Source organism: Pseudomonas coronafaciens pv. oryzae str. 1_6 (genome assembly GCF_000156995.2).
Taxonomy (GTDB): domain Bacteria; phylum Pseudomonadota; class Gammaproteobacteria; order Pseudomonadales; family Pseudomonadaceae; genus Aquipseudomonas; species Aquipseudomonas tremae.
In genome coordinates this window covers 2,418,229-2,533,571 of the sequence record NZ_CP046035.1, presented here as the reverse complement: position 1 = coordinate 2,533,571, position 115,343 = coordinate 2,418,229, and the positions used below count along the sequence as shown (strand labels likewise).

The following is a 115,343-nucleotide window of genomic DNA, read 5'->3' as shown; positions in this document are numbered from 1 at the left end:
GAACGAAATTTCCGCCTGCAAATGGTTTGCGCCGAAAAACCTTGGCGACCTCAAAGCCAGCAGCGCTACCAAGACCATCGTCAAATCATACGCCCTGCAAGCCTGAGCCTTGCCAGGCAAGACAGGCGGCATTAAAGGGAACTGCACTGATCGGGTTGAACCGCTGGGCCTGATGCTGTTCTGAAGCAGCAGACGGTCCATTTACTTCACCCCCGTCTCAGGAGATCCCCATGACTCAGACCGCCCTGGTTGTTGGCGCAAGTGGCATTGTCGGCAGTGCAATCACCCAATTGTTGCTCGAACATGATTGGCAGGTAGCCACGCTCTCCCGCAATCCATCGGCCCGACCCGGCGTAATTCCGGTTTCCGCCGACCTTCAAAACCCCGAGTCCGTCAACGCGGCGCTGGCAGATCTGAAGCCCACTCACGTATTTATTACCACCTGGTCGCGTCAGGCCACCGAAGCTGAAAATATCCGCGTCAACGCCGCCATGGTGCGCAATGTGCTGGATGCTCTCCGGCCTGCAGGCAGTGTGCAGCACGTGGCACTGGTCACCGGGCTCAAGCACTACCTCGGCCCGTTTGAGGCTTACGGTAAAGGCACGCTGCCGCAAACTCCGTTCCGGGAAACTCAGGCGCGTCTGGACATCGAAAACTTCTACTACGCGCAGGAAGACGAAGTCTTTGCCGCTGCCGAGAAGGATGGCTTTACCTGGAGCGTGCATCGCCCACACACCGTGACAGGCGTCGCCGTCGGCAACGCCATGAACATGGCGACCACACTGGCTGTCTACGCTTCCATCTGCAAGGCCACTGGCCGGCCATTTGTGTTCCCCGGCTCGCGCGTGCAGTGGGACAGCCTGACCGACATGACCGATGCGCGTCAGCTGGCCCATCAGCAGTTGTGGGCTGCCACGACACCGGCGGCAGCTAATCAGGCTTTCAACATCACCAACGGGGATGTATTTCGCTGGAGCTGGATGTGGGGCCAGATCGCTGAATACTTTGGTATCGAGCCTGCAGCCTTCCCGAATCAGCCTGCCCCGCTGGAAACCCAGATGGCCAATGACCAGGCAGCATGGACGGACATCGTCCGTGAGCATCAGCTCAAGGAAGCGGATATCAACCGACTGATCTCACCGTGGCACACCGACGCCGACCTGGGTCGTCCGATCGAAGTGGTCACAGACATGTCGAAAAGCCGCAAACTGGGCTTCACTGCGTTCCAGGCAAGCGATGATGCGTTTTTCAATGTCTTCGAGAAACTGCGTAGTGACCGGCTTATTCCCTGAGACAGGGTGACTGCTGGTCTGACGACTCCCTTGCCAGCAGCTGGCATGGGAGTCACCATCGCTTAGCGTAAAAAGCGCACAAAAAAAAGGGTCAACCTCTCGGTTGACCCTTTTTTTTACCGCCCAGCAGAGCGGATTTTGTTTGGTAGGCGCGATTGGACTCGAACCAACGACCCCCACCATGTCAAGGTGGTGCTCTAACCAACTGAGCTACGTGCCTGCTGTGGGTCGGCATTCTACGGATATTCGAATACCTGTCAAATTCTTTTTTGCAGTAACTCTCTGAATAATTGAAAATTTTTAGCCTGGTCAACAAACGTAAAACATAAAAAAGGGCCAACCTTTCGGTTGACCCTTTTTTCACCGCCCAGCAGAGCGGATTTTGTTTGGTAGGCGCGATTGGACTCGAACCAACGACCCCCACCATGTCAAGGTGGTGCTCTAACCAACTGAGCTACGTGCCTGCTGTGGGGCGGAATTTTACGGATATGGACATATATGTCAACCTGTTTTTTGCCTAACCCTATGAATTAAAGCGTTTTTTGCAAAATTCTGCGCCTCGACTGTTTTCGCCGGACGCTGGCAGAGCCTTGGCATCTCGGGTACGATCAGCGCCATCGTCAAGAATATTAAACGGAGCATCAGGATGGCAAATACGCCCTATCCCCAGTCCTATTACGCCGCTTCAGCCAACGCTGCGCCGCAACGCCCAGCCCTGCAAGGCGAGGTCGAAACCGACGTGTGCGTCATAGGTGCCGGCTACACCGGCCTGTCCAGCGCCCTGTTCCTGCTGGAGAACGGGTTCCGGGTGACGGTGCTCGAAGCAGCAAAGGTCGGGTTTGGCGCATCCGGGCGTAACGGTGGTCAGATCGTCAACAGTTACAGCCGTGATATAGATGTGATCGAACGTACGGTAGGCCCACGCCAGGCGCAGCTGTTGGGGCAAATGGCTTTTGAAGGCGCGTCCATCATTCGTGACCGGGTTTCGCGCTATGGCATTCAGTGCGACCTCAAGGATGGCGGCGTGTTTGCAGCCATCACCAGCAAGCAACTGGCGCATCTGGAAGCTCAGCAGCGATTGTGGGAGCGCTACGGCCACAACAAACTCGAGTTGATGGATAAGCGACGGATCAACGAGGTGGTGGCCTGCGACCAGTACATTGGTGGTTTGCTGGACATGACCGGCGGTCATATTCACCCCCTTAATCTGGCGTTGGGTGAAGCTGCTGCCGTTGAAACGCTGGGCGGTACGATCTACGAGCAATCTGCAGCAATCCGCATCGAGCGCGGTGCCAGCCCGGTGGTCCATACCGAGCAGGGCAAAGTCCGGGCGAAGTTCATTATCGTCGCCGGCAATGCCTATCTGGGCAATCTGGTCCCGGAGCTGGCTGCGAAATCGATGCCGTGCGGCACCCAGGTCATTGCCACCGAGCCGTTGAGCGATGAGCTGGCTAAAACCCTGTTGCCGCAGGATTACTGCGTCGAGGACTGCAATTACCTGCTGGATTACTACCGACTCAGTGCCGACAAGCGCTTGATTTTTGGCGGTGGCGTGGTCTATGGCGCGAGAGATCCGGCCAATATCGAGGCGATTATCCGGCCGAAAATGCTCAAGGCGTTCCCGCAACTCAAGAACGTCAAGATCGACTACGCCTGGACCGGTAACTTTCTGCTAACCCTGTCGCGCCTGCCGCAGGTTGGAAGGCTCGGCGAAAATATCTACTACTCACAGGGTTGCAGCGGGCATGGCGTGACATACACCCACCTGGCGGGCAAGGTGCTGGCCGAGGCGCTGCGCGGTCAGGCCGAGCGTTTCGATGCATTCGCCGACCTGCCCCACTACCCCTTCCCTGGTGGCCAGATGCTGCGCACGCCGCTCACTGCATTGGGCGCGTGGTATTACAGCCTGCGTGATCGACTGGGATTCTGACCAGCAACCGGCAGATCAACGGCACCTTCAAGATGCCGTTTTTGTTGATTTCATTTAACGCCACGCTCCAGCGTTCTTCTGGCCTCGCCTGCCGCCTGCTCCTGACCCGCCTTTGCCAGCGCGTCGGCCGCCTGCAGCCATCGTTGATGATCGACATTCGCAGGCAACTGGCGAGGTGCTTGCACCAGCACCGCCCAACCGCCTGCGTCTTGCCAGGCTGAGACAAAGCTGCTGAAGCTCATCGAGTAACGACGGTCCATTCCCGCGTTCAGCAAGACAGTTTGCTTGATCCGGTTGTAGCCGATCAGCACCGCATAACGCGGCCCTTTCCAGAACGCGGAACCCTGCGCAAAACGCAGCATGACCGGGTAGCCTGCCGAAACCTGAGCCAGCAGCTCCTGCAACTGGCTGTCGAGCGGGTAGACCATGAAGCCATATTCCCTCGCGACCTTCTGCATGTTCTGCTCCAGCCGGTCTTCGGCACCGGGCAGTTGCAGTGGTTTGTCGAGCAGACCGGGAGTGGTCTGTACCTGCTGATTGGCCAGCATGCTTGCCAGCACCATTGGCCCGCTCTGGTACGCGTTACCCCGGAAGAACGGCACCGACGTCAGTTCGACACGGTCAGGCAGGCGTTTCATCTGCGTCGTAACCATGGATGAACAACCAGCAAGGCTGATGATCAAGGCCAGCACCAGCCATGAACGTCTGGCGCCAGCGGCGCCGTCAATTAAAGAATCCGACAACATGCTTACTCACTTCAACTGATGTCGGGCAACCTGCGACCCGACCTAGGCTCGGATAATAGAGCCGTCCGGGGCTCGGGTATAGCGTTGTGCAGAGGCCCGTTGAGCGGTCCGCAACTAAATCGGTCATAGCCCGATGCCATTGGTCAACTAACCGAAACATGCTTCGTACTAGAATGTCAGTTATCAAGACCGTAGCAAAAGCAGGATGTGGAGGCACTTATGAGCCTGGAACTGACAATCGTGATGCTGATCGCTTCGTGGCTTGCTGTGTCGAGCGCCATGCTGTGGGGGGTAATGCGCATCTCGCGTCGCCATCATCCACGCAGCAGCAGGCCGCTCTTGGTGCAGAAACCCGATCTGACAAAACATGTAAAAAGGCAATCTGCCGTGGCTGGCTGAACACGCTCGCCATGCCAGGGCGTACGCAGACGATGCCTCGAACGCAAAACGGTCGACTCAGTTGCCTGGGTCGACCGTTTTTTTTTCAGCCAGTTCGTCTATCAGCCATGTGATAAACGAGCAGCCTTTCGGCGTCTTGCTCTGCGCACCAGCATGTTCAGCCCTTCAATGGCGGCCGAGAACGTCATGGCAGCGTAGATATAACCTTTCGGTACGTGGGCACCAAACCCTTCGGCAATCAACGTCATACCGATCATGATCAGGAAGCCCAGCGCCAGCATGACTACCGTAGGGTTGTCATTGATGAACTTGGCCAGCGGGTTTGCAGCTACCAGCATCACCACCACGGCGCTCACTACCGCAATGATCATGATAGGCAAGTGCTCGGTCATGCCCACAGCGGTGATGATGCTGTCGATAGAGAACACCAGGTCCAGCATAAGGATCTGCACGATCGCCGCGCCCATGCTCAACGCCACCACCGAACCCAGGGCTTTCTCTTCGTCCGTCTTGACGTCCATGCTGTGGTGAATCTCAGTGGTCGCCTTCCAGACCAGGAACAGGCCACCGGCAACCAGAATCATGTCTTTCCAGGAGAACGCCTTACCGAACACCTCGAACACAGGTTCTGTCAGTTGCACGATATAGGCGACAGTGCTGAGCAGGCCCAGACGCATGACCAGCGCCATGCCGATGCCAAGCTTGCGGGCCTTTTCTCGCTGATGTTCCGGGAGCTTGTTGGTGATGATCGAAATGAAGATCAGGTTATCGATGCCCAGCACGACTTCCATCACAACCAGTGTCGCAAGGGCGATCCAGGCTGCCGGACTTGTCACGAGTTCCAATAGGTATTCCATAGATCACTGCCCTGCCTGAGCCAATAGTTTCACGTTAGATTTCTTTATCGGACTTTTTATCGTTTTCAGCCGAGCCTGGTAGCGGCTCGAGTACTGAAAGTTCCTGTTCGGCCTCGTCAAGCAACTGGGTGGCGGCTTTGTGAGTATCGTCTACCGCTTGTTTCGCCGTATTTGCAGCGGTATCAAGCATCTGCTTTGTCGACGACTCTATCTGATCGCATCCCGCTATGACCACCAGCGAACAGCTCAAAAATGCAGCACAAATGGATTTATTCATGGATTCCTCACCAGACAAGGCCGGACGATATTTCTGGTCCGGCGTTAGAGGCGCATTCTAGACATCTTGAAACATCAGGAAAATTCGATTTTATAACGCGTATACTTCGGTTTTACCGAATCGGCGATTCTTATGCTCAACTACCGTCAGTTGCACTATTTCTGGGTGGTGGCCAAAACCGGAAGCATCGTGCGCGCTTGCGAGCAGTTGAACCTGACCGCTCAGACCGTCAGCGGACAGATCAGCCTGCTGGAGGCTTCACTGGGCGTCGACCTGTTCCAGCGCGTAGGTCGACAACTGGAAATGACCGAAGCTGGCCGACTCGCCCTACCCTATGCAGAACAGATGTTTCAACTGGGCAATGAGCTGGAAAACCTGCTGCGCTCGCAACCGGATGAACAACAGCTGCTGTTTCGTATCGGCGTTGCGGATGTGGTACCCAAATCAATTGTGTATCGATTGATTTCACCGACCATGAACCTGCAGGAATCCATCCGCATCACCTGCCGGGAAGACAAGCTGGACCGGCTGCTGGCGGACCTGGCGATTCAGCGCCTTGACCTGGTGATCTCGGACAGCCCCATGCCGCCGCATCTGGACATAAAGGGCTACAGCCACAAACTGGGCGAGTGTGGGGTCAGCTTCTTTGCGACTCGTGAAGTGGCCGAACGCGTTGGCGACGACTTTCCGCAGTGCCTGCACGGCGCGCCGTTGTTGATTCCGGGTCAGGAAACGGTGGTGCGCGGCAGGCTGATGCGCTGGTTTGCCGAGCAGAAGATTCAGCCGCGTATTGTCGGCGAGTTCGATGACAGTGCGCTGATGAAAGCTTTCGGCAAGTCCGGCAGCGGCATCTTCGTCGCGCCGAGTGTGATCGCCGCTGAAGTACAGAGCCAGTATGCGGTACAGGTGATAGGCCAGACCGACGCCGTGACCGAGTCCTTCTATGCCATCACCGTTGAGCGCAAGGTCAAGCACCCCGGCGTTGTCGCCATCGCCGAAAGTGCTCGAAACCAGCTGTTTACCGACGCAGGTTAAACAGCGAGCGGACCGCGATCATGCTTGATCAGTAACAGTGCAAGCACGATGGCCAGAACGATGATGCCGGCGGCAGCGAAACCGACGCTGCCCAGCCCCAAGTGATCAATGACCCTGCCGCCGATTACCGCACCGATGCCGATGCCCAGGTTGGCACCTGCAATGTTCAACGACGCCGCGAACGCGGGTGCCTCCGGCGCTGCCTTGATCAGACGTACATGACTGACCAGAAACAGCGCGGCCTGAGTGATGCCCCACACCGCCAACGCAAGGGCAAGCGCTACCACCGACTGGATGCTGGGCACCACTGCGATCATGCTGACCACCATAAAGGCGCAAAACACCAGGCTGGCGATCAGCGGATGACGGTCGACCATACGCCCGCCCAGAGAGTTGCCGAGCAGACCGACTGCGCCAAACCCCATCAGGCACCAGCCGACCAGATTGCCATCAAAACCGGCCAGACGTTCAAGCATGTCCGCGAGATAGGTATAAGCAGTGAACATGCCGCTGAATACGAGTACCGACAGCAACACGTGACCTTGCATCATCGGGCTGCGCAAAATGCCTAATTGTTTGAGGATTGAAACCGGGTTTTTCTTCGCAGCGGTTCGTGGCAGATAAACTGCCAGCAGCAGCGCCTTGGCAAACGCCAGGCCCGCCAGCATGAAAAATGCGCTGCGCCAGCCGAACGCATCAGAGATCAGGGTGCCCACGGGAATGCCGAATACGGTGGCACAGACGATCCCGAAACCGATTTTCGCAATGGCTCGTCCAGCGAATTCCGGGCCGACGATGTCCACTGCGGTCTCACTGGCCAACGCCCAGAATACGGGCAGCCCCAGCGCGGGAACCAGGCGCGCAACGCCCATGACGGCAATGTCGGGCGCCAGCGCTGCCAGGGCATTGGAAAATCCGAACAGGATCAGAATGCTGATAAACAGACGCTTGCGCTCGAAGCGCGAGAAATACGCGGTCAGAAACGGCCCGAAGGCGGCAACGGTAAACGCAAACAGCGTCACCAGCAGTCCGGCCTGAGAAACCGTGACATCCAGGTCACGGGCGACCGCAGGTAAAAGACCGACAATAATGAACTCTGTGGTCAGCACGGTAAAACCGGCGGCTGACAACAGCAGTATGGGCAACAGCATGAACACTCCAGAACAACGACACAGGCTGCCGGACAGCAGGGCCTGCGGGGGGACTCAAAACAGGATGTAACGTATGTCGCTCAGTACGTCCGGCACGACGGCGGACTTTACCGAAGCGCTGGCTTTAATGGCACTGCATCTCGTTCGGCCTGAAGCAAGCGTCAAAGGCCCACGCGCGCAGCGTGTGGGAATCTGCGTAACCTCAGGCCAGTCTTCCGGGCTTTCAGCACTTGGGCCCGGTCAACTCACACAAGAACGATTAAAACTTGCCCATGAAATCACGCTTGCCGATTTCGACGCCATTGTGGCGCAGCAGGTTGTAAGCGGTGGTGACGTGGAAAAAGAACTGCGGCAAGGCATAGCTGAGCAAGTAAGCCTGACCGTTAAGACGTTTTTCCTTTTCGGTGCCTGGGCGCAGCACGATCTCGATACCTTCCTTTCCATCAACCTGCTCGGGCGTGATGCTGCCGATGAAGGCGAGGGTCTTGGCCAGCAATGCCTGCAACTCTTCGAAGGTGGTTTCGGTGTCTTCGTATTGCGGGATCTCGACACCGGCCAGACGAGCCGAGGCCCCCTTGGCGAAATCGACGGCAATCTGCACCTGGCGGGTAAACGGCAGCATGTCCGGGAACAGTCGGGCCTGCAACAACGCGGGTGACTGGATCTTCTTCTCGGTCGCGTGGGCTTCAGCCTTGGTCAGAACGTCGCTCAGCGCATTGAGCATTTGCTGAAAGACAGGAATGGAAGCGGCGTACAGGGAAATAGACATGACGTATCCTGAATGAGAAAGGCGCAATTATAGACCGTCCTGACGCAAAACAGCGTGACACTTTCACTGTGCGTGCAGATGCCTGCAGCAGGTGCTGGCAATAATTCCTGCCACACCCTACGCTGATCCCCCGCCATCACTCAGGGAAGCGTCATGTCCATTGAACCCTCCACCACCGAATCCTCCACCGATGCCGAGGCGTTGCAGCTGAACAGTACAGAGGTGCGTATTCTTGGCTGCCTGATCGAGAAGCAGGCGACCCATCCGGAAACGTACCCGCTGACCCTCAATGCTCTGGTCATTGCCTGCAACCAGAAAACCAGCCGCGATCCGGTGATGAACCTGACGCCGGGCCAGGTTGGCCAAAGCCTGCGTGCGCTGGAAGGCCGTGGCCTGACCCGGTTGGTGATGGGCAGCCGCGCTGATCGCTGGGAGCACCGGGTCGACAAAGGCCTGGAACTGGTACCCGCGCAGGTTATCCTCAGCGGTCTGTTACTGCTGCGCGGTCCGCAAACCGTCAACGAGCTGCTCACTCGCAGTAACCGCATGCATGATTTCGAGGACAGCGAGCAAGTCGTCCATCAACTGGAACGCTTGATCGCCAGAGGCCTGGCGACTCTGGTGCCTCGCCAGTCAGGCCAGCGCGAGGACCGCTACATGCACCTGATGGGTGACCCCTCCGACCTGCAGGAGCTCCTTGCATCCCGGCAACAAGCGCCAGAGCGCAGCACGATCAGCCCTGCCGCAAACCAGCGCATCGATGAGCTGGAAGCACGTGTCGCCGCACTTGAAGAACGCTTGGCCAGGCTGGAGTAGACAGCACGCCCTGCCCTTGCGGACAGAGTGTCATCAGCCGGCTCTGGCAAAAGCCGCTGCTCGCTGATACTGCTCATCTGTAGGGCGAACACCGGTGTAAAGCACAAACTGCTCGAGCGCCTGGATCGCTGCCACTTCGTCACCGCTGATGACGCGTTTGCCCGATTGAAGGGCGGCACGTATCAGCGGGGTATCGGCCGGCGTCGCCACAACATCGAAGATCGTTTCTGCAGCATCAATGGCCTGTTGTTCAAACGCCAATTCGGCAGACTGTGCCCCCTGCATCCCCAATGGGGTGACGTTGACCAGCAAAGGCGGACGCGCTGCACCCAATTGTGCCTGCCAGCGGAAACCACAGGCTTCTGCCAGCCTTCTGCCTGCACTCTCATTGCGCGCAACAATCAGACCGTCGATGAAACCGGCGTCACGTAGCGCGAATGCGACCGCCTTGGCCATGCCGCCACTGCCACGCAGAGCGAATTCGCTACGCGGTACGGCATGGCTGTCCATCAACTGCGCAACAGCGATGTAATCGGTATTGAACGCCTTCAAGTGCCCATCAGTGTTGACAATGGTATTGATCGACTGGATGGCCGCGGCAGAGGCATCCAGTTCATCGACCAACGCTATACAGGCTTCCTTGAACGGCATCGACACTGCACTGCCGCGAATCCCCAGCGAACGTATACCCGCCACGGCTGCGGCCAGATCATTGGGCGAAAATGTCTTGTAATAGAAGTTGAGACCCAACTGCTGGAAAAGGTGATTGTGAAAACGAACGCCGAAGTTCCCCGGGCGTGCGGCCATGGACATACACAACTGCGTGTCCCTGTCAGCCGTTACAAGCATGCTGTTTCCTCCAGACGGTAATGGCTTGAATCTTCGACAAAAGCGTAAGCTATGCAGCCATGAATAGTGAAACGCACCTTACATAAAATTTACTCAGCGCTTTCGCAGATTCTTACAATTTCGGTGTCATAGTGTTATCCCGTGGCAGTGCTTGAGAATGATGCAGGCGCGCGACAACGGGTTGAGAGCGAGGAACAGTCATGATTCGTCAAATCCCCAAAATTGCCTTGTTTGTAGGTGCATTGGCCATTGCTGGCCAGGCGAATGCTGACCGTGGCTGGGGTGGCCCTGCCGTGGTGGGTGCTATCGTAGGCGCTGCCGTTGTCGGGGCGGCGGTATCTTCAAGCCATGACAGGACGGTTTACGTAGAGCGTGAGCCTGTCTATGTACAGCAGCGGCCGGTCTACTACGCACCGCCGCCGGTTTACTACCAGCCGGCGCCTGTGTATCAGGTTGTCGAGCGCTACCCGCCACCGCCGCCTCCAGGCTATTACTACCATCGCTATGGCCCACCGCCACCTCCAGGCCCGGGCTATTACTACGGCCCGCCACGCGGTCGCTGGTAACAGAACAAAAAACCCGCCTTTTCAGGCGGGTTTTTCGTTGATGTGCGCACAACATTGCCTACCGTTGCAATGCAGCCAACCGTTGTTGACATCAATGACCACTATTGAGAGCGTCGATTTCTACCTGACCTGCTCGCCCCCTACAGTAGCGACATGGATTGAGGAGGCAGTTATGAACAAGGTAAACATCATGTCCGTCGTCGGCAGCGCAGTGCCTGAATCGCTCAGAGCACGAGGTCTGCTGGCCTGCTGGTATCTGATTCAGGATGGCGAACCGGTCAGCGGCCCGCTCGCATCCCTGCCTGTCGCAGAAGCGCTGTCCAGGCAAATGCAGTGCCGCCCCCTCAACAGCTGATTTTTCAGAAACTCGTGTGTAGCCCTGTACATCCCCTTGCCCGCCTCTCTAGGCGGGTTTTTTTATGGCTGTCAGTCTTGCCGTCCCGCCTGCAATTAACCTCTCAGACGCGCTCGGCCATGGCCGCGTTGACCTGACAGCGATGGGTCAGCTTTTGCAGGCGCTTCTCCAGTGCCAGGAACACCACCCGGTCGTTGCGCCCGCTGTCTAGTTCGTCGATCAGGTCATTGGCCACCTGCCGCAATTCATATGCCAGCACCACACGGTCGTCACTGAGGTCTTGCTTGTGAGACTCGAACAGGCGGTGCAAGTAGTCCTGCAAGGTAAATTTCAGACTGTGCCGGTCGCTGGCACGCAAGTGAGCCAGGTTAAGGCTGATACGGCCCTGCAGTTCGCTCAACTCGCCACACAGATATTGCATGCGGCGCGCATAGCCCACTTCGCGATCACGCAACTGCTTGTGGGCCAACTCTGCGTCCTGCTTGCGCTGGATGGCCGGGACCGCGATGGCAACCATCAACCCGACTATGAGGCCGATGGCCTGCATCCAGCCAGCCCAGTCGGACGGCCGTGAGGTAAACCCTGCACCCAGCAACAGCACAACAACCAGCGAGGCAATGATTACCAGTACCAGATAATCCCTGCCGATAAACCCCTTGAGCATTACATGACTCCTTGAATCGCTGACCTGAATGGCATGGAATGCTAATCGGTGCAGGCCGCGCGCACCACGAATATTAAAACTCCTGAGTGTTTTTAGACTGCTTTGTGAGCAAAAAGCCACTTAACGACGGCTTAACGGAAGCCCGATTCCCGTATTTATAAGTGAATTACCCTGCCCAGCCATCGACACACGACAAAGTCTGCTCATAAAATGCAGCCTTTTGACGCGATCCCTTCCATTAACACACTTTATCGAGTGAGCCTTGCTCTTGAAAATTCGTCTGTCTGTTCTGGGCCTATTATGTGTACTTACAGGTCCGGTATTTACTACACCCGCATTTGCCAATGAAACCGCCGCGCTGAACCGTGACCCCTCCAACCTGCACCTTGCCTCCGGCAGCGCACTGGTCGTCGATTTGCAGACTGACAAAGTGCTGTACTCCAGTAACCCGGACGTCATCGTACCGATAGCTTCGGTGACCAAGCTAATGACCGCCATGGTCGTGCTCGACGCCAAACAATCGATGGATGAAGTGATTCCGGTCAATATCTCCCAGACACCGGAAATGAAAGGCGTCTTTTCACGCGTCAAACTCGGCAGCGAAATGAACCGCCGGGACATGCTGCTGATCACCCTGATGTCCTCGGAAAACCGTGCTGCCGCCAGCCTCGCGCATAGCTACCCCGGTGGTTACCCGGCGTTCATTCTGGCCATGAATGCCAAGGCCAGGGCGCTGGGCATGAAGCACACCGCCTATGTCGAACCCACCGGCCTGTCGGTGTTCAACGTGTCAACTGCCCGCGACCTCACCAAGCTGGTGATGGCGGCGCGCAAATACCCGATGATCAGTGAACTGAGCACCACCGAGCAGAAAACGGTTACGTTTCGCAAACCGACCTACACGCTAGGCTTCAGCAACACCGACCATCTGGTGCGCAAGGACAACTGGGACATCAAGCTGACCAAGACCGGCTTCACCAACCAGGCAGGTCACTGCCTGGTGCTGCTGACTTCCATGGCTAATCGTCCTGTATCCGTGGTCATCCTCGACGCATTCGGCAAGTACACCCACTTCGCCGACGCCAGTCGTATCCGCAAGTGGCTGGAAACCGGCCAAAGCGGTCCGGCACCGGAAGTCGCGCTGCAGTACAAGAAAGAGAAGAATCTGGTCATGAAGCAGACCGGTATTCAGGCCAAGGACTGACCGGCTCGGTAAGTGGAATGAAAAACGGTCGCGATGCTTGCACATCGCGACCGCTTCATTTACCAACCCCCGCCCGCACTCAGTTGTATTGAGTGACCAGCTTGGTGTTCAGGTACGCCTCGATAGCTTCGGTGCCACCTTCGGAACCATAGCCAGAGTCCTTGATGCCGCCGAACGGCACTTCGGGCAAGCCTATACCCTGATGATTGATCGACAGCATGCCCGCTTCGATGTAGGTGCTCAGTGCCTGCGCGGTCTTCATCGATGTGGTAAACGCGTAGGACGCCAGCCCGAAAGGCACTCGGTTGGATTCGGCAATCGCCTCTTCCAGCGTATCGAACGGCACCAACAGCGCGACAGGGCCGAACGGCTCCTCGTTCATGATGCGCATGGCAGGTGTCAGACCACTAAGAACGGTCGGTTCGAAGAAATAACCCGCCCCTTCAATAGCCTTGCCACCGACTGAAAGCGTTGCACCGCCGCCCACTGCATCCTTGATCAGATCGATCAGCGCAGGGATGCGTCGATCATTGGCCACCGGCCCCATGGTCGTGCCTGCCTCCAGGCCGTTGCCCACCTTGATCTCGCGAGTCAGACCGACGAACTTCTCGGTGAACGCGTCCAGCACCTTGCGCTGCACCAGAATTCGCGTTGGCGACACACACACCTGCCCGGCGTTGCGGAACTTGGCGGTGGCCAGCACACGGGCCGCAAGGTCAATATCAGCGTCATCGAAAACCAGCGCCGGTGCATGCCCGCCCAGCTCCATGGTCGCGCGCTTCATGTGTTTCCCGGCCAGTGCAGCGAGCTGCTTGCCGACCGGTGTCGAGCCGGTGAATGTCACTTTACGAATGACCGGATGCGGGATCAGGTAGCCGGATATCTCTGCCGGATCACCGTACACCAGCCCGATGACGCCCGCAGGCACGCCAGCATCGGCAAACGCCCGAATCAGCTCGGCAGGCGATGCCGGCGTTTCTTCCGGGGCCTTGACGATGATCGAACAGCCAGCCGCCAGCGCAGATGAAAGCTTGCGCACCACCTGGTTAATGGGGAAATTCCAGGGCGTGAACGCTGCTACCGGACCTACTGGCTCCTTGATGACCTTCTGTTCGATGGACGCGCCGCGCGATGGCACGATCCGGCCGTAGCTGCGACGCCCCTCTTCAGCCAGCCAGTCGATGACGTCGGCAGCGGACAAGGTTTCCATACGCGCCTCGGCCAGCGGCTTGCCCTGTTCCTGAGTCATGATCCGCGCAATGCTGTCTGCACGCTCGCGAACCAGGTTCGCGGCCTTCTGCATGATCTTGTAACGGTCGTATGCCGAGGTGTTGCGCCACGTGGCAAAGCCGCGCTCGGCTGCCGCCAGTGCTTCGTCAAGATCGGCAACACCCGCATGCGCCACATTGCCCAGGGACTCACCGGTCGCCGGGTTGAAGACCGGCAGAGTGCGGTTATCGCGACTGGCACGCCATTGACCATCGATATAAAGCTGTACGTCTGGATACATGAGAATTCTCCATGATGATGTGGAGGGAATTGCAGAGGGCGCAGGATGCTCTGCGCTCGAGAAAGCCGAGTGGCATTTAGAGAGGTAATACGCTGCGGGTCAAGTAACATCGAAAACGGCGTGGGAGTCACGCCGCCCCAGTCAGGTACCCATATTGATGAGCATCTGACTGGATGATGTGTCGCGCTTTACAGAATCGGCTTGCCGCCGGTTACCGCATAACGCGAACCGGAAATGTAGCTGGCTTCGTCAGAGGCCAGCAATACATAGATCGGCGAAACCTCCACCGGCTGACCAGGGCGTCCCAGCGGCGTTTCACTGCCGAAGCTTTTGACGTCTTCGTCGGTCATGGTCGCAGGAATCAGCGGCGTCCAGATCGGACCAGGTGCAACGCTGTTGACGCGGATGCCCTTGTCACCCAGCAATTGCGCGAGCCCGCCGGTAAAGTTGGCAATCGCGCCTTTGGTGGTCGCGTAGGCCAGCAATGTCGGCTTGGGCATGTCCGAATTGACCGAACTGGTGTTGATGATCGAGCCGCCTCTGGGCATGTGCGGAACTGCCGCCTTGCAGATACGAAACATCGCCGTGATGTTGATATCGAAGGTTTTGACCCACTCTTCGTCAGAGATTTCTTCCAGTGTTTCGTGATTCATCTGGAACGCTGCATTGTTGACCAGCACATCGATACGGCCAAACTCGGCAACAGTCTTGCTGACGATGTCCTCGCATTGCTGCTTCTGCGCCAGATCGCCAGGCAACAGCAGGCACTTTCTACCTGCCTCTTCAACCCAGCGCTTGGTTTCTTCAGCGTCCTCATGCTCGTCAAGGTACGAGATCGCAACCTGCGCACCTTCGCGAGCAAAGGCGATCGCGACAGCGCGACCGATGCCGCTGTCAGCACCGGTGATCAACGCGATCTTGTCCTTGAGGCGACCCGAGCCGGTGTAGCTCTTTTCACCACAATCAGGATAGGGGTCCATCTTGCCCTGCAGACCGGGGACTTTTTGCGGTTGGCTGGCAAAAGGGGGTTTTGGGTATTCTTCATTCATCTGGATATGCCTCCTTGAATGGTAATAACCCTTGTCGGTGGCACAGGCCTTACACGACAAGGGGGACTATTACGACTTGGGCCTTAGGCACCTGGCTTGAGCACGACCTTGGTCCAGCCATTATCGCGCGCATCGAAATGCTGGTAAGCCGACGGGCCCTCTTCCAGCGTCAAGCGATGGGAAATGATCTGCGACGGCTTGGCGCGGCCATGGTGGATCAGCTCTGCCAAGCGACGGTTATAGGCCTTGACGTTGGCCTGCCCGGTACGAATCTGCTGGCCCTTGAACCAGAACGAACCAAAATCGAAAGCCATCTTGCCTTCTTTCGCCAGGTCGTTATGAGCACCCGGATCCTGAGGTACGAAGACGCCCACGACGCCGATCCCGCCGGTAGCCTTGGTCGAAGCCACAAGGTTGTTCATGGTGACGTGATTGGCCTCGTGACCGTGGCGGTCGCAGCACTGATAACCAACGCACTCGCAACCACGATCGGTGCCTTTGCCATCGGTCAGGTTGAGGATCTGGTCTACCGCGCCCTGCTCCAGCGAATTGATCGGCGTAGCGCCCATCTTTGCAGCGAGTGCCAAGCGATCCGGATGGTTGTCCACCACAAACACCTGTGAAGCGCCCTTGATCATCGCGGAGTGCGCGGCCATCAGTCCCACTGGGCCTGCGCCATAGATCGCCACACTTTCGCCCGGCAGCAGACCTGCCAGTTCAGTGGCATGCCAGCCGGTGGGGAAGATGTCCGACAGCATGACGTAATCGTCTTCGCGCTCGACAGCGTCTTCAGGCAACAGCAAGCAGTTGAAGTCCGCGTAAGGCACACGCAACAGTTCAGCCTGGCCGCCTTCGTGGGTACCCATGTCGGCAAAACCGTAGGCAGCGCCTGCACTGCCGGGGTTGGCGGTCAGGCAATAGCCGGTCAGACCTTTTTCGCAGTTTTCGCAGAACCCGCAGCCGATATTGAACGGCAGGCAGACCCGGTCGCCGACCTTGATACGGTCGACGCCCGCGCCGACTTCGATGACTTCGCCCATGTTTTCATGGCCGAAAATACGGCCGGTCTCGAACGATGTACGGCCTTCGTACATGTGCAGATCCGAACCGCAGATATTGGTAGTCGTCACTCTGACAAGAGCATCTGTCGGCTTCTCTATCTTCGCATCCGGCACGTTTTTGACGCTGACATCGCGCGGACCGTTATAGACGATGGCTTTCATTAGTGGCTCTCCTGACGTGAAAAATACAACGAGCTTTCTGTAGCTCACGGTGTATCTGTCACGAGACACACAATCGCGTTTAAAACGATTGCCTGCAGAGCTGACGAATGGTCATCAGGGACAGGACGCTTGTTTACGCACAAGTAAGTTGGCCGCGATCAAACTCAGGTTGAAAGCGCTTTGGCGGCCTGCAAATAAAGCATTTGCACGAGGGTCTGGTGAGTACAAGGACGGAACCGGGGCTCTGGCGAGTGCCAACGACTCACGGTCTGATCTTGCTGCCGGTGTCTGGACGGGAGACCTGAGCAGTGCTCACAGGCTGGCACGAGATACCCGCTCGGGTATCATCTGGTTCAACACCTTTCGCGCCGTGTCGGCGATGACGCCTATCGGCGGCTCAAAAAGAGCGGCCACGGTCGCAACGGCGGGATAGACTCCGTCTATGGCCTGCACCGAACCGAAACGGTGTGGATCAACCTTTCGCAGGCGCCCCAGCCTGATCCATTTGTCATGCGTTAACGAGGCCGCTGCGATGATCGAACCGAGTATCTACAAAGAAGTCATGGCGTCATTCCCGTCGGGCGTCACCATTGTCACCACACTGGACCCTGAGGGTAATCTGGTCGGCATTACTGCCAGCGCCTTCAGCGCGCTGTCCATTGACCCTGCACTGGTACTGTTTTGCCCCAACTATGCGTCGGACACCTACCCGGTGCTGCGCGAGAGTAAAAAATTCGCGATTCACTTGCTCTCCGCCGATCAACAAGTCGAGGCTTATGCGTTCGCCAGCAAGGGCAAAGACAAGACCAAAGGTATCGAGTGGCAGTTGAGCGAGCTGGGCAACCCGCTGCTGGACAAAGCCACAGCCATCATCGAATGCGAGCTGTGGCGCGAATACGATGGCGGAGACCACGCGATCATCGTCGGGGCTGTAAAAAACCTGATTCTGCCTGCCATACCCGTTACCCCGATGATCTATCACCGCGGCAAGATGGGCGCGCTCGCGCCGATCGTCTGAGGCTACGTCCGGCGGTTTTGGTGGTGGCGCGCATCGGTAACGGTATTTAAATGGGTATTGCGCGCCTGTCAGCGAATCCCGGGTGACGGATGCAGGGCAAAATACTCGCGCAGAAACTCAACCGTCACACGGACCTTGGCCGAACTCATCAACGGTGAGGTGTGAACTGCCCAGATGTCTGCGTCCTGCCGATACTCCGGCAGCACCTGAATCAATCGACCTTCAGCCAGATCTGTACGAACATCCCACAACGAACGCAGCAGCACCCCACGCCCGTCCAGACACCATTGACGGGCAATTTCGCCATGGTTGGTGGAAAGGCTGCCGGTCACCTTGACGGTTTCGGCACCCTGCGAACCGTTCAGATGCCAGATACCGAACGGTCGGTCGCGCTCCTTGATCACCAGACAGTCGTGATTGGCCAGTTCCCCCAGACTGAGTGGCACACCGCGCTGCTGCAGATACGCCGGGCTCGCACACAGCACTCGCCAATTAGTGGCCAGGTGCCGGGCGCGCAGATGCGGCGCTATTTCGTTGCCGACACGGATATCGAGGTCCACCCCTTCCTCGATCAGGTCCACCAGCCGGTCCTGAATATCCAGCCGGATGTCGAGCTTCGGATAGCGCGCTGCCAGTTCTGACAAGGCAGGCGCAACAAAGCGGCGGCCAAAACCCTGACTGCTGACCACTCGCAACAACCCGCTGGGCTCGCCGTGCAACGCCGCGACCTCATCGCCCATTTGCTGCACAGACTCAAGAATGCCTCTGGCCCATTCGTAGACCCGCTCACCGTCTTCGGTAATCGATACCTGCCGGGTGGAACGATGCAGCAGTACCACCCCCATGCTCTGTTCCAGCAGCTTGACGCGCTTGCTGACGTACGCGGCAGACATGCCCAGCTCATTGGCAGCCCCGACAAAGCTGGAACGTCGAGCGACGTGAATGAATACGTTGAGGTCATCAAGGTTTGGATAGTTCACGATTCGTGTTTTCTCAATCCATAAACTGGCTGATTATCTTTGTATCGTGTGCTTATAGCATGCATTGAACTGCGCTGAACCAGTCACTGCATGCTGTCCAAAGAGAGAGTGCCCTGTCATGAACAACAAAAAACTGCGCATTGCTGCCATCGCCGGGGACGGCATCGGCCTTGAAGTCCTGCCGGAAGGTGTAAAGGTTATCCAGGCTGCCGCCGAGAAACACGGGCTGGCGCTGGAGTTCGAGTACTTCGAGTGGGCCAGCTGCGATTACTATCTCGAGCACGGCAAGATGATGCCGGACGACTGGTTCGAGCAATTGAAGGGCTTCGATTCGATTTTCTTCGGTGCAGTGGGCTGGCCGGACAAAGTGCCCGATCACATCTCCCTGTGGGGTTCGTTGCTCAAGTTTCGTCGCGAGTTCGATCAATACGCCAACATCCGCCCCGTGCGGTTGTTCCCCGGCGTCCCCTGCCCGCTTGCCAATCGCAAACCGGGTGATATCGACTTCGTCGTGGTTCGGGAAAACACCGAAGGTGAATACTCGTCGCTGGGCGGGATCATGTTCGAAAACACCGAAAACGAGTTCGTGTTGCAGGAGTCTGTATTCTCCCGTCGCGGTGTCGACCGCATTCTCAAATTCGCCTTCGAAATGGCCAGCAAGCGCGAGCGCAAGCACGTCACCTCGGCGACCAAATCCAACGGCATGGCCATCAGCATGCCCTACTGGGACAAGCGCACCGAAGCGATGGCCAGCAAGTACCCTGACATCACTTGGGACAAACAGCACATCGATATTCTCTGCGCGCGTTTCGTACTGCAACCCGATCGCTTCGACGTCGTGGTGGCGTCCAACCTGTTCGGCGACATCCTCAGCGACCTGGGCCCTGCGTGTGCCGGCACTATCGGCATTGCGCCCTCCGCCAACCTCAACCCGGAACGCAACTTTCCGTCTTTGTTCGAACCGGTCCACGGCTCGGCCCCGGACATCTTCGGCAAGAATATCGCCAACCCGATTGCGATGATCTGGTCAGGCGCGCTGATGCTGGAATTCCTGGGGCAAGGCGATGAGCGTTTCACTACAGCTCACGACGAGATTATTACCGCTATCGAGCAGGCAATCGCCAATGGCGAAGTGACGCCAGACCTGGGTGGCACACTGTCGACCCAGCAGGCAGGTGCGGCAGTCGCCAAGCGTGTTGCTGCAGACGCTTAAGCGTTTTGTCCGACGTTTGCCTGCTCGCTGCGCTGCTCCAGCAATTCGACGAAACGCGTCAGGCTGCGCGACACCGTGCCCCGTCGCCAGATCAACCAGGTGTGCAGGTAACGAAACTTCTCGGACAAAGGCCAGATGCTGACCGTCGCGCAGCCGGGCATGCTTTCGAGCATGCTGCGCGGCATCAGCGCCAGCCCGGCACCGGCGCTGACGCAGGCCAGCATGCCGTGGTAAGACTCCATCTCGTGGATCTTGCCCGGCACTGCGGCGTCGTCGGTAAACCAGCGTTCAAAGTGATGCCGGTACGAGCAATTAGCACGAAACGCATAGATGCTTTCGCCGCTGACATCTCGCCCACGCTTGACCGGCGCATGGTTGAGCGGCGCAATAATGACCATCTCCTCTTCAAACACCGGCACGCCTTCAAGGGAGGGATGCAGCACCGGCCCGTCGACAAATGCGGCAACCAACCGCCCGGCTAAAACGCCCTCGATCATGGTGCCGGAAGGCCCGGCGGAAAGGTCCAGCTCTACCTTGGCATTTTGCTGATTATAGGCAGCCAGCAGTGCCGGGATGCGCACAGCGGCCGTGCTTTCCAGCGACCCCAGTGAGAAAGGACCGTGTGGCTCCTCGCCCGACACCGCCAGTCGCGCCTCCTGGACCAGATCCAGAATGCGCCGCGTGTAATCGAGAAAATTCCAGCCGGCAGGCGACAGACGCAGGCGATGCTTCTCACGAATGAACAGGTCAACGCCCAGGTCCTGTTCCAGCTGCTTGATTCGCGTGGTCAGGTTCGATGGCACACGATGAATATGCTGCGCGGCGGCGCTGACACTGCCGTGCTCGGCGACAGCCTTGAACATCTCGAGCTGAACCAGATCCATATTCATTCTCTATTTGTGAACGATGCGATCATTATTATTCAGTTTTAGAAAGCATGTCACGCCTATATTCTGGTCGCACTTCCCACTTCAACAGGATGGCGCAATGACTACAGTCTCCAGCAACACCCACGCGATCTCGATCAACCCGGCTACCAGCGAACAGATCGGCCATTACCCTTTTGAATCCGAGGCGTCGCAGGACAGCACGCTTGCTCGCGCAACTACCGGCTTTGCTGGCTGGAGGCGCAAGCCTGTGCAAGAGCGTGCGCAGTTAATTGTCGCAATGGGCAAGGCGCTGCGCGATGACGCAGAAAACATCGCTGGCATGATCAGCCGTGAGATGGGTAAGCCGGTAACGCAGGCCAGAGCCGAAGTCGAAAAATGCGCCCAGTTGTGTGACTGGTACGCAGCGCATGGGCCGGCAATGCTGGTTGCTGAACCGACCCAGGTCGAACATGACAAGGCACGTATCGAATATCGCCCGCTGGGTCCGATTCTGGCGGTCATGCCGTGGAACTTCCCTATCTGGCAGGCGCTGCGTGGTGCGATTCCAACCCTGCTGGCGGGTAATACCTACGTGCTCAAGCATGCGCCCAACGTGATGGGCTGTGCTTATCTGATGCGTGACGCATTCCAGCAAGCGGGTTTTCCGCAAGGCGTGTTTGAAGTGCTCAATGTGCTGCCAGAAGGCGTTTCAAAGGCCATTGCCGATCCGCGCATTGCTGCGGTGACGCTGACGGGTAGCGTACGTGCCGGTCAGGCGATTGGTGCTCAGGCCGGTGCGGCGTTGAAGAAGTGCGTACTGGAACTGGGCGGCTCTGATCCGTTTATCGTACTCAACGATGCGGACCTCGATCAGGCAGTGAAAGCGGCAGTCATCGGTCGCTTCCAGAACACCGGACAAGTGTGCGCGGCGGCCAAACGTTTGATCATCGAACAAGCCGTGGTTGAGGAATTCACCCGCAGGTTCGTTGAACAGACGCGCCAACTGGTGGTGGGTGACCCTCTCTCCGGCGACACCTACATAGGCCCGATGGCGCGCGTTGATCTGCGCGACGAGCTGCACGCGCAGGTTCAGGCGACGCTCACTGAAGGCGCGACGCTGCTACTGGGCGGCAAGAAGGCGGATGGCCAAGGCAACTATTATGAGCCTACGGTGCTGGGTGACGTCACCGATCAGATGACTTCATTCAGACAGGAACTGTTTGGCCCAGTGGCGTCGATCATCACCGCCCGCGACGCGCAACACGCGCTGGAGCTGGCCAATGACAGCGAGTTCGGTTTGACCGCAACGGTGTACACCCAGGACCTGGAACTGGCAGAACAAATGACCGCAGAGCTGCAAACTGGCGGTGTATTCATCAACGGTTACAGTGCTTCAGACCCACGTGTCAGCTTTGGCGGCGTCAAGAAAAGCGGCTTTGGCCGCGAGCTTTCACACTTCGGCGTGCGCGAGTTCTGCAACGCTCAGACCGTGTGGAGGGACCGCAACTGAGGGTCGCAAGAACCCTCGTGGCCATGCGGCTCGGCGCAGATATTTGACGCAGAGCGTTACGACAGGCATTCCCGCGCTGGAGCTTGAGGATCGACTGTCGTGCGACGCTCTGCGCCCGTTGTTGCGCAAGTCAGGGGCGATTATTTGTCGCCCACTGCCACAATCGCAGGCTCGCCAATCGTGTAGAAGTGTCCGCCTGCGACGTAGTGCAGGCTGCGCCATTTCGGGTCGGCTTTCTCAAATTCCCAGTGCCCGTCGTTGAACACACGGGTGTCGGCCCAGGCACCTGTTACTTCGCCAATGAACAAGTCGTAGGTCTGCTGGTTATGGGGCTCCGGAATGACCTTGCAAATCAGCCAGGCAGAGCATCCGGCCACCAGCGGGGTGTCGTGATCCTCGATACGAAACAGGTCCACGTTAGCCTTGTCCAGTTTGTCCGGGATGAAGACTTTGCTCTGGGTGCCAACATCGAAGGTCATCTGCAACTGATCCAGATTGGGCACCTGCAAGGCAAAATATCCGCTTTTCTCAACCAGACCGCGTGTCTTGGTCATCTTGTCGATCACCAGCGTCACCTTGGGCGGCGAAAAATCCAGCGCACAGGCCCAGGCCGCAGCCATGACGTTATGAACGCCTTCGTGGCTGGACGAGACCAGCACGGTCGGCCCGTGATTGAGCAGGCGGTAGGCTTTTTCCAGCTCGACAGGACGAATGTGATTGTCCACTTGAAACCCTCGCAAACATGATTCGTACCGCTACCGGCAGAGCAGCGAAATAAGGCATCCTGCGTGCGATTGAAACGCACCGCGATCCCCTTCTTTCACACCTACTCATAAGGCATCGGATTGAGCAGCATAGACAGCCAGAACCCTGAAGTGTTCGCCCTGATTCTCGCAGCAGGCCGCAGCAGACGCTTTGGCAGCGACAAGCGGCAGGCGCTGCTGCCTTGCGGACGAACGCTGTTCACGGCGAGTGTCGAAAACGCCTGCGAAGTATTCAGCAATGTGGGGGTGGTGCTTCGCGCAGACGATGACGCCCGGGCAATGGGTGTTCCGACAGGCGTAACGATCATTCGCAGCGAACACGCTGATATGGGGATGGGCCACAGCCTGGCCAGCGCAGTTGCAGCGGTATCGAACTCGCAAGCCGATGCCGTAGCGGTACTGCTCGCGGACATGCCCTGGATAAAGCCGCAGACACTGCGCGATCTGGTCAGGCTGGCAGACCCGTCACGCATTGCCCAGCCGATGCATGAAGGCAAGCGAGGCCATCCGGTGATCATAGGGCGACAGTTCTGGACGACGCTGGCGACACTTGAGGGCGATCAGGGCGCCAGGGCCCTGATCATCAGCAACCCCGAGTTGTGCGATGTAATGGATTGTAACGACTCCGGCGTACTGCGTGATGCAGACACCCCATCAGCCCTGGCAATGGCCTGCCGGCAAGCCCTTACAGATCACCACGACTGACACCGTTGGCAACCCGCAGAATATCGGCCATTACCGCGATCGCAATTTCCGCAGGTGTCTTGCTGCCCAGATTAAGGCCGATGGGAGCATGGATGCGCTCCAGCGCATCGGCCTCCAGACCACCGATTCGCGCCAGACGCTCGATGCGCTTGCTGCTGGTACGCATCGAGCCCATCGCACCGATGTAAAACGCTTCGGTGCGCACTGCCTCCAGCATGCTCAGGTCGTCCAGCTTCGGGTCATGAGTCAATGCCAGCACCGCAGTCGAGCTGTGACAGCCACCTTCGGCAATGAAAACGGCGGGCAACACGCCGCGCACCTCGACGCCTGGCATCGAGAACCCGGCAGTGACTTCGGTACGCGGGTCACAGACGATCACTTCGTAGCCCATCGCGACAGCAAAACTGGCGCAGAACTCGGCCACCGGTGACAACCCGGCAAGCAGCACGCGATAAACCGCCCCCATCCGGATGCTGATGCGCTCACCGTCTACCTGCACCCGCGCCTCGCCCAGAACGGCGGGCCCGACGTTTCTCTGCGCGCCGCCCAGTTGCACCTCTCTGCTCACCAGCTCACGTCCGGCCAAGGCTTGTTCGAGGGCCGCCAGATGCGCGTCGGCTTCGGGACTTGGCGTAATGCATTCAATCAATACATCCAGCACACCGCCACACGGCAAGGCGCGCGTGGGTGCGTACCCACCGTCGCCATAACGAACCACCTGATTGACTGGCTGAAACTGCCCGGCGGCGACGCGTTCGAGAAAATCCTCTTCCACACAGCCGCCGGACAACGAGCCGCGGTGCTCGCCACTATTCAGCGCCACCAGCATTGCCCCCGGGCCGCGCGGCGCCGAGCCAAAGGTCGAGAGCACCGTGCACAACCAGACAGGTTTGCCGCCTGCCAGCCAGTCACGTGCTTGTTGCACAACCTGCAAATCGAGTTGCTTCATCGTTACAACCCTGCCATCAGTTTTTCCTTGGTGATGGGCAGACTGCGCACCCGTTTACCAGTAGCGTGATAGACCGCATTGGCCACTGCGGCGGCCAGACCGGTTACACCGATCTCGCCAATGCCGCGTGCGCCAAATTCGCCTAGGTTGTAATCCGGGTAGTCGAGCAAAAGCACATCAATGTCTGGCTGATCCGCATGCACCGGCACCACGTATTCGGCGTAGTTGTTGTTGACCGGCATGCCACTGCGCGGGTCGTACTCGGCGGCCTCGAACAGCGCCATGCCGATGCCCATGACAATCGCGCCCTCGACCTGATTGCGTGCTGCCAGCGGGTTGACTACCTTGCCAACGTCGATTGCGCTGACCACCCTGGACACCCGCAGGCTGGAAATGCCCGGGTCCCAGCGCACTTCGACAAAATGCACACCGAATGACCGAAAAGAATGCTTGCCCGCCTCGGGCATACCGCTGTGAAAGTTGCCTTCGGCGCGTGACAGACGCTGCCCTTTCAGCACGTCGACAAAGCTCGTGCGCTGTTTGCCCAGCACCAACTGAGCGTTTTCGACCTTGATCGACTCAGCGTCCTTCCCGGCAAACATCGCATCCTTGCCGACTGCGTACTGGCGCAGCTTCTGCAACGCCTCCCGCGTGGCACCGGCAACCGCCGGCATCACGCTGGCCGTCACCCACGAGCCACCGGAAACCGGGCCTGCCGGGAACGACGAACTGCCCAGTTCCACTTCGACCTGCTCCATCGGGATGCCGGTCAGCTGGCTCACGGTCTGCGCCACAATGGTGTAGGTCCCGGTGCCGATATCCTGCAAACCGCACTGCACCAACGCTGTGCCATCAGCGCGCAGGATGACCCGTGCCTCGGTAGGCACCTGATAGGCCTCCCAGTTACACGCGCCCATGCCATAGCCGATAATCTCGTCGCCTTCACGCATCGAACCGACTTGCGCCTTGCGTGCCTGCCAGCCGAAACGTTCGGCGGCCTTGTCGATGGCTTCCGGCAAGTGATTACTCGACCACGGCAGCCCCATGCTCTGGTCCATATCAGACAGATTCAGCTTGCGAAACGCCAGCGGGTCCATGCCACTGGCGAGGGCCATTTCGTCGATCGCTGACTCCAGCGCAAACAGGCCAGGCGCTGCGCCCGGCGCACGCATCGATGTGGGCGTACCACGGTTGATAGAGCTTATCTTGTGGCTGACCAACACGTTGTCGCAGGAGTAGAGGCTTTTGGTGACACCCCCACAGTTTTCGGTGTAGTCATCAAGCATGGAAGTGTTGTTGAACGACTCGTGGCGGATCGACACCAGCTTGCCGCCGGCATCGGTGGCCAGGCGCAAGCGCTGACGGGTTTCCGGACGATGGCCTACGGTGGTGAACATTTGCGCACGAGGCAGCACCAGTTGCACCGGGCGACCAGTCACCCTGGCGGCGGCACAGGCGGCCACCGAATGCGGCCACGGCCAGAGCTTGCCGCCAAAACCGGAGCCTATGAATGGCGCTCGCACTTCCACCCGGTCAGGCGACAGGTCAAAAACGTTGGCCAACAGGTTGCGATGGTTGACCACGCCCTGAGTGCTTTCATAAACGAAAAGCTTGCCGTCCTGCCACCATGCAGTGCTGGCATGCATCTCCATCGGGTTATGCACTTCAACCGGTGTCGTGTAGGTCTGGTCGAGCTGATTTCTGGCGCTCTGAAATGCGGCGTCCGGGTTGCCGCGGTCATGTCCCGCGCCGCCATCACGAACGCCATTGACGCGCATGCCTTCCTGCAAATCCCTGACCGCCGGGCGCTCGTCATAGTCGACGGCCACACGGTGCGCCGCTGCCCTCGCCTGCTCGAAGCTTTCAGCGACCACCAGTGCGACAAACTGGCCAGGATAGTAAACCCGATCATCCTCGAACGGCAGCCGATGCTCGTCGGCTTTGCTTGCCGAAAGCATCTTGTCGAAGCTCAGCTTGGTATTCGGGGTGCGGTGCAGCGTGGGGAAATTGCCGTGATGAAACACGTCGACCACCCCGGGCATGGTCTTCGCTTGACGATCGTCGACAGCAATCACACGGCCATTGGCAATCGTGCTGTAGACCCCGTAGGCATAGAGCATCTGGCCCATGGGGTGGTCTGCGGCGTAACGTGCCTCACCGCTGACTTTCTTGCCGCCGTCGATGCGACGCTGCGGCGTACCGATAATGTTTTCGCTCATGAGAAATTCCTAGGCCGTAAGGTCGCGAAGATTGCGGACGATGACCTGCTGACCCAGCGGGATCTTGAAGGCGTTGTGTTCATGTGCACGGGAATCCTTCATAGCCAGCTCTGCCACTTTGGCGAAGGTGGCCAGGTCGGCGCGCTGACCAATCAGCGCCCGCTCGGCCTCGACGGCGCGCCACGGCTTGGTGCCCACTCCGCCCAACGCAATTCGCGCATCGGTGATGCGCTTGCCGTCCATCACCAGAATCACGGCGCTGGATGCCAGTGCGAACTGGTAGGAAGTGCGGTCGCGCAGCTTCAGATAGGACGAACGTCCGCCTGCCAGCGGCGCATCAAGCGTCACATGCGTGATCAGCTCATGAGGAGCCAGCGCATGTTCGCGCTGCGGCGTATCGCCAGGCAGTAGATGGAAATCGGCAAAGGGTATGTCCCGAGTACCGTTGGCGCCCTGAACCGTAACTTGCCCACCAATGGCCGCCATCCCCACGCACATGTCCGACGGGTGTGTTGCGATACAGTGCTCGCTAGTGCCCAGAACTGCATGAACGCTGCGATTCATACCGCCTATGGCTGCACAGCCCGAACCAGGTTGACGCTTGTTACACGCCGATACGTTGTCGCGAAAATACGGGCAGCGCACGCGCTGCATGAGGTTGCCAGCCGTAGTGGCCTTGTTGCGCAACTGCGTCGATGCGCCAGCGAGCAGCGCTTCGGACAGCACCGGATAACGCTGCTGCACCAGCGGGTGACTGGCCAGGTCGGTATTGCTGACCAGCGCCCCGATGCGCAGACGCCCGTCAGGCAGTGATTCGACCTGTTTCAGCGCAAGGTGATTGATGTCCACCAGTTGCTCCGGCTGCATCACATCGAGTTTGACCAGATCCAGCAGCGTAGTGCCGCCAGCCAGGTAAAAACGCTGGCCCTGACCTGACGCCGACATGACGGCCTGTGCGGGCGAAGTAGCCCGCGCGTAATCGAAGGTTCGCATCAGGCAGCCCCTCCCATTTTCGAACGCGCCGACTGCACGGCCGACAGGATGTTCTTGTAGGCCCCGCAACGGCAGATGTTGCCGCTCATGGCTTCTCTGACGCTGGCGTCATCGGACGGAATATTCGGGTCCTTGAGAATCGCGACAGCGCTCATGATCTGCCCTGAAGTGCAGTATCCGCACTGGTAGGCGTCATGTTCCCAGAAGGCTTCCTGAACCGGATGCAGCTTGCCGTTCTCGGCCAGCCCTTCGATGGTGGTAATGCTGTCGCCCTGATGCTGCACGGCAATGGACAGGCAGGAGTTGATCGCCACGCCATTCACCAGCAGCGTGCACGCACCGCACTGGCCATGATCGCAGCCCTTTTTGGTCCCGGTCAGTTGCAGACGGTCACGTAACACATCAAGCAAAACCGCGTTGGCCGGCACATTCAGGGTGTGAACCTGGCCGTTGACCTTAAGCTGGATACGATGCTCCCCCGCCGCAGGTGCATCGCTGTCTTCTACCACCGGGGCGACCGCTGCAGCGGGTGCTGCCTGCAGCATGCCGTCGGAAGGCATCCAGGTAGACAACGTGGCGGCGGCGATACCCGACGCACCGAACTTCAAAAAGTTACGGCGCGAAGGCTGCACGGTACTGTTGTCGGCAACAGATTCCTTGTGCTTTTCAGATTGGGTCATCAGGATCACTCGGTAATAGCCGACGCTGCCATAAAGCGTCGGGCGTTTTTAAAGATCAGCAGCCCGGGCATGTTTGCGCTCGTTGACCTGTTGTTTTTCTCAGGGGTCATGGAAGCCAAAAAGCTATCACCGGTTACTGTTTAACTGGTCAGCGCAACTAAAGTTCCAACTCATTGACGAGCGTCTGTATCCGGAGATTGCAGCCGTTGCGCGAAGCCAATCGTTGACCCTAACAGCCGGCCCAGGCACTGATTAGCCAGCCTTGCTTACTAGCGGTAATGAGAAAAACTCATGAATAGGTCACTAAATGTGACCAAAGACGTGGCGGAGCGCACCCACAGGCGTCACTGCCCCTTTATGGCGGGATGGCGGGATGGCGGGATGGCGCGGGGCAACGTAGCGTGTAGTTGTCAATTAAAGACTGGCAGGAAAGTGACGATATATAGCGTCAGTAATGTCTTGAGGCTTCTAAATCGGGGCATTGATGCCCGATGTGGTGATGGCACCTCGCAACGGAGGCCCGGTTTATGCGAAAATGCCGCCTATTGGCTCAAGGGCACCCGGATTTACGCACCATGCATAAAAAATATGCATCCCGCGTGTCTCCGAGCCCAAATGCGGAGTCTCAGACTCCGTTAACAGGCTGACCAGGTGTGTCTCCGCTCAAGTAAGACCGGACAGGCTTCCGGACATTGCAGCACACCGACAGAGCAAAATGTCACTCATGACGCTGAATCTAACGATGATAAGAAGCCAGCGCAGCAGGACATCAATTGAGGTCTCGAGCGGTATTATATTGGCCTTGTATGTCCACCTCTAGTCCCTGCAGGTGCGAGAGTTTGTCGCATGCGTTGAAGCGTGTGACGGGCCAGATCCTCAGGAGCAGTCGGCGGATGGCGTTTATCAGATGGATGACAGAATGTTTAAGAAAGTGAACACGGCCCTGCTGGGTATGGCCATCTCCATGGGCATCATGCCCGTGCACGCAGCTGAAACCAAAAAAGTCGACGTACTGCTCGTTGGCGGCGGCATCATGAGCGCAACCCTCGCGGTCTGGCTTAATGAGCTGGAGCCGAGCTGGTCGATGGAAATGGTCGAGCGTCTCGACGGCGTTGCAGAAGAAAGCTCCAACGGCTGGAACAACGCCGGTACCGGTCACTCGGCACTGGCCGAGCTGAACTACACGCCGGAAGACAAGAACGGCAACGTCGATATCTCCAAGGCTATCGAAATCAACGAAGCGTTCCAGATTTCGCGTCAGTTCTGGTCCTGGCAAGTCAAGACCGGTGTCCTGAAGAATCCGCGCTCGTTCATCAATTCCACGCCACACATGAGCTTTGTGTGGGGCGACAACAACATCCAGTTCCTGCGCAAGCGTTACGCAGCATTGCAAGCCAGCCCGCTGTTCAGCGGCATGCAGTTCTCCGAAGACCACGAGCAGATCAAGAAGTGGGTTCCGCTGATGATGGAAGGTCGTGACCCGGCGCAGAAGCTGGCCGTGACCTGGAGCCCGATCGGCACCGACGTCAACTTCGGCGAGATCACTCGTCAGTTCGTCGGCAACCTGAAGGCCAAGCAGAACTTCAATCTGCAGTTGTCGAGTGAAGTCGAAGACATCAATCACAACGACGACGGCACCTGGCGCGTCAAGTACAAGAACCTGAAAGACGGTACTGTCACCGAAACCGACACCAAGTTCCTGTTCATCGGTGCCGGCGGTGCTGCTCTGCACTTGCTGCAAGAGTCGGGCATCCCGGAAGCCAAGGAATACGGCGGCTTCCCGGTCGGCGGTTCGTGGCTGGTCACTGAAAATCAGGACCTGGCCATGCAACATATGGGCAAGGCCTATGGCATTGCTTCCACTGGCGCGCCACCCATGTCGGTTCCTCACCTGGACACTCGTGTCCTGGACGGCAAGCGCGTAATCCTGTTTGGCCCATTCGCGACCTTCTCGACGAAGTTCCTGAAAAACGGTTCTTACTTCGATCTGCTGACCAGCACCACCACGCACAACGTGTGGCCAATGACCCGCGTTGGTATCGAACAGTATCCGCTGATCGAATACCTGGCCGGCCAGGTGATGATGTCTGACGACGATCGCTTTGCTGCGCTGAAAGAATACTTCCCTAACGCCAAGAAAGAAGACTGGCGCCTGATGCAAGCCGGTCAGCGCGTACAGATCATCAAGCGTGACGAAGAGAAAGGCGGCGTACTGAAGCTGGGTACTGAAATCGTTGCTTCCAAGGACGGCTCGATTGCCGGTCTGCTGGGCGCATCGCCAGGTGCTTCGACTGCAGCGCCAATCATGCTGGGCGTGCTTGAGAAGGTCTTCAAGGACAAGGTAGCAACTCCGGCCTGGCAGGAAAAACTGCGCCAGATCGTGCCTAGCTATGGCACCAAGCTGAACAACAACCCGGATCGCGTTGCCGAGGAATGGGCTTACACGTCCGAAGTCCTGCAACTGACTCCACCACCGCCGGTCAACAAGGCTGGCGCTGCGCCAACGCCAGCTGCCCAGCCAGCGAAAAGCAATCCAGCCAGTGACATGGCACTTTAAGGCTCGTACAGCTTGAAGCAAAGCCCCGCCAGACCCTGTCTGGCGGGGCTTTTTTTTGGCGGCCAGTTTCCGGCCCTTTCCAGACAGACTGAAAATATGCCGAACTCTGCGCGTCTCCTGCGCCTCAAATAAAAACGACACACAGCGAGGAACTGCAATGAGCAATCGTATCGACACGCCGTCCGGTGGAAGTGCTGAACACTCTCCTTCTATACCGACGCCAGCGAAAGACCAGTCCGGAAAGCCGGTTGACGTGGTTCGCAAGGATATTGCACGGGAGCATTCCAACACAGAGGGCGTCGACAAGGTCATTACTCCGACCTCGACCAAGGAGAAGGAGCAGGATGCCGAAACCCTTCGCGCCAAAAACCGCGAGCTGGAACGCAAGTTGAACGGTCAGGACTGAGAGGTCCATCGCCCTTCTCAGCTTTTTTCGGCTTCGGGAGAGCAGGCAGGCAGTGCCGTAAGCGGCCAGACCTGCCTTTTGGCAGGAATCTTCCGGTAACAGGTCGTTAAAGCCACGCATCACACCGGCACCTGTTATGGTGGCCTCACTTCCGCCAGGCTCTCGCTTTCGGCAGAGCCATACGACTCAAGTCTTTACGCCGCAACTTCGCGGCAACCTCGCAGTTCCTGCGCTGTCCATTCGCACCCTCGCCGCCCGCCCTCGTTGCTGCGGCTGATTGAACCTGTCCAATCCACTTGTCATGCATCAAGACTGCCCAACGCACAAGAGCAGCGACTGGCTGTTCCCGGCTGAAACACCCTTGGAGTTCACCTAAATGATCGAGCAGACACTCGACGCAAGCCCCGATGCAGCTCTCGAAGCCGCGCTTGCCGAATGTGCGCGTGAGCCGATCCGTGTGCCCGGTGCGATTCAGCCTCATGGCGTATTGCTCAGCGTGACAGGTGCCCCGCTGCGCATTGAACAGGTCAGCGCCAATTGTGCAAGGGAGCTGGGCCTGAGCAGCGCCGAGCTGTTGGGCCAGCCGCTTTCATTGCTGTTATCACCCGATCATTCGATGCTTGTCGATCAAGCTTATGGCCACCTCAGCGTCACAAACAGTGACCCCATAAAGCTGACAGTGGGTGACGTCGAGTACAGTGCTTCGCTGCATCGTGCCGGTGACGTACTGATTATCGAGCTGGAACCCTTTGTCGAAGCGGCCCGGGAACAGTCCAGAATCATTACCCGCGTATTGCGCAACCTCCAGGCAGCCACCACCCTGGAAACACTTTTCGATATAGGCGTGCACGAGATTCAGGCGCTTACCGGTCACGACCGGGTCATGATTTACCGGTTCGAACCCGAAGGCCACGGCAAGGTTGTTGCGCAGGCATTGACCGGCCCTCTGCCGAGTTACAGCGGCTTGAATTTCCCTGGTTCGGACATTCCTGCCCAGGCGCGAGAGCTGTACCGCTTGAACTGGATTAGGGTCATTCCGGATGCCGCCTACGTTCCGGTCCCCTTGGTACCGACGCTGCGCCCGACCACCGGGCAACCACTCGACCTTGGCTTCTCGACACTGAGAAGCGTGTCTCCGGTGCATTGCGAATACCTCAAGAACATGGGCGTCCGCTCATCGATGAGCATCTCGCTGTTGGTGGGGGGTGAACTGTGGGGCCTTATCACCTGCAGTCATCCCGAACCGCTGCTGGTGCCCCGAGAGCTGCGCGATGCCTGTGCGATGATTGGTCAGCTGTTGTCAGTGAAAATTTCTGCCATCGTCGCCACTCAGATCCAGCGTGAGCGGGAGGAGAAAGTCGTCTTGCTACGGCAGCTCGCGGAAGTCATGAGCCGAGCCGATCACGATATTCTGGACGGCCTGCCGAGCAGGCCGGAACTGCTTCAGTCACTGACACTGGCGGACGGTGCCGCTGTGCTGATTGACGACCGGCTCCATCTGTTCGGCAATTGCCCGACGGCCGATGAAGTGCGCGCACTGTACCTCTGGATAAGGGACAAAGGCCTGAGCAGCCAGCGGCTCACAGAGCAGGCCAAAGGCTTGCAGGGGCTGGGGGTTTTTCATACAAACTCCCTGCAGAAGATCAACCCGGAAAGCGCGACGTATCAAGCGGTGGCGAGCGGTGTCATAGCATTCACCCTGCCCAAGCCGGTCGACAATGCGGTCATGTGGTTTCGCGCCCAGCTCACCTCGACCATGAACTGGAGCGGCGACCCGGCCCATCATGTCAGCGTCAGCCCTGTAGACTCTGCGAGCCATCGCCTGCGCCCGAGGCAGTCTTTCGACGTATGGGCGCAAGAGACCACAGGCATCGCCATGCCTTGGTCACAGGGAGATCTGTACGGCGCTGAAGATCTTCGCCGCTCTGCCCTGGAAATCGATCTTGAGCGCCAGGTGCAGCGTGAGCAGGAAGCAGTCCGCTTGCGTGATGAACTGGTTGCCGTGGTTTCCCACGACCTGCGTAACCCGATGTCCATCATCATCATGCAGTGCGGCATGATGCAACGCTGGGCAATCGGCGACACGACCATCGAGAACCGCAACATTCGCAGGGCGTTGGGCACCATCGAGAAGGCTACGACCCGGATGAACAGCCTGCTCGAGGATCTGCTGGACACTGCGCAGATCGAAGCCGGGCGTTATCAGCTGTCTCGCCTGGCACTGAGTGTCACCAGCCTGCTGGAAGAAGCCTGCGGCCTTCTGGTGATGCTGACGACGGAAAAGAACATCGAACTCAACTGCACCTCTGCACACGGTCTGGTAATCGACGCCGACCCGGAGCGAATCTTTCAGGTGCTGTCGAACCTGGTTGGTAACGCGATCAAATTCACCCCGAAAGGCGGTCGGATCAACATCGATGCAGTCGCCGAAGGCAACGAAGTTCTGTTCAAGGTCAGTGATGACGGGATCGGTATCCCGAAAGAACACCTGCCGTATATCTTCCAGCGCTACTGGTCCGTGAAGGAGGGCAACCCGCGTGGCAATGGTCTGGGGCTGTATATTTGCCAAGGGATAGTCACCGCTCACGGCGGGCGCTTGTGGGCCGATAGCTCGCTCGATTCCGGCAGCATATTTTCATTCACTCTGCCCATGCACCTGGGGCAGGACACAGTGGGCGAATCGACGTTCCTCAAACAGAGCGGCACGACTCAGCGCCTGGCGCAGTCGATATCGAGCAAGCTGGAGCGCCAGCAAATGGAAGACCGCCTGGCACGCGCAGGACTGTTGAACGAGCTTAACCACCGGGTCAAAAACACTCTGGCAACCGTTCAGGCCATTGCTTCTCTGACCGTCAACAGCTCCGCCTCACTTGATTCCTTTCGCAAAAGCTTCGATGCACGTCTGTTTGCGTTGAGCCAGGCGCACGATGCGCTGGCGCGCGCGGAATGGATATCAACGGAACTGATCGATCTTGTCGAACAGCTACGTGGTGTGGACGGCGATCGGAGCAACATCACGTTCAAAGGTGATCCGGTAACCCTGGAACCGCGGGTTTCCCTGACGCTTTCAATGGTGTTTCATGAATTGATGGCCAATGCCCTGCAACACGGCGCGCTCTCCTCATTGACAGGCCAGGTAACAGTGGCTACTGCCTTGAACACCGCAGACAACCCGCCCACTCTGCGAATCGACTGGCTGGAAACAGATGGCCCACCTGTCGTTGCGAGCACGGCGAGAGGCTTTGGCTTTCGTCTGATACAGCGCAGCATAGAGCGTGAGCTCAAGGGCAAGGTCGATATTCAGTTCGCCAGCACAGGCATAAGTTGGTCATTGCTGATCCCCTGGCCAGACAAACCGGAAGATTGCGCATGAGTTCGGAATCAAATGAAACCTCGCTCCCCAAAGTGCTGCTGGTGGAAGACGAGACCATACTCGCGATGTTGATGGAAATGACGCTGGAAGACCTTGGGTTCATCACCGCCTACCATGCAAGCTCGCTTGGCGAAGGCATCGAGTACGCTCGGGACGGCGACTACGACCTGGCGATACTGGACATCAATATTATCGGCGGTACGTCGTTTGCGATAGCAACCGTGATTGCCGATCGCGGTATCCCCTTCATGTTTTGCTCCGGCTACGGGCGTCTCGGTATTCCGGAAGCCTGGCTGGACCGGCAGTGCGTTACCAAACCATTCAGTGCCGAGCAACTGGACAACGCGTTGACCAGCCTGCTGCAGGGTTAACCAGTGCTCTGATGAGCATCAGGACTCAAGCCGGGGCGCTCCGGCCTGCTCCGACTCAATCAGGAAGCGATAGTGGTTTCCTCGGGACCCGGCCATTCGCTATCGGGTATGTCATAAACGTCGCCGTTCTTGACGCCATCGATCTCGTACTGGGTCAGGTAGTCTCTGAGGTGGTCAGAGAAACGATCGACGCGGGTCTCCTGCTTGCCTTCCTCGATCATGCCGGGAATAAGCAACGCCAAAGCGCCCACTCCGGCGGCGGCAAGCCCAAGGCCGCCAGCGATCAACGGCAAGGCGCGGACCACACTGCCCGCCAGTTGCATGACGCCCGCCGCGCCTTCCGCTGCAGATGCAAGACCTGCCATGGCGCCCAGCGAACCTGCAGTAATGCTCATGCCACCAGCCACAAGCTCACCTCGTCTGATCGATTTCACACCATCGAAAATACCGTAGGCTCCGGCCGCCACCCCGGCCAGCCCGCCCAGCCCCTTCGCGGCGTTTTCCAGTTTCGACAGGTTGGTAGTAATTTTCTTGTAAGCTTCCGGTTCAAGCGTGTCCTTGAGGTCCTTGTACCTCGTTATGACATTCTTGACCCCGCCCTCGGTCAGCAATGTAGCGCTTTGCACTGAACCGGTAGTGATATCGACGATCTGCCGATCCGTCAGGGCTCCAGCACCATTCGCGCCCTTGGCAATCGTGATGCCGGCCATGAACAGACCGCTGACACCATGCAGGACTCCGGCACTGGAGGCGGCCTTGATCGATGAGTTATCACTGAACAGGCCCAACTCGGAAATGGACTTGGTGCCTTGGCGCAACAGATCCCAATTACCCCGGAATACGCCCAGAATCTGATCGGACGTGGCCGGTTTGCCGTCAGCGTTGGTCAGCAACTCGGGATTGCTCTCGCCGATCTGGTCGATCAGCGACCTGACCTTTGCTTCGTCGAGTGTGTCGCTGCCATCCTTGCCAAAGGCCTTCTTCAAGTCCTCGAAGCTGGCGTCCTTGAAGACGCTGTCCTTGGCAATGGTGGTGTAGTTTTCAGTCAGTTTGTCATCGTGTTTGCCAGTGAACTCCGGGTTCAGCGCGGCGTTGTACATCGCCACTTCCATGCTGAACTGGCTGGTCGCCACTTCGAAGCTTTCGGTCTTCAGCAACTCTTTGAGGCGCTCACCAGACACCAGAGACTTTTCATAGAACGATTCGAAATCCTTGTTGTGAGTGGACTTCTGCACGGCCTCTTGAATCTTGCCTGGATCGCTTATGCCCAGCGACTCCTGAACGCTTTGCGCCGAGCTGTAGAACTGCGCCAACGCAGTCTGCTGATCGGTCTTGCCGTCCTTGGTATTGGCATCCCACAGCTTGTCGAGGCCCTTGCCGGTCATGATTTCATCGTCATAAGTGCTCTGCAGCGCGTTCTTGAGACCGTCGCTGCCCTCCAGCACCTTGCTCAGCTCGCTGGCGGCGTTATCGTTGTAAAACTTGACCACCTCAGTGTCTTTTTCGAGCGTTGCAATATGCTCGTTGACATCATCGAGCAGCTTTTGCGGGTCTGGATGACTGCTGACATTGTTGGCAATCTGGACCTGAGACTTGTCGTCTTTCCACATGCCCGCACCGCTGCCCTGAATGATCAGGCTTTGAGCGGCCTTGAGTTCCTGAAGCACGGCAGCCTTCTGTTCTGCAGTGTAGTTTTGCGGATGCTCGAACACGTCCTTGTTCAATGCATCGGTATTGACCTTGTGGAGCAAGTTACCTTCTGAAACAGCTTCAAGTAGCGTCCCCACCGCACCGACGTCTTTCGGTGCGGCGTTCTTGATGAAGGCCTGAATATCACCACGGCTGGCCTTGCCATCGCTGCCCTGCTCAAGCGGACTTTTGGCATTGTCGAGCAGCGCAAAGGCTCCGGGCTGAGACCAGAAGTCCAGAGCCTCCCTGACCTCTTTGTCGAGTTGCGGATGCTCGTCCTTGTAGGCCGTCAGCGCTTCGGCGGTCATGTCTGCGGAGCCGGTCTTACCCTTGATCGCATCGTGGTTCTCGTCAAGAATCGCGGCGTATCTGGCGATCTGTTTCGAGGCATCATCAGCATCGGGGCTGGCTTTCAGAAAGTCTTTGTAACTGCTGATATCTTCGTTTTTCTTTAGTTCGGGCAATGACTCGAAACCCAGCTTGCCAAAGTCCTGCAGACGGCCCGCTTCGGTGCCATGCCTGGCCTCGGCGCCTTTGGTGAAGCCATCGACCCTGCTGTTGAACGCATCGCCACCTGACTGGATTTCGCCCTTTTCGTTGTACATCGTCACCCGGTCAAGCACCTGAACGGCACGAAAAGCCGCATTGGCATCTTTTTCGAAATCCCCGACCCGCTCTTTGAGCATATCCTTGACGCCGCTCTGGTTACCGAGATCCTTCAGCAGCGGGTTGGCATCGATAATGTCCTGAGCCGAGCGCTTGTCGTCCTTGGGCAATTCCCACAGGAAGCCGAGTTTTTCGGCCTGCTCGCGAGCCTGGGTGTTGTCGCCAGCAACCGACACGTTGCTCATTTCGCCTTTCAGGCTGGAGAGACCCTCTTTGCCGAAATCCTGCAAACGACCTGCTTCAGTGCCGTTGCGAGCCTCGCCGCTTTTGGTAAAGCCATTGATGCTGCCATTGGCGACGTCGCTGCCGACAATCCGCGCACCGTTGCCGTCGAACTGTTCGATATGCGCCAGTACCTGAGTGGCCCTGTAGGCGGCATCAGCGTCGTTATCGAAATCGCCGACCTGCTCCTTGAGCATGTCCCTGACGTCACTCTGATTACCAAGGTTCCTGAGCAACGGATCGCCGTCGACGATGCTCTTGGCATCGCGTTCATCGCCTTGTGGACGCTGCCATTGAATACCCAGTTTCGCGGCCTGCTCGCGAACTGCGGGGTCGTCGGCAGACGATTTGATTTCATGCAGCGTGCCCTTGAGACTCGCGAATCCCTCCTTGCCGAAATCCTTCAGGCGACCGGCTTCAGAACCGTGCCGTGCTTCGCTGCTGCTGGTGTAGCCGTCAATGCGGTTGTTACCGATGTCCTTGCCGGCAAGGCGATTGCCGCTGGCGTCGAAGGTTTCAATGTGTTCAAGCAGTTGCACGGCACGAAACGCGGCATGCGAATCCTTGGTGTAGTCACCGACTTGCGCGATAAGGTTTTCCTTCGCTTCTGCGCGGTCGCCACGTCCGCCCAGGTTTTTAAGCAACGGGCTATCGTCGATGATTTGCTGTGCAGAGCGTTTGTCGTCGGCAGGTAACTGCCACTGGATACCCACCTCCCTGGAGTGCTGTACAGCCTGTTCCCAGGCTTGAGCGTCCGCAGGGTTGGTGGGTTTTTCGGTAGTGATCTTGCTGACAGTCGTCATTGTTTTTCATTCCATTGGTCATCAGTCGTTCCATGCGTTGAAACACCGCTAGTGCAGGCAGGCGATAACCGCTACGGATTGACTGATGCGAGACGGGCCTTTGCAGGCAGAGGCGCGGCGCCCGGGTAACTGCCAGGCGTGCGCTATCACGTTCAATTAGAACGACTTTGCATTAAGGAGGGATGACACCCGCCCGCAAGTTACGAATGACTGACGACCGGCGATCAACTAACGCACTGTCACTTAATGGTTAATGGCGTTAAGTAACAGCGCATCACTGATTGCAGCGCCGCTGGCCGTATTATCGAATATGCACCATGTTTCAACTCCCGCTTCGGCAGACGTCAGCATCTGTCGGGCCAGAGGCTCCAATCGGTCAGCACCATAGGTGCTGTGATAGATAGTCGGTGAACCATGCAGCCGCCAGTAACGGGCTCCAGGCCAGCCACCCGGGAGCTGGCCCATGCTGACAGGCGAAGGATCGGCGGCGACTCGCGCAATACGCTGCTCGATCATGAGTGCCTCGGCCTGGTGCCAGGACTCATGACGCGGTTCGATCACAAGCGTACCGCTGTAGCGACTGCGCAACGCTGTAAAAAAACGTGTAGCAACGCCTGGAACATAATCGAGCGAGGGCGGCAATTGAATAAGCAGGCAACCAAGTTTTTCGCCGAGCTCACAGCACTGGGCAAGAAACACATCCAGTAACACTTCACAGTCTTGCAAGCGTTGCTCATGGGTTATTGACTTGGGGATCTTTACCGAGAAGCGAAACCCGGCTGGCACTGATTGCGCCCAACGCCTGTAAGTCTGCGGACGGTGCGGGCGATAGAACGAACTGTTGATTTCGACGGCGTCGAATCGTGATGAATAGCGTTGCAAATGAGTTCCTTCAGCAGGAAACTCAGGCCAGTATTCGCGTCCCAGGCTCCAGCCCGCACAACCGGTGCGCATTATTGGCGCGGCGCTCAATACAGCACCTTGCCGGCCTCACGCATGAATATTTCTACGGTCTTCGGCCCCACGCCGTCAAAGGCAGCAAGACGCTTTTCGAAGTCCGCGCGGTCTTCGCTGGCCTTATGCACGCTGCCAAGGCTGCCGGCGTATTCAGTGTTGAGCTTATTGCACAGCGCGAGCAGGCGATCGGCAGTGGACTCGTCATAACGCACGTAATGCGCCTGGCCGAGCATTTTCACCAACTCTCGGTGGGTGCAATGAGCAAGCTTGCGTGGTGTATCTCGGTCATGTTGTTCGATGATCACCCGGTAAGCCTCACACGCGATCGCCGACTGAATTCGTTTGCCCATCAAAAAACTTGCGATGAACCACTTGAACAAGGCTTTTTCCGGATCTTTAGAGAAGTCGATATTCAATTCTGCAGCGTCAACGGTGCGATTCATGGAAACCCTCAATACAAAGCCAGCCCCGTACATTAGTTATGGCAAGTAATTGTGCTAGAGACAGTTCGAGCGAATGGCGGGTTGATAAAAAATCGTGACAAGTCGACCAACGGTACTCAGAGAAACGGCCCGCCGCTGTCGATTAACCCAGGCGCGATTTGTGCATCTCTATCAGAACAGTCATCTGATGTCGCTAGACTTTGCTCTTCCCGAGAAGTCGGCGCTCTAAACCGGGGATGCGATAAAACAAGTAGTACATGCCCGGTAACACTGGGCGTCCGATGAGTAACAGCTTGCCTTTCGGAACTCATCGGCCTTGGCAGATAAACAGAATACTCATCAATACTCGGATACCTATCGGGACCTTCATGCTCCTGCACGGTGCGGCGGCGCAGTCATTACTTCTGACACAGGTATAAGCATGGATTTCGAAGCAAGCGGCCAAGATGCAGTGGCCACTCAGGAAACAGGCGATTCTTCACACAACCATGAGGCGATCCACTTCGGCTCTTTCACTTTGCTTCCACGCGAATATTTGCTACTCAAGGATTCACAGCCGGTGCCGCTGGGCAGCCGCGCGATGGCGTTGCTCGTAGCCTTTGCCACTCGACCAGGCGAGCTTCTGGAAAAAGCCGAACTGCTGACGCTGGCCTGGCCCAGGGCGGTGGTTGAGGAGTGCAACCTGCGCGCGCAGATTGTCGCCCTGCGCAGGGCGCTGAATGACGAGGAGAACTACATTGTCACGGTGCCAGGTCGCGGTTATCGCTTCATCGCACCGGTCAGTGTGCAACCGGCTATCCGCCCCGTGCCAGCACCGACTTCAGCGGACACGCTGCCTGCCGTCCCGCTGGTCAATCGTAAGGTACTGGGACGCGGCGAACTGATCGAACAATTGTCGACGCTGACCCTGGCCCGGCGTCTGCTGACCCTGAGCGGTCCGGGCGGCGTAGGCAAAACCACCGTGGCGCTGGCGCTGGCTGACAGTCTCGCCGCGCAATCGGGCCTCAGCGTTGCCTTCGTCGACCTGACGCCGGTCAACGGCACGCAGCCCATACTGGGAAGAATCGCGTTCGCGCTGGGCCTGAGCGCCGAGAGCGAACACCCATTGCATAACATGCCTCCTTCGCTGGTCAGCCGCCCGCAGTTGCTGGTGCTGGATAATTGCGAGCATGTGCTCGATGAAACAGCTGCTGCAGTCGAAGCATTGCTGACCAATGCTCCGCTCTGCTGCATCGTGGTCACCAGTCGCGAGCCGCTGCGCGCGTTCGGTGAATGGGTACATGAGCTTGGCCCTCTTCAGGTGCCGGACGAACACGAAGCGCTCACTGCCGAACAGGCCGTGATGTACTCCGGGGTGCAGCTCTTCGTCACGCGCGCCAGAGAGCAGGACCCGGAATTTTCCTTCAATGACAGCGACGCCCATACAGTGGCTGCCATTTGCCGCAAACTGGACGGTAACCCACTGGCGATCGAGCTGGCAGCTGCACGCGCCAGAACCTTTGGCATCCACGATCTGGTCGGCCTGCTGGACGGCAGTTTCCGCCTGCAAATGACCGGGCTGCGCACTGCCCTGCCGCGCCAGCGCTCGCTGAGCGCCACGCTGGACTGGACCTACGGCATGCTCAGCGCAGACGAGCAGGCCTTGCTGCGCCAGCTGTGCATATTCAATGGGTCTTTCACCATTGACGGGGTCATGGCAGTCGTCAATATCGGTCTGCCTGATGTGCGCCTGACGTTGCCGATGCTTGAGAGCCTGCTGGACAAATCCCTGCTCGGCACCTTCGATCACAGCCAGGGCAAACGCTTCAGGCTGCTTGAGACCACACGCCTTTACGCACGCGAAAAACTTGTCCGGTACGATGATGTGCCACGCTTGTGCCGGGCTCACGCACAATGGTCGCTGACACTCCTGGAACACGCCAGACAGGACCTCGAACAGCTCTCTCAGGAAGTCTGGACTCAGCGTTACAGCATAGAAATCGACACCATCCGGGCTGCGTTGACCTGGGCTTTCTCAGCCGAGGGTGACCGCCAGCTGGGGGTCGAACTGACGCTGCACAGCTCGCCGCTGTGGCTGCGCCTGTCGCTGGTTCGTGAATATCAGGACTGGGTCAACCTGGGCCTGCCGCGGCAACTTGAAGAGGCGCTGATGGACCGTCGGCAACGCATGCGACTACTGACCATGTCCGGCAGTATTCTGATGCTTACGTACGGCGCGGGGCAGAAAATGCGCGAGGTCTGGAAACTGGTCAGTGACGACGCCGAAGCGCTGGATGACTCCGAATACCGCCTGCGGGCCTTGTGGGGAAAATGGAACGACCATACCTGCAGCAACAGGCACGTGCAGGGCACGCAGGTTGCCGAGCAGTTTCTGGCACTGGGCAAGGATTACCGGATCGCTGACTGTCAGTTGCTCGGCAAGCGAATGCGCGCTACCAGCGCGTTCTACATGGGCGATATGAAAACCGCACGTCAGGCCATCGAAGAAGCGCTGGGCGCGCCTCGCTCGCGGTCATCGCACATCATCGACATGCATTTCGACCAGCGCATTGCCGCGCAGTCGCTGCGGGCTCAGGTTCAGCTACTAATCGGTAATACCGGGCAGGCAATGGTCGCTCTGGATACCAATGTGGAACAGGCGGTTGCGCTGAGTCATCCTGCAACGTTGTGGTACACCCTGGCGATCAGTGCGATCCCGGCGACGCTCATTGCCGGTACGCTGCACAAGACGCGGCGCTTCCTGAAGCTTCTCAAACAGAGCAGCGAACGGCAGCCGTTGCATATCTGGCGGCAGCTGACGTGCTGCTATGAAAGTATTCTGGCGATTCGCCAAGGTGATCCGGCAACGGGTGTACCGCTGCTCGGAGAAGCGCTGCAGCAACTGCGCAACCATGTCGAAACACCCCTGCATGCGATGCTGCACACAGAGTATGCGACCGGGCTGGCGGCGCTGAAACTCGAACCCTTGGCGCTGGAAATCCTCGACGAGTTGCATGTCGGTGCGGTGAATAACCACGATCGCTGGTATTTGCCGGAGATCATGCGGGTCAAGGCTCAGCTGATGCTGGACCAGCCGCATGACTACTCGCTGGAAGCTGTGCGCATGATGCTGAATCAGGCCCTGGAAACAGCGCACAAGGACGGCACGCATTTCTGGGCATGGCGTATCAACACAGACCTCAACCGCCTGAAGATCGCCCCAGGTACGCCTGTAGCCCGCTACAGTCCTGCGATGCATTGAGTGCGCTGGTTAGCGCTCAGGTCATATCAGCCGCTGCGCCACCAGTGCGTCGGCGACGGCCTGAAACGTGTTTTCCGGGACCGGGTCGCCCGCCACGCTCCGCTTGGCAATCGACTCGGCAAGAGCTGCATCTGGCCACACGGCGATGCCCAGAGGTGTAGCCTCGGCCAGCAATACCGCCGATTCGTGTTGTGCGGCGCGGCAGACCACAATCGGCACCGGCGTTTCTCCTCGAACATAACGCACGCCCACAACCCAACCGCCAGCGTCGCCGATCATCAGCGACGCCCGTGCCAGCCCTAGCTTGGTCGCCAGTGCCTGCATTTCGCGCCGTTGACGCTGCCGTTCGCGTTTGATCATCGGGTCGCCATCGACGTCTTTGCGTTCGCGCTTCTGCTCACTGTGGCTCATTTTCATTTCCCGGCCAAACAGCCAGCGTTGCATCAGTACATCCACGGCACCGACCAGCAGAAACGCCGCAAGCACGGTAAACACCAGCGGTTTGAGGACCAGATAAAACGTCGACTCGATACAGCCCTCACCACAGCGCGAAGACTCCATCAGCGCTTGCAGTGCCTGGCGGCCGACCACATAGAACGCCAGCCCCAGCAGCATCACCTTGACCAGCCCCTTGAGAAACTCGATCAGGTTACGCATGGCAAAGATGCGCTTGAAGCCCTCGGCCGGATTGATCCGCTTGATGTCCGGCTGAACGGGTTCCACCGAGAACACGACACCTTTCATCGTCACGATATTGGTCAGAATCACCGCCCCGACCGTCACGGCCACCACTGGCAAGGTGATGCCGATGACGATTTGCTCGGCATGATCGAGCAGCCGTGGCCAGACGTCGTTGAAGGGTTCGATATAGATCAGCGCCGCCAGGTCGATCAAGGCTTCGACCTGCGCCCTCGCCCTGGGCAACAGCACCGAGATACACAGGGTGCATAACAGAATGACCATGCCGGAAACCAAATCCTGACTCTTTGCGACTTGACCTTTTTTGCGCGCGTCACGCAGCTTCTTGTCCGTGGCCGGCTGGCTTTTCTCTTCGCTGGACTCACCCATCAGTCGCCCTCGACCGCCAATGCCTTGAGCACCTCGACGGTGCCACGGAACTGTGCCAGCTGATCAATCATCACCGGGATCAGAAAGCCGATATAGACCACCATCAACACCGAAAAAAACAGGTTCTTGACCGGTAATGACAGGTCGAAAATATGCAGGCTGGGCGCCATGCGCGACAGGTACGCGAGCATCAGGTCAGTGATCAACATCGCAATCAGCAGGGGCGCGACCATCAATACACCTATGCGCATCACCTGATCGAGAATCGCCAGAATGGACATCAGGGCCGCGCTGCTGAACAGCGGCGTGAACTCGGTCACAGGCCACAACTGGTAGCTGTGGTAGTAACCATCGACCATCAGGATGAAGCCCCCGGACATGAAAAACAGCGTGATCAGCATGACGGTGAGCAAGGTCGCCATCACACTTGCCTCCCCCTGCCCCAACGGGTCGACCAGTTGTTCCATGGTGGAACCGCGTTGCAGGTCGATCAGCTCGCCTGCCACTTCTGCGGCCCAGAACGGTATGCCGAACAACAGCCCGATCAGCAGCCCGATCAGCAATTCCTTGATCATCAGGCCGGCCAGAAAGAATCCGCTGTGCTCGGGCATCGAGGTGAACGCTGAAAAGACCGGCAGAATCATCGGCACCGAGATCGCGACCGCCACGCAGCCGCGAATCATGCCGGTCAGCCCCAGGCGATTGAACGCCGGTGTAATGATCACCACGCCCATGGCACGGGAGGCAGCCAGTGATGCAGAGCTGATCACCGGGTAGGCGATTTCGATGAACGCATTGGTCAGATCAGCGCCCATGACAGTTCAACGAGTCCACAGCGGAAAGTTGTCCAGCACCTGATTACCCAGCTCCGCCACCTGCCCTGCCAGTAACGGGCCGACAAACACGATCACCAGCAGGACGCCGACCAGCTTGACCACCTGCGGCAGTGTCTGGTCCTGAATCTGCGTCAGCGCTTGCAACAACCCTACGCTCAACCCGACCACAATCGCCACGATCAATGCCGGGGCAGACAGCAGCAGCACAGTCATCAATGCCTGATTCATCAGCGACAGAAATACGTCCTGACCCATGGCGTCAGCCCCCGTAGCTTAGAATCAGCCCGTGCATCAGGCGTGACCAGCCGCTGAGGGCCACGAACAGGAAGATTTTCAGGGGAATGGAAATCAGCGTGGGCGAGACCATCGACATGCCCATGGCCATCAGCACGTTGGACACCAGCAGGTCGACGACCAGAAACGGGATATACAGCAGAAACCCGATTTCAAAGGCACGGGTCAGTTCTGAGCTGACAAACGCCGGGATCAATACCACCAGATCGTCGTCACGCAGATCGGCACGGGCCTCGGGTGACCAGATGGTTTCGGTGGCCTGCACGAAAAAGCCGCGTTCGCTTTCGTTGGCGAACTTCGACAGATGCGCCTGCAACGGCGGGCGCAAGGCACTGCCCAATTCTTCCAGTTGCTGAACGTTTTGCAGGCTCAGGTCGCGGCCCTCCACCTGCCGATACATGTCGCCGATCAGGGGTGTGGTGACGTAGACCGAGAGAATCAGTGCAATACCGTAAAGCACCAGGTTCGGCGGCGTCTGCTGCACGCCCAACGCGTTGCGGATCAGAAACAGCACCACAGAGATCTTCATGAATCCGGTCAGGGTCACCACGGCAAGCGGAATCAATCCGATGGTGGCAACGACCAGAATGATCTCGATCAGATTTGGCTGGTAACCGTTCATGAGCCACTGAAACCGAGCAGACGCACGCCCAGACCGTCACCGATAGTCACCAGTTCGCCACGGCCGACACGACGGCCATTGACCATCAGGTCTACTTCATCATGCGCCAGGCCGGCCAGCGGCAGCAGACTGCCGGGGGCCATTTCGCGCAACTGCGCGAGCGTCAGCTCCACGCTGCCCAACTGGCAGACCAGGGTGAGCGGCAAATCGTCCAGCGAGGTGTCCAGATCGGCATCGGTGCTCAGTTCACTCATCAGATCGTTCCTGTCGTAGGTATAGGGAGGGAGCCCGGAGTTGCCAGGACGTAACGCGCCTTGCCAGACCAACGCGTCTCGCTGACGCCTCGCTACGGTCTGGCAGTGATGCCCAAGGCGCAGCAGAACTTGCGCGTCAGGCAGGGTGTCGAGCATGACAACATCGCCTGGTAGCAGGCTGCGCAGCTCGGCGCAGGTCAGCGGGGCCTGCCCGGCTTCGACACTCAATGCGAGCCGTAACCCTTCCAGCGGGTCGTGCGCACAAGCGGCATGCTGCTCAAGCAGTTCGATCACTCTGGAAGCGCTATCTGCGTCCAGATACAGGTTCAGCGCCTGCGCAGAATGGTTGTCAGGACGTACTTCGATCGCAACTTTCATCAGATGCCTGCATGGCTGACTTGCGGCGCATGGCACTACCCGCACAGACTCGCTCAGCAGCGCCTCCAGCGGCTCGATCCAGCTCAGCCAGGCCTGTTCGAGCAGCATGGCGTCTGCCTGAGTATCGATTGCAGCACCGGGCTGCCAATCCAGCCCCGAGAGCTCAAGCAGTCGACGCGGGATGTTCAACTCGATCTGATGCTCGCCAAGCAGCAGTGCCACACGCACCGACTGCCGGCATTCGCCGCCAGCACTGGCCCATAGCACCTGTATCGATTGCTCGCCGATGAGCATCTGCCAAGGCGCCAAGCGTCGGTGCAGCCGGTTGTGCGGGTTCAGCAGTGCAGCGTCGAAACGGGGCAGTCGGGCCCTCAGCGGGGCAGCGTCAGACTGGTCGGTGGCGATGGGTCGGGCAAACACCGTCATGGTTCGTTTCCTGATACGCCGGCAGGTATCGCGACAGAGGGTTGATCGGCTTCGTCACGTTGTTCGGCCAGCCGTGCATCGCTGCGCACGCGCTGCTCCAACAGGCTGTCCCAGGCCCTGGTTTTCTGTTGCTGTTCGATGTGCGCCTGCTTCAACTGCGCACGGGCCTGCTCTTCGGTCTTAAGAGTCAGGGCCACCGCGTCAGCATCGGCCTGAAGCGCTACGCGCTCCTCGTCCAGCTGTTGCAAGCGATCCTGTGCAGCCCGCCAGGCGCTGACCGACAGCCCTTCGCTGAATCGGCCGTATACCTGCTCGGCTTCCTGGACGAGCTTTTCACGGTGCAGGCGCAAGGATTCGCGCGCGTGGTCGAGGTCGCTACTGGCATCGCGACAACGTTCACGCTGCACGGCAAGGCGCGTCGCTGCGCGCTGCTCACGCAACGCGCGCAAAGCCTGAAGACTGTGCAAATCAGCCGTTTTCATAGGCGTTTTCCATGACACTTGCCTGCTGGCATCGAATGGGGAAGTACATGCGGTCAACCAAGATATCCAGACCTGCTTCAACTGACAGACCACCGTTTGCGCTCATGCGAGCACCTTGCGCATCTGCGACAAAGTCTGCTCGAGGCTGTCGTGTTCGGCGGCAGGCTGACGCAGAAAGGCCTCGATAGCCGAATGCCGGGCAATAGCTTCATCAGCCACCGGGTCGCTGCCAGCGGCGTACTCACCCACCTGAATCAACAGTTCGATTTGCTGACGCCGGGCGATCAGTTCACGCATCCGCGAAGCCAGCTGGCGGTGCTCTGGCGTGGCGATGTGGTCCATCAGTCGGCTGCGGCTGCGCAGTACGTCGATGGCCGGAAAGTGATCACGCTGCGCCATATCGGCACTCAGCACGATGTGGCCATCGAGAATCGAGCGGGTTTCTTCTGCCACCGGGTCCATACTCGCGTCGCCCTCAGTCAGTACGGTGTACAGCGCGGTGATGCTGCCTGACGGCCCCGGACCAGCGCGCTCCAGCAGGCGCGGCAATGCCGAGAAGAACGACGGTGGATAACCGCGCCGGGTCGGCGGCTCACCCACCGCCAGACCGATCTCACGCTGAGCACGGGCGAACCGGGTCAAGCTGTCCATCAACAGCAGCACGCTACGGCCCTGATCGCGATGGTATTCAGCAAGGGTCGTCGCCACATACGCCGCCCTCACCCGCTCGGCAGCGGGCCGATCCGAGGTGGCAACCACGGCAACGGTGCGCGCGCGTGCCGCAGCATCCAGCTGGCCTTCCAGCAGCTCACGCACTTCACGGCCACGCTCGCCAATCAGGCCGATGACGATCACATCGACATTGCTGTTGCGCACGATGCTGGCCAGCAGCGAAGACTTGCCCACGCCCGGCTCGCCGAAAATGCCCATGCGCTGACCCTGTGCAAGGGTCAGCAAGCTGTCGATGGCGCGCACCCCAAGCGACAGCGGCTTGACGATCCGCTGGCGGCTGAAGGGGGCTGGCGGCTCGGCATGCAGTGGGTAACGCTGCAAGCCGATGGCAGCGGCCGGTGCCGGCCCATCGAGAAACTCGCCCATCGGGCTGATGACCCGCCCCAACAAGGCGTCGCCGACCTGCACGCCCATTGCCTGACCCGTGGCGATTATCTGGGTGCGGGTCGACAGGCCCTCCATGGAGCCGATGGGCGACAGGATGGCGTCGTCCTCATCGAAGCCGATGACCTCGGCCGACAGCTCTCGTCCGTTTACGGGATCGCGCAATACGCACAGTTCGCCGATCCGCACCCCGGCGACACTGGCACGCAACAGCACGCCGCGAATGCTTCGCAAGGTGCCACGCATCGGTCTAGGCTGAGCAAGTTGCAGACGCTGCTGAAGATCCGGCAGCAGCGTCATCAAGGCCTTATTCAAGGAGCATCCCCTTCCGCCAGAGGCAACAACGCACGCCGCAGGTTGTCCAGTTGCGCCTCCAGCCCGAGTTCGACCGAACCAGCCGGGCTGCCCAGACGCGCCTGACCGGTTTCGAGCTGGTCATCGCCGACGATGCTCAGCGATTTGAGTGCCAGAGGAGCATCGTCAGCAAGCCGCTGGCGAAGGCCCTCGACTTCAGTCCGGGGCACGTACAACGTCAGGGCCTGATCCTGGCGGAACGCCGAAAGTGCCTCCGCGGTGCAACGCAGCAGCCGCTCGCGGTCATTCATTTCGCCCAGCACTTGGCGAGCAATGCCCAAGGCCAGTTCAGCCAGCGAACTTTCCAGCCCGGCAAGGTAGCGGTCCACCTCGACACTGGTCTGCGCCAGCAGTGACGCTACCTGCTCAGCGCCTTCCTGACGGGCACGCTCGAAACCCTCTGCACGCGCCTGCTCCAGCCATTGCGCACTGTTTTCGCGAACAGACCGGGCCTCCTGGTGAGCCGCTTCGACAAAGGCGTAGCCGTCAACCCAACGTGCGGCATCAGCTGCGCGGACGATGCGTGATACAGGTCGGGTTGGCAGCTCACTCATGGTCATCACTCTCGGTCAGCAGACGGGCAACGGTACGTACCACGCTCACCTGTCGTTCATCGTCCGGCTGTTGCGGCCCTTCAGAAACGTCGAAGCGCAGGCGCAGCCAGGCCTGCAGATCCACGGGCAGCGCCTGAAACCAGGCAGCAACGCAGGCTGCGCCATCACGGTCGATGGCCTGAAGCAGTTCAGTCGGCGTGCGCAACAGATTGGCGGCCCCGGCAAGATGGCGCTGGGCGAGCGCCAGCGAAAAAGCATCGTTGCCCAATAATTCGCGGTACTCGCTGACCACATCACCACGAATTTCCCGACTCAGCGTGGCGGCGTGCCAGACCGCGCCGCACAGACGCGGCAGGCGTGCAAAATGGTGGTCGGCCAACAATATGACAGCCAGATCTTGCTGCGCTGGCGGAGCCATTCGGGCCAATGGTTGTAGCTTGAAATGCGCGCTCAGCAGATGTTCGAAGCGCTCGCCAAAGCGCGGGGAGTCTCGTAGTTTTGCCAAGGCCGAGGCACTGACATCGCGTTGCAGGCACTCGGCAAGCCAGCGTTCCCTGACAAACGTCAGAGGACGCCCGGCCAGCGCCTGCCACTGCTCCATCAAGGCAGCGCTCATGGTGCGTCACTCAGCACATAGGTGCCTTCGACCCGGTGGCGCTGCCAGAACTGGCGACTCAGCAACCCGGCCAGCACCAGTGCAATAAGCAGCAGGCTGCCAAACAGCCAGCGCGCGGCGGGCACATCATCCTCGAGCATCCATAGCCCGAAGAAGCTGGCGAGTTGCGGCTGGGCGCTGGCCTTGTCGGGGACGACTGCCTTGATGGCGGTAACCGAAACGCCGTCGTAGCCGAGCCCGGAAATACCATTGGCAACCAGGGTCTTGATCTGCGGGATCAGCACGTTAATGTCGGTGCGCGGATCGTACCGGACCAGCACCGAAGCAGAAGACGGCGAGATCACCCGCTTGAGCAGATCATTGTCAGGCAACACGACATGCACCCGTGCGGAAAGGATGCCGTCGATCTGCGAAACCGTATGTGACAATTCCTCGCTGAGCGCATACACCATCTGCGCGCGCTCCTGTACCGGCGAAGACACCAGGCCGTTGCCTTTGAAGACCTCGCCCATATTGGAAAAAGTCTGACCGGGCAAACCGGCATCATCCAGCGCCGCCATCGCCTCGGCAAAACGCTTTTCGTCGACCATCACCTTGAGCTGGCCGTTGTCCTGCACCTTGCGTGACGCAGGTATGCCATCGCGCAGCAATACCGCCAGCATGGCGTTGGCTTCACGTTCGCCGAGGTTGGTGTAGAGATCGATGTCGCAAGCCTGTAACAGACTGGCAAGCGTGGCCACGATCAACAGGCGCAGGACACGGCAGCGTTTGGGCATGGTTCATTGACCTTTGAGAAGGGTGTTGGCAGAGCCGGATATCTGCGTGGCCCCGCGCACCACCATCTGAGTTTCGATGGAGTAGTCGAACATCCGCCCCAGCGACTGCACGATCTGGTCGACTTGCGGCCCGCCGACCTTGCCAATCGCCTGGCCATCGCTCGCGGCGGCTACCGGTGGCTGACTGGCGGCCTGCGGTGCGCTGCCCTGGGTCAGCGCATCGGCGCGCTCGGAAAACTGCCGCGAGCGGTCGATGAAGCCGTCCAGCCGCTCCATCAGGTTGCTGCCGATCTGATGCGGGCTGGCGCCTTGCGGCATGCCTTTTGAGGTCTCGGCCATGTGTTCGAAGAGGTTCTGCGAAGCCTGTGGCCCCGCGCCTCCTCCCGGCGAAGGCAAGGCTGCCGCCGCCGGTGACGCAGCTAGATTCACCGTCATGGTCGCACCTTATTCAGAGTCGTCATCGGACTGCGCTTCGTTCAGCATTTCCTGAGCGCGCGGCATGATGATGAATTGCCCGCCAATGGTGACGGCCTGAGTGATCATTGCTTCGTTGAACTCACTGTCGCTGGATGCCTGTTCGGCGTTTTCGACGGCGGCGTTGAAGCGCGACTCCTGGCTGGAAACATTGACGTCGACGTTGCTATCTACAGAATTGACGGACATGGGTAGTGCTCCTTTCTGAGGTTACTGGCGGTCGGTGGCGACTTGAGTGACGACACCGCCTCGAAACACCCGCACACCGCGCTCGCGCACCACCGGTGCGGCCTCGGCGACAGGTTGACGATCCACATGCTGCTGAATCTGCGCCAGGTAGGCTGGCGGCCCGGAGACGAACAGACTGTCGTTATCCGGGCTGACACGGCTGGACATCGGCTGGCCGGACACTTCCAGGCGCGTCAGATAGTCCTGCAACTCTTGCAGCGGGGCGCCTTGCAGGTCGAAAACCCGCGTGCCGACCTCATCCGCGCCTGCGATGTGCAGCACGTTGCCGTCGAAATACCAGCTCAACTGATTGGCATCACACAGGTGGCCAAGAAACTCCCCGGCCGTTTTGCCGCGAACCGTACCGCGCGCACTGCCACGGACCTTGTCAGAAAACACCACGATCAGGTCGAGGTTCTGTGCAAACTCGGTCAGCGCACCACGAATATCCTGGTCGACCAGCACATAGGCATAAGGCTCGGAGAACCACTCGGGTTCGCGCTCCGCAGCGGCATTCGACACTCCGGACGACGAGCACAGCAGCATCAGCAGCAGTAGTTGCGCGGCGCGCCAGTCAGCCTTGAGCAGCATCATGGTGTCCTCCTTGCCTGGTGCGGCGCTGCGGAGTGCAACGACCAGCGGCGCGGCGAAAAACAGGGTTTAAAAAACGGTCGCAATTCAGCGCTGTGGCTATAAACTGGCGCTCGCCTGCGAAGGCCGTCGACGGCTGAATCGCCTTGTCCCGTCCCCTTTCACAAGAGCCTTGTCCATGCCTCCTCGCTCCCTCCCAACGCTGTTGTTGCTCGGCTGCCTGACCCTGACGGCGTGTGCGACCCAACCCAAAGCCGACGCCAGTTACGAGCGCTTCATGCAACTGGCTGCCGACCTGGAAAAACGCGGTGACTCGACGACTGCCGCGTCGTTCTACCAGCGCGCCACGCAGCAGCCCGAAGCCGGCGTGGAGGCCTGGCGCAAACTCGGTGCCGCGCTGCTCGTCAGCGATGACACGCGTGGCGCGGAACGCGCCTACCAACGGGCACTGGAGCTCAAGGCCGATGACCCAGAAGCCTTGTTGGGCCTGGGCACCGCACAGCTGCGCCAGGGCAAATTGCAACGTGCCGTTAACGTGCTGAACCAGGCAGCCACTGCGTTGCAGCAACCGCAGGCGTGGAATCGTCTGGGCATCGCCTACATCCTCAGCGGTGAGGCCGCTCAGGCACAGAACGCCTTCAATACCAGCCTGCGCCTGGCGCCGAACGATCTGGACACACGCTGCAACCTGGCCCTCGCCTATGCGCTGGGCGATAACAATCAAAAGGCTCTGGATACCATTGGCAGCGTCAGCGAATCGCCGCTGGCGCAACCTCGCCACCAGCGCAATCAATTGCTGGTGATGGTGCTTGCCGGTAAGGACAAAGACCTGAAGGCTGTGACCTTCGATGACATTCCCAAGGCCGAGCGCAGCAAACTGATCGCCGAAGCGCGACGCATCAAGGCGATACCCGACCGTGCCGAACAGGCGCGCGAATTGGGGCTGGTCGACGCTCGCTGAAATCATCGTGCCTCACGGGTATCAGTGTTGGCCTGCTGTTCTGCCTGACGGCGGCGCAGCTCCTCGCGGTCATAGCCATCGATATAGACTTGCGCCGCTCGGCCCACCGGAGCCGCCATGACCGGCCCGGTACTCCGGCCCTGCACCACATCCGAACGCTGCTCAACCATCTGCAACAGAATCAGATTGCTGGCACAGCCCGGCGGCAGCAATGGCTGGAAGTCCTCTCCGACGCCAATGTCATCCTGAGCAGCAGGCTGGACGCAGGCATCAGGCACCAGTTCCACGCGACCGTCGGCACGGGTGATGGCTGTGTAATCCGGCGAATAACGCACCGGGTCTAGGTGCGTCTTGCAACCTGCCAGCAGGCACAGCGTCATGATGACCGGCAGGCGTGGCATGCTTGAAATAAGGTTCATGGCCGGCTCCTGTCAGTTCATGTAAAAGCCGAACGCGCCGCCGCTACGCGGTCCTGCCGACGCGGTACTGGTTGCACGTTGCTTGTCGAGGGGGGTTGCCGCAACACGCTCCTTGACCGGCTCGACCAGGTAAGGGGTGATCAAAATCACCAGTTCGGTCTCGTTACGCTGGAAGCGCTTGGAGCGGAACAGATTGCCCAGGATCGGCATGTCGCCGAGCATCGGAACCTTGTCCATGTCCTGGCTGCTTTCGCGCTGGAACAGGCCGGCAATAGCGAACGTCTGGCCGCTGCCGACTTCCACACGGGTATCGGCGCGGCGCACCCGGAACGACGGTACCTGATAGCCGTTGACGTCCAGCGTGGTGGTGCTCATCAGGCTGCTGACCTCGGGGCGTACTTGCAGTGCAATTCGTCCGTTGGGCAGCAGTGTCGGGCTGAACAGCAGCGACACACCGTAGGGCTTGTATTCGATACCGACCACTTCACGGTTGACGGGCACTGGCACCGCGACTTCGCCGCCCGCCAGGAAGCTTGCGGTCTGCCCGGTCATGGCCGTGATATTCGGCTCTGCCAGCACTTCGAGCACGCCGTTGCTTTGCAATGCTTCAAGCATCGCATCGATATTGACGTTACCCGAGGTGAGCCCGGCGCTGATCACGTTCGACGCGCCGCTGGCGGCATCGGCAGCCAGGCTGCCTCCGGTCAACAGGCCAAAGGAAAAAGTGCCGTTATTGAACAGCGCGTTCCAGTTCACCCCATAGCGCAACAGCTCGGAGCGTGAAACTTCGGCAAAACGCACGCGGATGTTGACCTGCGCCGCCCCCGCATAAGTGGCGCTGTTGACCGACGATTGAAAGTTCTGGCCTTCGCTGCTCAGCAAGGCGTTCAGGTCGGTCGCTTCACCGACATCCTGCACAGAGCCGCTGGCAATAACGCGATTGCCGCTGGCGCTGATGCGCGCCCGACTTTGCGGGTGCAACGCCTTGAGCGGACGTGTCACCGCTGCCGTACCGCTGCTCACGGCAAGACTCAGCGCGGCGGTTTCCCGGCCTTCACTGTCCAGTGCAATCAGGCTGGTCTGTCCGGCGGTCTTGCCGAACACATAGATCACACCCGGTGATACCACTTGCAGATCGGCAATGCCCGGTTCGGCGACCATGACCGAATCGACAGGTGCCGAAAAATGCAGAACCCGGCCCTCGCCTATCGCCAGGTCAATGGTGCCCTCGGCACCTTTGGCGATGGTCTGGGCGTTCGCACCGCCAGCAAGGAGCAACGCGCCCAACGCAAGGAACAAAACACGAATCATGGAAGCTGAACACATCATGAGGCAGTCGCCAAAGGGGTGGCCGCGCTGGTCTTGGGGGCCGGGCGCGCAGTGATGTCGGTCAGGCTGACAGTGCCGACCGCTTGAAGGTTGTATTCGCTGGCCAGCTCGCGGTAGGACAGCACCGGTAACTGCAATTCGCCGCGCACAATGATGCGGCGCAGGCCGCGACGCAGCTCTGGATGTACCAGCAACACCGTCAGATCATCTTCCGGCAGCACATCGCACAGACGTCGAAGTTGCCCCAGCACGGTCCGGCCGATGTCATCGGGCAACGCGTCACGGTGTCTGTCCTGGCGGCCCAGCGCGGTACGCAGTTGCTCTTCAAGAGCAGGTGCCAGCACGAAAGCGCTGATGACCCGGTTGCGATCGGCATATTGATGGCTGATCTGGCGCGCCAGCGCGGCGCGCAGGTGTTCGGTCAGCCGCCCGGCGTCGGCCTCGCGGCCGCCCCACTCCACCATCGCTTCCAGCAGGCCACGGCGATTGCGTATCGATACGCCTTCGGCAACCAGCAGTCGCAACACTTCGGCGATGCGTTGCAGCGGCAGAATGCGCAGCGCCTCTTTGACCAGCTCTGCGTACTTGCCTTCAAGCTGCTCGAGCATCACGCGGGTTTCCTGAATGCCCAGAAAATCCGCGGCATAGCGCCGTAACGTGCGCTCCAGCATGGCGCGCAGCACTTCGTCGGCGAACAGAAAGCCGATGCCCGCCTCCTGCAACTTGTCTGCATGATCACGCCCTACCCAGCGACCGGGGCGGGAGCTGATCGGAGACGGGGCCTCGAACGGCTCTACGGACATCAATTGCGCGTGCAGCGGATCGTCTTGCAACAATAGCGAGCGAGCGCTGAATTCACCTTCGCAAACCGGCACGCTCTCCAGCTCGACCTGAAAGCGATCGGCCGCCAGCGCACGATCCAGATAAACCTCCGGCACGGGCACCTCGACCCCCAGATCAACGCGAATGTCGTGGCACATGGTCTCGATACGCTGACGTAATGGTTGCAACGGCGCGACCTCGGCCAGCCCGGCACCGATGCTCAGCAGCACCTGCGTATCGCGAGGACGTTCGGCCTCCTCGAAGACTGTGGATGGCTCAGGGTCCTCCACCAACGGCTGCTCGGGCTGCTCGACCTGAACGGCAGGCTGGCTGGCCCGGTGCTGACGACGCCAGAGAAAAAACGCGCTACCGCCGAGAATGGCCGCCAGCACCACGAACACCAGCATGGGAAAGCCGGGCAGCAGGCCAACGCCGAGCAGAATCAGTGCAGTCAACCCGAGGGCACGGTGGCTTGCACCCAGCTGGCGGACAATCTCGGTGCCCAGATCGCGCTCCTCACCATCACTGTTGACGCGTGTTACCACTGTGCCGGCGGCTACCGAAATCAACAAAGCCGGGATCTGTGCGATCAGACCATCGCCCACTGTCAGCAGCGAATAGGTATGGGCCGCCTCGGCGAATGGCATGCCGCGCTGCACCATACCAATCATCATGCCGCCCAGCAGGTTGACGAACAGAATCACCAGCCCCGCAATGGCATCGCCCTTGACGAACTTCATGGCACCGTCCATCGCACCGAACATCTGACTTTCCCGCTCCAGACGCGAGCGGCGGCGTCTGGCCTCGCCCTGATCGATATCGCCATTGCGCAGATCGTTGTCGATGCTCATCTGTTTGCCGGGCATCGCGTCCAGGGTAAACCGTGCCGCAACTTCGGCGACACGCTCGGCCCCTTTGGTAATGACCACGAACTGCGCCACCGTAATGATCAGAAACACCACCAGCCCCACCACAACCTGGCCGGCAATCACGAAATCGCCGAACGCCTTGACGATATGACCGGCGTTGCCGTCCAGCAGGATCAGGCGCGTGGTAGTGATCGACAGCGACAGACGAAACAGCGTGCTGAGCAGGATCAGCGGCGGCAACGCCGAGAATTCCACCGAGTGATTGATGTAGAACGCGACGATCAGTATCAGCAGGCTGAGGGCGATGTTGAGGGCAATCAGCGCATCCACCAGATAGGTGGGCAGCGGAATGATCATCATCGCGATGGCCATCAGCATGAACGCAACAATGATCACATCGGTGCGCTTTGACGCTATTTCGGCGAGTTGATTGAGGCGGTTCATGAGGGTCATTGCGCGGCCCTCCGGGCGTCCAGATAACGTCTGAAACACTGTCGCGCATCATCACTGCGACCGGCTTTCCACAGCGCCCGGCTGCGTAACAACAACAGCGACGCGCTTTCGCCTTGCTGCTCGACCAGACGGTCCAGCGCTGTGAGCGCCCTGTAGGCATCACCACTGTCAGTGAACGCCAGCACGAGACTGTGCAGCAGCGCGGTGTCGGTCGGCGCCAGTTGTATGGCAATCAACAACATGACCAGTGCTCGCTGAGGCTGACCACTGCGCCGGTACAGATTGCCGAGCCCGGTCAGCAGCTCAACGCATTCCCGATCCTGATACGCACTCATGGCTGCACCTCGGCGCGCTGCTGTTCCAGCAACAGACGCAACTCGATTTCTTCACGAATGACGTCCTCTGCGAGATCGCGAATATCTGGCTCCGCATCCAGTGCAGGGAGTACTTCGTCTAGCAGATAACGCAGTACCTGCAACGAGCGAGCCGCGCCGAACAAGGGGGCAGCGACACCGGCAGCCTGTTCGGTCTGCTCCAGTTCGCCACGCAGCGAACGACGCACCTTGCGCTCGCGCTGATCGAGCAACGCCTCGAATCGCGTGCCCTGTCTTGGCTGCGCAGGCGCAACACGTTCGACCGCTGGCAAGGCCTCCGGGGACGTCGAGGTGATGGGCCGCAGATCAACTTTCATAGGGTGAAGGCAAACCGTTCCTGGCCCCGCGCCAGATGCACCTGATCACCCTCGATGCTTTCCAGCGTCCAGTCGTCAGTCAGCCTCGCGCCAGGATAGACGCGCTTGCCGTGCTCATCGATGACATAGGGATTAGGCCCGAACCAGACGGCCTGCAGACGCACACGTGGCGTAGCGACGGCGGCGCTGACCTTGACACTGGGGGTCAGCACCACGCGTTGGCCGAAACGGCTATCGAAATCGCGCTGGACCTGTAACCAGCTGTTTTTGAGCGCGGCAGGATAGCTGCCCGCCACGGTGAGTTGGCCTTCCTGCTCCTGGATGCGCAATTGGCCAAGACCGGCGTCACGCAGTGCCTGCTCCAGCCATACCCTGGCGTCAGGCAGCGCAGGTGAAGATGCACTGACAGAAGCCGGAATTGCGCTGTCGGTGGTGCGCAGTGCGGACGCTGGTGGCGCGCGGAAAGCAAATGCAGTGGCGCACGTCGCCAGCAGCAAAAGTGCGCCCAACAGGGGCAATTTGAGCGCCTGCAACGAGCCGGCTGCGACAGGCGAAGCGCTTGCAGGGCGAGTACTGCGCAAACGCAAACGACTCTGGCCAAGCTTCAACTCGACAGGCAGGTCCAGGCGTTGACCATGCCCTTTCGGAATAAGCAGGCTTTTTCCAAGAGCATCGATGGCAGTCACGTCGCTGCCCATCGCCTCAATGGCAACGATGTCATCGGAAAACCGCAGGCGTGCGTGCTGGCTGGCAATATCGGCATCGCCCAGCACCAGATCGGCCGGAGCGGCATTGCCGATGATGTAGACAGGCTTGTCGAGTGTCAGGGCGACACCCTGATGCAAGCCGTGAAGAATTTCGAGCAACGCCACGCCACTGTCTTGCAAAGACGAGTCTGGCGTCGCGTTCAATGAAACAAGGGCTGTCATGATCGAGTCACCACCGTGTGATTTACCGGAAACGGCACGTCAGAGCCAGGTAAAGCTGTCGATCGAAAGACGTCGTGCAAACACTGCAAGAAGCGGGTGTGGGCAGCAGCGCCGCTGCCCACACCACAGCATCAGTTCTGAGGACGTTGCTTGGTAGCGTCCAGCTCTGCCTTTTTGGCAGTGGAGATTTCAGTGATCTTGGCTGACTTCTCGATAGCCATATCAAAGGTGGCGGACATTTTTTCGATTGCTGCGTCCGAGTTGCCGGAGCTTACTGGTGGAGTCTCACTCATGTTGTTTCTCCTTGCTTTTAGGGGGAAAGTTTCAACTGCCGGAAGGCAGAGCAATATGCCATCACAGAACAGCAAGTCAGGGACGGTATTACTTAATGATCCCGGTCAGCAATGTGCTCACTGTTTTGCCGAGCCGATAGTACGCAGGCGCGATTATTGAATGCTGTGAAAAGTTGTGAATTTGCATTTTCACAACCAGCAGCATCAACTGAAAACAATGATATCAACGTGACATTTATTTCTGCTTTATTTCAATGCGGATTATTTTTTAATCTGGCGTCTACAGCTCAGGCGCCGTCGTGCGGGGCGTTTGGAGCGTTACGGGAGGTACGGTTGCTCTGTGAAACATTGTGAAAATACACTTGCCACTCTTTTTCTACTTCGCCGAGTGTTAGTACTTTCCATTAAACAGCGCCACAACACGTAAATATTAGAACAAGCCCAATGAATACACTGCACACGCTTCCACGCGGCGTCACTTGCACTATGACAAAAACTGCATTCTAGCCAGCGAGTATGGGCTGGCATTAAAGCGCGTGCGCGACAACACTTGCTATAATCAGGTTTTGTAATCCAGCAAACCACTCGATGGCGATTTACACGTGGATACGGCGAGCCGCATACATCCCCGGATCAGCAGCAACGTAACAGCGGCGCACAGTGAATCAAAGTTTGCCGATCTCTCCGGTCGCTTCGCCGATGGTAGCGAGAGTCGCCTCGACATCATCGAATGCCTGTTCAATAGCGACGAACGATTGCTGAATGGCTTCCCGGTTGTCCACCGTCTGCTCCCCTCGCAAACGTTCGACACGCTCCAGCTCACTGAGCTGCAATTGCCGAACCTCCTCGCGCAGGTTTTGCAGCGTCGTCCAGACTGAATGGAATTGTTGCTGGCTGTCATTTACCACCGTTTTACCTCCTCGTCGATTCGTTCACGTGCAGGGTTGAGACAACCGGCATTCGCGATGCTCCGCTCTATTGCTGGTGATCTGATTAAATACCTGACAACGCCGCCCGTCAGGGTTGATACACATCACTTTGAATTTCCCTCCGTCCCCAGGATCACTTTTCATACCGTTGCCGCACTCAACCGACACAGCAACCTGGTTGTTCACACTGTTCACTGTAAAAGCGATCTCATTACTGACAGGTTGATGCTCGAACTATTGATGAAGCTATATATGACCGATAACCGCCTTTGGCCTCGAACCCTCCCCAGCAGTAATGAAAAAGGAATTTCCCGGCATGGCCACTCCTGACACAACCCCGCTGCGCCGGGCAATTACCGCCCCTATGCTGACCCTGTTCATCCTCGGCGACGTGCTGGGGGCCGGCGTGTATGCGTTGGCAGGCACGATAGCCGGACGCGTCGGCGGCGCCATCTGGGCTCCGTTGCTGATTGCACTGTGTTTTGCGTTGCTGACTGCTGCGTCCTACGCCGAACTGGTGACCAAATACCCGCGTGCAGGAGGTGCAGCGGTGTACACGGAAAAAGCCTTTGGCAAGCCGCTGCTGTCGTTTCTGGTTGGCTTTTCGATGGTCGCGGCAGGCGTCACCAGCGCTGCCGGGCTGGCGGTGGCATTTGCCGGCGACTACTTTCAGGCATTGGTGAACTGGCCCGCGCAGTGGGTGTGCGTCGGTTTCCTGGTCATCGTCGCGCTATTGAATGCGCGGGGTATCAAGGAGTCGTTGTCGGCCAACCTGCTGATGACCACCATTGAGCTGAGCGGTCTGGCGATGGTGATCGCCGCTGCCGTCTGGTTTGTCAGCCAGGGCAATGGTGTGCCGCAACGCGTGTTCGAACTGGATACAGCATCACCGGCCACGGCGATTCTTGCTGCGTCGTTGCTGGCCTTTTATTCGTTTGTGGGCTTCGAGACCTCGGCCAACCTTGCTGAAGAGATCAAGGATGTGCGCAGGGTTTATCCAAAGGCGCTATTCGGCGCGCTGCTCATCGCAGGCGCGGTTTACATGCTGGTCGGCGTAGGCGCAGCGATGGTCTTGCCCGTCGAGCAATTGAAGGCATCGCAAGCTCCGCTGATGGATGTGGTCAGCGCATCTGGGCTTGGAATACCTGCGCCCTGGTTCGCAGTCATCGCGCTGATTGCGGTCGCCAATGGCGCGCTGTTAACCATGATCATGGCCAGCAGGTTGACCTTCGGGATGGCACGCGAAGGTCTGTTGCCGTCTGTAATGGGTTCGGTTCTGCCCCGGCGCCAGACGCCCGGTGTGGCCATCTTCGTGACTACGCTGGTAGCCATCGCCCTGTCCTTCACGAGTACCCTGACGATTCTGGCTGAAACCGTGGTGCTGTTACTGTTGTTCGTGTTTCTCAGCGTCAATGTCGCGGTACTGGTACTCAAGCGCGACAAGGTCGAGGAAGGGCATTTCAAGATTCATTGGGTTGTCCCGGTGCTCGGCATTCTTTCCTGCCTGCTGCTGCTCACCCAGCAAGGTCCGGAAACCTGGTTGCGTGCAGGCATCATGCTGGTCGTGGGCGCGGTGTTGTATGGGCTGACCCGGTTGGGTAGCTATGCGTTGGCATCACATTCTCGTTAACAATGCGGGGGAACAACTTGACGAAGTTCACGCTGATAACAGGTCAAGCCCCCACAACCGGCATAACACCGTTGACTGCCTCAGCGGTGTTATTTAATAGCGCTAACATAATCATCACATCACATCACATCACAGCCGCAGACTGACATGTCGCGGCTTTACCTTCGCTATCAACAGCCTTCCTTCATGAAAAAAGCCCTTGCCGATCACTCGACAAGGGCTCTTTCACTACTGCATTGCAATACTTAACTTACCGGCGCTTCATCCGGTCAATGATCACTGCGAGCAGCAGGATCGTGCCGCGAATCACGTACTGGTAGAAGGTATCGATGTTCTTGAGGTTCATCGCGTTCTCGATGATCGCCAGAATCAGCACCCCCGCGATCACGTGACGAATCATGCCGATGCCGCCGCTCAATGAAACCCCGCCCAGTACACAGGCCGAGATCACGGTCAGTTCAAAGCCCTGGCCAATCATCGGCTGGCCTGAAGTCATGCGTGAAGCCAGTACCACACCTGCCAGCGCTCCGATAAGGCCGTGCACAGCGAAGATGATGATCTTGGTGCGATCGACATGCACCCCCGCCAGCAGTGCCGCTTCCTGGTTGCCACCGATGGCCATGGTGTTGCGCCCGTAGGTGGTGTAGTTGAGTAGCCAGCCGAAAAAGACGAAGCAGGCAATGGTGATCAGGATCGGCACCGGCACGCCGTACACCTGCCCATTGCCGAAGATGAAGAAGTCTTCGTTGGAAACGCCGACGGCCTTGCCGCTGGAGAAGATATACGCCAGGCCACGCACAATCTGCATGGTCGCCAGCGTCGCAATCAACGCATTGATGCGCAATTTGGCGATCACGATGCCATTGATAAGGCCCACCACCAACCCCAGCGCCAGTGCGGCGGATACGCCCAGAAACACGCTGTCGGTGTCACGAATCACGATACTGGCGATGACCCCGGAACAGGCCAGTACCGAACCGATCGACAGGTCGAAATGGCCGGAAGCCAGGCAATACAGCATGGTGCAGGCGGCAATGCCGACAGTTGAAATCGCCAGGCCGAGACCGCGCATGTTGAGCGGCGACATGAAGTTGTCGATGAACACGGCGCACAGCAGGAAGATCCCTACAGCGGCCAGAAGCATCACCCAGTCATCGGCAAAACGACGCAGGTTCATGCCCTGACGGGGAGCCTGCAGGCTGGATTCGGTAGACATACGCACCTCTTTTTTATTGTTCATGGTCAGGGACCGACTGTCAGCCGCGCGTGCGTGGCAGAGCCAATTGCAGTAATCGCGACTCGTCAGCCTCGTCGCGGTTGAGTTCGCCGGTGATTGCGCCTTCGCCCATCACCAGAATTCGGTCGGAAATACCCATGACTTCCATCAGATCGCTGGACACCACAATCACGGCAATGCCATCAGCCGCCAGGTTATGAATGATCTCGTAGATTTCAGACTTGGCGCCGACGTCGATACCTCGGGTAGGCTCATCCAGCAACAGCACTTTCATCGGCATGGAAAGCCAGCGCCCAAGAATCGCCTTCTGCTGATTGCCGCCCGACAGGAACATGATCTGCTGCTCGGGAGACGGTGTCTTGACGTTCATCGACTTGATCTGGTTACGCGCGTTATCGCGCTCCCAACGGCCCTGAATAAGGCAGCCAAAGTTCACATGCCGTGGCCGCGCGCCAATGTTGATGTTCTCCGCAACGCTGGACAGCGGCACGATGCCTTCCTTCTTGCGGTCCTCCGGGCAGAGCAGAATTCCGGCCTCGATGGCGTCGCGTGGCGATCTCAGCGTCAGCGGCTGGCCATCCAGTTGCAGACTGCCTGCTGTACTGCGCGTCAAGCCGGACAAGAGGCGAAACAACTCGGTGCGACCTGCGCCCACCAGACCGAAAAAGCCCAGCACTTCGCCTTTTTGCACAGCGAACGTCACCGGCTCATGCAGGCCAGGGCCCATCAACCCGGTAACACGCAGACTCGGACCCTGGTGCTGACGAGGGCGGTAGTTATAAATATTCTGAATGTCGCGACCGACCATGCAGGTCACCAGCCGGTCGTGGTCCAGGTCGGCCATTTGCTCGAAGGTTTTTACAAAGCGCCCGTCCTTGAACACCGTTACGGCATCACAGACGCGAAAAATCTCTTCCATACGGTGCGACACATAAAGAATCACCCTGCCTTCATCCCGCAGCCGCGTGATGATCGCCATCAAACGGTCGATCTCGCGCGCCGACAAGCTGCTGGTAGGTTCATCGAACGCAATGACATGAGCGTTGCGCGACATGGCCTTGGCGATCTCCACCAACTGCCGCTGACCCAGCGACAGATCGCCCAGACGCGTACGCGGGTCGATTTCGTCAGCCAGCCCCTTGAGCAATTCGCCGGCACGACGGTACATGGCGCCACGATTGATCAGCCCAAAACGATTGGGCATGTGCCCGAGCAGCAGATTTTCGGCGACGGTCATTTCCGGCACCAGATGCAGCTCTTGGTGAATCACTGCAACCCCTGCCGAGATGCTGTCGGCAGTGGACTTGAATTGGTGGGTCTGATCGCCGATCTGCACGTTGCCGCTGTTGGGCTGGTACGACCCACCGAGAATTTTAAGCAACGTGGACTTGCCTGCGCCGTTCTCGCCCATCAGTGCATGGACGCTGCCGGGACGGGCCTCAAAGGTGATGTCCGACAGCGCCTTGACGCCCGGGAATACCTTGCCGATACCATTGAAACGCAGGGCACCGCCTATGGGTTGAAGCTCGATAGCCTGTTGCATGAAACCAACCTCCTCGCACAGTTGAGGGGCCCGAAATCAGGCCCCTCGCTCAGCTCACTTCCACAAACCGATTTTGGTCAGTTCAGCCTGAAAGTTTTCGCGAGTGATCAATGTCACGTCATCCATAGCGGTGTACTTGGGCGGCTCGACACCCTTGGTGACCCAGTTGAAGACGTACTCGGCAGTCCGGTAGCCTTCCTTGTCGGGGCTTGGCAGCATCGAACCGAAGAAGCCGCTTTCTTTCTTCTTCAGCTCATCAATGGCATCGGTGCCATTGATGCCGATCCCGATCACGTTTTTGGCGGAGAACCCTGCGCCCGAAGTGGCGCGTACGCCGCCCAGTACAGTGTTGTCGTTCATGCCACCGATGATGAGGTTCTTGGCTTCACGTGGCAGCTTTGGCAGAGCCGAGTTGGTGGCGTCCATTCCGCCTGGTACATCAAGTGTCTTTTGCGGAGAAAACAGAATGTGATCGGCTGGCAAACCGGCTTTTTTCAATGCATCCACCGAGCCGTCAGTGCGCTTCTTGCCGGTGTCCAGCTCGCTGTAGGTATTGATGATCGCGTAGGTGTTCTTCCACTCGCCCTCATCCCACTTGCGATTCTTGGCCTCGGTCGCCATGGCGGCGCCCTGCTTCTGGCCCACTTCGAAGGCTGCCATACCCAGATACGGCACATCCTCCATCGGCTTGCCGCTCGCATCGACAAAACGGTCGTCCACCGCCATGACCTTCATACCATTGGCCTTGGCCTTGGCTACGATGGCAGGGCCTAGCGAAACATCAGGCGGGCAGATCACAAAACCCTTCACGCCGTTGGCAGCAAGGTTGTCGATCGCAGACAGGGTTTTCTCGCCGTCGGGAACGGCAATCTTGATGACCGTGAAACCAAGCTCTTTCCCGGCTTTTTCGGCGAATTGCCATTCGGTCTGGAACCAGGGCTCTTCAGCCTGTTTGACCAGAAAGCCGATCTTGACTTCATCAGCAGCGGAAGTAATGCCACTCATGCCCAGAATGGCAGTGGTGACAGCGGCACAGCACAGGGAACGAATCCCGTGACGACTCAACATAGCTAACTCCTTATTTTTATTGAATAGCTACAGCGACCAGCAAGGTGGCGGTTGCAAACGCGGGGGCGTCTGAAACCGATTAAATAGTCATACCATATAATGAATGACCGCTATGTAACCGAATGTCACTTTGCCGCCACCGCCTTGATAGATGCGTCGACAGCATAAATTCTTCAACCGGCAAAACGCTGACACAGCGTCCCTTTCACGCCCACATCTGCCCTCAATACCGCACCGTCGAACTGACCATGCGCATCGCCAGGCGCTGCGCTAGTGACGTACAGCGTCTGCAGATCAGGACCACCGAACACGCAACTGGTGGGGTGGCTGACAGGCAGCTCGACAACCCGATCAACACTTCCGTCGGGCGCGAAGCGAATAAGACAACCGCCGCCCCAGCGGGCGTTCCAGACATACCCCTCGGCGTCCATCGCCGAACCATCAGGCGAACCCTGGCTTTGCACACCAGCCCAGACCTGACGAGGCCCCAGCGTCCCGTCTGCCATGAGCGGGTATTGGTAGATGACGTCGTCAAGGGTATCGGCGCTGTACAACACGCTGCCGTCGGCATTCCAGAGCAGGGTGTTGACGATGCCCTGCCCGTCCAGCAAACGTGTCACGGCTGCATCGGCATCGACCCGGAACAGGCCGCCCGAGCGACGAAACAACGGTATATCGCCGCCTTCCGTGTCGATATTGTTTTGCATGCTGCCCATCCACAGCAGCCCGCGCGCGTCACAACGGGCTTCGTTGGCACGGTTGCCGGGCGTGGGATCCGCCACGCAAAACAATGACAGAGAGGTTTTTTCGGCGGTCAGATCCAGGCGATAGATACCGCTGGCCAGGGTCACCAGAGCATCGCCTTTTGCGGTCGGAATGAACGCAGAAACCGGTTCGGGCATGCGCCACTGACGGTATTGCCCGGCAGCCAGACGACAGGCCAGAAAGCCAGCGATGTCGACCCAATAAAGGGCTTGCTCCTGAGCATCCCAGAAGGAGCCTTCGGCAAGCTTGAAACGGTGCTCGGAAACGGGCAGCCAGTTCATGAAAAATGTCCTTTGTTATTGTTGTAAAGGCACTTTTTTAGCGTGTGTCGCGCTCAGGTGGTCACATCACGAGCTGCATTAGCCGAGCCATTGGGTTCATCCTTTTTTTTCAGGATTCGGCTCATCTGGCTGAAATCATTGTCAGATCATCGGCTAAGGTTACTGACCAAGCCTCAGTGACGCCTGCACTACTAAATAGTATTACAATTTATTTTTCAAGCGGCATTTTATCGGCTATAACCCCATGCATCGAATGAAATTCGATCAAATAGTCTTACCAATAACAATAAAAGCGGGTAGATCAGATGAAAAAGCACGCTCTTCTCAGCACCTTTGGACTGTCTTTGATGATCAGCACCTTGACGGCACAGGCCGCACTCACTAGCGAACAAAGCAGTTTTGGACAAACGTCCGACGGCAGTGCCGTTGAAAAGTACACCTTGCGCAACAGCCACGGCATACAGGCCAGCATCATCACCTACGGCGCGACACTGCAATCGCTGCTGGTTCCCGACAAAGCTGGCAAGGTCGACGACATCGTGCTGGGCTTCGACGATGTGAAGGGTTACCAGGACAATGGCACCGTGTATTTCGGCGCAACCATCGGTCGCTTCGGCAATCGCCTGGCGGGTGGCAAGTTCAGCCTCGATGGCAAGACCTACCAGGTGCCACTCAACGACAAGACCAACGCTCTGCACGGGGGCACCCAGGGGTTTGACAAAAGACTCTGGAAGGCAGAAGAAACCAAAACCGGTGACTCGGTCGGCGTCAAGCTGACCTACGTGTCACCGGATGGCGAGATGGACTTCCCCGGTACATTGCGCACCGAAGTCACCTACAGCCTGAACGACAAGAATGAGCTGAAGATCGACTACCACGCTACCACCGACAAACCGACGGTGCTGAACCTGACCAACCACAGCTATTTCAATCTGGCGGGCGCAGGCAGTGGTGATGTTCTCAAACAGGTCGCCACCCTTCACGCTTCGCATTACACGCCGGTCAACGACAAATTGATCCCTACCGGTGAACTGCCTGCTGTGGCCGGAACCCCGATGGACTTTCTCAAGCCCACTGCGTTTGGCAAGCACATCAAGGATGATCACCAGCAACTCAAGTACGCAGAACCCAAGCAAGGCGGCTTTGACTTCAACTGGGTGCTGGACACCAAAGGTGACGTGAAGAAACTGGCTGCCGAGGTGAGCGACCCGCAATCAGGCCGTAAATTGCAGCTGTTCACCACAGAACCCGGCGTGCAGCTGTACACCGGCAACTTCCTGGATGGCACTATTCGCGGCAAGGCGGGCAATATCTATCCGCACTGGGGGGCTTTCACGCTGGAGACCCAGCATTACCCTGACGCGCCCAATCAGCCGAAATTCCCCAGCACACGACTGGACCCGGGCAAAGCGTATACCCAGACTACCGTGTTCAAGTTTCTCGACAACTGAGGCTTGGCGTTGCGCAGCCCTTGAACGCCAAGGGCTGCGCGCACTGAGGTTTTACTGATTGCGTTTCATCGCGGTGGTGAGGGTGTCGACGTTGTAGCGAAACATCTTCGCGTAAGTCGGCGCAGGACCATCGGCAGGCGACAGGGCCTCGACGTACAGCTCACCACCAGGTTGAGCACCACTGGCTTCGGCGATCTGCTTGACCAGACGCGGGTCGCTTGAGTTTTCGAAGAAATAGGCGCTGACGTGTTCGGCCTTGATCTGGCGGATCAGTTTCGATACATCCGCTGCCGATGCCTCGGACTCGGTTGACAGGCCCAGAGGCGACAGGAACTTCACGCCGTAGGCATCACCAAAGTAACCGAACGCATCATGCGAAGTGAGAATCTTGCGCTTGGCCGCCGGAACCAACTGGATCTGGTCGCGGGCATAGGTATCGAGTTGCTGCAGTTCGACGATGTAGCGATCACCATTAGCCTGATAGACACTCGCCCCTTCCGGATCGGCTTTTTTCAACGCGGCAACAATGTTGCGAACATAAATCACCCCATTGGCTGCACTGTTCCACGCGTGCGGGTCGACGATGCTCTTGCCGTCTTCATCCATGCTGCGGGTCTTGATACCCTGGGACAGCACGACGGGCTGCCCTTTATAGCCCGACGCCTTGATCAACCGGTCCATCCAGCCTTCCAGATGCAGACCACTGACAAACGCCAGATCAGCGTTTTTCAATGCTTGCGCGTCGCTTGGCGTTGGCTCGTAGACGTGCGGATCGCCATTCGGGCCGATCAGGGATTTGACGTGTACGCGATCACCACCGACGGTACTGACCATATCGGCAATAACCGTGAACGACGCCACCGCCTCAAGCGGCTTGGCCTGAGCCAGGCTGGCGAATGCCGACAGCGCCAGTGCAGCCATAGAACTCAATAACATCAATCGTTTCATGACATACCTTTTCAATGAGCCAGGTGAGGTTTGGGAAACAGTCGACGTACGATGCCCGTGCGCCCGAATAACAGGGACACGCCATAGAACGCACTCGCGGTGAGGACGATGGCCGGCCCGGAGGCGACGCCAACGTGGTAGGAAACGATCAGCCCGATCAGGCCGGACAATGTGGCCAGCAGTGTCGAAATCACCATCAGGCCGCTCAGCGAGTTGGTCCAGAAGCGGGCAGCTGTCGCGGGCAGCATCATCATGCCCACTGCCATCAAGGTGCCAAGCGCCTGAAAGCCTGCCACCAGATTCAGCACCACCAGCAGCAGAAACAGCACGTGATATAACGATCCGCGCCCACCGACAGCGCGCAGAAACCCCGGATCGAAACACTCCAGAACCAGCGGACGATAGATCACGGCCAACAGCACCAGCGTGAAAGAGGCAATGCTGCCGACCATGTAGATGGCAGTGTCATCAATGGCCAGAATGGTGCCGAACAGCACATGCAGCAGATCGACGCTGGAACCATGCAGCGAGACGATCAGCACGCCGGCAGCCAGCGAGGTCAGATAGAAACTGGCAAAGCTGGCGTCCTCACGAAGCGAGGTCAGTCGGCTGACCAGCCCCGACAGCAAGGCAACTGCCAGCCCGGCGATCAACCCGCCAAAGCCCATGGCAGGTAACGACAGCCCGGCGACCATGAAGCCCACCGCAGCCCCCGGCAGGACGGCGTGACTCATGGCATCGCCCACCAGGCTCATGCGCCGCAGCATCAACAGCACGCCTACCGGGCCGGAGCCTATCCCCAGGGCCAGACACGCCACCAGCGCACGACGCATGAAGCCGAACTCGATAAACGGTTCGACGACCAGGCTATAAAGCATCATGAATGCTCTTCCTCGGCATCACACAGCATTGCGTCCGGGCTCCAGTACTCCGCCATGTTGCGCGCCTTGCGCAGGTTGGCAACGCTGAGCACATCGGCGGTTTCGCCCCACGCAATGGCTTCACGGGCCATCAACAAGGTCTGCGGAAAGTGCTGACGCACCTGATCGATGTCGTGCAGCACAGCGATCACTGTACGCCCCTGCCCGTGCCAGACGCGTACCAGCTCCAGCAGATCGCGGGTGGTGCGTGCGTCGATGGCAGTAAATGGCTCGTCGAGCAGGATCACCGATGCGTCCTGCAGCAACAGCCGAGCAAACAGCACGCGCTGGAACTGTCCCGACGACAGCGAGCCGACGCTGCGCTTTTCAAAACCTTCCAGCCCGACAGTGCGCAGCGCATCCTGGGTCAGCGTGGCGTGATGGCGCGTGAGCCCGCGGAACGGGCCGACGCTGTGCCACGCACCCATCGCCACCGTGTCGGCAACACTCAACGGGAAACTCCGGTCGATTTCAGCCGCCTGAGGCAGATAACCGATTGTGCGTGTAGCCAGGCGCCCCCGGTCGACATGCCCCTGGGCGGGTTTCATGGTCCCGGCAATGGCCTTGATCAGGGTTGATTTACCCGCGCCGTTAGGCCCGACGATAGCGGTAAGACTGCCTGCCTCGAAGCGTCCGCTGATGTGATGCACAGCAGGACGACGCTCGTACGCCACAGTCAGATTTTCCAGCGCAATCGCGGCACTCACGGAATGGCCACCGACCAGCCGATTGCCAGCCATAGCAGCGTCAGTATCGCCAGCGAAAACAGAACACGCTTCCAGGCGGATAGCGCCAGAGCAGAACCTGCGATTGAAGGAGAAGAAGAGGATTTCACGCGCGGGCAACCTGCAATTATTTGTTACAGTATTACATACCAGATTCAAACATCGTTATAAAATAACATTTAAGTTCGCATTCGCCTCTTCGCCTTATCGGCCCTGCATGGATCGACCTTCGGTCTGATCCGGGTATCGACGCTTGAGTCTGCATCGGCAACTCTATACTGTGCATACAAACAGTTAAGGGGCATGCCATGCAGCTCATCGACAAGCTCAGCATTCTGGCGGACGCCGCCAAGTACGATGCGTCGTGCGCCAGCAGCGGAGCGCCCAAACGCAGTTCCCAGGACAAGAGCGGGCTCGGCTCTACCAACGGCATGGGTATCTGTCACAGCTATACGCCGGATGGGCGCTGCGTGTCGCTGCTGAAAATCCTCCTGACCAACTTCTGCCTGTACGACTGCCAGTATTGCGTCAACAGGCGCTCCAGCGACGTTCCTCGCGCGCGCTTCACGCCTGAGGAAGTGGTCACCCTGACGCTCGACTTCTACCGTCGCAATTGCGTAAGCGGGCTGTTCCTGAGCTCCGGAATCATTCGCTCGGCTGACTACACCATGGAGCAACTGGTCGAAGTAGCTCGGTTGTTGCGGGAAGTGCACGAATTTCGCGGCTACATTCACCTCAAGACCATCCCTGACGCCGACCCCGCGCTGATTGAAAAAGCCGGCCGCTATGCAGATCGTCTGAGCGTGAATATCGAACTGCCCACCGACCTCAGCCTGCAGACCCTGGCGCCGGAAAAAGACGTGGCCTCCATTAAAAAGGCCATGCAGACCATTTACACCGGCGAACAGACGGTGCGCAATGAACCGCGCGCTCCGCGCTTTGCACCTGCCGGGCAAAGCACCCAGATGATCGTCGGCGCCGATGCCACCGACGACAGCACCATCCTGCATAGTGCCCAGTCGCTGTACAGCAACTTCAAACTGCGCCGGGTCTATTATTCGGCGTTCAGCCCGATCCCCAACAGTCCCGACAGCGTGCCGCTGGCCGCGCCACCGTTGATGCGCGAACACCGGCTGTATCAGGCTGACTTCCTGTTGCGCGGGTATGGTTTTACCGCTGGCGAACTGCTGAATGGGCCGGGCGATCTTGCTCTGGACATCGACCCCAAGCTGGCGTGGGCGCTGGGCAATCGCCAGGTGTTCCCACTGGACCTGAACAAGGCCGACCCGGCATTGATCGCCAGGGTGCCGGGCATAGGCATCCGGACTACCCAGCGACTCGTCGAACTGCGCAGGCAACGGCGCATTCGCTACGAAGACCTGACACGCATGCGCTGCGTGCTGGCCAAGGCCAAGCCCTTCATCATCACCAGCGACTATCATCCGCCGCAGGCTGAGACCACCAGTGAATTCCTGCACCATCAGTTGCGGGACCGGCCGCAGCCTCAGCAAATGGGGCTCTGGGGATGATTTGCCTTGATTGCGACGATCTTTTCGACACGTGGCGGCTGCAGGCGCGCTGGTTACTGAGCCATCAGATAGACCCCAGCCAGGTCAGTTGGAAATCACCCGACGCTACAGATTTGTTCGGCAGCGAAGAAGAATACCCCAAGGAGTCCGGCCCGTTTCAGGCCCGTGTTCCGCTGGAATTGCTGCAGTTGCTGGAGAGCACCTCACGCTATCGCGGCGAGCAGCGCTGGAGCCTGCTGTACGAAGTGCTGTGGCGTGTTACCCACGGCGACCGCACCGCCATGATGGCTGGCGACAGGCTGGGCAGTGAATTGCATCGCAGGCTCAAGTCGGTGCGCCGCGAGGCCCATCACCTGCATGCCTTTCTGCGCTTCGTAGCGTTACCGCCTACCGACAATGACGCTGCGCTCATGCGCCCGCAATACGTGGCCTGGCATGAACCGGCTCATGACATTCTGCTCAGTGCCAGCGAACACTTCATCGGCCGCATGGGCCAGCATCGCTGGATGATTGCCACTCCGCAAGATGGTGTGTACTACGACGGCAAGCAGTTGATCCACGAACGTCGTTGCCCGCAAGCGTGGCAAACCATGGCCCGGCACGTCGAAGATCCGCACGGCGAGTTGTGGCTCACGTACTACAGCCATATCTTCAACCCTGCGCGCCTGAACCCCAAGGTCATGGAGGGTCATTTCCCTTCGCGTTTCTGGAAAAACCTGCCTGAAGGCCCTTTGATTCCGGCGCTGATCACCCAAGCGCGGACCGGCAAGCAACGCGACGGTCAGGCCAGCGATATTGCCGCCCGGCGTGGCAAGAAGATTGCAATCAAGGAATGAATGCCTTGCCGCAGTGGCCCTCGGCACCAAATCCCAAGACTGTCTAGCCTGGAGCAACGCCCGGCACGCTTACAGTGAAACCTGCCCTTCGATACAGGTTACGGTCGAACCGCCCACCCAGATATCGTCACCCACACGCTGGACAGATACGCGGCCCTTGCGACCGAGCGCGGTACCCTGGCTGGCTGTATAGCTGTCAGGTGCCAGCCCCTCGTCCAGAAACCAGCGAGCGAGTCCGGCATTGAGGCTGCCAGTCACAGGGTCTTCGGCCATGCCGTCGCCCGGAATAAAAGCGCGAACTTCGAACTGTGCCTCGTCCCCGTCCACTGCGGTGTCCCAAGGCGCGATAACGCCGAGCTTCAATCCTTTCAATAGCGTGTAGTCCGGTTGTAGTGCCAGTACGCTGGCACGATCTGCCAACCTGAACGCGACCCAACCGGGGCCGTTATCTACCCAGCGAGCATCCAGAATCTCCCCCGGACCAAGCTTCATGCCAAGGCGAATCTGCTCGATAAGCCCGGCGTCTACTGCGCCGTAACGCAGCAAAGGCGGCGCTGTAAATGCCAACCCGCTGCCCTCGCGTCGAATGCGCACCAGGCCAATCCCGCATTCCTGGATGATCTCCTTGCCACGCGCCACGCCACCGCCTTCGAGCCACGCGTGACAACTGCCCAGCGTGGGGTGACCTGCAAACGGAAGCTCTCGAAGGGTCGTGAAGATGCGCGCGCGATAGTCAGCACGCGGGTCAGTCGGTTTGAGCAAAAACGTGGTCTCACTCAGGTTGGTCCAGCGGGCAAACGCAGCCATCTGGTCGTCGCTCAGCCCGTCAGCCCCCAACACCACCGCCAGGGGGTTACCAAGCAAAGGCTGGTCGCTGAACACATCCAGTTGTTTGAAATGAAACGAGCGCATCGAAGCTTCCTTGGCAAGGCGATAAAGGTTAAAGGTTGCCACGAGTGCCGGGCGCTGGACAATGGCCCTTTGAACCAACGCTTCCCAGAGTGCGCCTGCCTGCTAATCTCGCAGGAACAGAGCCCGGATAATATTGCTCATTCGAGGTTTCAAGATGCTCGACAGTACAACCCGCAGTCAGCTTGAAACGCTTTGCGAGGCGATGACCGACAAGGCGTTTCTGGTCGTTACCGGCGCTGGCATCAGCACCGCATCCGGCATCCCGGATTACCGCGACAAGGATGGCGTACGCCGTGGCAAGCAACCCATGATGTATCAGGAATTCGTCGGCAACCCTGCTGCGCGCCAACGTTACTGGGCACGAGCGATGCTTGGCTGGCCGCGTATCCGCGCGGCACAGCCCAACGCGGCGCATCAGGCGCTGGCTGCACTGCAGGCTGCTAATGTCGTCAACAGCCTGATCACTCAGAATGTCGATGCCTTGCATACTCAGGCCGGGAGTCAGGACGTCATCGAACTGCACGGCAGCCTGCACCGCGTGCTGTGTCTGGATTGTCAGCAACGGATGGACCGGGCGGCGATTCAGGAGCAGTTATTGCTGCAGAATCCGTATCTGTCCGGCGTCCATGCGACACAGGCCCCGGACGGCGATACGCTGCTGGACCCTGCCTTCGAGGCCGGTTTCACAGTACCCGCCTGTATGTACTGCCAAGGCGAGCGGCTCAAGCCGGACGTGGTGTTCTTTGGCGAAAACGTCGCTCCACAAACCGCTGCCAGTGCAACATCGAGCGTGGAGCAGGCTGACGGGTTGCTGGTCGTGGGCAGCTCACTGATGGCCTGGTCGGCTTTCCGGCTGTGCAAAGCCATGGTCGAACAAGGTAAACCGGTCATTGCCATCAACCACGGCAAGACCCGCGCAGATGAACTGCTGCACATGAAAATCGAAGCATCCTGCGAGCAGGTATTGCCGTGGCTCGCCGATAAACTGATCACTCGACAGGCTCTGTAGGAAAAGCCGACGAGCACAGTCATTGCAGGTCTAGAGCCTAGAAAAGCCCCAACTGCCCGCCGACGAGTGTACTGAAATCGTCGTCCACGAACGGCAGAATAGCGTCGGCCAGCGGTTGCAACTGGCGCGTCACGTAATGATCGTAATCGATAGGGGCATGGCGAATTTCCAGCGGTTCCGGGCCGGCTACGGTCATCACATAGCTGATCCAGCCGCCGCTTTGATACTGCCGCGGTCGCCCCTGCTGGTCGTTGTATTCGTCAGCCAGACGCGCGGCGCGCACATGCGGTGGCACGTTGCGCTGGTAATCGTCGAGCTTGCGACGCAGTCGCTTGCGGTAGATCAGCAGATCATCCAGCTCGCCTGACAGCGTACGTTGCACATAATCGCGCACGTAATCCTGATACGGCTGACGCTTGAAAATACGCAGATACAATTCCTGCTGAAACTGCTGAGCGAGTGGCGACCAGTCGGTTCTCACCGTTTCCAGACCCTTGTAGACCATTTCCTCGGAGCCGTCGGCGCGAGAGACCAGCCCCGCATAACGCTTCTTGCTACCCTCCTCCGCGCCGCGCACCGTCGGCATCAGAAAGCGTCGAAAATGCGTTTCGTATTGCAGTTCCAGAGCACTGTGCAAGCCATATTCTTTCTGCAAATGCTCGCGCCACCACTGGTTGACCTCCAGCACCAACGCTTTGCCGATGCTTGCCGCCTCTTGCTGCCCATGCGAGCGGCCCAGCCAGACGAATGTCGAGTCGGTATCACCGTAAATCACGGTGTAGCCTTGTGCCTGGATGAGGTCGCGGGTCTTGAGCATGATTTCATGCCCGCGCAAGGTAATCGACGAGGCCAGGCGCGGGTCGAAAAACCGGCAGCCGCTTGATCCCAACACGCCGTAAAAGGCATTCATGATGATTTTAAGGGCCTGGGACAGTGGCGCGTTCTGCTCACGCTTGGCAGCCTCGCGCCCCTGCCACACACGCTCCACGATGGCAGGCAGGCTGTGCCTGGTGCGTGAAAAGCGCGCACCGCGAAAACCCGGCACCGACGCACTGTCGTCAGGGTGACGCATGCCCTCGATGAGCCCCACCGGGTCAATCAGAAAGGTCCGAATGATCGACGGATAGAGGCTTTTGTAATCCAGTACCAGCACCGACTCATAAAGACCCGGCTGCGAATCCATGACGAATCCGCCAGGACTGGCTTCGGGCAATCGCTCGCCCAGATTGGGCGCGACAAAGCCCTGGCGATGCATCAGCGGAATATACAAATGGCAGAACGCGGCGACCGAGCCACCGCTGCGGTCCGCAGGCAGACCAGTCACCGTGGCACGCTCGAGCAAAAAGGTCAGCAGTTGAGTCTTGGCGAAGATACGCGTAACCAGCTCGCAGTCCTTGATGTTGTAGCGCGCCAGTGCCGGTTTATCCTCGGCAAACATGCGGTTGATTTCATCCATGCGCTGGTAAGGCGTGTCAATGGCCTTGCCCTCACCCAGCAATGTCTGCGCGACGAACTCAAGACTGAACGACGGAAAGCTCCAGGTTGCCGAACGCAGTGCCTCGATGCCGTCAATGATCAGCCGCCCGCTGACTTCAGCAAAAAAGTGGTTGTTGCGACTGCCGTGCTCGCGCCAGCCCATTGCCTCCCCGCCACGTCCGAGGCGCAGCGGCACCTGCAGACGCTGCGCATGTTCGTGCAGGACCCGCAGATCGAACTGCACCACATTCCAGCCAATGATCGCGTCAGGGTCGTGCAACGCCAGCCAGTCGTTCAGACGCTCCAGCAACTGTGCTCGGGTATCGCAATAGTCGAGCTGAAAGTCCAGCTGCTCATCGCCGCCATTCGGCGGGCCGAGCATGTAGACCTGACGCTGACCGCAGCCCTCGAGGGCGATTGAATACAGCTCACCCCGCGCCGTGGTTTCGATGTCCAGAGACGCCAGTTTGAGCTGTGGCCGGTAATCCGGGGCAGGCCTGATCTGCGCATCGCACAACACGCCATCGGCATTCGGTGTGCCGCCAAACTGTACGGGAGCAGTGATGAAGCGCTCCATCAAATAGCGCTCGGGCGGGCGGATGTCGGCTTCATAGACATCCACATTGCCCCTGCGCAACAACTTTTCGATGTTCATCAGTTGACGGTGCTGCTGGCAGTACACACCCAGTACCGGACGATGGCGAAAATCACAGAGTTCCAGCGGACGCAACTCCACGCCACGTTCGCTACGTAACAATGAGCGGACGCGCTCGCTCTGTTCAGCAGGAATGAAAGCCACAGATGGCTGGCAAGGCAGACGAATGTGGCGCGGCCCCTGGTCAGTGGCCAGCCAGAAGTCGACCTCGGTCCCGGCGGGCGTGTCTTGCCAGTGCCGACTGAGGATAAAGCCCTGCTGTAAATCCAACGCTGCAACCTCGACTATGAGTGAACACGTTGATTCTACTTGGCTATCAGGGTGAACGTGCAGCGGACGCTCTAATTAAAGGCACATCAGTAAGGGTCGTCGGCGCGCAGAGCATTGATTCCGTCTATGCCCTCCATGCTTATTTAGCGGTTGATTGGTTCAGCTGAGTGCATGAATCTGTAGCGCTGCTGCAGATGCACTACAGTCAAACAGGTCGCCACCCCGGAGAGCACCATGAAAACCGTCGCCCAGCTGTTGAAATTGAAAGACCTGCACAACCAGCAAGTGCACACCATTGGCCCGCATCAGATGGTGCTCGAGGCGCTCAGGCTGATGGCCGAAAAAAACATTGGCGCGTTGCCAGTGGTTGAGAATGGCGTAGTGGTCGGCGTAGTCAGCGAACGCGATTATGCGCGCAAGGTGGTCCTCAAGGGACGCTCTTCGGTAGGCACGCCGGTCAGTGACATCATGAGCAGCCACGTCATCACTGTGGACTCGCAGCAGAGCGTCGACGCCTGCATGGGGATCATGACCGACAGCCACCTGCGCCATCTGCCTGTCGTGGAAAACGGGCAACTGCTAGGCCTGCTGTCCATTGGCGACCTGGTAAAAGAAGCCATAGCCGAGCAGGCCAGTCTCATTCAGCAGCTTGAACAGTACATTCGCGGCGACTGATCAAAACACCTGCCCGTGAAGCGCGCGGTGACGCGCGCAATGGCATCACTCAGTCATCCAGCGCCTTGCCAGGCGCGCCACCCTTGACTGGCTTACCGGGCTTTTCGGGCTTTTCCGCCGGCGCGGGTTTGGCTTCAGGCTGCGGTGGCGGCGCGGAAGCTTCCTGCTCTCTCATCGGCATCTGGTCGATGGTGGCGAAGATCTCCTTGGGGTCTATCGACTCTGACTTTCCGACAGTCCTGTCGATTTTTTTCTCGCCGTCCTTACCCACCAGAATGACCTTGGTCCCCACTCCTGCACCCAGTTTCAACTCGCGAATCAAGGCCATGGTCGATTGTGCATCAAGGGTTTTGCCGTTGCGTTCGCCGATGGTATTGACGATCGTGTACAGCACCATATGACGCTGCGAAAACGCCTCACGATTGGCCGGCTCGTCCAGCGCCTTCTTGAGCTTGACCAGTGTCGGATCGACCGTGCTGGGCGCAATGATGATCAGCGGACGCGACGTACCGCGTTCTTGCACCAGCGGGTTTTCGTCAGCGGCAAGCGCTGTGCCGGTAGCAACAAGCAGGGTGGCGAGGGTCAGGGACCGGATTAACATGGTGGGCTCCTTTCAAATCCATTGGGTAGCCATCGCGCAGACACACACGACGCTTGTCCCTTCTACCGCAAATGGGCGGTTACGGTACAGCCCGGCGTAGTCCTTTTCCTTCATCAAGATCCTGGGCTGAACATGCAAGCGACCGCTGGGAGGCGCTGTCGAGTGCTGCCGACAGCCGCTGAACAATCTGTGCAACCTCGGCAGCATCGAGCATCAGAGGTGGCAACAAACGAATGACCTTGCCCCGTGTGACGTTGATCAACAGAGCATGTTGCTCGGCCTCGATCTGCGTCAATTCGGGGATCGCTTCTTGCAATTCGATGCCGATCATCAGCCCTCTACCGCGAATCTCCAACACATTCGGATGTTCGCCAAGCGCGCTTTGCAGTTGCTCAAGCAAGCGCTGGCCTTGAATCCCGGCGTTCTTCACCAGTTCCTGTTGCTCAATGATGTCGATCACAGTGCACCCGGCACGACACGCGAGCGGATTGCCGCCGAAAGTACTGCCATGGCTGCCGGGCGTGAACAATTGCGCAGCCTTGCCCCGCGCCAGACAGGCGCCGATCGGTATCCCGTTGCCCAGTCCTTTGGCCAGGGTCATGACATCGGGCACGATGCCTTCATGCTGAAAGGCAAACCACTTTCCGGTGCGGCCCATGCCGGTCTGGATTTCATCAAGCATCAGCAACCAGTCGCGGCGCGTGCAGCGCTCCCTCAGCGCCTTGAGATACCCGGCCGGCGCCACTTGCGCGCCGCCCTCCCCCTGAATCGGCTCGACCAATACCGCAGCGATCCGGTGCCCGTGAGTGACGCAGACTCTATCGAATGCTGCCAGATCACCGAACGGGACCTTGACGTAGTCACCCGGCAAGGTGCCAAAACCCAGGCGCACGGCCGGCCCGTCGCTGGCTGACAGCGTGCCCAGCGTGCGGCCGTGAAAGGCGTTTTCCATGACCACCACCAAGGGTTGCTCGATGTACTTGTGCCAGCCGTGCAGCCGAGCCAGCTTGAGCGCAGTCTCGTTGGCCTCGGCACCGGAGTTATTGAAAAACACACGCTCCATGCCAGAGAGCGCTGTCAGCTTCTGCGCCAGGCGTTGCTGCCAGTCAATGCTGTACAGATTGGAGGTGTGCAACAGCAACCCCGCCTGATCACGAATCGCCGCTACCAGCAGCGGATGCGAGTGACCGACATTGGTCACTGCCACCCCCGCCACGGCATCCAGGTATTCGCGCCCGCGCTGGTCCCACAGACGCGTGCCCAGACCATGAGTGAAACCAATGGCCAACGGTTGGTAAGTGCTCATCAGGCAGGCAGTGGTCATCGCGTGAAGCTCCTTGGGTAGATGTCGATTTTTGCAGTATGGTTAACCACTCCTTATGGATAAACAGCGCAATACTTCAATCATCTTAAAGTCAGGATTGATAATGGATTTGTTTCAGGCGATGCGTGTGTACGTAAAGGTTGTCGAGGCAGGCAGCCTGACGGCAGCGGCGCAGGCATGTTCGATTTCCACTACGATGGTCGGCAACCATCTTCGCGCACTGGAGCAGCGCCTGGGCGTCAGCCTGTTACAGCGAACCACCCGCCGCCAGCGCCTGACCGAGTTCGGCACGGCGTACTACGAGCGTTGCCTCGAGGTATTGGGCCTGGTCGCCGAGTCCGAACAACTGGCCGAGCAGGCACAAGGTGATCCGTCAGGCACACTGCGCATCACCGCGCCACTGACATTCGGCTCGGAAGTGCTGGCACCTGCACTCGCAGAATTCTCCCGGCACTTTCCACAAGTCAGGCTCGATCTGGTGCTGACCAATCAGCGCCTGGACATGATCGATAATGGTTTTGACGTTGCAGTGCGCCTGGGCAATATTCCAGAAGCTTCGCCACTCATTGCGCGACCCATGCAGGACTACACCCTGACCATTTGCGCCGCGCCGGCCTACCTGGCTCGCCACGGCGCGCCCACACACCCTGAAGATCTTCGTGCGCATAATTGCCTGCCGTTCGCCTACCCCGCCGGAGACGAGTGGCGCACTGCAGGCACCCAATGGCGCATGACAGGGCCTGAAGGCGAGGTGTTGGTAGAGGTGGACGGTTCGCTGATTGCCAACACTTCCGCCGGTCTTTATCAGGCGGCTCGCGCTGGAATGGGTATCGTGATGCTGCCGGATGCGCTGGTTCAGCGAGACTTGCAGGAGGGCCGGCTGGTTGCGCTGCTGCCCGACTATCACCTGCCGAGACGCCCGATGAACCTGCTGTATGTACAGGACCGGTACCGGCTGCCGAAGCTGAGAAGTTTTGTGGAGTTTGCGTTGCAGCGCTGGGGCCGCTAGCTGTCAGAGCGCGTGCGCGTCACCCCTACCGGTGCGTGGCATTGCGCCCGCACCGGAGTATTGCCGAGGGTAAACGTCAGACTTTGAAACGGTTGACCAGGCTTTGCAGGTGCCCGCCCAAGCGGGCAAGCTCCACGCTCGACGCGGCAGTCTGTTCACTGGCCGAGGCGGTCTGTTCCGAAATGTCTCGCACATTCAGTACGCTGCGATTGATCTCTTCAGCCACCGCGCTCTGCTCCTCAGCCGCCGCAGCAATCTGATGGTTCATCGTCTCGATGGTCGAAATCGCCTGAGTGATGTTACTGATCGAGACGCCCGCATCGCGAGTCAGCTCGACACTGTTGGCGGTCAGCGCCTGGCTGTTGTCGAGAATTGTGGCCACTTGCGTGGTGCGACTGTGCAATCCGCTGATCAGGGCAGCAATTTCCTCTGTCGAGGTCTGCGTGCGTTGCGCCAGACTTCTCACTTCATCTGCAACGACCGCAAAACCACGTCCAGCTTCGCCCGCTCGGGCGGCTTCGATGGCGGCGTTGAGCGCCAGCAGATTGGTCTGTTCGGCCACTGCCTTGATAACGTCCAGAACGCCGCCGATCTTGTTGCTTTCGCTCTTGAGGTCATCCATTGCAGATTTGGAATGCTGCACTTCGGTGGCCAGTTTTTCGATCTGTGCCACGGCCTTGGAAACTACGCCATCGCCTTCACGCGCTTCTTTCGATGCGTTGACCGCAGCATTAGAGGCCTGCTCGGCGTTTCTGGCGACTTCCTGAACGGTCGCCGACATTTCGTGCATGGCGGTGGCGACCTGATCCGTTTCGCTTTTCTGGCTGTTCACACCCGCGCTTGTCTGCTCGGTCACTGCCGAAAGCTGCTCGGCGGCACTGGCAATCTGGGTAACACCGTCACGCAATCCGCCGATCAGCTCACGCAAATTGGTCGTCATGCGCTGCATGCTGCTCTGCAGACGTCCGAGCTCATCCTTGCGGGTGACCGCCTGATTGTGCGTCAAGTCGCCATCTGCGACACGCTCGGCCAGCTTCAATGTTTCGAGCAGCGGACCTACGATCAGGCGGGTAATCACCCAGGCCGCGAGGAAACTCATGATCAACGCCGCAACCAGCCAGACCGAAAGCAGCGTCTTGGCCTGATCGACGTCTTCAATGCGCAGATTCACCTGGTTGGCGGAAAGCTGGTCGGCCGACTTGAACAGAACACCGATCACTTTGGTGATACCCGCCTGGGCCTCATCAATAGATGCCTGTGCAGCAGTGAACTTGTTCATGGTGCTCTGGTAGCTGACCATGGAATCTACAAGGTGCTTGATCGTTGCAGACTGACTGTCGAACCCTTGCAGACCTTTGACAAAGTTGATGACTGTATTCATCGAGGCTTCTGCCGGCGCCCTGTTCTCGGTTTTCAGAGAGTAGGTATAACCGCGCAGATCGAAACGCATTTTCTGAAACAGTGTCATGGCCTGAACAATAGCGTCGCGCTGTGAAGCAGTGCCCTCATCCGACCTCGCGAACGCATTCAGCTTCTGCAAGTCTTCAGCCCCGGCATCAGCGTACTGGCCAAACATTCCACGGGTCGCCTCGCGGGCGGCAGTCGCCCGCATGAGGTTGTCATAATGGACCCGGTATTCAACCAGCGCTTCGGCAGCAGCATTTACCAGCGGTATGTTCAGCGGGGAGTCGAATACCTCTTGCGCATACTTGACGTGGTTCTCGAGGCGCTCAAGAGCCTTCAGCCAGTCATTGGCACGCTCGGCGTCGTAGTTTATCCAGTACGCCAGGCGTGCGATGCGAACATCACGAGTCAGCGTGCTCATTTTGCCGATGTCGGCAATCCGTTCGCTTCGTTCGCTCAGCGAAGAAATGCCGGTCCAGCCCGTCAGCGCAATCAGCACCGTCAGCACGATGACCAGAGCAAAGCCCAGCGCTAGCTTGGACCGGACAGAAATATTGCTCAGAGTGTTTTTCAACTTAAGTCGCTCTTTATAGGTCATCGGGTGGAGTTACGGGGCTGATCCTTGCCACCTGCTCAGTCCAGTAGTCGGCTGAACGACGCCGAACTTTAAAGCTGGCGTCAATAATTCATGCTCACAAATAATTCACCAGAGGCTGTAACGTATATGGCTTTTTTAAACGGCTCGGTTAGCATGGTGCGCTGCGCACATGAATGAGTACCCCCGGAGAATGACATGAGTTTGGCGTTGACAACTTCAAGGAGCTGCTTGACCACTGAGGAACGCTCTGCGATCGCCGAGATCGAGGCCACGACCAATGTCTTGCGGCTGGTTACCCGGCTGACCGGAATGCGTTTTGCGGGCATCGCGAAATTTACCGAATCGGACTGGATAGCCTGCTCGGTCTATGACCCGACAGACCTCGGCATCGTCGATGGCGATGTGTTCCCGCTCGAGACCACGCTGTGCAGCGAGCTCTGCATCAACCCCCAACCCTTGTTCGTACCGCAGATCAGCCAGAACGGCAGGTACGCCAACCGCCCGGTGGTAAAACGTTACGCCATAGAAAGTTATGCGGGTGTGCCTATCTATCTTCCGGACGGCCAACTGTATGGCGCGCTGTGCGCACTGGATTCACAGGTGACGCTGTTTGAAGACCCTGATCTGCCGGAAACCCTGACTCTGTTCGCGCGGCTGATCGGGTGTATTTTCTTCGCCAATATCACCGACACCAACGCCTGAAACAGAACAACCCGGTCAAGGCCGGGCGGTATGTTGTGTCGCCGCATACAGAGCAGGTTCAAGCATTGCGCTGCTGAACCGGCCCTCATCGAGTTGCATGGTACGTTGTGGCGAAACAGGTCTGGACGGGGTTTCTGCGTCCAGCGTATCGGCAGGCAGGTCGACGCCGAAATGAGAAAACGGTTCTTGTGCAACCATACCGCCAGCCGCCAGAACCAACAGCAGGAATACGCCCGCAACGGGCTCTTTTGATACGCACATAACCGCTTCTCCACTTCGGTAAAACGATTCGACTCAAGGCAGGCAACGTTGCACAAGGCCGCAGAGCTGTGCCGGCCTGATGCCGATCACCTGCTGCGCGGTGCAACCCGGAATCAGCAATCCGACATGGCCGATATGCTGCGCACCCACCACCATAAGTGAACGTAACGGTACACTTATGGTGAAATAGAGGCAAGACCTCATTTTTTGCGAAGGCCGCGCTACACGCTTTGCAGGTACGCGCCCAAATGATCGTGCAGGAAGAACGCAAGCAGCGTTCCTGCAAGCATTGCCAGCAAATCCAGCGCTCTGGCTTTGCCCCACATCGGTGTGCGCTCACGAAGTCGAAAATACCAGGGGCCAGTGCAGAGGATCAGGCCTTGGCCAAAAATCCAGACAAGCGCAATGAAAACTCCTGTGCTCAGAAAGCCTTCATCCCGGACACCCCACCGGTCCGTCGACTGATTCATGGCGACGAAGTAAAGACCAGCCGCGCCGATGATCGCCATCGTCAGGCCAATAGGCCAGGCTGGAAAACCGGGTCGCTGCATCGCCTTTTCAAGGTTGGAACGATCGCCCTCCAGCAACTCGATAATCCTTGGCCACCCCGCCATACGCGCAAGCGCCAATGCATCATGCCCATTGCTGTTGGTTGCCGCCGGGTCTGCCCCGAAATGCAAAAGCGTGACAACAAAATTGCAATTGCCCGCGAGCGTCTCGCGGTGGATCATCTGCCAGCCCTCTTCGTCAGGGTCCGTGACTAGCGCAGGGTCCTCTTTAAGACCTTGTTCGACAGTGCTTTGAGCATTCAAACCCATCGGATGTTCGAGCCGCTCAAGCGTGTTCAAAGCCCGTTTGTCCGACACGCTGGCAAGTGTGCGGGTGAAGCAGACTGGCGACTTGCCCTCAGCGGGCGGGACAAGCATCACCGTGCCAGCCTCACCGAAGTCCAGGCCCCATGCCTGATCGTGTGCTATGCGTTCTGCCGCAGACATCCCGGACCGCAGCGCATCAATGGTGAAGCCACCGAATACGCGGCCGTCCGACACATAGACCCAGTCGTTCAGGCTGGTCAGCGGAACCGTAACCGGGTCTCCGGCGCCCATCGAGTTCACCCACACGGGTTCATTCATGAGAACGCCTGAAAGGCTCTGGCCGTCGAAATCGACATCCGTCACCCACATGTTCTCGACCGATGGGCTATCCGGATCAGGTGATTGGGTGGCGAACGATACCTTTACTGCGGCCAGGTCCAGCCCTTGAACAATTCGGCGGCGCTCCCATGACAGTTCCCGCCAGAAAAACTTGAACGTGCGCCGCGCACTGGTAGCGGCGGCGCGAAAGTCTTCGCTCTCGCCTTCAACGCCGTAGATCGTATGTTCCTTCATCGACAAGTGATTCCTTGCATGGAAAGATTCAAAAAACGCAGCTGCTGAGCGTCATCGATCACAGCCGGTCAAAGATGTCATCTATGTATTGGCTGCAAGTCTCTGGCGCCTTTCTCACAGCGCCAGGCTTGCGGGCGGAATAATCCGGTGCCAGAGTGCCTCGCACAATGCTTGAAATTTTACATGGGCAAGCCCGAGTATATTGTCTGAGCCCTATGTAGCGGTCGCCGAAGTTTCCAATGACGTTTCCTGACTGTGACCGATAGACACCATTCAAGGAATGAATCCAATTGCATACACCTGTCTCGCAAATTCTCATTCAGCGTCTGGCTGAACCCCACCTTGAAGGCGTCACTGCGCTCTACAACGAGCCAGCTGTTTGTCGTCAAGTGTTGCAGATGCCTTATCAGTCCATCGAGGTATGGCGCAAACGTCTGGCAGATAGCACCGAACGCCATCTGAAACTGGTTGCGCTGAGTGGCGGCGAAGTAATCGGCAATATTGGTCTCGAACAATATTTACGCAGCCGCCAAAGCCATGTCGGCGCCATCGGTATGGGCGTCGCATCATTCTGGCAAGGCAAGGGCATTGGCTCAAGATTGCTGGCGGCAGCGCTGGACGTGGCAGACAACTGGATGAATCTGCACCGGATAGAACTGACTGTATTCGCCGACAATGAGGCCGCTCAAGGCCTGTATCGCAAATTCGGTTTCGATGTGGAAGGACGGCTGCGCAACTACGCAGTGCGCGACGGAGTATTCGTCGACGCACTGAGCATGGCGCGACTGAGATAACTACGCAGATAAAACTGCCGCTTGAGCCCTGCCTGAAAAAGTGCAAGGATCAGCCATGAACAAAATTTTTCAAAGCAACCGACATCACCATCACAGCCCCTTTCAAGGCGCTGAGGTTGCGTGTGCTCATCGATAGGCCAGACATGGATTCATGCTCTGCCCCATCAGTGAAACAAACCAAGGCGCCCCAGGCGCCTTTTTTATTGCCTGTCTATTACCCTCAAAAAATCACCCTCAAAAAATGGAGATAACACCAATGACCATGCTACGCGGAACCCGCATCGTGACCGGACCAGAAGCCGCAAACCTGCGTGAAACGGAAAACCGTTTCCGGAGCTATCTTCATCGAAGCTGGCGCTGAGGAAGCAATCGTCCCGGCCTTGTGGGGTCAGGACACGTTTATCGAAAAAGCGGGCGGCAGCGAGATCATCGGCCAGATGTGGGCCTTCAACGACAAGGCCGGACGCGCTTGCTGTCTGATCCCGGAAGCCACTGCCTTGTTTCAGGAGCGCAGCGAAGTACTGTTGAAGGGGCGCAGTGAGGCCATGTTTTTCTATGTGGCACGCTGCTACAGATATGAACGCCCTCAGGCCGGACGCTATCGCGAGTTCACGCAGTTGGGGCTAGAAATTCTCGGTCCCTCACCGCAGCAGGCATTGCTGCGCAGCCAGGCGATATGCACCGGCTTTCTCGATTTGCTGGGGCTGGATTACCAACTAAATATCGCCGTCAAACGGGGCCTGAGTTACTACCTGGAAGGCAATGGCTTCGAGGTGCGCTGCCCGGGATTGGGAGCGCAGCAACAAGTCGTTGGTGGCGGGGCCTATCGGGAAGGTGCCGGGTTCGGTATCGGGCTTGAGCGGCTGGTGCTGGCGCTTGAGCAAGATTGACCTCGACTGATGCAGGGCGCCTCTGCCAGGGGGCGCGTCTCCACTAACTGGAGTTAGTCCGAAAAGTCAGCCCGCAAGCTTCTTTTGATACAGGCCAGTGTGAGATTGCTCCCCGCCCGCCCCCTGTGTCAAAGGTCGAGGAACCATTATGGCCCTGGAACCACCTATTGATTTAGCTTTCTTGGGGGATGTATGGCTTCGTCATCTGCTATAGCGTTTCATTACGCCCAGTCATTTTCCTGTATCGCGGAGAAGTGCGAGGATAATTGCTGCCAGGAAGGCTGGCAGATTTCTGTAAGCGACCAGCGTGTCGATGCTTATAAACGGTCGTCTCCCGAACTCCTTAATCTGATAGCCAGTGACAATGAAGGTTTCAGGATGAACCTGAATGCGGATAATCAATGTATGGCTCTGCAAGGGGGGCGCTGCTCCGTACATACCCAATACGGTGAGGCGGCTCTGCCGGATATCTGCGCAACGTACCCACGTATGAATCGTCGGTTCGATGCCTTTATTGTAAAGTCCGCCACAATGAGTTGCCCTGAAGTGGCACGGTTGGTCTTGTTTGGTGATACGCCCTTTCTGCTGGAAGATAGCGTTGGGCCTAATACAAAGGGGGATGGAAGTTTAGCCAACCATTTGATCAAGGTCGATCCTGACAGCTGGGCCTCTATCATTCGTTTTTTCAGCGAGCAGGCGCTGACGCCGCACAGGTCGGTGTACCAGGTCATCGGGCAGTTATGCTATGTGGTGTCGGGTCTAGAGGGCCTGCCTTACGAAAAGTGGATGGAAAGCATCCATCGACGTGGCTCCGCAACCTCGCCGCTGATGCTGAATAAGGAGCCCGAAGTAACAGATCAATTACTTCAGGTACTGGAAGATATTCTGAAAGCGCGAACCATACCGGAGAGCATGCGAAAAGCCGTATCAGATGCAATTACAGTTCAAAAAAAAGGACCACAGAAACGCCAGCTAAGGGCGCTTAAACCAGAATTTTCTGACACTGCCCAGCATCACGCAGATGCAGCTCTGGAACAGGCGATTAAACGTTTTATTGCGGCCGAAATTACCCGCACTGGTTTTCCTTTTATCTCTACCACACCCGCAGGGCAAGATTATGGTTTGTCTCTCAGTGAATGGACCGCTACCTTGGCGATCCGTACATTGGCTCTGCGTTTGCTATTGTTAGCACACTGCGATCAAGAGCCTGATAACCAACTGCCGCCACAAAAAATCGTTGAGCTCATCTACCGCTATTGCCGTGCGGCCAATCATAATCTCGCTACCGCTAGCGAAATAGCACTGAGACGAAATATCAGTGCAAGGATCCTGGCCATCCACGATACGTCGGTAACGTAAGAGCAGTTGATATGTACCCTACGCTGACCCTCTCCGGTTTGGTGGCTGCAAAATCAAAAAGGAGAGACGGCCGGCAAGAAAATTTCTATAAGGGTTTGGGGGCAATGTAACTTGAGCTTAAATGCACTTGCCGTTACGTTAATCCCCAAACCCCAACAACAGAAATATTAAACGTCAGCCCAGCGAAGCTTCAGGTAGTCGACCACCTGCTGAGTCTGTGAGGCCCGCAGAAACATATGTCGAAATAACATACACCCGGAAACCTCAGTCAGAGAATCATTCAAGTCAAGCTGACGGGTAATTTCAGGCACGCCCCCCTCGACAGTCCAGTCGGGCTCGGTTTCTGATGCCGTTCCCACTTTATACAGAGCCATACCAATATATAACGCTGTGCCAGTTCCGCTGACGGTATCCGCCCACCACTGTGTGATGACATCATAACGCGCAACCTCACGAGCAAACGGCCAGTATACCTGCGGGGCGATATAATCAATGATGCCGTCAATGACCCATTTCCGTGTGTCTGCATACGCGAAATCGTAATTAGACGCACCGGCCTGCGTATCAGACCCCAGCGGGTCGTCAGATTTATTCCGCCAGACGCCTGCCGGGCTGACGCCAAACAAGACATCCGTTTTTACGGCGGCTATTTTTTTATGGCATGTATCAACCAGCGAATAAGTGTTATTCCGCCGCCAGTCGGCCTTCGTGGTAAAGTTCGTATTGTATTTCTGATAGGTGGTATCATCCTGCAGCAGCGAGCTGGCAGTTTCATAATAAAAATAATCATCGAATTGAATGGCATCAACATCGTATTTAGTGACAATTTCTTCAACAATACTACTAACCCACGTCTGAACTTCAGGTATCCCGGGGTTGAGAACAAAGCGGTTCGCTGCGGTTCCCGTCCATTCAGGATGCGTTTTAAACACACTGGCCGGTGAGTCAGATGATGAGTTGTTCAGCTCTTCGATTGTGGCATCGCTGGCGTTCATTGATACGCGGTACGGGTTCACCCATGCGTGCAGCTCAATATTGCGAGCATGTGCCTGCTCGATAGCATAAGCCAGTGGGTCGAAGCCGGGATTCTTCCCGAGCGTACCCGTCAGGTACTTCGACCACGGAAGCAGGTCTGATGCATAGAATGCATCTGCGCAGGGAACAACCTGGAATATGACGGCATTCATTTTCATTGCCACAATTTCATCAAGAATGCCGGTCAATTCTTCTTTCTGTTTACTGACACGAGCAGCCTCATCAGTAATGGCCACAGATGAGACTGACGGCCAGTCAAGATTCGTAACTGTCGCGACCCAAGTCGCCTTGAGGTTTTTGTTCGCAGTTGCCATTGCGGTTTCTCGTTTAGGGTTCTGAGTGAACGAAGAACGCCTGCTCTCACAGACGTTCTTCAGGTATGGGAACGGTGTGTCAGCTCAGTTGCACGTCTTTCATCGCAGGAATATAACCGTAGTCATATTCTTCCTGCACGAACGAGCGATCCCCTTTCAAGAGGATTCTCACCGTCGGCGCTTCGGTCCCGCCGATACGATAATCCTCGCCTTCGGTGGGCACGCTGTCGATGAAAGAAGTTACCAGACCGTTTGGCATGACGCAGTGCGAATACGTCTGGAAAGGCTGCTCGGGCGGATTGCCAAGCACCAGGCCAGAAGCGTTCATTGGCCGGTAAGGACCGAACAAATGTTCGCCGACAAAACCGTACACCCCGTCCGGCCCTGTAACACCATCGGCATACGTGAACTTGTGGCTGATGGTGAACAAGTAATACTTGCCGTCTTGAAACACGTAATGCGGACGTTCGGTCTGATCGTTTACGCCGACCGCTGTTACCAACGGCGGAAGTAGTTCCCACTCTTCACCACTGAGATCCTTTGCGACCGCCAGACCGATACAGCCCACCTGGAATCTGGCACCCCCCACGTCTTCATAACCCGGTGGCACAGGGCCAAGTTCGGCAACCCCTACTGTATGCGAACCGCGTTCACCGGCGACATTGCCTTCGAACACCATGTACAACTTGCCGTCATTGGGATCAATAAACGGACTGGGGTCGCGAAAGTTCCAGGTCGAGTTCTGCGCTTCGGTTTGATAATACGTGCCGTCGGCGTCGAAAAGAATCTTGACGTCGGTAAAGTCTTTCAACTCCACGCCTTTATCAGAGGTAACAATACGACCGCGAACTTTGGCAATCGCTGCGCCAGGCGTGACGCAGGTGTAATAAAGATCAATATCGCCCTTGTCATTCAACAGTATGGGTGTGCCCGCCCACTCTCGTGTTGTAGGCGATACACCCTCGGCCATTACACGGCCACCAAAGATCCAGTCCTTGCCAGTACGCGAGTACCAGTAGCACATGCGTGCGCGGCCATGTCGATCTTCCCAGTCGCGCTTGATGTCATAGCGACCGTCGGGCCCCAGGTACTGAGGGTCGTCAGGATGGCGGTCCGCCGTCAGGGTGATGATCACTGACCAGCCGTTGACCGAGACCACCGTGCCGTCGAGCTCTCGCAGCGGCATGGTGTCCCAGATGAATACCGTATCACTCATGACCGGAAAGTCCGGGCTGACCAGTGGCTGCGTGGTGGTAGGGTCATTTTCATTGACCTTCAGCGCATCGGCGCGGGACCACACAGTGGGTGCGTAATTGATGTTATCTACGCGCGAAATATGTTTGAACTGGCTGATAGCAGAGCTGCTATTGGACATAGTTAATACCTTTAGATAGTTTTGGGAGGCAGCAGCGACGCTGCTGTTCTTCTGTCGCTCAAAGGCGATAACTCAAGGCTCACGGCCTTCACATGATTCAATGTCCCGCAGCGGGGGCACTTGATCTGGAGTTCGGTGTAGTCACCCATGCGAAGCAGCAGCTTCTTGCACTGCCCGCATCTATAGTCTTTCAACACTTGCACTGGTCTCCTTTTGCTTCGCCCAAAGAAAAACCCCGCTTGGGCGGGGTTTGGGTAATCGCAATTTACCGGTCGGTGCTGTTGAAAAGCCCGTATCCGGCGGCTGCCCTGAGGCGCAAATCGCATATCGTGGTAACTTTTTACCTCCCTCCGGAAAGGCTGGAAAGAGGCAATTTCGGGGTGGATCGAGTTTGACCGGAGTTCAACACGAGTTCGACCACAGTTACGCAATTGACACGGATAAACGGTACGAGACAGCACTTACATCGGCGCGCTTCGAGGCGTGTCGATCTTTGCCGCGCAAATCGCAACGGCGTTGGGAGCAAAAGTCATCGCTACCTCCAGCAAGGATGAAAACCTGCAAGCGGTCAAGAAACTGGGCGCCGTGGCTGGTGTGAACTATCGAACTCATCCCGAGTGGGCAGAGGACGTGCTGAAACTCACTGACGGCAGAGGCGTTGATCTGTTGCTGAATGTGGCTGGCGGCGACGGCATCAATCAGTCGATTGCGGCGACAAAGGCCGGAGGACGTATCGCACAGATCGGTTTTCTGACCGGCCAGACGTCGGCGCTCAACCTGATGCCGATGATCTTCCGCCAGACCAACTTTCGCGGCATCGCCGTAGCGCCCCGCTCGTCTTTCGACCGGATGAATGTCTTCCTTAACGAGCATAAGATTCGCCCGGTGATCGATCACGTCTACCCTTCGAGCAGGCTCGCGAGGCCTACGAACACCTGGCCAGAGGGGGATTTGGCAAAGTAGTGATCAAGGTCGGTCGGGCCTGAGACGGACGTGGCCATGCAACACACATTCCCCCTGTGTATTGCATGGCGCCTGCAGGTTATCAACCACCCGCTTTGACAGCTACACTGCACCCTACCCGCCCAGCCCCGAGGCCCTGCATGAAAGTTGGCGTGATTTCCGACACCCATGGGTTGCTCCGTCCCGAAGCGATTGCTGCGCTTGAGCACTGCGATGCAATTATCCATGCCGGCGACATCGGCAGCCAGGATATCGTTGAGCAACTGGCCGCCCTCGCACCGCTGCACATAGTGCGCGGCAACAACGACATGACTGCAGAATGGGCAACGCCCATCGCTGACTACCTGCGTTTCGACATCGAAGGCTGGCAAGCGCTGCTGGTCCACGACATCGCCGACGTACCCGCGCTGCTGGATAACAGCGTGAGGCTGGTCATCACCGGTCACTCGCACAAACCCCTCATCGAATGGCGCGGCGATGTGCTGTATCTCAACCCGGGCAGCGCCGGAAGAAGACGCTTCAAGCTGCCAGTGACGCTGGCGCTGCTTGAAGTGAGTCCGGATTTGATGGAGCCGAGCCTTGTCAGGTTGATCGACTGACAGGCATGCAACCAGCGTTTTATCGCTGTCATCAAAGCTGCGCAGGCATACGAAAGTCACGTAATGCGCTCATATCGAACGGGTTCGGTGCACGCTGGCTCGACAGTAGATAGTTGGCTCGCATTCCGCCCACATCCGCTTTGAGCAGAAGCACATCTCGTCCTTTCAAAGGCTCGGTCTGCATTAAATCCATGAGACGGAACAGCGACCACGGCCCGGAATTTTTCTCTATGCCAAGCGGGCGTCCGACCATGCCCTCCATGACCAGGCTGGCGCGTCCGTCCAAGGTGTCAACCGGCCACATGAACGGTGTCGGCACGATTGGACCGTGTTGATACTCGAGCGACTGGTCACCAAGACGAAACTCTGCTCGACGCACGCCGGGGTCAAGGGTGTGAGGCTCAAGCGTGAAGCGGATTTGCGGCTCCTGGGCACTCTCGGCAAAGAAGCTTTTACGAATATTGTAAACACTGGCCATCTGATCCAGATACGCATGGCTCATCGGCAAACTGTACCCATCGATGCTGCGCAGGCGATAGCGGCCGGGATCGCCGCTCACAAACGGCTTCAGATAATTCTCGAAGAAGCGTTCCGCTATACCCTGCGCCTTGAAGAACTCGCGAAAATCATTAAGTGCTACATCACTGCTGCTATGAGCGTGAAACGGATATCGTTTGTCGAGTGACTGGCTGTAGAAGCTGTAGAGTTCGGACTTGTAACGCTGATTGAGGTATTGATGAGACTGGTGCAGCACGAAGCTCCAGCTATCTTCTGCCAACGTATTCATCCAGCCACCGACAGGCTGAGGCAATATCGTCGCTGCATTGCGCAGTTTGCTCAAAGCATCCTGCTGTCCTGACATCCGCCCCTTGGCCATTTCGTACGCAGCCCTTTCAGGCTGACCGGAACGACTCAGCGCAGCCATCTGCATCTGCAGTTCATCAATAGCGCTCAGAGCTTTAGTCAGATCGGCAGCCGGCCCATTCTCCCCATCCAGCAAGCGATGCAACGTATCGAAACGACGCTGCAAGGCCCTCTTGGCCGTATCGGGCAAAGCGTTGGCAACCGATGCCTGCAATTGCTCGCCAGTCTCGGTGAGTTGAGTGGGCACTGCAGATGTCGCCACCGCTTTACCAGCTTGCGCCTTCAGGCTGTCAAGACGGTCTGCAAGAGTGGGAAAACGCGTGTTATCTCGTACTTCGTTCAGTAACTGAAGCAACGGCGAATGGGCTGCCGTCAAGCCAGCCATTTGCAAGGCAGCCTGCCGGGTTCCTTCGAAGGGTTGCAATGAAACCCTGCCGATAGCCTCGGCCCAGTGATCGGCATAATCACGAAAATACAACTTTTCCAATTCAACCATCAGGGCGCGCAGTTGCGCTGCGCTAAACGGTGTACTTTCACCAAGAACCCAGTTATTGCGCATGATTTCAGTCACTACGTCAGTGCCGTGAGTGACAAAATACTGCTCATAGCCATGCCGAGTGTAGAGCCCTGGAATTCGATAATCTGTCCCTGCCAATACAGTTTCTTGAGGCCCGGTGTGCCGGCCAAGACTGTAATCGGGCAATGAATGTGCTTTTTCACGCAACGCTCGATAGACCACGTGGGCAAAAGATTCATTGCGCAGCGTTTTACGCGCCTGGGCCACAAGTGCATCGTTGACCCGATAAGCAAAAGGCAGAGCCATCAAGCGCTTGAAGTGCTGGTTAAGCTCGCGCTGGGCCTGCGCATGGCCGGCATAACGAATTGACCAATCGGCGGCGGTCCACTCTTCAAGTGCGGAAGGTATCCGGTGCTCGCTGTTAACAAGCATCAGATAGGCACGCAGACTGCTCAGCAAAAGCTCGCGATCCTCCAGGCTGGCCAGTATCCGGGCTTCGAACATGCGCACTACTCGTGGAAGTAGTTGAGTTTGCAGTTCCGCATGGTAGGCACTTAGAAGCACATCGTTGACGGCCTGTCCCTGATACAGCCCGGTGCGTTCGTAAAGTGCCACATCGTTACTGTCTGGAAATACAAGGGCGGCCTGGTGACGCATGTTCAAAGTATCCAGGACAGCCAACAGATCATCGTCTGCAGTCAGTGATGAACGCTGTCGAGTCAGTTGCTCGCCAAGGACACGAAGCGTTTCAAGTCGGTCATGACTGGCACTGAAACCTGTTACCCACAACGCTCCGAACGCCCCCAGAAACAACAGTGCCGCAGCGTACATTCCTCTCTGACGCCACTGAATCTTTCGCCACGTTTTTTTATCCAGCGTGGCCAGATCGGATTCCGGGAAAATCACATGGCGCAACAAGTCATGGATAAACCGTGCTTTTCCGACGTGCTGATCAGGCAGCCCGCTATCCTCGTTCAGCCCAGGCTGATCGCCGCGCTGAACCAGATGCGGCGCCCGGGTCAGGTAAAAACCACGCAGTTGACTGGCACGCTGATAGCGATTCCCGGAAAACGCCAGCTCTGCGAAGAGACCGAGTCGGCGCTCGATGCTTCCAAGGCAGTTCGGGAACTCGAGCATCGCCCCGCGGCGCCGACTGTCGCGCTCTTGATGAATGCGGCCAATCACCTGGCTGCCAAGGCGCTGGAGCAGGTTGTCGAACTCCATACCGAGGACGCCGACATCGCTTCCCTGTTGCCCACTCCTGAAAGTTGCTCCAAAGACCTGCGCACTTTCTTCCAGGGACAACTGGTCAAAAAACTCATCAAACCCGGCGATGGAGTCAGCCTTGGTCAACACCAGATAAACAGGTACATCGACATGCAAGGTTCGATAAATCTCGTCGAGGCGAACACGTACATCGTCAGCAAGTTTCTGCAGGCGATTATCACGTTCATCGAGCAGTATGCCTACCGGCAGGGTGATCAACACACCACCGAGCGGGTGTGTTCGGTGACGGCCGCGCAACAATTCAAGCAGCGTCTTCCAGGCACTGCCGTCTACCTCCGGCTCGGGCTGATCAAGGTAGCGGCCCGATGTATCCAGAAGGATTGCCTGCTCAGTAAAGTACCAACTACAACTGCTGGTACTGCTCGCATCACGTGTCAGCTTGCGACAGGACCTGTCGAGGGGGAAATCGAGTCCTGAAAAGTCCAGAAGGCTAGTCTTGCCGCTGCCCTGCGGCCCCATCAGCATATACCAGGGCAGCGCCTGCCGACTCCGCGCACCCAACTCACCATATAAAGCGGAATTCTTGATTACCTGCCGGGCGTCCTTGAATCGACTGAAGAGCTCCAGCTGCTCTTTTTCTCTGGCAAGGGACTGGCGCAGACGCTCCTGACCTGTCTGGCTTTCTGCAGCAAGTTTTCTTTTCAAACCGCTGCGCCAGTTGGCGAAAACGTTCCAGAGCCCCCAGACCAGAAACAATGCACTGATCGTTAGCAAACGCGCGCTGGGGCTCTCCCAGAACCTGCGGTCGGCTACTGCCAGCAAAGGACCGAATGCCCAGATTATTATCGCCAGTGCGCCCACCACCAGCAGTGACCAGAGCCAGGTGCTGCACAATAGTGTGACGAGTTTCTTGAACAAGGTTTTCATTGAATCTCTCACTTCGATACCCGCATCTCATGCGCAGCCAGCGCCGCTGAATGATGAGGTTTGAGCACAGCCTCACGCTGCTCGCCGAGAACCCAGGCAAACCCTGAATACATCACTGTCAGACTGATGCCGGTAAACAATGCAATCAGCCAGATCGGGAGGACTCGCAATTGACGGACGCCTGAAGAGTTAACGCCCTGCCAATGGGGCGACAGCGTTCGTGACACATCACCTCTCACGTGTCGTATCTGTCGATAGAGCCCATCGCGAATGTCCTCGAGCTCGTTACCCCTGCGAAGGTTGGAGCGGTATTTCCCCTCAAAACCGAGAGCCAGACACAGGTACATCAGTTCAAGCATTGGCAAATGCATGAACGGATTGGAGGATAGTTTTTCAAGGAGCTGAAAGAATTTTTCGCCGCCGAATGTTTCCTTGTGAAAGCGGCTGAGCAGACTGATCTTCGACCAGTCGCTTTTGCTGCCCCAAGGAGTATTCAGTACAGCCTCATCCACCACCGTACACAGCACGTAACGCGCCGCCAGCATCTGATCGGTGGCTATAGCGCGTTGCCGGGCTTCTGACTCGAACTGTTTTACCTGGTCCGAAAGCTGAACGTTCAGCGAATGGATATCCCCAACACTGTCTGTCGAAGACAGCCTCGACACTTGGGCCAATAGTCCGCTCGCTGCTGCGACAAGTGGATTGACATGCGCATTGAAGCGCTTTTCAGGCATTCGCCGAGCGCTTTCCACAAGGCGATCCTGCAGGCCTTCGAAATGATCTCTGTGGTGAATGTCGCTGAACCTGTCGCTTTGCAGATCCTCGTCGTTCTGGCCATAAATGACTGCGTAACCATCGCGTCTGCTTTCCATGTCGGGCACTCTGCTCAATTTCTGATCGCCCAGAACTGCAATTCAAGTCCGGGAAACTCGCCTGAAACGTGAAAGGCAAAACCTCCGGACTTATCAATTGTTTCTCGCTCCCGCGCGTCGAGGTCGAGAACGAAGTAGGTCTTGGCGGCGTGAAACGGAATCTGCCGCGGAGCCACAGGCAGTGGCCGAAGGCGAATGCCTGGCAAGTGCAAGCCCACCAGCTCGCGAATACTTTCCACAGAACCTATTTTGAGGTGTGAAGGCAATCGCAGACGCAGCTCTTCAGCATCGCAGTGCGCACGCGCAGCGAGGACAAACGAGGCAGCCCCCAGCAACTCGCTGTCCACTCGCGGCGACACCAGAACACCGTACTGCCGGGGCTGTAACTCGAGTTCCTGCGCATGCTGTTCAAGCACCATCGACAACATCTGCCGAATAGCGAGCATCACGCTCCTGAACGTTGCGCCCTGATCACTGTGCTGATAACTGCTCTCCAAGCGAGGACGGCGGCTGTCATCGCCAAACGTCGACAGCTCGCCCAACAGCGTCAGCAATAACCGATACAGCTCTTCCGGATGTATATGCCCGATATTCAGAAAGTGCCGAAGTATCAACGCATTGCGGTTGACGATCTGCAGCATCATGAAATCACCCAGTTCCGCCCCGCTCGCCTGCCCCGTCGAACCGATTCGTTCGGCAATCACGTCTCCGCGGTGGAGAAGCAGAGCTGAAACCTCCTTCAGACAGGACATCAGATAACGGGAGCCACTGGCGCACAGGGACGTGGGAGAAAATGCCGCATCCAGTGTTAGCGACCTGTCAGGGCCACAGATAAGGATATGACACAGCTTGAGCATCGCGTACGCGCTTTCGCCCCTGGGCTCGCCCAGTAACAATCGAAATTCCGGCCGTGCACAGAAGACCGGTGTCGAACTGTCTTCCCCGGCGTTTGAATCAGAAATACTGGCTGAATAGGCTGTGAAGCGCGTCACAGCGTCAGGCTGTTCATGACCGCGTGCCTCAACGCAATTGCCTGCTACTATCGGCAAGGCAATGTACACCGCCATGTTTGAGGTATTGGCCGGGATGTCCAAAACTAGTGGCGTGTCATGATCGCGTATATCGAAAACGCTGCCGTCCGGCAGGATGCCCGAGGCATGAGCAAGAACGATCTGGCCCGACCCCAGAAATTGCGGATCGATTTCCACTGCGGTGAATCCCCAGTTGTAAGGGCCTGCCAAACGAGTGCGAACCCTTAACTGATGATCGTAATAACGGTCGTTATGCTGGAAGTGCTGTGGACGCAACAACATGCCTTCCTGCCAGATGACCTTGTGTGAATTCATAGCGAATTTCCTGCATGGGCCCGATTATCGGTCCGATAAATACCAGACTCACCCAGCAAGAAAACAGCACGATTCTGCTGCCCGGGAGACACCTGAATGACATGACGCCATCGGGTTTCCGACAGGTTTCTATAAGCAGCCAGCACAGCGAAATACCGACTGCCTTCATGCAGTTTCAATTTCAACTCAATGCGGTCGCCTGGGCGAAGTTCAACAATTTCACTGGCTGCAAGATCGTTTGCCAATACATCTTCAGTGCGTTGATAAAGAGAAAAGAAATCCATCGATTCGGCCGTGGTCGGGCGCTTCAGCTCCAGTAACTTGATCACCACTGGTGAGGGCCTGCCATTGATATCCGGGTTCAACTGATTGTCTGCAATCACATTAATATCCAGACGCGTCTGTTTTGAATAAGGCGAAAGAACCGAGCAGCCGGCGAGCAGGCTCAACAGCAGCAGCGGCAGTCGCCGGAAAAAAGAAAAACGCATGAAAGTAAGGCCTGTCAGTCGTGATAGAAGTTAGCGATCAAAGGAAAGTGCTGCTCATAAGCAGACACAAAGTTTTTAGCCAGCAGCGTCTTGCTCCATATGTCACTTTGCGTCAGGTCTTGGTGATGCCTGACATAATCACGCCAGCGGCGGGCATCCGTCAGTATCCAGGGCTTGCCCCGATCATGTTCAAATTGCCAGACCAGCTGCTGCGGAGAAAAATGCTCGACCGCCGCATGCGCCATTGCACGACAACCTGCCAGCACCGAAGCTTCATGAGCCTCCAGCTCCCGAAATACCCGAGAAATAACCTTCGTATCCAAGAGAGGCGCTTGCTCATCTCTCAGCAAGCTTTTCATGATTGCCTCGACACTCGCACCCTCAAATGCCCTGACCCTCTGGCAAGCCGTTTTTGAGAGGCCTACCTCCAGCTCGTCTACTCTCTCGCTGCGAGCCTTTAGTGTCCGTTGCAGACCGCTCAGGCAACGCTTGAACAGGCGCACACTCTTTACAACGCAAGCTTCGCGTGTCGTCGGATCAACAGAAGCGAGTTCAATACCCAGTACGTCACTTAGCTGTTGCCAGAACAAACCTGCTTGATGCTCTGGCTGATCAGGGCAGTCGCTTGACGGATCGGGTACGGGCACCGACACACGTCGTGGCAGGGATAAGTAACATCCGTCACTACTTGAACAGTCTGAATAGTGGCGGGTGGCATGGTTACTTTCCAGGAAGGAAGTCAACCCGCTCTCAGGACGACCGGTATGATCAGCCCCTGCCGTATGGCCTGTTTCTAATGCATCGTCCATGCACATCTCTCTTTATAGTTATTGATTGCGAGTGGCAGGCGCCGGGTTGCCCAGCGTCCGATATTGATCGTCGCTGAATATAAAGTGGCCCGTGCAACCGCCAAGACAAATCAACGCAGTCATTACAAATGGCAGCGTGCGCCAACAATGAATAGTCATTGAAGTCATCTCCAGAAAAACAAGTAAATACGAATACGCGTCCGCGTTTAACCAGTCCCGCCATGAGCAGCACCTAGTTTCAGGTGAGCCAGGCGATACAGCAGCGTGCGCCGCGACACTCCCAACGTGCGTGCAGCAAGACTTCGATTGCCGTCGCTGTCGCGCAGACACTCAAGCAAAACACCACGCTCGAATTGCTCGATACGTTCACGCAACGTGAAGGCTGCGGGACAACTGATGGCATCGGTGGCAATAGGAAAGTGCTCTGGCCTTAACTCATCGTCCTCGCACAGCAACAGCGCGCGCTCGACAAACCCTTTCAGTTCACGAACGTTGCCCGGGAAGGCGTAGCCAGACAAAACGTCCAGTGCGGCTTTCGACCATTGCACAGCGCTACGTTGTGAGCGCTGGCAAACCGCGTCGGAAAAATGCCTGGCCAGTAGTTCAATGTCCTCTATGCGTTGACGCAACGGAGGCAGCTCAACGGGAAACTGCGCCAACCGGTAATAAAGATCTTCACGAAAGCGCCCCTCTGCAATCAACTTCGGGAGATCTCGATGAGTCGCCGCAATGATTCGCACATCAACTTTGCGAACCTCGTTGGAACCCAGTGGCCGAATCTCCCCTTCCTGCAATACCCGCAGAAGCTTGGCCTGTAGCAGCATGGGCATGTCACCGATTTCATCGAGCAGAAGCGTACCTCCGTGCGCAGCATCAAACAGGCCGCGCCGATCTCGATCCGCTCCGGTAAAAGCGCCCTTGCGATAGCCAAACAGCTCGCTTTCCAGAAGCGCTTCCGGAAATGCAGCACAATTTTGCACAACGAAAGCGTTCGAGCGCCGCGGACCATGTTCATGTATCGCACGCGATACAATTTCCTTGCCTGTGCCTGTCTCTCCGGTAAGCAATACGGTGCACGAACTGTCGAGGACTTTACCCAGAAGACGAGTTGTGCGTTTCAGCGCAGCGCTGTTTCCCGTCAACCCGTAGTGCGCTGCCTGAGGTGGGCGTACCGTCGGACTAGGTGGCGCGCCTGCGGTATTGTTCAAAGGTTCCAGAAGCAGCCATTGTGAAATGACAAATGCTCCCAGTGCGCCTAGCGATTCTGCGTAGCATTCCAGCTCCCTACGGCAACTGCTCACACAGATCAGCAACCCCACAGGATCTTTTTCGCGCCCAGGCAACGGGATGCATAACAGCGATTTCCAACTCTCGGCTCGAACAGGCAGAAAACGAACGTCATTCAAGCTGGCGCTGATTTCCTGAAGGCTGACAACCTTGTTTTTCTGGAGACTTAGCTGCAGCAGTGGCTGATCGCTCCAGTTATTTGCTGACGCCTTTGCTGTATCGGGCTGAATGACGCCATCCATTATTTCTGCAGTGAGGCTGAGACGTTTCTGAGTAGGACTCTGCATAAATAACTGAGCTGCCTCACAACCACTCAGCTCTGCGGCGAACCGGACGAAATCATGCAGTAACGATCGTTTGTCGCCTGAAAGCGAAAGGCTTGAGTAATACGATAATAGTTTTTGCGCGCAGCTCAGCGGATCAGGTAGCGCATGGAAAGTCGAGGCCACCTTATTTGCACTCACAGACAATGCCGCCCGAACTGTCCAGCGTAGCGTGAACCGTGAGAAGCATAGCGTCGCTGTTGCTCGCAAGAAGCAAAGCGTCCGCGATGAGCGGGGTCAGTTGCGACGCCAGTACGTGGTCAATCAGCCTGGCACCGCTGTCGAGTTGCGCGCAGTTTTCAAGCAGATGAAAAACCAGTTCCTCGGAATAGCTGAACGTCAGTCCGCGTCCTTCAAGCTTCTCCACAAGATGATCCAGCTTTAATTCAATCAGCTCTTGAAGCACCAGGCCACTGATGGGATAGAAAGGAACCACGCGCATTCTGGCGAGCAATGCGGGTTTGAAGTGACCCACTAGCACCGGGTTTATCGCACGCACCAGCGTATCGCTTTCCGGCCTTCTGCCGTCTCGGCAGAGTGAATGTATAAGGTCGCCGCCAAGGTTGGAGGTCATCAGAATAAGCGTATTACGGAAGTCTATTTCTCGCCCCTCGCCATCGTTCGCTACGCCTTTATCGAAAATCTGATAGAACAGGTTCAATACATCGGGATCAGCTTTATCCACCTCATCAAGTAAAATTACCGAGTAAGGTTTCTGTCGCACGGCATCAGTCAGCATGCCCCCTTCCCCATAACCGACATAACCAGGTGGCGCTCCGATCAAGCGCGAGACCGTGTGCTTTTCCTGAAACTCGGACATGTTGATCGTGATAAGAAAACGGTCACCGCCGTACAGCAGGTCAGCAAGAGCGAGGGCTGTTTCGGTCTTGCCTACTCCGCTGGGGCCCGTCAACAGGAATACTCCCGACGGTGCATTGAGCGCACTCAATCCGGCGGCAGATACTCTTACGGATTGTTCAAGTACCTGAATCGCCGGCTCCTGCCCACGAATGCGCAGACGCAACGCAGAAGAGAGGCCGGTAATTTCCGAACTGTGCGCTTGCGCCAGCTGCGACAACGGAATGCCTGTCCAGGCATTGACCACTTCCGCTATCAGCCTCGGACACACTTCAAAACTGACAAGACGGTCATCAGCTTGAGTATCCATGAGCGTTTGCCGGGCCTGAACCAAATCGGATTCCTGTGCCTCTGTGGAACGACATTTACTGTTTGGGTTACCCGGGCCTTCGCGCTTTACTGCAGGGTGTGCCTGATGGCTGCGTAGATCGAGCAGCCGCCGAGCGGCGCTCTGTTGATCAGCCCACATGACTTCCAGTGCGGGCAACTCTTGCTGAATGCGTGAAAGATCCGATGCCAGTGTATTCAACACTTTTTCATCCACAAGAAGCCCCGCAGCTGCGTCACGCTGCACTGCGTCATAATGCCTCTGGTATTGAGTCCGATCTGCTCGCAGACGCTCGATGCGTTCGGGCACGGCAACCAGACTGACTCGCACGCGAGCACAGGCCGTATCGAGCAGATCGATTGCCTTGTCAGGCAGTTGTCGCCCCGAAATATAACGTGCCGATAGTCGAGCAGCGGCAACCACAGCGTCATCGCGCAGATAGACGCCATGGCTGCGCTCATATAGCGGGGCGAGCCCACGCAAAATGATGATGGCCTGCTCCAACGTTGGTTCCAGTACTCGCACAGGCTGAAAACGCCGCGCAAGCGCAGGGTCTTTCTCGAAGTATTGCCTGTACTCGGTCCAGGTAGTCGCTGCAATGGTGCGCAATTCGCCGCGAGCCAGTGCCGGTTTCAACAGATTGGCTGCGTCCGAACCTCCCGCCTGCGAACCGGCCCCGATCAGCGTATGAGCCTCGTCAATGAAAAGAATGACAGGTATCGGCGAAGACTTGACCTCATCGATGACTCCCTTCAAGCGACGTTCAAACTCACCCTTGATGCTGGCGCCTGCCTGAAGCAATCCCATATCCAGAGATAAAAGCTCGACGTTCTTCAAGAGATCAGGGACCTGTCCTGCGACGATTCTCAGCGCCAACCCTTCAACAATCGCAGTTTTGCCAACCCCGGCCTCGCCTACCACAATCGGGTTGTTCTTGCGCCGACGAGCCAGTATGTCGACCATCTGACGCAAACAGTCGTCACGGCACAGTACCGGATCCAGCTCACCCCTCCTGGCCTGTTGCGTCAGGTTATGAGTGAAGCGCTCAAGAAGCGACTCGCTTGGGCTCGCTGTAGTTCGGGATGTTCCGGATGCCTGCTCTGCAAGGGCGAAGTCACGAAATCGCTCGATGTTGATTTTTGCCAGCAGCGGCTGATAGGGGCGATCGGCATAACGCAAAGGGTTACGCAGCAAAGCGAGAATAAGTGCAGCCTGATCAATCTGGCTCTGCCCCAAATCCAGATTGGAAACCAACAAGGCGTCCTGAAGCCACAGAACAAGTTCGGCAGCAAATACCGGGTTGGAAGCCCCACAGTATTCAGCTGGCGGGAGCAAGAGGCTTGCGAAATCGGCAGCCGCTATACTGGCGTCATTCAAAGCACGTACTAGCATGCCGTCAGGACGCTCCACCAGGGCAATCAGTAGATCTTCGACAAGAATTCTGTTGCTGCCCCGGGAAACGCAACGCTCGGCTGTCCCCTCAAGCTCTATGCGAGTGGGCACGTCAAGAGCTTGAACGAGTTGCTGCAGGTCTGGGTTGATCATAGTTAGTCCTTAATGACTCGGTCTGTTGAGACGGACCAGACCCTGAGCACGCTCATGGCCTAACCAGGTGGTCCAGCCCAGACGACAGGTGCTCGTCTGGGCAATGCGAAGTTCCCTGATGTCTTCATTCAGAAGCTCAAGACAGATGTCGTAATCCAACGGATCGCGCAGGGTGAACCGCACCAAGGCGCCCAACGGCGCATAACCTGCGCCGATGGGTAGAAATTCGTGGAACCGCGCCCAATCCAGTTGTTTTATATGGATACGAAATTTGCCTCCCCGGTCAGGAACCCTGGTGCCCAACACTGCGTTTTTCCCTAGTTGGCTACTGCTCTTGCCAAGACGATTAGTCTGCGAATGATCGATGCACACCGATCGCTCCACACACTGTTCTATGAACAACTGAGCGTGCTTGAAGTAATAACGGAGTACTGACTCGATCAGGGCGGCGGAATGTGCACGCAGGCTAAGCAATCCCAAATAAGGTAATAAGCGCTTCCAGTTCAATTCCGTGGTGTTGCGTATGCACGTCCCGTGCAACCCGATTAACGCAAACAGCTGCTCGGAAAACCGGTCGTTTGCGCCTCGGGCGAACACCGCGTGATAGCGGTACTTACGCCAAACGGGCAACAGCAGTTTTTGCAGACGATGATTGAAGATACCCAGAAAATCCCGCGTGGTATTAGGTTTGTCCAACTCCCCCAACGCTTGTTCGGCGTAAAATGCAGGCAGGGGCGAATCGGAACCGATCAGGCTCATCACGTTGAGGTACAGACGAACATACAACGTTCCGTTCTCGTGAAAGAAATCCATGCTCTCAATATCACTGCGCGGAAATCCAAACTGTGGATGTGCCCGTAATTCAAGGTACTCATGCAGTTGCTCATCATCGGACTGCGGATGGAGTTCACGCAAGACGTTAAAGATAAGAGGGATCGCCTGGTAAACCGAATATTCCCGTATGCCCTGACTGAGCGCAGTCAAAGTAACGGTTGCTGTCCCATACGTGGTGTCCATTGATAACCACCTCCCTGAGCAGTTTTAACGTGCAGTTCGTGAAAAGAGTTCAAACTCGCGTACAGCGCGAAAAACTCGTTGAGGACTGAAGCAAACAAAAACAGACCGGCTTCATCGGCAAGACCTTCGGGTGCTATAAGCAGTTCGGTCTTCACCCCTCTTACCGGTCGGCCTTCATGCAGGCGATCAACGTGCTGGTGGTGGATAGACTTGAGCCCGTTCAACAGACGCTGACTGACCTTTTCGGCGTGCTTGTCGTAATAGCGCGGAAGATCGTAAGTTTCGAGTATCACCTTCAACGCGTCGATACTCGCCAAGGACAGGTAGTTCAGGGACATATTACTGATGACCCGCCATAGAAAATCCTGACCCACCGGCGGCGCGTAACTTTTAGTCGCAGTGGTGATATTACTGAATCTTAAAAAGTCCGGGGTATCGTCGCCTGACCTGCATATTCCGCCTGCGGGGATGCGCAGTGGAAGATCATCATTCGTGCACGTTAACTCAATGGAAATAGTTTCGTTTTTTCGATCAGTACGGACGTCGAAACTTAAATAGGTATCCAGCCCTCTCTGCAAGAGGGAATCTCGATGACGCACGCTGTACCACGGGGCGTTGCCATGGACATCGACAGCAGGATCATGCTCGAATGATGCGAAGGGAACGTAGTGCTGATACCCTTTGCCTCCCGGCTGCCAGCCCGTCACTGCATCAACCGAATAGACACCGCAGCGCTGAGGTCCCAAATGAGCGGGGACCAGCAAATACTCATCCTGCCGGGCATCAACGAGAATAGGCAGTGCGTCCTGCTTGAACAGGTTGACCACAGGTGTGCAATATAACTTTATGTGTTCAACGGTAGGACGAAGGTTTTGCATGTCCTCGCTGTGCATGTCAAAGACCAACTGAAAACCACGTGCCGTTATCAAATGTTCGTCGAGCACCGACGCAATGACCTCAAGACCTTCAATATCAGAAAAAAGAAATTTTTCTGGAAAGCAAAAGTATTCTTGCAAATAGCGGTACCCACGGAAGGTATTCAGTGGGTACGGTATCAAGGACTCGTCCTCTGCGAAGCCGACTGGTTTTACACGGTTTGCCGGAATGCTTAACTGAAGTGGTTTCCCATCACGATCTGTCAACGGATTTTCTTGCTCATCCAGCAATAATAATCTGATCCCTTTTAACTTCCGCATGAGGCCGAGGTAAAGCGCCTGGCTGATATGCCGATCACCTGCAAAGTGCAGCCGCAGCCTGCTCAACTTCAGCATGCCCAAGTGCCCTTCTCCGGTCATCGTCAGACTTAAAGTCAATGCTGCGGCCTCGCCATCAGCTGAGTAGGAAACACGTGACAGACTGAGAGGCAGAACCTCTGTCGAAAAGCAGGTACGAAATCGGCAGGCCAGACCCTCCACGGGTTCACTTTCAACAGGCGTATCACGCTCGACGGTGAAGCCAGGTCCTGAAGCGCTCAAGGGCTCGAATTGCAACATGCTCATTGCAGGTAAGGGCCGCATATAATTTGGCCACAGCAGTTGCATCAGCGAATGGGTCAATTCAGGTAAATCATCATCCAGTTTTTGACGCAAACGTCCTGTCAGGAAGGCGAATCCTTCAAGTAGACGCTCAACATCCGGATCGCTGCTGCCTTGCCCCAAAAAAGGCGCCAACGCCGGGTTGCGTTCGGAAAACTTGCGCCCTGATTGGCGAAGAGCCATTAGCTCGTCTTGATAATAGTGATTAAATGACAACGCTGGCCTACCCGACTGAACCATAAACATTAAAAAAATCATCACGCCTAACTGTGATGAGTGACAACCTCACCACAACCCGTCATGACGTTTCACACGACACTTACATTCCCATCACCACTGATCGTTGTAAAAAAACGAACAGGCTTTTTAATTCCATCCACTTCAACGCAAGCATTTACGAAGAACTGACGCCGGAGGACAGAGCCTTTGTTTTCTTCAGGCAGCACGTAAATATCAGATAAGCGAGGTTCATAAACCCGAATGACGTTTTCAATGGCCTCTCGAGACTGTCTTAATGAGTCATAAAGGCTCACACTCATATTATTAAGGTCGGGCAATCCATAATCAGGTAGCATTTTCACATTACCTGCACGGGTGCCCAGCAACTTTGATAAGTGCGAGGCAATGGATGCCATTAACCGTCCTTCGTCTCCACAATATGAATGCTGGTGCTGGACGTCCAAGGCAAGCCGTTCGAAAAGGCTTCCGTTTAGATTCATGGCCTGTCCTCTTGATTATTCCTTGTCCATTTTCCCAATCAGGGACAGCGTAAAATCAGCCCCCATGTATTTAAAGTGCGGACGGACATTCAAGCTGACACGGTACCAACCGGGATCGCCTTCCACATCGCTGACGATGATCTGAGCGTTGCGCAGGGGGCGTCTGCCACGCACTTCGGAGCTCGGATTTTCTTGGTCAGCAATGTACTGGCGTATCCACTTATTGAGTTGATTCTCAAGATCGACCCGTTCCTTCCAGGCCCCTATCTGTTCTCGCTGGAGCACCTTGAGGTAATGAGCAAGCCGATTGACGATCATCATGTAAGGCAGTTGGGTGCCCAGCTTGTAATTAAGCTCGGCCGTTTTGCCCTCTGGACTATTGCCAAAGAATTTAGGCTTTTGTACTGAACTCGCGGAAAAGAAGGCCGCATTGTCGCTTCCTTTGCGCATGGTCAATGCGATAAACCCTTCCTCTGCCAGCTCGTACTCACGACGGTCAGAGATCAGTACCTCAGTCGGAATCTTGGTCTCGATCTCTCCCATGCTATGGAAATGGTGCAACGGAAGATCTTCGACAGCGCCGCCACTCAGCGGACCAATAATGTTGGGACACCAACGAAATTTGGCGAAACTGTCTGTCAGTTTTGTCGCGAACGCAAAAGCAGTGTTTCCCCACAGGTAATGCTCGTGAGCATTCACAACGTTCTCTCTATAGGCGAACGTTTTAACGGGGTTTTCTTCTGGCTCGTACGGACTGCGCAAAAGGAAACGCGGTACTGTCAACGCGATATAACGGGCGTCCTCTTGTTGTCGAAAGCTTTGCCATTTTGCGAATTGCGGACCCTCGAAGTGGTCTTTCAGATCCTTCAGGTCAGGCAACCCGGTAAACTGCTCGATCCCGAAAAAATCCGGTCCTGCTGCCGCGATAAAAGGCGCATGCGCCATGCAGGCGACGCTTGACACGTATTGCATTGTCTTGACGTCTGGGGCACTGGGGGAGAAAAAATAATCGGCGATGATTGCGCCGACAGGATTACCACCAAACTGGCCGTACTCTGCAGTGTAAACGTGTTTGTAAAGCCCCGACTGAACGACTTCAGGTGAGTCCTCGAAGTCTTCCAGCAAGTCCTGCTTGGAAACACTCAGCAATTCGATTTTTATATTTTCACGAAAATCGGTTCGGTCGATCAGTAAATGCAATCCGCGCCAAGACGCCTCGAGCGAGCGAAAGTCTGCATGGTGGATGATTTCATCCATCTGACGACTTAGCTTGCTGTCGATTTCAGTAATCATTCGATCAACCAGCGCTTTTTTTACCGGTTCGATGCTGTTCGTAGGCTTCAGCAGTTCTGCGATAAACGCAGCAACACCGCGCTTGGCAATGTCATAAGCCTCATCACCTGGGCTCAACCTGGTTTCTGCAATAATCTGGTCAAGAATGCCAGTGTGAAATTCGCTCACCGGGTCCTTCTTTAAAACGTTTGTTGCCATCCGCTGGTCACTCCAAAGATAAAATTCAATGAACTACTGTGCTGCCGTATCCATGCCCAGCTCATTCATTACTTTATGGCGCGACTCTTCGTCAGCCAGAACGTTCTCGATTGCCTTACGAAAAGCAGGCGTATTCCCGAGTGGCCCTTTAAGTGCCATCAAGGCGTTGCGTAGTTCCATCAACTTTTTAAGCTCGGGAATTTGTTCCACCAGGCTGGCCGGATTAAAGTCTTTCATCGACCCGACCTTGATGCTGAAAGCCAGATCACCAGCATCATCTTTAGATTGCAGGCGATCAGGAACACTCAGTAAAATTTCAAGTTCTTGCTTGGCCATGACATCATCGAAGTTATTCTTGTCGATGCTGATAGCCTTACGCTCTTCGAGCTTCCGGCCATCGGCGCGCTGTGTGAAATCGCCCAGGACCAATAGTTTTAATGGGAGCTCTACTTCCTCCTGCGCTCCTCCGACAGCGGGCTTGAAGGTGACGTTAATCCTTTCTTTGGGTGCCACAGAACCTTCTTTGGCCATTGTATTTCTCCCGATCTATTTCAGAGGTACCGCGTTATGCTATTAACAGCTCAATATCGTAATGACACACCTATGATAAATCTCCTCTTGACGACTTACCGATTTATCACCTTGGGGAAGCCGTTCATAGCAGTCATGCAGCAAGCGCATTACATTCAGATAAACCTGTGGCTCCCACTCATGCAAGCCTGATGACTGGAGTTGCTGATCCAGAAATTCAAGTTGAATTTTGGACAGTAGATACTCTTTCGCCTGATAGCATATACGGGCAAGGCACAACCTCCAGAAGAATCGGTCTCGACCGCCTTTAGCGTTGTATAAATGCTGACTCAGCACCTGAACGGCAGACTTTAAACCGCCGAACTGCAGACCGGGTAAAAGTTCGTGATAAACAGCATCCCATTGAGAGAGTTCAACACTCCCCTGCCCACTAACACTGTCCTGAGTGGATACAACCGGAGGTGAAATGTAATCGATGACCCATTGAAGTGTATCGGCATTCGCAAAAGGCGTTGCGTCGTGGAAACGTAACGCCATGACTTCCGGGAATCTTTTTACAAGCAGCACACAATGCGCTTCTACCTCATGCATGGCTGCTTCTGCGCCCAAGGCCTTTAAACAGTTCCAGATCAGTCGCTGTCCGTCGAACCAAAAGGGTGAGGACATCAGACTGGCTTCAACATCTACGATCAGATCAGCGTAGAGCCCCTGCTCGAATCGCTCGTGGTAGTTCCTGAGTTTCTCTCCGGGCAGCCCACGTACCTGTGTTGTTTTTTCCGCATTGCACTCAGGCATGCTATCCACGGCAAGCCAGACCACCGCCCGACCAAGGCGAAACGCGCGCGGGTCGCTGGTTTTTTGCCTCAGCCACCACTGACAGAGATTACGCGCGGACTCAATCAGTAAGTGTGAAGAGCGTTGGGCATCTTTCTCATTATCAATTTGAGAATTGCTGGAAAACAGCTGGGTGGCTACCTGCTTGACTTGCTCGATAACGGTGACAGGTTCTTTCTCGGCCTGCATTGCACGCTCGATCATTCGCGCCAGCCTTCTGCGAAGCGGCAGCAGCATCGGAGCGTCGTTACCCAAACAGCAGCCAAATATCTCATCCAGCTTGTCCAGGTGACTGGTCAGCTGCTGAAATACGACAAGCTGGTTGCTGATAGGAACATCTTCTACCAGTACTTTTTCGAGCCTGAGCAAGAGCCATGCAAAAGCGGCAGCACGGGTTCGTAACTTCTGGGGATGTAACGCCAGCCAGTGATGCTCGCAGAGCCCATGTATTAACCCCAGGCCCGCAACTAGCCCGACAAAAGAGTCACATTCGTACAAAGACCATGCAAGCCAACAGGCAACGCGTAGATCTTTGGACTGACTGACAAGGATATGTTCACTGCCTGCCCTGACCTTCGACCAATCGATATTTACAGGTGCCAGGATCGATTGCGCGCCGCCCAGCTCCCGCTCTAATGATTCAAAAGTGGAAGAAAAACGAATGTCTTGGCCTGCGGGGTCTTGTCCTGGTATCGGTTGTCGGGCGGCTGCCTTGTAGTGACTGGAGAGCTTATCTATGGCAGCCATCAAAGTGCGCCTCCCGGCAATAGATTACTGTGAACATTAGTCCAAACAAGACGTGCAAAAGTTACGCAAACTTTATCCCTGACTTCCCACACGCACAAGACAAAGATGACACCCCTACACTCTTTCAGAAAATTCCTACACAAATAAAATAATATTTGTAGGATGCGCGGCATAGCGCAAAAAAAGCCGAGCATAGGCAACTGCACCATGCGCCATTTATTGCGCACTTTCTTTGACGATCACAGATTGTAGAAAGCAGAACGCCCATAAACGTGATTCAGACATCCTGCGCAAAAACAAGTAGATACCGAGCAAAAAACTGCGCGATTTTTATTACACGCTTATAAGAAATGCGTCCTAAATAAAGCAGCGATAGCTTCACCCCCCCGCATCTACGGCGCTTCCTATTACCTGGCACGCTATTTGTTAGCGCTACAGCTCACTGTGCATTGATACACCGCCGCACAGTGCATGTCGATCATCAGGAGAAGAATCATGCCTACACCCGCGTTCCTTACAGTTATTGGCAAAGTTCAAGGCCTTATCACAAAAAATGCATCCAGCGTTGAATCAGTCTCTGGAGCCTCCCGAACCGATCATATAGACGAATCCATGATTCAGGCCTTGAGCCATGAAATAATATCTCCTTACGATCGCCAGTCAGGCAGCAGCACAGGCCCGCGCATACATGGCCCTCTTTGCCTTACAAAATCTTTTGACAGTGCATCACCGCTGCTGCTACAGGCTTTGGTCAAAGGGGAAGAACTGGAGAAAGTTGAAATAAGATGGTACCGGATGTCGGGAAGCAAAGAGGAGCATTACTACACCACCACTCTTGAAGATGCCAAGATTGTGGCCATAAAAGACTACATGCCCAGCTGTCAGGATCCTGGCAATTCACATTTCACACACTTGCAAGAGGTGCACTTCAGTTATCGCGACATTACGTGGAATCACGTAGCGGCCAGCACGACCGGCTCTGATCAGTGGGATAAGTCCAAGATGGATTGACCTGAAACGTTGCCCCACCCATCTTCGGATCGATGGGGCTACCCATAAAAGGACAGACAGGGAACCCCATGAGCGATCACCCCCCATTCCGCCTTAGTCTCGCTGACAAAGAGCATCTCTTTAACGTCTTGTCATTCGCCGGTCATGAAGCCATCAACCAACCGTTCTGCTTCACGGTGGAACTCGTCAGCGAGCATACGTCGCTGGATCTGGAAAGCCTGTTGGGCCTTCCGGCTTTTCTGCAATTTGCTCCTGACGGTGGTGGCACCCATGGGCTGATTGACAGTATTGCCCAAGGCGATTCGGGTCCACGCCTGACCCATTACGCAATCACGCTGCGCCCACGCCTGGCCCGTCTTGGCCATCGCACCAATCAGCGTATTTTTCAGCACAGGACGGTGCCGCAAATTATCGCCACGGTGCTAGAAGAGCATCATCTGCTGGCCGACACCTACAGGTTCGACCTCGGCACGGCATGCCCTGAGCGCGAATACTGCGTGCAATACAACGAATCTGATCTGCACTTCATTCAGCGGCTGTGCGAAGAAGAAGGCTTGCACTACCACTTCGAGCACAGCTTTACGGCACACAATCTGGTATTCGGTGATGACCAGACCGTATTCCCTCGACTGGGGCCGGTGATCTACAAGCAGAACAGCGGGATGGCGGGTAAAGAGCCGGTAATCCGTAGCTTCACGCTACGCCTCGAAACCCGATCAAATCACACGACCCATCGCGATTACCATTTTGAGAAACCTTATCTGACCATGGAAGGATCAGCCATTGGCGGTGACAATCCAGACCTTGAACACTACGATTATCCCGGCGGCTTTACTCACCGCGATCGGGGTTCACACCTGGCGACAAGAGCGCTTGAACGGCACCGTCATGATTATCGACTCGGTGACGGACAAAGCGATCAGCCTCTGCTAGTCAGCGGTCATTTTCTACAATTGAGCGAACACCCCAATGAAGACTGGAACGATCTGTGGCTGCTGAACGAAGTACGTCATGAAGGTCGCCAGCTACAGGCGCTGGAGGAGTCCGCATCGCCCATCCAGGGCGATGGCGACTTTCACCAGAGATATCACAATACATTTGCGGCCACACCCTGGAAGGCGTGCTATCGCCCTCCGTTGCGTCATATAAAGCCAAGGATCTTTGGCAGCCAGACCGCCGTAGTCACTGGCCCGAAAGATCAGGAAATACACTGCGACCGGCATGGCCGGGTCAAGGTGCAGTTTCATTGGGATCGCGAAGGTCAGGCTAATGACCGCACTAGCTGCTGGTTGCGAGTGTCGTCCAGTTGGGCTGGCAATCGCTACGGTGGGATGGTCATCCCGCGAGTCGGCATGGAAGTGCTGGTGACCTTTCTCGAGGGTGATCCCGACCGCCCAATGATCAGCGGCTGCCTGTACCACGCCGAACACGTCCCGCCCTACGACTTGCCCGCGCATCAGACACGCAGTGTGTTCAAAACCTTGAGCAGCCCTGTCGGTAATGGTTCGAACGAGCTGCGCATCGAGGACCTGGCCGATCAGGAACAAATCTACATTCACGCCCAGCGGGACTGGGAACAGCACATCAAACACGATCAGAAAATCCACGTTGGCCATGAGCGTCACGATCATGTCGAAGCCAACAGTTACAGCGTGTTCAAGGCAGAGGAACACCGGAACGTTGAGGCTGATCGATTAACTGAAGTCAAAATGGACGATCACTTGACGGTGGGTGGTACGCGACATATCAGTGTGGCCAACGGGTTGCTGGCGGAGGCCGGACGAGAGGTGCACTTGAAGGCTGGACATAAACTGGTCATCGAAGCCGGATTGGAGATCACCATCAAGGTCGGTGGTTGTTTTATCAAGCTGGATGCTGGTGGTGTGACGATGGCCGGGCCGGAGGTCAAGCTCAACTCGGGAGGCAGCCCTGGCGCCGGCTTCGGCGCCACACCGTTACGGCCTGGTTTGTCAAACCGCGTTGACACGGTCAAAACCGGAGAGATATTGCCCTCGGCACAAGCCCAGACAATGAAGCGCAGGCCATTTTGTGAGCAATGTGAACGAGCAACGGAGAGCGCAACGCCATGAATCAGGCCAACTACCTGTTGATTGATGGCGTATTGCGGCCTGATGCAATCAAGCGGGTGTATCAATATGCCGAGCCAGTGGAAGTCATGCCACTGTACCTGGGAACGCGCTGGTCAAAGCTCATGAATCAAGGGCCTGTGCTGGTAAAGGCGCAACACGCATCTTCACTGATTCGCGAATGGGTTGAGCCATCCGGGTTACCAGCCGATAGCAGCTTGTTTTGCAGCAACGCTTGCCTGAAAACCGTAGCCACGCATCTGCGCCATTTTTTGTGCCCGCTTGACCATCTTGGCAACTCAAGCCTGCTGCGCTTTGCAGATCCGCTAGTGATGTATTACTGGCTGTCCAGCTATAGCCGCGAGCATCTTAGCCATGTATTGGGACCTATTGATCAGCTTTGGGTGCAGGTTCCCAGGCATGGTTGGCAGCTGCCCCCTTCTCCAATCCCTGCAAAATTTGTTAACGAGTATCCCGGACAGCCGTGGCAGCAAGACTTTGCGTTGCTGGGCGAGCCGCAGCTGCAGGCACTGAAGGAATCCTATCGGTGGCTGTTTGAAGAACGTATTCATGCCTGGCTACAAGAACAGGATCCGCAAGCGTTCGCGAACCAGACCGAAGATCAGATAACCACCTGGCTAACTCAAACCGTGGAAAGTGGCCTCGAGTGGGGGTTGGTCAGCGAGTACGCACTGGCGACCTGGGCGGACCTGTGTCGCGAATGGGGACTGGATTTTGTGAGTCGGCCGCACCCCACCTATCAGTTATGGCAGACCCAGAACCCGAAAATTCAGCACTTGCCTCCGGAACTGCGCATCGACTCGCTTGATGAATACCGCCAGAAACTTGATACAAGCAAGAGCACGTTGCATGACCGATAAAAACGGCACACGCCAGCAACGACGTGCGGCCTGTTTCGCCAGGACACCGGCTACGGCCACCAGCCTGTGCCCGTTCCGCGGGCCCAACGTCGCCATCGTGCCAGTGCGTTATGCGCTGGATCGCTCGCGGTATGACGTCGCGCCCGGTCAACTGAAGCCGCTGCCGAAAGACGGCAAGTGGGCCCGCCAGCCGCCGTTGAAAACGCGCAGCCATACCCTGCGCCAACTGTACGACGGCTATGTCTACGTGTTCGACGAAACCGCCGACACGCTGCACGAATACGCGGCTTCAGCCCTGAGCGGTCAACTGAGCCGTATTGTCTGGGCCGAGGCACAGATCGGCAATGACCAGCGAAACGGCGCCAGCGACGGTAAACCCTTCCTCTTCTACCCGCGCCGCAACATGCTGCACATTGCTTTCTCCCCCATCCAGTGGACATGGCGTCTCTGCGAACACATGCGCTCCAAT

The 115,343-nt window shown here is 57.4% G+C and carries 104 protein-coding genes, 2 tRNA genes and 6 pseudogenes (2 of these 112 only partly in view); 37 read left to right on the top strand and 75 right to left on the bottom strand.

The window, feature by feature from the left end:
- Together POR16_RS11545 and POR16_RS11540 are read left to right on the top strand one after the other, a co-directional pair.
- A protein-coding gene (locus POR16_RS11545) for an NUDIX hydrolase (RefSeq protein ID WP_005892995.1) crosses the window boundary here: on the top strand, positions 1-106 show its 3' portion. It extends 257 nt beyond the left edge of the window; only the last 106 of its 363 coding nucleotides appear in the window; its start codon lies beyond the left edge, outside the window; it ends in the stop codon at positions 104-106.
- 124 nt (positions 107-230) lie between these two features.
- On the top strand, positions 231-1,292 hold the full coding sequence (locus tag POR16_RS11540; RefSeq protein ID WP_005892996.1) for an SDR family oxidoreductase: 1,062 nt from the start codon (positions 231-233) through the stop codon (positions 1,290-1,292).
- A gap of 143 nt (positions 1,293-1,435) precedes the next feature.
- Here the strand turns inward: POR16_RS11540 and POR16_RS11535 are convergent.
- Together POR16_RS11535 and POR16_RS11530 are read right to left on the bottom strand one after the other, a co-directional pair.
- Positions 1,436-1,512 (bottom strand) — tRNA-Val (locus tag POR16_RS11535).
- Positions 1,513-1,679: 167 nt separating this feature from the next.
- Positions 1,680-1,756, bottom strand: a tRNA-Val gene (locus tag POR16_RS11530).
- A 182-nt stretch (positions 1,757-1,938) separates the two neighbouring features.
- Here POR16_RS11530 and POR16_RS11525 point away from each other — a divergent pair.
- Positions 1,939-3,222 carry an NAD(P)/FAD-dependent oxidoreductase gene (locus tag POR16_RS11525; protein ID WP_005892997.1) on the top strand — a complete coding sequence of 428 codons (1,284 nt, stop codon included), beginning with the start codon at positions 1,939-1,941 and terminating at the stop codon, positions 3,220-3,222.
- A gap of 50 nt (positions 3,223-3,272) precedes the next feature.
- Here POR16_RS11525 and POR16_RS11520 read toward each other — a convergent pair whose 3' ends face one another.
- A complete protein-coding gene (locus POR16_RS11520; protein ID WP_005892998.1) occupies positions 3,273-3,968 on the bottom strand; it encodes a peptidase C39 family protein in 696 nt (231 codons plus the stop codon).
- Positions 3,969-4,187: 219 nt separating this feature from the next.
- Here POR16_RS11520 and POR16_RS11515 point away from each other — a divergent pair, with 219 nt between their 5' ends.
- The gene (locus POR16_RS11515; protein WP_005892999.1) at positions 4,188-4,367 is read left to right on the top strand and encodes a hypothetical protein; all 180 of its coding nucleotides are present in this window, start codon (positions 4,188-4,190) and stop codon (positions 4,365-4,367) included.
- Positions 4,368-4,468: 101 nt separating this feature from the next.
- On the opposite strand, the gene POR16_RS11510 is transcribed toward POR16_RS11515, so the two are convergent.
- Together POR16_RS11510 and POR16_RS11505 are read right to left on the bottom strand one after the other, a co-directional pair.
- A complete protein-coding gene (locus POR16_RS11510; RefSeq protein WP_005893000.1) occupies positions 4,469-5,224 on the bottom strand; it encodes a TerC family protein in 756 nt (251 codons plus the stop codon).
- Positions 5,225-5,258: 34 nt separating this feature from the next.
- Positions 5,259-5,501 carry a hypothetical protein gene (locus tag POR16_RS11505; protein WP_005893001.1) on the bottom strand — a complete coding sequence of 81 codons (243 nt, stop codon included), beginning with the start codon at positions 5,499-5,501 and terminating at the stop codon, positions 5,259-5,261.
- Between the two features lie 132 nt (positions 5,502-5,633).
- Between POR16_RS11505 and nhaR the strand changes: the two genes are divergently transcribed.
- Positions 5,634-6,536, top strand: coding sequence for a transcriptional activator NhaR (gene nhaR / locus POR16_RS11500; protein ID WP_005893002.1), 903 nt, complete (start codon positions 5,634-5,636; stop codon positions 6,534-6,536).
- Here the strand turns inward: nhaR and POR16_RS11495 are convergent.
- Together POR16_RS11495 and POR16_RS11490 are read right to left on the bottom strand one after the other, a co-directional pair.
- Positions 6,533-7,687, bottom strand: a complete 1,155-nt coding sequence (locus POR16_RS11495) for an MFS transporter (RefSeq protein WP_024670591.1) — start codon at positions 7,685-7,687, stop codon at positions 6,533-6,535. The genes nhaR and POR16_RS11495 overlap by 4 nt on opposite strands.
- 259 nt (positions 7,688-7,946) lie before the next feature.
- Positions 7,947-8,456, bottom strand: coding sequence for a DUF1993 domain-containing protein (locus POR16_RS11490; RefSeq protein ID WP_005893004.1), 510 nt, complete (start codon positions 8,454-8,456; stop codon positions 7,947-7,949).
- A gap of 153 nt (positions 8,457-8,609) precedes the next feature.
- Here POR16_RS11490 and POR16_RS11485 point away from each other — a divergent pair, with 153 nt between their 5' ends.
- Entirely contained in the window at positions 8,610-9,272 is a 663-nt protein-coding gene (locus POR16_RS11485; RefSeq protein WP_005893005.1) for a YceH family protein, read from the top strand.
- 33 nt (positions 9,273-9,305) lie between these two features.
- Here POR16_RS11485 and POR16_RS11480 read toward each other — a convergent pair whose 3' ends face one another.
- Positions 9,306-10,121: a shikimate 5-dehydrogenase gene (locus POR16_RS11480; RefSeq protein WP_005893006.1), complete on the bottom strand. Its 816-nt coding sequence runs from the start codon at positions 10,119-10,121 to the stop codon at positions 9,306-9,308.
- Between the two features lie 200 nt (positions 10,122-10,321).
- On the opposite strand from POR16_RS11480, the gene POR16_RS11475 reads away from it, so the two are divergent.
- Both POR16_RS11475 and POR16_RS11470 read left to right on the top strand, forming a co-directional pair.
- Positions 10,322-10,687, top strand: a complete 366-nt coding sequence (locus POR16_RS11475; protein WP_005893007.1) for a hypothetical protein — start codon at positions 10,322-10,324, stop codon at positions 10,685-10,687.
- Between the two features lie 172 nt (positions 10,688-10,859).
- Positions 10,860-11,042, top strand: a complete 183-nt coding sequence (locus tag POR16_RS11470) for a hypothetical protein (RefSeq protein WP_005893008.1) — start codon at positions 10,860-10,862, stop codon at positions 11,040-11,042.
- Between the two features lie 103 nt (positions 11,043-11,145).
- Here POR16_RS11470 and POR16_RS11465 read toward each other — a convergent pair whose 3' ends face one another.
- Complete coding sequence (locus tag POR16_RS11465) at positions 11,146-11,706, bottom strand: hypothetical protein (protein ID WP_005893010.1); 561 nt, start codon at positions 11,704-11,706, stop codon at positions 11,146-11,148.
- Between the two features lie 268 nt (positions 11,707-11,974).
- Here POR16_RS11465 and pbpG point away from each other — a divergent pair, with 268 nt between their 5' ends.
- Positions 11,975-12,910: a D-alanyl-D-alanine endopeptidase gene (gene pbpG, locus POR16_RS11460; protein ID WP_162010092.1), complete on the top strand. Its 936-nt coding sequence runs from the start codon at positions 11,975-11,977 to the stop codon at positions 12,908-12,910.
- A 79-nt stretch (positions 12,911-12,989) separates the two neighbouring features.
- Here the strand turns inward: pbpG and POR16_RS11455 are convergent, their stop codons facing one another.
- The 3 genes from POR16_RS11455 to POR16_RS11445 form a co-directional block, all read right to left on the bottom strand.
- Complete coding sequence (locus POR16_RS11455) at positions 12,990-14,420, bottom strand: NAD-dependent succinate-semialdehyde dehydrogenase (protein WP_024690005.1); 1,431 nt, start codon at positions 14,418-14,420, stop codon at positions 12,990-12,992.
- A gap of 188 nt (positions 14,421-14,608) precedes the next feature.
- Positions 14,609-15,469: an SDR family oxidoreductase gene (locus POR16_RS11450; protein WP_005893016.1), complete on the bottom strand. Its 861-nt coding sequence runs from the start codon at positions 15,467-15,469 to the stop codon at positions 14,609-14,611.
- A gap of 83 nt (positions 15,470-15,552) precedes the next feature.
- Entirely contained in the window at positions 15,553-16,692 is a 1,140-nt protein-coding gene (locus POR16_RS11445) for a glutathione-independent formaldehyde dehydrogenase (protein ID WP_005893017.1), read from the bottom strand.
- Positions 16,693-16,915: 223 nt separating this feature from the next.
- On the opposite strand from POR16_RS11445, the pseudogene POR16_RS26580 reads away from it, so the two are divergent.
- Positions 16,916-17,211 (top strand): annotated as a pseudogene (locus tag POR16_RS26580) (aldehyde dehydrogenase family protein); the annotation flags it as partial.
- A 13-nt stretch (positions 17,212-17,224) separates the two neighbouring features.
- Positions 17,225-17,710 carry a flavin reductase family protein gene (locus POR16_RS11435; RefSeq protein ID WP_005893018.1) on the top strand — a complete coding sequence of 162 codons (486 nt, stop codon included), beginning with the start codon at positions 17,225-17,227 and terminating at the stop codon, positions 17,708-17,710.
- A 68-nt stretch (positions 17,711-17,778) separates the two neighbouring features.
- Here the strand turns inward: POR16_RS11435 and POR16_RS11430 are convergent, their stop codons facing one another.
- Positions 17,779-18,690 (bottom strand): LysR substrate-binding domain-containing protein, encoded by a 912-nt coding sequence (locus tag POR16_RS11430; protein ID WP_005893019.1) that lies wholly within the window; start codon positions 18,688-18,690, stop codon positions 17,779-17,781.
- A gap of 118 nt (positions 18,691-18,808) precedes the next feature.
- Between POR16_RS11430 and POR16_RS11425 the strand changes: the two genes are divergently transcribed.
- Positions 18,809-19,903 carry a tartrate dehydrogenase gene (locus tag POR16_RS11425; RefSeq protein ID WP_005893020.1) on the top strand — a complete coding sequence of 365 codons (1,095 nt, stop codon included), beginning with the start codon at positions 18,809-18,811 and terminating at the stop codon, positions 19,901-19,903.
- Here the strand turns inward: POR16_RS11425 and ptrR are convergent.
- Positions 19,900-20,787, bottom strand: a complete 888-nt coding sequence (gene ptrR, locus POR16_RS11420; protein ID WP_005893021.1) for a putrescine utilization regulator PtrR — start codon at positions 20,785-20,787, stop codon at positions 19,900-19,902. The two genes, POR16_RS11425 and ptrR, sit on opposite strands and share 4 nt — an antisense overlap.
- A gap of 103 nt (positions 20,788-20,890) precedes the next feature.
- On the opposite strand from ptrR, the gene POR16_RS11415 reads away from it, so the two are divergent.
- Positions 20,891-22,282, top strand: coding sequence for an aldehyde dehydrogenase family protein (locus POR16_RS11415; RefSeq protein ID WP_005893023.1), 1,392 nt, complete (start codon positions 20,891-20,893; stop codon positions 22,280-22,282).
- A gap of 140 nt (positions 22,283-22,422) precedes the next feature.
- Here the strand turns inward: POR16_RS11415 and POR16_RS11410 are convergent, their stop codons facing one another.
- Complete coding sequence (locus POR16_RS11410) at positions 22,423-23,007, bottom strand: flavin reductase family protein (protein ID WP_005893024.1); 585 nt, start codon at positions 23,005-23,007, stop codon at positions 22,423-22,425.
- A 120-nt stretch (positions 23,008-23,127) separates the two neighbouring features.
- On the opposite strand from POR16_RS11410, the gene POR16_RS11405 reads away from it, so the two are divergent.
- Complete coding sequence (locus POR16_RS11405; RefSeq protein ID WP_122381309.1) at positions 23,128-23,751, top strand: nucleotidyltransferase family protein; 624 nt, start codon at positions 23,128-23,130, stop codon at positions 23,749-23,751.
- Here POR16_RS11405 and POR16_RS11400 read toward each other — a convergent pair.
- The 4 genes from POR16_RS11400 to POR16_RS11385 are packed head-to-tail and all read right to left on the bottom strand — an operon-like array spanning position 23,732 to position 28,592.
- Entirely contained in the window at positions 23,732-24,700 is a 969-nt protein-coding gene (locus tag POR16_RS11400) for an XdhC family protein (protein ID WP_024670577.1), read from the bottom strand. The genes POR16_RS11405 and POR16_RS11400 overlap by 20 nt on opposite strands.
- Before the next feature lie 2 nt (positions 24,701-24,702).
- On the bottom strand, positions 24,703-26,919 hold the full coding sequence (locus POR16_RS11395; protein WP_122381310.1) for a xanthine dehydrogenase family protein molybdopterin-binding subunit: 2,217 nt from the start codon (positions 26,917-26,919) through the stop codon (positions 24,703-24,705).
- A 9-nt stretch (positions 26,920-26,928) separates the two neighbouring features.
- Positions 26,929-27,912, bottom strand: a complete 984-nt coding sequence (locus POR16_RS11390) for an FAD binding domain-containing protein (RefSeq protein ID WP_055002946.1) — start codon at positions 27,910-27,912, stop codon at positions 26,929-26,931.
- Positions 27,912-28,592 (bottom strand): (2Fe-2S)-binding protein, encoded by a 681-nt coding sequence (locus tag POR16_RS11385; protein WP_005893043.1) that lies wholly within the window; start codon positions 28,590-28,592, stop codon positions 27,912-27,914. The genes POR16_RS11390 and POR16_RS11385 overlap by 1 nt, the downstream gene beginning before the upstream one ends.
- A gap of 919 nt (positions 28,593-29,511) precedes the next feature.
- Here POR16_RS11385 and mqo point away from each other — a divergent pair.
- From mqo to POR16_RS11365, 4 genes are all read left to right on the top strand, one after another.
- Positions 29,512-31,149, top strand: coding sequence for a malate dehydrogenase (quinone) (gene mqo, locus POR16_RS11380; RefSeq protein ID WP_024670574.1), 1,638 nt, complete (start codon positions 29,512-29,514; stop codon positions 31,147-31,149).
- Positions 31,150-31,306: 157 nt separating this feature from the next.
- Positions 31,307-31,555 (top strand): hypothetical protein, encoded by a 249-nt coding sequence (locus POR16_RS11375; RefSeq protein WP_005893045.1) that lies wholly within the window; start codon positions 31,307-31,309, stop codon positions 31,553-31,555.
- A gap of 376 nt (positions 31,556-31,931) precedes the next feature.
- Entirely contained in the window at positions 31,932-34,928 is a 2,997-nt protein-coding gene (locus POR16_RS11370) for an ATP-binding protein (RefSeq protein WP_122381311.1), read from the top strand.
- Positions 34,925-35,299 carry a response regulator gene (locus POR16_RS11365; RefSeq protein WP_005893048.1) on the top strand — a complete coding sequence of 125 codons (375 nt, stop codon included), beginning with the start codon at positions 34,925-34,927 and terminating at the stop codon, positions 35,297-35,299. The genes POR16_RS11370 and POR16_RS11365 overlap by 4 nt, the downstream gene beginning before the upstream one ends.
- A gap of 59 nt (positions 35,300-35,358) precedes the next feature.
- Here POR16_RS11365 and POR16_RS11360 read toward each other — a convergent pair whose 3' ends face one another.
- The 3 genes from POR16_RS11360 to POR16_RS11350 all read right to left on the bottom strand — a co-directional run bounded on the left by POR16_RS11360 (position 35,359) and on the right by POR16_RS11350 (position 40,079).
- The gene (locus POR16_RS11360; RefSeq protein ID WP_005893049.1) at positions 35,359-38,679 is read right to left on the bottom strand and encodes a type III effector HrpK domain-containing protein; all 3,321 of its coding nucleotides are present in this window, start codon (positions 38,677-38,679) and stop codon (positions 35,359-35,361) included.
- Positions 38,680-38,922: 243 nt separating this feature from the next.
- Positions 38,923-39,633: a DUF72 domain-containing protein gene (locus POR16_RS11355; protein ID WP_005893050.1), complete on the bottom strand. Its 711-nt coding sequence runs from the start codon at positions 39,631-39,633 to the stop codon at positions 38,923-38,925.
- Positions 39,634-39,647: 14 nt separating this feature from the next.
- Complete coding sequence (locus POR16_RS11350; RefSeq protein ID WP_005893052.1) at positions 39,648-40,079, bottom strand: HhH-GDP family DNA glycosylase; 432 nt, start codon at positions 40,077-40,079, stop codon at positions 39,648-39,650.
- Between the two features lie 421 nt (positions 40,080-40,500).
- Between POR16_RS11350 and POR16_RS11345 the strand changes: the two genes are divergently transcribed.
- The gene (locus POR16_RS11345; RefSeq protein WP_005893054.1) at positions 40,501-43,320 is read left to right on the top strand and encodes an ATP-binding protein; all 2,820 of its coding nucleotides are present in this window, start codon (positions 40,501-40,503) and stop codon (positions 43,318-43,320) included.
- Positions 43,321-43,341: 21 nt separating this feature from the next.
- Here the strand turns inward: POR16_RS11345 and POR16_RS11340 are convergent, their stop codons facing one another.
- The 13 genes from POR16_RS11340 to POR16_RS11280 all read right to left on the bottom strand — a co-directional run bounded on the left by POR16_RS11340 (position 43,342) and on the right by POR16_RS11280 (position 52,392).
- Entirely contained in the window at positions 43,342-44,388 is a 1,047-nt protein-coding gene (locus POR16_RS11340) for an EscU/YscU/HrcU family type III secretion system export apparatus switch protein (RefSeq protein ID WP_005893055.1), read from the bottom strand.
- Positions 44,388-45,203 (bottom strand): type III secretion system export apparatus subunit SctT, encoded by an 816-nt coding sequence (sctT, locus tag POR16_RS11335; RefSeq protein ID WP_005893056.1) that lies wholly within the window; start codon positions 45,201-45,203, stop codon positions 44,388-44,390. The genes POR16_RS11340 and sctT overlap by 1 nt, the downstream gene beginning before the upstream one ends.
- A 6-nt stretch (positions 45,204-45,209) precedes the next feature.
- Positions 45,210-45,479, bottom strand: coding sequence for a type III secretion system export apparatus subunit SctS (gene sctS / locus POR16_RS11330; protein ID WP_005893057.1), 270 nt, complete (start codon positions 45,477-45,479; stop codon positions 45,210-45,212).
- Between the two features lie 4 nt (positions 45,480-45,483).
- Positions 45,484-46,140, bottom strand: coding sequence for a type III secretion system export apparatus subunit SctR (gene sctR / locus POR16_RS11325; RefSeq protein ID WP_005893058.1), 657 nt, complete (start codon positions 46,138-46,140; stop codon positions 45,484-45,486).
- Positions 46,137-47,198: a type III secretion system cytoplasmic ring protein SctQ gene (sctQ, locus tag POR16_RS11320; protein WP_005893059.1), complete on the bottom strand. Its 1,062-nt coding sequence runs from the start codon at positions 47,196-47,198 to the stop codon at positions 46,137-46,139. Before sctQ ends, sctR begins: the two co-directional genes overlap by 4 nt.
- Positions 47,195-47,680 (bottom strand): hypothetical protein, encoded by a 486-nt coding sequence (locus POR16_RS11315; RefSeq protein WP_042932551.1) that lies wholly within the window; start codon positions 47,678-47,680, stop codon positions 47,195-47,197. The genes sctQ and POR16_RS11315 overlap by 4 nt, the downstream gene beginning before the upstream one ends.
- 102 nt (positions 47,681-47,782) lie before the next feature.
- Positions 47,783-49,096: a FliI/YscN family ATPase gene (locus POR16_RS11310; protein ID WP_371903713.1), complete on the bottom strand. Its 1,314-nt coding sequence runs from the start codon at positions 49,094-49,096 to the stop codon at positions 47,783-47,785.
- A gap of 11 nt (positions 49,097-49,107) precedes the next feature.
- Positions 49,108-49,704, bottom strand: a complete 597-nt coding sequence (locus POR16_RS11305; protein ID WP_005893067.1) for a FliH/SctL family protein — start codon at positions 49,702-49,704, stop codon at positions 49,108-49,110.
- Positions 49,697-50,320, bottom strand: coding sequence for a hypothetical protein (locus POR16_RS11300; protein ID WP_005893068.1), 624 nt, complete (start codon positions 50,318-50,320; stop codon positions 49,697-49,699). Before POR16_RS11300 ends, POR16_RS11305 begins: the two co-directional genes overlap by 8 nt.
- Positions 50,317-51,096, bottom strand: coding sequence for a type III secretion system inner membrane ring lipoprotein SctJ (sctJ, locus tag POR16_RS11295; RefSeq protein WP_005893069.1), 780 nt, complete (start codon positions 51,094-51,096; stop codon positions 50,317-50,319). The genes POR16_RS11300 and sctJ overlap by 4 nt, the downstream gene beginning before the upstream one ends.
- A gap of 3 nt (positions 51,097-51,099) precedes the next feature.
- On the bottom strand, positions 51,100-51,531 hold the full coding sequence (locus POR16_RS11290) for a hypothetical protein (RefSeq protein WP_005893070.1): 432 nt from the start codon (positions 51,529-51,531) through the stop codon (positions 51,100-51,102).
- A 9-nt stretch (positions 51,532-51,540) separates the two neighbouring features.
- Positions 51,541-51,759: a hypothetical protein gene (locus tag POR16_RS11285; RefSeq protein ID WP_005893071.1), complete on the bottom strand. Its 219-nt coding sequence runs from the start codon at positions 51,757-51,759 to the stop codon at positions 51,541-51,543.
- Positions 51,760-51,780: 21 nt separating this feature from the next.
- A complete protein-coding gene (locus POR16_RS11280; protein ID WP_024670149.1) occupies positions 51,781-52,392 on the bottom strand; it encodes a type III secretion protein in 612 nt (203 codons plus the stop codon).
- 175 nt (positions 52,393-52,567) lie between these two features.
- Between POR16_RS11280 and POR16_RS11275 the strand changes: the two genes are divergently transcribed.
- Positions 52,568-53,350, top strand: a complete 783-nt coding sequence (locus tag POR16_RS11275; RefSeq protein ID WP_024670148.1) for a tetratricopeptide repeat protein — start codon at positions 52,568-52,570, stop codon at positions 53,348-53,350.
- A 2-nt stretch (positions 53,351-53,352) separates the two neighbouring features.
- Here POR16_RS11275 and POR16_RS11270 read toward each other — a convergent pair whose 3' ends face one another.
- The 8 genes from POR16_RS11270 to POR16_RS11240 form a co-directional block, all read right to left on the bottom strand.
- A complete protein-coding gene (locus tag POR16_RS11270) occupies positions 53,353-53,769 on the bottom strand; it encodes a hypothetical protein (protein ID WP_024670147.1) in 417 nt (138 codons plus the stop codon).
- Between the two features lie 12 nt (positions 53,770-53,781).
- Entirely contained in the window at positions 53,782-55,080 is a 1,299-nt protein-coding gene (locus POR16_RS11265; protein ID WP_005893076.1) for a type II and III secretion system protein family protein, read from the bottom strand.
- Positions 55,081-55,094: 14 nt separating this feature from the next.
- Positions 55,095-57,242 carry a type III secretion system export apparatus subunit SctV gene (sctV, locus tag POR16_RS11260; protein ID WP_024670145.1) on the bottom strand — a complete coding sequence of 716 codons (2,148 nt, stop codon included), beginning with the start codon at positions 57,240-57,242 and terminating at the stop codon, positions 55,095-55,097.
- The gene (gene sctY, locus POR16_RS11255) at positions 57,239-57,577 is read right to left on the bottom strand and encodes a type III secretion apparatus assembly chaperone SctY (protein ID WP_005893082.1); all 339 of its coding nucleotides are present in this window, start codon (positions 57,575-57,577) and stop codon (positions 57,239-57,241) included. The genes sctV and sctY overlap by 4 nt, the downstream gene beginning before the upstream one ends.
- On the bottom strand, positions 57,574-57,933 hold the full coding sequence (locus tag POR16_RS11250; protein WP_005893083.1) for a hypothetical protein: 360 nt from the start codon (positions 57,931-57,933) through the stop codon (positions 57,574-57,576). The genes sctY and POR16_RS11250 overlap by 4 nt, the downstream gene beginning before the upstream one ends.
- The gene (locus POR16_RS11245) at positions 57,930-58,862 is read right to left on the bottom strand and encodes a SctD/MshK family protein (RefSeq protein ID WP_055002953.1); all 933 of its coding nucleotides are present in this window, start codon (positions 58,860-58,862) and stop codon (positions 57,930-57,932) included. Before POR16_RS11245 ends, POR16_RS11250 begins: the two co-directional genes overlap by 4 nt.
- Positions 58,863-58,993: 131 nt before the next feature.
- Entirely contained in the window at positions 58,994-59,155 is a 162-nt protein-coding gene (locus POR16_RS26290) for a hypothetical protein (RefSeq protein ID WP_005893086.1), read from the bottom strand.
- 665 nt (positions 59,156-59,820) lie between these two features.
- A complete protein-coding gene (locus tag POR16_RS11240) occupies positions 59,821-60,063 on the bottom strand; it encodes a hypothetical protein (RefSeq protein ID WP_005893088.1) in 243 nt (80 codons plus the stop codon).
- 337 nt (positions 60,064-60,400) lie between these two features.
- Between POR16_RS11240 and POR16_RS11235 the strand changes: the two genes are divergently transcribed.
- Positions 60,401-61,714 carry an APC family permease gene (locus POR16_RS11235; protein ID WP_024689981.1) on the top strand — a complete coding sequence of 438 codons (1,314 nt, stop codon included), beginning with the start codon at positions 60,401-60,403 and terminating at the stop codon, positions 61,712-61,714.
- Positions 61,715-61,964: 250 nt separating this feature from the next.
- Here POR16_RS11235 and araH read toward each other — a convergent pair whose 3' ends face one another.
- From araH to POR16_RS11215, 4 genes are all read right to left on the bottom strand, one after another.
- Positions 61,965-62,930 carry an L-arabinose ABC transporter permease AraH gene (gene araH / locus POR16_RS11230; protein ID WP_005893093.1) on the bottom strand — a complete coding sequence of 322 codons (966 nt, stop codon included), beginning with the start codon at positions 62,928-62,930 and terminating at the stop codon, positions 61,965-61,967.
- Between the two features lie 40 nt (positions 62,931-62,970).
- Positions 62,971-64,494 carry an L-arabinose ABC transporter ATP-binding protein AraG gene (araG, locus tag POR16_RS11225; protein ID WP_122381312.1) on the bottom strand — a complete coding sequence of 508 codons (1,524 nt, stop codon included), beginning with the start codon at positions 64,492-64,494 and terminating at the stop codon, positions 62,971-62,973.
- A 54-nt stretch (positions 64,495-64,548) separates the two neighbouring features.
- Positions 64,549-65,562, bottom strand: coding sequence for a substrate-binding domain-containing protein (locus POR16_RS11220; protein ID WP_005893096.1), 1,014 nt, complete (start codon positions 65,560-65,562; stop codon positions 64,549-64,551).
- A 173-nt stretch (positions 65,563-65,735) separates the two neighbouring features.
- Positions 65,736-66,608 (bottom strand): SMP-30/gluconolactonase/LRE family protein, encoded by an 873-nt coding sequence (locus POR16_RS11215; RefSeq protein WP_005893097.1) that lies wholly within the window; start codon positions 66,606-66,608, stop codon positions 65,736-65,738.
- Between the two features lie 305 nt (positions 66,609-66,913).
- Between POR16_RS11215 and POR16_RS11210 the strand changes: the two genes are divergently transcribed.
- Positions 66,914-68,059: an aldose epimerase family protein gene (locus POR16_RS11210; protein ID WP_005893098.1), complete on the top strand. Its 1,146-nt coding sequence runs from the start codon at positions 66,914-66,916 to the stop codon at positions 68,057-68,059.
- Between the two features lie 51 nt (positions 68,060-68,110).
- Here the strand turns inward: POR16_RS11210 and POR16_RS11205 are convergent, their stop codons facing one another.
- From POR16_RS11205 to POR16_RS26790, 4 genes are read right to left on the bottom strand one after another with little or no spacing between them, the layout of a single operon-like run.
- Positions 68,111-69,007 carry a metal ABC transporter substrate-binding protein gene (locus POR16_RS11205; protein WP_024670137.1) on the bottom strand — a complete coding sequence of 299 codons (897 nt, stop codon included), beginning with the start codon at positions 69,005-69,007 and terminating at the stop codon, positions 68,111-68,113.
- A gap of 11 nt (positions 69,008-69,018) precedes the next feature.
- Entirely contained in the window at positions 69,019-69,888 is an 870-nt protein-coding gene (locus POR16_RS11200) for a metal ABC transporter permease (protein WP_005893102.1), read from the bottom strand.
- Entirely contained in the window at positions 69,885-70,667 is a 783-nt protein-coding gene (gene aztA / locus POR16_RS11195; RefSeq protein ID WP_032618865.1) for a zinc ABC transporter ATP-binding protein AztA, read from the bottom strand. Before aztA ends, POR16_RS11200 begins: the two co-directional genes overlap by 4 nt.
- Entirely contained in the window at positions 70,631-70,762 is a 132-nt protein-coding gene (locus POR16_RS26790) for a hypothetical protein (protein WP_255870635.1), read from the bottom strand. The genes aztA and POR16_RS26790 overlap by 37 nt, the downstream gene beginning before the upstream one ends.
- 198 nt (positions 70,763-70,960) lie before the next feature.
- On the opposite strand from POR16_RS26790, the gene POR16_RS11190 reads away from it, so the two are divergent.
- Together POR16_RS11190 and POR16_RS11185 are read left to right on the top strand one after the other, a co-directional pair.
- Positions 70,961-72,181 carry a putative DNA modification/repair radical SAM protein gene (locus POR16_RS11190; protein WP_005893106.1) on the top strand — a complete coding sequence of 407 codons (1,221 nt, stop codon included), beginning with the start codon at positions 70,961-70,963 and terminating at the stop codon, positions 72,179-72,181.
- Positions 72,178-73,017 (top strand): TIGR03915 family putative DNA repair protein, encoded by an 840-nt coding sequence (locus POR16_RS11185; RefSeq protein WP_005893107.1) that lies wholly within the window; start codon positions 72,178-72,180, stop codon positions 73,015-73,017. Before POR16_RS11190 ends, POR16_RS11185 begins: the two co-directional genes overlap by 4 nt.
- Before the next feature lie 69 nt (positions 73,018-73,086).
- Here the strand turns inward: POR16_RS11185 and POR16_RS11180 are convergent, their stop codons facing one another.
- Positions 73,087-73,929, bottom strand: coding sequence for a PhzF family phenazine biosynthesis protein (locus POR16_RS11180; RefSeq protein WP_005893108.1), 843 nt, complete (start codon positions 73,927-73,929; stop codon positions 73,087-73,089).
- A gap of 154 nt (positions 73,930-74,083) precedes the next feature.
- Between POR16_RS11180 and POR16_RS11175 the strand changes: the two genes are divergently transcribed.
- Positions 74,084-74,938, top strand: a complete 855-nt coding sequence (locus tag POR16_RS11175) for an NAD-dependent protein deacetylase (RefSeq protein ID WP_024670132.1) — start codon at positions 74,084-74,086, stop codon at positions 74,936-74,938.
- A 37-nt stretch (positions 74,939-74,975) separates the two neighbouring features.
- Here POR16_RS11175 and POR16_RS11170 read toward each other — a convergent pair whose 3' ends face one another.
- Positions 74,976-77,339: a DNA polymerase II gene (locus POR16_RS11170; RefSeq protein WP_024670131.1), complete on the bottom strand. Its 2,364-nt coding sequence runs from the start codon at positions 77,337-77,339 to the stop codon at positions 74,976-74,978.
- 234 nt (positions 77,340-77,573) lie between these two features.
- On the opposite strand from POR16_RS11170, the gene POR16_RS11165 reads away from it, so the two are divergent.
- Entirely contained in the window at positions 77,574-78,014 is a 441-nt protein-coding gene (locus POR16_RS11165) for a CBS domain-containing protein (RefSeq protein WP_005893112.1), read from the top strand.
- 49 nt (positions 78,015-78,063) lie between these two features.
- On the opposite strand, the gene POR16_RS11160 is transcribed toward POR16_RS11165, so the two are convergent.
- Both POR16_RS11160 and POR16_RS11155 read right to left on the bottom strand, forming a co-directional pair.
- Positions 78,064-78,615, bottom strand: coding sequence for a DUF4174 domain-containing protein (locus POR16_RS11160; protein WP_005893114.1), 552 nt, complete (start codon positions 78,613-78,615; stop codon positions 78,064-78,066).
- Between the two features lie 79 nt (positions 78,616-78,694).
- Positions 78,695-79,939 carry an aspartate aminotransferase family protein gene (locus tag POR16_RS11155; protein ID WP_005893115.1) on the bottom strand — a complete coding sequence of 415 codons (1,245 nt, stop codon included), beginning with the start codon at positions 79,937-79,939 and terminating at the stop codon, positions 78,695-78,697.
- 103 nt (positions 79,940-80,042) lie between these two features.
- Between POR16_RS11155 and POR16_RS11150 the strand changes: the two genes are divergently transcribed.
- Entirely contained in the window at positions 80,043-80,948 is a 906-nt protein-coding gene (locus POR16_RS11150; RefSeq protein WP_005893117.1) for a LysR family transcriptional regulator, read from the top strand.
- Positions 80,949-81,024: 76 nt separating this feature from the next.
- Here the strand turns inward: POR16_RS11150 and POR16_RS27060 are convergent.
- Together POR16_RS27060 and POR16_RS27055 are read right to left on the bottom strand one after the other, a co-directional pair.
- Positions 81,025-81,621: pseudogene (locus POR16_RS27060) on the bottom strand (methyl-accepting chemotaxis protein); the annotation flags it as partial.
- Between the two features lie 258 nt (positions 81,622-81,879).
- A pseudogene (locus tag POR16_RS27055) lies at positions 81,880-82,950 on the bottom strand (methyl-accepting chemotaxis protein); the annotation flags it as partial.
- 195 nt (positions 82,951-83,145) lie between these two features.
- Between POR16_RS27055 and POR16_RS11140 the strand changes: the two are divergent.
- On the top strand, positions 83,146-83,652 hold the full coding sequence (locus POR16_RS11140) for a GAF domain-containing protein (RefSeq protein ID WP_042932559.1): 507 nt from the start codon (positions 83,146-83,148) through the stop codon (positions 83,650-83,652).
- 15 nt (positions 83,653-83,667) lie between these two features.
- Here POR16_RS11140 and POR16_RS11135 read toward each other — a convergent pair whose 3' ends face one another.
- Both POR16_RS11135 and POR16_RS11130 read right to left on the bottom strand, forming a co-directional pair.
- The gene (locus POR16_RS11135; protein ID WP_005893121.1) at positions 83,668-83,913 is read right to left on the bottom strand and encodes a hypothetical protein; all 246 of its coding nucleotides are present in this window, start codon (positions 83,911-83,913) and stop codon (positions 83,668-83,670) included.
- Positions 83,914-84,134: 221 nt separating this feature from the next.
- Positions 84,135-85,301, bottom strand: coding sequence for a DUF2314 domain-containing protein (locus tag POR16_RS11130; RefSeq protein WP_042932561.1), 1,167 nt, complete (start codon positions 85,299-85,301; stop codon positions 84,135-84,137).
- A 290-nt stretch (positions 85,302-85,591) separates the two neighbouring features.
- On the opposite strand from POR16_RS11130, the gene POR16_RS11125 reads away from it, so the two are divergent.
- From POR16_RS11125 to fliB, 3 genes are all read left to right on the top strand, one after another.
- Positions 85,592-86,095, top strand: a complete 504-nt coding sequence (locus POR16_RS11125) for a GNAT family N-acetyltransferase (protein WP_005893128.1) — start codon at positions 85,592-85,594, stop codon at positions 86,093-86,095.
- Positions 86,096-86,406: 311 nt separating this feature from the next.
- Positions 86,407-86,985, top strand: a complete 579-nt coding sequence (locus POR16_RS11120) for an ATP phosphoribosyltransferase regulatory subunit (RefSeq protein WP_005893131.1) — start codon at positions 86,407-86,409, stop codon at positions 86,983-86,985.
- Between the two features lie 192 nt (positions 86,986-87,177).
- A complete protein-coding gene (fliB, locus tag POR16_RS11115) occupies positions 87,178-88,344 on the top strand; it encodes a flagellin lysine-N-methylase (protein WP_005893134.1) in 1,167 nt (388 codons plus the stop codon).
- A gap of 167 nt (positions 88,345-88,511) precedes the next feature.
- Here the strand turns inward: fliB and POR16_RS11110 are convergent, their stop codons facing one another.
- The 3 genes from POR16_RS11110 to POR16_RS11100 all read right to left on the bottom strand — a co-directional run bounded on the left by POR16_RS11110 (position 88,512) and on the right by POR16_RS11100 (position 91,265).
- Positions 88,512-89,693: a glycoside hydrolase family 10-like protein gene (locus POR16_RS11110; RefSeq protein ID WP_054990762.1), complete on the bottom strand. Its 1,182-nt coding sequence runs from the start codon at positions 89,691-89,693 to the stop codon at positions 88,512-88,514.
- Positions 89,694-89,772: 79 nt separating this feature from the next.
- Entirely contained in the window at positions 89,773-91,068 is a 1,296-nt protein-coding gene (locus POR16_RS11105) for a glycoside hydrolase family 68 protein (protein ID WP_117144585.1), read from the bottom strand.
- An 11-nt stretch (positions 91,069-91,079) separates the two neighbouring features.
- Positions 91,080-91,265, bottom strand: coding sequence for a Com family DNA-binding transcriptional regulator (locus POR16_RS11100; protein ID WP_005893140.1), 186 nt, complete (start codon positions 91,263-91,265; stop codon positions 91,080-91,082).
- A 283-nt stretch (positions 91,266-91,548) separates the two neighbouring features.
- Here POR16_RS11100 and POR16_RS11095 point away from each other — a divergent pair.
- A pseudogene (locus POR16_RS11095) lies at positions 91,549-92,054 on the top strand (zinc-binding dehydrogenase); the annotation flags it as partial.
- Positions 92,055-92,171: 117 nt separating this feature from the next.
- Positions 92,172-92,630, top strand: coding sequence for a metallophosphoesterase family protein (locus tag POR16_RS11090; protein ID WP_005893146.1), 459 nt, complete (start codon positions 92,172-92,174; stop codon positions 92,628-92,630).
- A 31-nt stretch (positions 92,631-92,661) separates the two neighbouring features.
- On the opposite strand, the gene tssM is transcribed toward POR16_RS11090, so the two are convergent.
- From tssM to tssA, 13 genes and pseudogenes are all read right to left on the bottom strand, one after another.
- Positions 92,662-96,165 (bottom strand): type VI secretion system membrane subunit TssM, encoded by a 3,504-nt coding sequence (gene tssM / locus POR16_RS11085; protein ID WP_005893149.1) that lies wholly within the window; start codon positions 96,163-96,165, stop codon positions 92,662-92,664.
- An 8-nt stretch (positions 96,166-96,173) separates the two neighbouring features.
- Positions 96,174-97,037 (bottom strand): type IVB secretion system protein IcmH/DotU, encoded by an 864-nt coding sequence (gene icmH / locus POR16_RS11080; RefSeq protein ID WP_005893153.1) that lies wholly within the window; start codon positions 97,035-97,037, stop codon positions 96,174-96,176.
- 14 nt (positions 97,038-97,051) lie between these two features.
- On the bottom strand, positions 97,052-98,383 hold the full coding sequence (gene tssK / locus POR16_RS11075) for a type VI secretion system baseplate subunit TssK (RefSeq protein WP_054990140.1): 1,332 nt from the start codon (positions 98,381-98,383) through the stop codon (positions 97,052-97,054).
- Positions 98,380-98,871, bottom strand: coding sequence for a type VI secretion system lipoprotein TssJ (gene tssJ, locus POR16_RS11070; protein WP_005893159.1), 492 nt, complete (start codon positions 98,869-98,871; stop codon positions 98,380-98,382). Before tssJ ends, tssK begins: the two co-directional genes overlap by 4 nt.
- 14 nt (positions 98,872-98,885) lie before the next feature.
- Positions 98,886-99,680, bottom strand: coding sequence for a type VI secretion system-associated FHA domain protein (locus POR16_RS11065; RefSeq protein WP_234887634.1), 795 nt, complete (start codon positions 99,678-99,680; stop codon positions 98,886-98,888).
- Between the two features lie 206 nt (positions 99,681-99,886).
- Positions 99,887-101,416: a sigma-54 interaction domain-containing protein gene (locus POR16_RS11060; protein WP_122381227.1), complete on the bottom strand. Its 1,530-nt coding sequence runs from the start codon at positions 101,414-101,416 to the stop codon at positions 99,887-99,889.
- A 1-nt stretch (position 101,417) separates the two neighbouring features.
- Positions 101,418-104,021: a type VI secretion system ATPase TssH gene (gene tssH, locus POR16_RS11055; protein WP_005893171.1), complete on the bottom strand. Its 2,604-nt coding sequence runs from the start codon at positions 104,019-104,021 to the stop codon at positions 101,418-101,420.
- A gap of 9 nt (positions 104,022-104,030) precedes the next feature.
- Positions 104,031-105,038, bottom strand: coding sequence for a type VI secretion system baseplate subunit TssG (gene tssG / locus POR16_RS11050; RefSeq protein ID WP_005893173.1), 1,008 nt, complete (start codon positions 105,036-105,038; stop codon positions 104,031-104,033).
- The gene (gene tssF, locus POR16_RS11045; protein ID WP_024691456.1) at positions 105,002-106,789 is read right to left on the bottom strand and encodes a type VI secretion system baseplate subunit TssF; all 1,788 of its coding nucleotides are present in this window, start codon (positions 106,787-106,789) and stop codon (positions 105,002-105,004) included. Before tssF ends, tssG begins: the two co-directional genes overlap by 37 nt.
- Before the next feature lie 92 nt (positions 106,790-106,881).
- Positions 106,882-107,292: a type VI secretion system baseplate subunit TssE gene (gene tssE, locus POR16_RS11040; RefSeq protein WP_005893178.1), complete on the bottom strand. Its 411-nt coding sequence runs from the start codon at positions 107,290-107,292 to the stop codon at positions 106,882-106,884.
- Positions 107,293-107,307: 15 nt separating this feature from the next.
- Complete coding sequence (tssC, locus tag POR16_RS11035) at positions 107,308-108,783, bottom strand: type VI secretion system contractile sheath large subunit (RefSeq protein WP_024671205.1); 1,476 nt, start codon at positions 108,781-108,783, stop codon at positions 107,308-107,310.
- 33 nt (positions 108,784-108,816) lie between these two features.
- A complete protein-coding gene (gene tssB / locus POR16_RS11030) occupies positions 108,817-109,314 on the bottom strand; it encodes a type VI secretion system contractile sheath small subunit (RefSeq protein ID WP_005893181.1) in 498 nt (165 codons plus the stop codon).
- Between the two features lie 34 nt (positions 109,315-109,348).
- A pseudogene (gene tssA / locus POR16_RS11025) lies at positions 109,349-110,895 on the bottom strand (type VI secretion system protein TssA).
- Positions 110,896-111,390: 495 nt separating this feature from the next.
- Here tssA and POR16_RS11020 point away from each other — a divergent pair.
- The 4 genes and pseudogenes from POR16_RS11020 to POR16_RS11005 all read left to right on the top strand — a co-directional run.
- Positions 111,391-111,906 (top strand): Hcp family type VI secretion system effector, encoded by a 516-nt coding sequence (locus POR16_RS11020; protein ID WP_005893187.1) that lies wholly within the window; start codon positions 111,391-111,393, stop codon positions 111,904-111,906.
- 68 nt (positions 111,907-111,974) lie between these two features.
- Positions 111,975-113,996, top strand: coding sequence for a type VI secretion system Vgr family protein (locus POR16_RS11015; RefSeq protein ID WP_122379393.1), 2,022 nt, complete (start codon positions 111,975-111,977; stop codon positions 113,994-113,996).
- Entirely contained in the window at positions 113,993-114,874 is an 882-nt protein-coding gene (locus POR16_RS11010; protein WP_053481329.1) for a DUF4123 domain-containing protein, read from the top strand. Before POR16_RS11015 ends, POR16_RS11010 begins: the two co-directional genes overlap by 4 nt.
- A pseudogene (locus POR16_RS11005) lies at positions 114,864-115,343 on the top strand (toxin VasX) (its annotated part continues 627 nt past the right edge of the window); the annotation flags it as partial. The gene POR16_RS11010 and the pseudogene POR16_RS11005, both read left to right, overlap by 11 nt.

Bases quoted from the DNA above. Each gene is read 5' to 3' on its own strand.
- POR16_RS11540 (WP_005892996.1), top strand. From the start codon at position 231: ATGACTCAGACCGCCCTGGTTGTTGGCGCAAGTGGCATTGTCGGCAGT.
- POR16_RS11525 (WP_005892997.1), top strand. From the start codon at position 1,939: ATGGCAAATACGCCCTATCCCCAGTCCTATTACGCCGCTTCAGCCAAC.
- POR16_RS11520 (WP_005892998.1), bottom strand. From the start codon at position 3,968: ATGTTGTCGGATTCTTTAATTGACGGCGCCGCTGGCGCCAGACGTTCA.
- POR16_RS11515 (WP_005892999.1), top strand. From the start codon at position 4,188: ATGAGCCTGGAACTGACAATCGTGATGCTGATCGCTTCGTGGCTTGCT.
- POR16_RS11510 (WP_005893000.1), bottom strand. From the start codon at position 5,224: ATGGAATACCTATTGGAACTCGTGACAAGTCCGGCAGCCTGGATCGCC.
- POR16_RS11505 (WP_005893001.1), bottom strand. From the start codon at position 5,501: ATGAATAAATCCATTTGTGCTGCATTTTTGAGCTGTTCGCTGGTGGTC.
- nhaR (WP_005893002.1), top strand. From the start codon at position 5,634: ATGCTCAACTACCGTCAGTTGCACTATTTCTGGGTGGTGGCCAAAACC.
- POR16_RS11495 (WP_024670591.1), bottom strand. From the start codon at position 7,687: ATGCTGTTGCCCATACTGCTGTTGTCAGCCGCCGGTTTTACCGTGCTG.
- POR16_RS11490 (WP_005893004.1), bottom strand. From the start codon at position 8,456: ATGTCTATTTCCCTGTACGCCGCTTCCATTCCTGTCTTTCAGCAAATG.
- POR16_RS11485 (WP_005893005.1), top strand. From the start codon at position 8,610: ATGTCCATTGAACCCTCCACCACCGAATCCTCCACCGATGCCGAGGCG.
- POR16_RS11480 (WP_005893006.1), bottom strand. From the start codon at position 10,121: ATGCTTGTAACGGCTGACAGGGACACGCAGTTGTGTATGTCCATGGCC.
- POR16_RS11475 (WP_005893007.1), top strand. From the start codon at position 10,322: ATGATTCGTCAAATCCCCAAAATTGCCTTGTTTGTAGGTGCATTGGCC.
- POR16_RS11470 (WP_005893008.1), top strand. From the start codon at position 10,860: ATGAACAAGGTAAACATCATGTCCGTCGTCGGCAGCGCAGTGCCTGAA.
- POR16_RS11465 (WP_005893010.1), bottom strand. From the start codon at position 11,706: ATGCTCAAGGGGTTTATCGGCAGGGATTATCTGGTACTGGTAATCATT.
- POR16_RS11455 (WP_024690005.1), bottom strand. From the start codon at position 14,420: ATGTATCCAGACGTACAGCTTTATATCGATGGTCAATGGCGTGCCAGT.
- POR16_RS11450 (WP_005893016.1), bottom strand. From the start codon at position 15,469: ATGAATGAAGAATACCCAAAACCCCCTTTTGCCAGCCAACCGCAAAAA.
- POR16_RS11445 (WP_005893017.1), bottom strand. From the start codon at position 16,692: ATGAAAGCCATCGTCTATAACGGTCCGCGCGATGTCAGCGTCAAAAAC.
- POR16_RS11435 (WP_005893018.1), top strand. From the start codon at position 17,225: ATGATCGAACCGAGTATCTACAAAGAAGTCATGGCGTCATTCCCGTCG.
- POR16_RS11425 (WP_005893020.1), top strand. From the start codon at position 18,809: ATGAACAACAAAAAACTGCGCATTGCTGCCATCGCCGGGGACGGCATC.
- ptrR (WP_005893021.1), bottom strand. From the start codon at position 20,787: ATGGATCTGGTTCAGCTCGAGATGTTCAAGGCTGTCGCCGAGCACGGC.
- POR16_RS11415 (WP_005893023.1), top strand. From the start codon at position 20,891: ATGACTACAGTCTCCAGCAACACCCACGCGATCTCGATCAACCCGGCT.
- POR16_RS11400 (WP_024670577.1), bottom strand. From the start codon at position 24,700: ATGAAGCAACTCGATTTGCAGGTTGTGCAACAAGCACGTGACTGGCTG.
- POR16_RS11395 (WP_122381310.1), bottom strand. From the start codon at position 26,919: ATGAGCGAAAACATTATCGGTACGCCGCAGCGTCGCATCGACGGCGGC.
- POR16_RS11390 (WP_055002946.1), bottom strand. From the start codon at position 27,912: ATGCGAACCTTCGATTACGCGCGGGCTACTTCGCCCGCACAGGCCGTC.
- POR16_RS11385 (WP_005893043.1), bottom strand. From the start codon at position 28,592: ATGACCCAATCTGAAAAGCACAAGGAATCTGTTGCCGACAACAGTACC.
- mqo (WP_024670574.1), top strand. From the start codon at position 29,512: ATGTTTAAGAAAGTGAACACGGCCCTGCTGGGTATGGCCATCTCCATG.
- POR16_RS11375 (WP_005893045.1), top strand. From the start codon at position 31,307: ATGAGCAATCGTATCGACACGCCGTCCGGTGGAAGTGCTGAACACTCT.
- POR16_RS11370 (WP_122381311.1), top strand. From the start codon at position 31,932: ATGATCGAGCAGACACTCGACGCAAGCCCCGATGCAGCTCTCGAAGCC.
- POR16_RS11365 (WP_005893048.1), top strand. From the start codon at position 34,925: ATGAGTTCGGAATCAAATGAAACCTCGCTCCCCAAAGTGCTGCTGGTG.
- POR16_RS11360 (WP_005893049.1), bottom strand. From the start codon at position 38,679: ATGACGACTGTCAGCAAGATCACTACCGAAAAACCCACCAACCCTGCG.
- POR16_RS11355 (WP_005893050.1), bottom strand. From the start codon at position 39,633: ATGCGCACCGGTTGTGCGGGCTGGAGCCTGGGACGCGAATACTGGCCT.
- POR16_RS11350 (WP_005893052.1), bottom strand. From the start codon at position 40,079: ATGAATCGCACCGTTGACGCTGCAGAATTGAATATCGACTTCTCTAAA.
- POR16_RS11345 (WP_005893054.1), top strand. From the start codon at position 40,501: ATGGATTTCGAAGCAAGCGGCCAAGATGCAGTGGCCACTCAGGAAACA.
- POR16_RS11340 (WP_005893055.1), bottom strand. From the start codon at position 44,388: ATGGGTGAGTCCAGCGAAGAGAAAAGCCAGCCGGCCACGGACAAGAAG.
- sctT (WP_005893056.1), bottom strand. From the start codon at position 45,203: ATGGGCGCTGATCTGACCAATGCGTTCATCGAAATCGCCTACCCGGTG.
- sctS (WP_005893057.1), bottom strand. From the start codon at position 45,479: ATGGGTCAGGACGTATTTCTGTCGCTGATGAATCAGGCATTGATGACT.
- sctR (WP_005893058.1), bottom strand. From the start codon at position 46,140: ATGAACGGTTACCAGCCAAATCTGATCGAGATCATTCTGGTCGTTGCC.
- sctQ (WP_005893059.1), bottom strand. From the start codon at position 47,198: ATGACGGTGTTTGCCCGACCCATCGCCACCGACCAGTCTGACGCTGCC.
- POR16_RS11315 (WP_042932551.1), bottom strand. From the start codon at position 47,680: ATGAAAACGGCTGATTTGCACAGTCTTCAGGCTTTGCGCGCGTTGCGT.
- POR16_RS11310 (WP_371903713.1), bottom strand. From the start codon at position 49,096: ATGACGCTGCTGCCGGATCTTCAGCAGCGTCTGCAACTTGCTCAGCCT.
- POR16_RS11305 (WP_005893067.1), bottom strand. From the start codon at position 49,704: ATGAGTGAGCTGCCAACCCGACCTGTATCACGCATCGTCCGCGCAGCT.
- POR16_RS11300 (WP_005893068.1), bottom strand. From the start codon at position 50,320: ATGAGCGCTGCCTTGATGGAGCAGTGGCAGGCGCTGGCCGGGCGTCCT.
- sctJ (WP_005893069.1), bottom strand. From the start codon at position 51,096: ATGCCCAAACGCTGCCGTGTCCTGCGCCTGTTGATCGTGGCCACGCTT.
- POR16_RS11290 (WP_005893070.1), bottom strand. From the start codon at position 51,531: ATGACGGTGAATCTAGCTGCGTCACCGGCGGCGGCAGCCTTGCCTTCG.
- POR16_RS11285 (WP_005893071.1), bottom strand. From the start codon at position 51,759: ATGTCCGTCAATTCTGTAGATAGCAACGTCGACGTCAATGTTTCCAGC.
- POR16_RS11280 (WP_024670149.1), bottom strand. From the start codon at position 52,392: ATGATGCTGCTCAAGGCTGACTGGCGCGCCGCGCAACTACTGCTGCTG.
- POR16_RS11275 (WP_024670148.1), top strand. From the start codon at position 52,568: ATGCCTCCTCGCTCCCTCCCAACGCTGTTGTTGCTCGGCTGCCTGACC.
- POR16_RS11270 (WP_024670147.1), bottom strand. From the start codon at position 53,769: ATGAACCTTATTTCAAGCATGCCACGCCTGCCGGTCATCATGACGCTG.
- POR16_RS11265 (WP_005893076.1), bottom strand. From the start codon at position 55,080: ATGATTCGTGTTTTGTTCCTTGCGTTGGGCGCGTTGCTCCTTGCTGGC.
- sctV (WP_024670145.1), bottom strand. From the start codon at position 57,242: ATGACCCTCATGAACCGCCTCAATCAACTCGCCGAAATAGCGTCAAAG.
- sctY (WP_005893082.1), bottom strand. From the start codon at position 57,577: ATGAGTGCGTATCAGGATCGGGAATGCGTTGAGCTGCTGACCGGGCTC.
- POR16_RS11250 (WP_005893083.1), bottom strand. From the start codon at position 57,933: ATGAAAGTTGATCTGCGGCCCATCACCTCGACGTCCCCGGAGGCCTTG.
- POR16_RS11245 (WP_055002953.1), bottom strand. From the start codon at position 58,862: ATGACAGCCCTTGTTTCATTGAACGCGACGCCAGACTCGTCTTTGCAA.
- POR16_RS26290 (WP_005893086.1), bottom strand. From the start codon at position 59,155: ATGAGTGAGACTCCACCAGTAAGCTCCGGCAACTCGGACGCAGCAATC.
- POR16_RS11235 (WP_024689981.1), top strand. From the start codon at position 60,401: ATGGCCACTCCTGACACAACCCCGCTGCGCCGGGCAATTACCGCCCCT.
- araH (WP_005893093.1), bottom strand. From the start codon at position 62,930: ATGTCTACCGAATCCAGCCTGCAGGCTCCCCGTCAGGGCATGAACCTG.
- araG (WP_122381312.1), bottom strand. From the start codon at position 64,494: ATGCAACAGGCTATCGAGCTTCAACCCATAGGCGGTGCCCTGCGTTTC.
- POR16_RS11220 (WP_005893096.1), bottom strand. From the start codon at position 65,562: ATGTTGAGTCGTCACGGGATTCGTTCCCTGTGCTGTGCCGCTGTCACC.
- POR16_RS11215 (WP_005893097.1), bottom strand. From the start codon at position 66,608: ATGAACTGGCTGCCCGTTTCCGAGCACCGTTTCAAGCTTGCCGAAGGC.
- POR16_RS11210 (WP_005893098.1), top strand. From the start codon at position 66,914: ATGAAAAAGCACGCTCTTCTCAGCACCTTTGGACTGTCTTTGATGATC.
- POR16_RS11205 (WP_024670137.1), bottom strand. From the start codon at position 69,007: ATGAAACGATTGATGTTATTGAGTTCTATGGCTGCACTGGCGCTGTCG.
- POR16_RS11200 (WP_005893102.1), bottom strand. From the start codon at position 69,888: ATGATGCTTTATAGCCTGGTCGTCGAACCGTTTATCGAGTTCGGCTTC.
- aztA (WP_032618865.1), bottom strand. From the start codon at position 70,667: ATGGCTGGCAATCGGCTGGTCGGTGGCCATTCCGTGAGTGCCGCGATT.
- POR16_RS11190 (WP_005893106.1), top strand. From the start codon at position 70,961: ATGCAGCTCATCGACAAGCTCAGCATTCTGGCGGACGCCGCCAAGTAC.
- POR16_RS11185 (WP_005893107.1), top strand. From the start codon at position 72,178: ATGATTTGCCTTGATTGCGACGATCTTTTCGACACGTGGCGGCTGCAG.
- POR16_RS11180 (WP_005893108.1), bottom strand. From the start codon at position 73,929: ATGCGCTCGTTTCATTTCAAACAACTGGATGTGTTCAGCGACCAGCCT.
- POR16_RS11175 (WP_024670132.1), top strand. From the start codon at position 74,084: ATGCTCGACAGTACAACCCGCAGTCAGCTTGAAACGCTTTGCGAGGCG.
- POR16_RS11165 (WP_005893112.1), top strand. From the start codon at position 77,574: ATGAAAACCGTCGCCCAGCTGTTGAAATTGAAAGACCTGCACAACCAG.
- POR16_RS11160 (WP_005893114.1), bottom strand. From the start codon at position 78,615: ATGTTAATCCGGTCCCTGACCCTCGCCACCCTGCTTGTTGCTACCGGC.
- POR16_RS11155 (WP_005893115.1), bottom strand. From the start codon at position 79,939: ATGACCACTGCCTGCCTGATGAGCACTTACCAACCGTTGGCCATTGGT.
- POR16_RS11150 (WP_005893117.1), top strand. From the start codon at position 80,043: ATGGATTTGTTTCAGGCGATGCGTGTGTACGTAAAGGTTGTCGAGGCA.
- POR16_RS11140 (WP_042932559.1), top strand. From the start codon at position 83,146: ATGAGTTTGGCGTTGACAACTTCAAGGAGCTGCTTGACCACTGAGGAA.
- POR16_RS11135 (WP_005893121.1), bottom strand. From the start codon at position 83,913: ATGTGCGTATCAAAAGAGCCCGTTGCGGGCGTATTCCTGCTGTTGGTT.
- POR16_RS11130 (WP_042932561.1), bottom strand. From the start codon at position 85,301: ATGAAGGAACATACGATCTACGGCGTTGAAGGCGAGAGCGAAGACTTT.
- fliB (WP_005893134.1), top strand. From the start codon at position 87,178: ATGGCTTCGTCATCTGCTATAGCGTTTCATTACGCCCAGTCATTTTCC.
- POR16_RS11110 (WP_054990762.1), bottom strand. From the start codon at position 89,693: ATGGCAACTGCGAACAAAAACCTCAAGGCGACTTGGGTCGCGACAGTT.
- POR16_RS11105 (WP_117144585.1), bottom strand. From the start codon at position 91,068: ATGTCCAATAGCAGCTCTGCTATCAGCCAGTTCAAACATATTTCGCGC.
- POR16_RS11090 (WP_005893146.1), top strand. From the start codon at position 92,172: ATGAAAGTTGGCGTGATTTCCGACACCCATGGGTTGCTCCGTCCCGAA.
- tssM (WP_005893149.1), bottom strand. From the start codon at position 96,165: ATGAAAACCTTGTTCAAGAAACTCGTCACACTATTGTGCAGCACCTGG.
- icmH (WP_005893153.1), bottom strand. From the start codon at position 97,037: ATGGAAAGCAGACGCGATGGTTACGCAGTCATTTATGGCCAGAACGAC.
- tssK (WP_054990140.1), bottom strand. From the start codon at position 98,383: ATGAATTCACACAAGGTCATCTGGCAGGAAGGCATGTTGTTGCGTCCA.
- tssJ (WP_005893159.1), bottom strand. From the start codon at position 98,871: ATGCGTTTTTCTTTTTTCCGGCGACTGCCGCTGCTGCTGTTGAGCCTG.
- POR16_RS11065 (WP_234887634.1), bottom strand. From the start codon at position 99,680: ATGGACGATGCATTAGAAACAGGCCATACGGCAGGGGCTGATCATACC.
- tssH (WP_005893171.1), bottom strand. From the start codon at position 104,021: ATGATCAACCCAGACCTGCAGCAACTCGTTCAAGCTCTTGACGTGCCC.
- tssG (WP_005893173.1), bottom strand. From the start codon at position 105,038: ATGGACACCACGTATGGGACAGCAACCGTTACTTTGACTGCGCTCAGT.
- tssE (WP_005893178.1), bottom strand. From the start codon at position 107,292: ATGAATCTAAACGGAAGCCTTTTCGAACGGCTTGCCTTGGACGTCCAG.
- tssC (WP_024671205.1), bottom strand. From the start codon at position 108,783: ATGGCAACAAACGTTTTAAAGAAGGACCCGGTGAGCGAATTTCACACT.
- tssB (WP_005893181.1), bottom strand. From the start codon at position 109,314: ATGGCCAAAGAAGGTTCTGTGGCACCCAAAGAAAGGATTAACGTCACC.
- POR16_RS11020 (WP_005893187.1), top strand. From the start codon at position 111,391: ATGCCTACACCCGCGTTCCTTACAGTTATTGGCAAAGTTCAAGGCCTT.
- POR16_RS11015 (WP_122379393.1), top strand. From the start codon at position 111,975: ATGAGCGATCACCCCCCATTCCGCCTTAGTCTCGCTGACAAAGAGCAT.
- POR16_RS11010 (WP_053481329.1), top strand. From the start codon at position 113,993: ATGAATCAGGCCAACTACCTGTTGATTGATGGCGTATTGCGGCCTGAT.